Source organism: Bacillus sp. R45 (assembly GCF_021729365.1).
In the GTDB taxonomy this organism is placed as follows: Bacteria; Bacillota; Bacilli; order Bacillales; family Bacillaceae; genus Bacillus; species Bacillus velezensis.
In genome coordinates, this window is the sequence record NZ_CP091421.1 from 1,590,560 (window position 1) to 1,705,902 (window position 115,343).

Below are 115,343 nucleotides of genomic sequence, written 5' to 3' on the forward strand. Positions count from 1 at the left end.
AGAGCTGCTGGAACAGCATCTTCCTCAGCTGAAACAGTCGCTTCCGAATATGTCGGTCCAGGTCGACCGTTTTACAGTCCCGCTTCAAGGCGGGGATCAGCAGCCTGTTTACGGGCAGACGGCCGATCACAATAAACAGCAGCATCAGGGACAGAGAGAGCAGAAGAACAAGCAGCAGTCAGGCGATTTCGGAGATATGTTGGAGGAGCTTTCTCTCAATGAAATGGAGGAAGAATAGTTGACATCAGTAAACTCGGATTATGCCGCGGCGGGCGCTTCAACCACTTCAAACGCGAAGAGCACCTCCGCAGTAAACAGCAGTACGAATTTAGGGAAAGACGAATTTCTGAAGATCTTAATGACACAGGTTCAAAACCAGGACCCGCTCAATCCGGTTGATGACAAAGAATTCATCAGCCAGATGGCGACATTTTCTTCATTGGAACAAATGATGAATATGAATACGACGATGACTAAATTTGTAGAAAATCAAGATCCGTTTACGATGTATGTGAACTGGATCGGCAAAAATGTCACATTCAGCGACAGCGACGGGAAGGATCAGACAAGCCCAGTCAATTCAGTCAAGCATTCAAACGGCAATTACGTGCTCGTGCTTGAAAATGGCAAAGAGGTCAGTCCGTGGAATGTCACGGCCGTCAGCGAAACATCTAAATAAAAAGAAACCCAGGGGGAATTTAACATGTTACGTTCATTATATTCCGGTATCAGCGGCATGAAAAACTTTCAGACAAAACTAGATGTAATCGGCAATAACATCGCCAATGTCAACACAGTGGGATTTAAGAAAAGCCGCGTTACATTTAAAGATATGATCAGCCAGACAGTCGCCGGCGGTTCAAACGTGACCAATTCAAAACAAATCGGCTTGGGTGCCGCGACTTCTTCCATTGATGTCGTTCATTCAACCGGCGCCCCGCAGGCTACACAGAATAAAACCGACCTAGCCATTGACGGAGACGGCTACTTTCAGATTAATACAGGTTCGGGAATCGTTTACACACGTGCGGGGAATTTCGGAAAGGACAATCAAGGCAACCTTGTTACGACTGACGGGTACTACCTTGAAAAAATCGGCGGCGGCAAAATCAATATTCCGACTGATGCGAAAGATTACAGCATCGGTGCAGACGGAACCGTTACATACACTGATGCAGGGGATGCGGTTCATGATGCCGGACAAATCGGTCTGGTCACGTTCCCTAACAGCGCCGGTCTGGAAAAAATCGGAGGCAACCTTTACAGAGAATCATTAAGTTCAGGAGCTGCGAGCGCAGTCACCACTCCGGGCGAAAACGGAACGGGTAAGCTTTTGGCAGGCTATCTTGAAATGTCAAACGTAGATCTGACAGATGAATTTACCGAAATGATCGTTGCTCAGCGCGGTTTCCAATCAAACTCAAAAATCATTACGACTTCAGATGAAATCCTTCAGGAGCTGGTTAATCTGAAACGGTAAGGAGGGAGGAGAGGCGGTTAGGCCGCTTCTCCGGATTGCATGATTCAAGTCACCCGTTTAAACGGCCAGCCTTTTACGCTGAACGCGCTGTTTATCGAACAGATTGAGTGCTTCCCCGACACGACGATTACACTGTCCAACGGCAAAAAGTTCGTAGTGAAAGAACCGGAAGAAGCAGTTCTCAAAAAAGTCATATCGTTTTACCATAGCATACAAATATTTTCACTGGATCAGGGAATAGAGGAAGAAGAATGAAGAAAAAATTAGTCATCATTTTGCTGATTATTTTAATTGTCATCGCCGGCCTCGGAACGGCAGCATATTTTGTCGTCAGCGGACATTCCGGCAAAGATAAAAAGCCGACAATTGACGAAGTCGTTGCAGCCACTGTGTCTGTCGACGATATCACGACAAACTTAAAGTCTGACAGCATCATCCGTATCGGCATCAAGCTTGAAACCGACTCGGCTAAAGCGAAGGAAGAACTTGAAAAACGCGATTTTCAGGTGAAAGACAACATCATTTCCATTTTAGCTGACACAAGCGCCGGAGAGATTGAGGGAGATAAAGGAAGAGAAGCGTTTAAACAATCATTAAAAGAGAAAGTAAACAGCTATCTCCAAGAAGGAAAAGTTCAGAAAGTGTACATTACCTCCTTTAATCTGCAATAAAAACAAATTTGACAGAATACGGAGGTGAAGAAAATGTCAGGAGAAGTTCTCTCCCAAAATGAAATAGACGCACTGCTTTCCGCCATTTCCACGGGTGAGGCGGATGCGGAAGAGCTGAAAAAGGAAGTTAAAGAGAAAAAAGTAAAGGTATATGATTTTAAACGGGCTCTCAGATTCTCGAAAGATCAGATACGCAGTTTAACCCGGATACATGATAACTTTGCGAGGCTTCTCACAACACACTTTTCCGCCAAGCTCAGAACGTATATTCATATATCCGTCAGCTCAGTTGACCAGGTGCCGTATGAAGAATTTATCCGTTCCATACCGAACATGACGATTTTAAATTTATTCGATGTTCATCCGATGGAAGGCAGAATCATGATGGAGGTTAATCCCACCATCGCATACGCAATGCTTGACCGCGTCATGGGAGGCATCGGCATCACTCATAACAAAGCTGACAGCCTTACGGAAATTGAAACGAATATTATTTCTAACTTATTTGAAAATGCACTGGGCAACTACAAAGAAGCTTGGCAATCGATTGCTGATATTGACCCTGAAATGACTGAATTTGAAGTGAATCCTCAGTTTGTACAGATGGTTTCCCCAAATGAAACAGTCGTTGTCATTTCTCTCAATACACAGATAGGTGAAATCAGCGGTGTCATTAATCTTTGTATTCCCCATGTCGTACTTGAGCCGATTATCCCTAAGCTTTCCGTACATTATTGGATGCAATCAGACCGGAATGAAGCGAAGCCCGAAGAAACGAAGCTGCTTGAAAAGCGCATCATGACGGCTCAAATTCCCGTTGTGGCTCTCTTGGGCGCTTCTGAACTGACAATAGAAGAATTTTTAAGTTTGGAAGTCGGGGACTGTATAACTCTGGACAAATCAGTGACTGATCCTCTTACTGTATTGGTCGGAAACAAACCGAAGTTTTTAGGGCAGGCCGGCCGGGTGAATCGAAGACAGGCAGTGCAAATTTTAGATCACGACATAAGAGGTGAACAAGATGAACAATAGATTATCTCAAGATGAAATCGATGCTCTTCTTAACGGCACAAGCAGTCAGTCAGAGGATACAGAACAGCCTCAAGAGGCGAACTTGTCTGAACTTGAGCGCGATGCGATCGGAGAAATCGGGAATATTTCGTTCGGCAGCTCGGCTACGGCGCTGTCCACTCTTTTAAATCAAAAAGTGGACATTACGACACCGAGTGTGACCGTCATTTCAAAAAGCAAAATCAGTGATGAATTTCCTCATCCGTATGTTGCCATTGAAGTGAACTACACAGAAGGCTTTGACGGCAGCAATTTGCTCGTCGTCGAACAAAGCGACGCGGCCATCATCGCGGATTTGATGATCGGCGGAGACGGCCGGGGCGCCGATCCGTCACTCGGTGAAATCCACCTGAGCGCCGTGCAGGAAGCAATGAATCAAATGATGGGCTCGGCTGCTACGTCAATGTCGACCGTATTCAGTAAAAAGATTGACATTTCTCCGCCAAGGGTTGAACTTCTGGATGTGACGGAAGAAAAAGGGACCGACAGAATACCTGAGGATGACCTGCTCGTAAAAGTGTCATTCCGTCTGAAAGTCGGCGAATTAATCGATTCGAGCATCATGCAGCTTTATCCGATTACGTTTGCGAAAGATCTGATCGCAGACCTGATGACTGCAGACCAGCATGAGTCAGAGGCCGCAGAAACCGTATCAGAACCACAGGAAACATACGAAACGCCGCAGCCGGAACCTGCCATGCAGCCGGAGCCGCAGGCAAAACCCGAGCTTCCGAAGAGACAGGGAACCGCAAAAAAAGCTGCTCCTGTTCAAGTCGCTCCGGTAGAATTCCAGGCGTTTGATCATAACGAAGCCGCACAAGGATCAAGGAATAACCTTGATATGCTGATGGATATTCCGCTTTCCGTTACGGTTGAGCTCGGCAGAACGAAGAGAAGCGTCAAAGAAATCCTTGAACTTTCTGCGGGAAGCATTATTGAGCTTGACAAGCTGGCTGGTGAACCTGTTGACATCCTGGTCAACCAGCGGATCGTGGCAAAGGGCGAGGTCGTTGTCATAGAAGAAAACTTCGGCGTGAGAGTCACTGATATTTTAAGTCAGGCAGACCGCCTTAACAATTTAAAATAAGCGAACATAGAGGAGAGAAACAGATTATGGCACACAGAATTTTAATTGTAGACGATGCAGCATTTATGAGAATGATGATCAAGGATATTTTAGTGAAGAACGGTTTTGACGTTGTAGCTGAAGCTTCAGACGGAGCGCAGGCAGTCGAAAAATTCAAAGAGCATTCCCCCGACCTAGTGACAATGGATATTACAATGCCTGAAATGGACGGGATTACAGCTCTAAAGGAAATTAAACAGATCGATCCGCAGGCGAAAATCATCATGTGTTCGGCTATGGGCCAGCAGTCAATGGTTATTGACGCGATTCAGGCCGGCGCAAAAGACTTTATCGTGAAACCGTTCCAAGCGGACCGCGTGCTTGAAGCCATTAATAAAACATTAAGCTAAAGGGTGTACGACTGTTGAAAAAGAGTCATGGTTTACTAGCTTTGATTTGTTGTTTCGTTTTACTCAATGTACATCCGTTCCCTGCTTTTGCGGCAGAGTCTGATAATTCCACCGTCAACGAATGGTTTGACAAACAATCAACAAACAAAACAGAGAAAAAAAGCGATACATCGAAACAAACGGCTGATCAAGAGATAGGGGATGCTTCTGCATCTTCTGTCTCCGCTTTTGATTTTGTAAAGATGATCGGGGCGTTATTATTCGTCATTCTGCTGATCTATGGATTTGTCAAACTGATGAATAGAAGAAACCGTCTGCTGAAGCCGTTTCAATATGTAGAAAATATCGGCGGAACGTCAGTCGGCCAAAATCGTTCCGTGCAGCTGATTAAAGTGGGAAACAGCGTTCTCGTAGTCGGTGTGGGCGAAACGATACAGCTTTTAAAAGAAATTGAAGATGAAAAAGAGCGCGAGGCGATTCTGAGCCAATACGAAGAGTCGATGTCTTCAAAAGTGGAATGGACCAAGCTCGTAAATCCGCGTAAGGATGGAGAAAAAAAGCCGCAAACGATGCTTCCGTCGTTTTCAAAAGCGCTGAAAGAACAGCTGAACGAGCTGAAACAAAGCCGTTCTGAAGGAAAGAAGAAAGGCCCTTATCATCATGAATGAATTCGTTAATCTTTTTAATTCAAGCAGTCCGACCGAAGTCAGCTCCACTGTTAAATTACTGCTGCTTTTGACTGTCTTTTCAGTAGCGCCGGGGATTCTGATTTTGATGACCTGCTTTACGAGAATCGTCATCGTTCTGTCTTTTGTGAGAACCTCACTGGCGACGCAGAACATGCCTCCGAACCAGGTTTTAATCGGCCTTGCGCTGTTCTTGACGTTTTTTATTATGGCGCCGACTTTTTCAGAGATTAATAAGGAAGCCTTAACGCCGCTGATGGACAACAAAATCAGTCTCGATGAAGCATATACAAAAGCCGAGAAGCCGATTAAAGAGTATATGAGCAAGCATACAAGGCAGAAGGATCTGGCGCTGTTTATGAACTATGCCAAAATGAAAAAACCTGAATCGATTCAGGATATTCCTTTGACGACGATGGTGCCCGCTTATGCGATATCAGAACTCAAAACCGCTTTTCAAATGGGCTTTATGATTTTTATTCCGTTTTTAATTATCGATATGGTCGTGGCGAGCGTCTTAATGTCAATGGGAATGATGATGCTACCGCCGGTTATGATCTCTCTGCCCTTTAAAATATTGCTTTTCGTTTTGGTCGATGGATGGTATTTAATCGTGAAATCTTTGCTTGACAGCTTTTAGGGTAGGTGCTAATTGTGAGTTCAGAATTTGTAATTTCCATGGCGGAAAAAGCCGTATATGTAACACTAATGATCAGCGGGCCGCTGCTTGCGATCGCGCTGATCGTCGGTTTGCTCGTCAGTATCTTTCAAGCGACAACTCAAATCCAGGAACAGACGCTTGCGTTCATTCCGAAAATCGTGGCGGTGATGCTTGGACTGATCTTTTTCGGTCCTTGGATGCTGTCGACGATTCTTTCGTTCACAACTGATCTGTTCTCTCATCTGAACCGATTTGCAGGGTAGAATCAAATGAATTCCATCATTGATTTATTTCCCGCTTTTTTATTGGTCTTTATCAGAATCTCTGCTTTTTTTGTAACGGTGCCGGTGTTCGGACATCGGAATCTGCCGGCGGTTCACCGAATCGGCTTTGCTTTTTTTCTTTCGGTGATCTGCTTCAGCACGCTGAAACATGCGCCGGAAATAGAAATAGGGGAACAGTATATGCTGCTTGTCATAAAAGAGGCCGTTGTTGGCTTGAGCCTCGGGCTGATTGCTTTCATGATGATGACAGCCATTCAGATAGCGGGTTCCTTTATTGATTTTCAGATGGGCTTTTCCATCGCCAATGTCATTGATCCGCAATCAGGAACGCAAAGCCCGCTGATCGGACAATTCGTTTATACGCTGGCGCTGTTATTTATGCTCAGCGTAAACGCCCATTATCTTTTATTGGACGGGATTTATTACAGCTTTCAGTATATCCCGCTTGATCAGGCATTTCCGTCGTTTGGAAATGATCACTTTGGACTTTTTATCGCAAAAAGCTTCAATGCCATGTTCATTATCGCTTTTCAAATGTCTGCGCCGGTTGTGGCCAGTCTGTTTTTAGTTGATTTGGCGCTCGGTATTGTGGCGAGAACGGTGCCGCAGCTGAATGTTTTCGTTGTCGGGCTTCCTCTGAAAATAGCCGTGAGCTTTATTATGCTGATCGTTTGTATGGCGGTGATGTTTGTCGTCGTCCGCAACATCTTCAGCCTTACCGTTGAAACCATGCGGAATCTATTGGCATTGGTCGGTGTGACATGATGAGACTCAGACTGAATCTGCAATTCTTTGCCGGTGAAAAAACGGAGAAAGCCACTCCGAAAAAACGGAAGGATACAAGAAAGAAAGGACAGGTCGCGAAAAGTACGGATGTGAATACAGCCGTTTCTTTACTGATTATCTTTCTTTCGCTGATCGCGCTCGGTCCTTATATGCGGGACAGGCTGCTGTCCTTTATTAAAACGTTTTATACGAAATCGATATCATTACATCTGTCAGCATCTTCCGTGCATGAACTGTTCGTAGATACGGTGAAAGATATCAGCCTCATCCTCGCGCCGATTATGCTGGTCGCGCTTGTGGCAGGTGTCGTGAGCAATTACATGCAGGTGGGTTTTCTGTTTTCTGCGGAAGTTCTCAAGCCTGACTTGAATAAGCTCAGCCCGCTGAAAGGATTTAAGCGGATTTACAGCATGAGGGCGATTGTTGAACTGGTCAAATCCATTTTGAAGATTACTGTGGTCGGTTTTGCCGCCTTTATGGTGCTCTGGCTGCATTATGGCGATATTCTCCGCCTTCCGCTTTTAACACCTGCGGAAGTGCTCACTTTCGTTTCTAAGCTCACGCTTTGGATGGGGCTTGCGGGATCAGGGGCTCTAATGCTGCTGGCCGGGCTTGATTATTTATATCAGCGTTTTGACTATGAGAAAAATATCAGAATGTCAAAGCAGGATATAAAAGATGAATACAAAAAATCGGAGGGTGATCCGATTATCAAGTCCAAAATTAAGCAGAAGCAGCGGGAAATGGCGATGAGGCGGATGATGCAGGAAGTGCCGAAAGCGGATGTCATCATTACCAACCCGACCCATTATGCGATTGCTTTAAAATATGATGAAAAGAAAATGGACGCCCCTTACATTGTTGCCAAAGGGGTCGACCATCTTGCATTAAAAATCAGGCAGATCGCCAAAGAACACGATGTCATGACGATTGAAAACAGGCCGCTCGCGCGTGCGTTATATGATCAGGTTGACATTGACCAGGCTGTGCCGGAAGAGTTTTTTAAAGTCATTGCGGAAATTTTGGCTTATGTATATAAAACGAAACAAAAAGTATAGTGAATTTCAGATTCAAAAGGAGAGAAAAACAGCATGTCAACAAGAGATTTATCGGTTTTAATAAGTGTTGTCCTCATTGTGGCAATGCTGGTGATTCCATTCCCTCCATGGTTGTTAAGTATTTTGATCATCATTAATATCTCTCTTGCGTTGATCGTGCTTCTCACCACAATGAATATGCAAGAACCGCTGCAATTCTCGATATTCCCGTCATTGCTGCTGTTATTGACGCTGTTTCGGCTTGCGCTCAATGTGTCGACGACACGTTCGATTCTTTCTCACGGAGAAGGGGGAAAGGTTGTTGAGACATTCGGGAATTTCGTTGTCGGCGGAAATGTGCTGGTAGGGCTTGTTGTCTTCATTATCTTAATTATTATTCAGTTTATCGTCATTACAAAAGGCGCCGAGCGGGTATCGGAAGTGGCGGCGAGATTTACGCTCGATGCGATGCCCGGAAAGCAAATGAGTATTGACGCGGATTTAAATGCCGGCATGATTACGGAGCAGGATGCAAAGCACAGACGTGAAAAAGTCGCCCGGGAAGCGGATTTTTACGGTGCCATGGACGGTGCGAGCAAATTCGTCAAAGGGGATGCCATCGCGGGGATCATCATCGTGATGATCAATATTATTTTCGGAATCGTAATCGGCATGCTGCAGCAGGGGATGAGCATACAAGAAGCTGCGTCTCACTTTACAATGCTGACGGTCGGTGACGGTATCGTTTCTCAAATGCCGGCCTTGCTCATTTCAACGGCTACGGGGATTGTCGTGACGAGAGCGGCATCTGAAGGAAACCTCGGTCATGATATTACAGGCCAGCTGTTTGCTTATCCGAAGCTCTTGTATGTAGCCGCGGGAACTGTACTTTTGCTCGGTCTGCTTACACCGATCGGCATTCTGCTGACGGGGCCGATCGCCGGTCTGCTTGCATTCGGCGCTTATATGCTGTCCAAAGCGGATAAGCCGAGCGAAGAAGAGGAAGAAATTCTTGAAGAAGAGGCTCAGGCGGATGAACTGAAAAGCCCGGAAAGCGTTGTGCAGCTTTTACATATTGATCCGATTGAATTTGAGTTCGGATACGGACTCGTGCCGCTTGCAGACGCGGGGCAGGGCGGTGATCTTCTTGACCGCATCGTCATGATCAGACGTCAGCTTGCGCTTGAATTGGGACTTGTCATTCCGGTTGTGCGCATCAGGGATAACATCGCACTCCAGCCGAATGAATACAGATTGAAAATTAAAGGCAATGAAGTCGCTAAAGGAGAGCTCCTGCTGGATCATTATTTAGCGATGTCACCGACGCCTGAAGATGACGTCATTGAAGGAATTGAAACGATTGAACCGTCGTTCGGACTTCCCGCAAAATGGATCAGCGAAGCTGCAAAAGATGAAGCGGACATGCTGGGGTATACAGTTGTTGATCCGGCGTCAGTCGTATCTACGCATATTACAGAAAAAATTAAGCAGCATGCTCATGAACTGGTCGGCAGACAGGAAACAAAGCAGCTGATCGATCATCTGAAGGAAAATTATCCTGTGCTTGTTGAGGAAGTCACGCCGAACCCTCTTTCTGTCGGCGATATTCAAAAGGTGCTTGCCAAATTGCTGAGAGAAAAAGTTTCAATCAGAAACTTGGTGACCATTTTTGAAACTCTTGCCGATTACGGAAGATTAACGACAGATTCAGACCTTTTGACAGAATACGCGAGACAGTCGCTTGCCAAACAAATCACGGCACAATATGCGAGAGAGCATGAAACGCTGAAGGTCATCACATGCTCAGGCCGGGTGGAAAAAGCGATTGCAGACGGGGTTCAGCAGACTGAACAGGGCAATTACCTGTCACTCGACCCTGAGGTTTCAGACAGCATCATCCGTTCTGTCGCTAAAGAGGCCGAGCAGCTTTCCATCCGTCAGGAGTCAGCGATTCTTCTTTGCTCGCCTGCTGTCAGAATGTATGTAAAACAGCTGTTAGAACGGTATTTCCCTGATCTTCCGGTTCTTTCTTATAATGAGCTGGAAGCAAATGTTGAAGTACAGAGCATTGGAGTGGTGGATATTTAATGAAAATAAAAAAATTTACAGCCTCTTCAATGCAGGATGCCGCGAAGCAAATCAAAAAGGAACTCGGCAATGATGCCGTTATTTTACATTCCAAACAAGTAAAGAAACGAAAATGGCTGGGGCTGCGGTCGCAGCAGGCCGTCGAAGTGATAGCGGTTTTAGATCGTGACGTCAGGGAAGCGAGAAAAACGCCGCCGGCTGCCGCTGAAGAAATGAAAAAGACGGAAACGGCGGAGAAAGCTGAGCCTGTTCAGCCGCCGCGCCTTCCGGATCAAAGTATTTCCGGCGAACTGGCGCATTTGAAAGAAGTGCTCCCTGAACCATTAAAAAAAGCCGAGAGACTATTGAAGCAAGCCGGGCTTCCTGATCATACGCAAAACGCTGTACTCAGTGAATTGCTCAGTTCTTCAATTGTTTCCGGAGATTTAACTGAAGATAATGTCAGCTCAAAGCTGCAGGATTTGTTAGTGAAAAAACTCCCTTCGACAGACAGGTGGCAGGAAGGGATTCAATCAAAATACGTCGTGCTTTTCGGTTCAACCGGGGCCGGCAAAACGACTACACTTGCGAAACTTGCGGCCTCATCAATGCTGACAGAGCATAAAAAAATTGCCTTTATGACGACGGATACTTACCGGATTGCCGCGGTCGAGCAGCTGAAGACATATGCGGAGCTGCTTCAGGCTCCTCTTGAAGTATGCTATTCAAAGGAAGAATGTCTGAAGGCACTGGAAAAATTCGCTGAATACGACCATGTTTTCATTGATACAGCCGGCAGAAACTTTAAAGAAGAGCAGTATATTACGGAATTACAAGAGATGATTCCGTTTGAATCAGGCTTACAATCCTTTCTCGTATTATCGGCATCTGCAAAATATGAAGATATGAAACAGGTGCTGAAACAGTTTTCCGGTGTGCCGGTCAATCAATTCATTTTCACGAAAACGGATGAAACCGCCTCACTCGGCTCCGTGTTTCAAGTGCTGTCGGAATCAAGAATCGGCGCCGCCTATTTGACAAATGGACAGGATGTGCCTGAAGACATCCTATCGGCTTCACCAAAAGAGTTTGTAAGGATGCTTTTGGCATGAAACCCGATCAGGCAGAGTCATTAAGAAGGAAAATGAGAGAGAGGCAAATGATCAAGCCGGAGCTTTATGAGAAAAAAGCGAAGACATTAGCCGTCATAAGCGGTAAAGGCGGCGTCGGAAAATCTAATTTAACATTAAACATGGCAGTTGCCCTGCAGGAAAAAGGAAAAAAAGCACTCATCATTGATCTTGACATCGGAATGGGCAACATTGATGTGCTGATCGGAGCTGCTTCTTCCCGCACCATTATTGATGTGATGGAGAATCGGCACGCGTTGGCTCAATCACTTTCCTCCGGTCCGAAAGGCCTTCGCTACATATCCGGAGGAACGGGGCTTGAGGCGTTCTATCAAGCAGACAGAGAGAAGTGGTCGGCTTTTATGAATGGTCTTTCCGCTGTATTAAGCGATTTTGATTACGTTCTGTTTGATATGGGAGCGGGACTTTCAAAAGAACAGCTGCCGTTTATTTTATCGGCGGAAGACATTCTCGCCGTGACAACGCCTGAGCCGACGGCCATTATGGATGCGTACAGCGCGATCAAACATCTTTTGCTCGCGGATGAACGGCTGACCGTAAACATTGCCGTCAATCGCGCCCGCGCCCAAAAACAGGCGCTGGACACGTACAACCGCCTTTCTCATGCGATCCACACGTTTTTAGGCGCGGAGGTGCGTTTCGCCGGCTCCATACCCGATGATCCGCTAGTAAGTCAAGCCGTCATTGACCAGGTGCCTTTTTTAATAAAAAGTCCTCAAGCAAAAGCCAGCAGGTCCGTCCGTCTTCTGACGGATGTCTTGTTTCAAACGGAAGAAAACAAACCAAGAGAAGAGAAACCGGCATTTATTGAGAGATTATCTTCTTTTTTATTGAGGAGGACTTTACAGTGATTCGTGTGCTTGTCGTTGATGACTCAGCTTTTATGAGAAAGATGATTACCGATTTTCTGGCTGCGGAAGTGCAGATAGAAGTCATCGGGACAGCCAGAAACGGGGAAGAGGCGCTGAAGAAAATAGAGCTTCTCAAACCGGATGTTGTCACGCTTGATATTGAAATGCCGGTCATGAACGGAACGGATACATTGCGGAAGATCATCAGCATATATAAACTTCCCGTCATCATGGTATCGAGCCAGACACAGCAAGGGAAGGACCGAACGATCAACTGCCTGGAAATGGGCGCTTTTGATTTTATCACTAAGCCTTCCGGAGCGATTTCACTTGATCTTTATAAAATTAAAGAGCAGCTGATTGAGAGGGTGATTGCAGCCGGGATGTCCCGCGCACAAAAACCTGAGGCGGCAGTGAAAGAGTCTTCTATCCCGGAACGTCCGGCTTTGGCGGGATTTGAAAGACCGAAAGCAAAATCCGCCAAGCAGGCCGTATTCATCGCGACCTCTACAGGCGGACCGCGGGCTCTGCAAAAGGTGGTTCCGAAACTGCCGAAGGATTTAAAGGCGCCTGTATTTGTCGTTCAGCACATGCCTGAAGGCTTCACCGCTTCACTTGCAGACAGACTCAACCATTTGTCAGATATTCAGGTCAAAGAAGCGGAAAACGGTGAAGAAGCGAAAGACGGATGGGTGTACATCGCGCCCGGCGGAAAAAATATGACGGTTGCAGAGGAAGGCGGAAGGCTCCGCATCATTCTTGATGTTCATGATACGGAAAGCCGGCATAAACCGTCAGCCGATTATTTGTTTCGGTCGGCAAGCCGTTTATCCGGTTACGAAAAGGTAGCCGTCATTATGACAGGCATGGGCAGCGACGGAACCGAGGGCGTAAAAGAAATGCTCAGAACAGGCGGCGTTAAAACGATTGCGGAATCGGACGAATCCTGTGTTGTGTTCGGAATGCCGAAGTCAGCGATAAAGGCGGGCCTCATTCATGAGATTAAACATGTGGAAGATATCGCGGCATCCATCACCGGATGTGTGAAAAAAGAGAGGGTGTGAATCAATTGGATATGAATCAATATTTAGATGTCTTTATTGATGAAAGTAAAGAGCACTTACAGACATGTAACGAAAAGCTGCTGCTGTTGGAAAAAGATCCGGCAGACCTTCAGCTTGTGCATGACATCTTCAGAGCTGCCCATACGCTGAAAGGCATGAGCGCAACGATGGGATATACAGATCTGGCGCATTTAACCCACCTGATGGAAAATGTGCTGGACGCCATCCGCAACGGAGAAATGCCCGTTACATCGGATTGGCTGGACGTGCTGTTTGAAGCGCTTGATCATCTTGAAGAGATGGTGCAGTCCATTATTGACGGAGGAGACGGCAAACGTGATATTTCTGAAGTAAGTGCGAAGCTCGACGTAAATGCGGTGCATGAGACTGCGGCTTCAGCCGAAACAGCAGAACCGCCGGCTTCAAAACAACAGACTTCAACTGAATGGAATTATGATGAGTTCGAACGGACTGTTATTGAAGAGGCGGAAGAGCAAGGATTCAGCCGCTATGAAATAACGGTTTCCCTGAATGAAAGCTGCATGCTCAAAGCCGTGCGCGTGTACATGATATTTGAAAAGCTGAATGAAGCCGGGGAAGTCGCAAAAACGATACCTGCCGCGGAAGTGCTTGAGACGGAAGATTTCGGAACGGATTTTCAGGTGTGTTTCTTGACAAAGCAGCCTGCTGAAGAAATTAAAGAACTCATCAGCGGCATTTCAGAAGTGGAGAATGTCGAAATTTCTGCCGGTGCGCCGTTAAAAACGGCCGAAAAACCGCAAGCAGCTGAACCGGTGCAGGAAACTCCGGTTAAAAAGGCTGAAAAACAGCCGAAACCGCAAGCGAAAACGGAAGAGCAGCCGAAGCATCACAGCGGCTCGAAAACGATTCGCGTCAACATTGAAAGACTGGATTCTTCAATGAACCTTTTTGAAGAACTTGTCATTGACCGCGGACGTCTTGAGCAGATCGCCAAAGAGCTTGACCACAATGAGCTGACTGAAACCGTTGAACGCCTGACCAGAATTTCGGGCGACCTTCAGTCTATTATTCTTAATATGCGGATGGTGCCGGTAGAAACCGTCTTTAACCGTTTCCCGAGAATGATCCGCCAGCTTCAAAAGGAATTAAACAAGAAAATCGAATTGTCCATCATCGGAGCTGAAACGGAGCTGGACCGCACGGTGATTGATGAAATCGGTGATCCGCTTGTCCATTTAATCAGAAACAGCATCGATCACGGCATTGAATCGCCTGAAGTGCGGGTGAATAAAGGAAAACCGGAATCGGGTCATGTCGTGCTTAAGGCATATCACAGCGGCAATCATGTCTTTATTGAGGTTGAAGATGACGGGGCTGGCCTGAACAGAAAGAAAATTCTTGAAAAAGCGCTCGAGCGGAGTGTAATCACCGAACGTGATGCTGAAACGCTTGAAGATAATGAGATTTACGAGCTTATTTTTGCTCCTGGCTTCTCGACTGCCGATCAAATTTCTGACATTTCAGGTCGGGGCGTCGGTCTGGATGTCGTAAAAAATAAACTCGAATCACTCGGCGGCTCTGTCAGTGTCAAATCCGCGGAAGGCCAAGGTTCTCTTTTCAGTATCCAGCTTCCGCTGACACTTTCAATTATATCCGTTCTTCTCATTAAACTGGAAGAAGAGACGTTTGCGATACCGATTTCTTCTATTATAGAGACGGCTGTTATTGATAAGAAAGATATCCTGCAGACGCATGACAGAGAAGTGATTGATTTCAGAGGACAAATCGTTCCGATCGTCTATCTCAAAAAAGAATTCGGCATTACGGATTCAAAACAGGATGCCGATCAGTTCCATGTAATCGTCGTGAAAAAGGGCGATAAATCCACTGCTTTTGTCGTGGACTCTTTTATCGGACAGCAGGAAGTCGTACTGAAATCACTCGGCGACTATTTGACGAACGTCTTTGCGATTTCCGGCGCTACGATTCTCGGAAACGGAGAAGTGGCGCTGATTATTGATTGCAATGCGCTGATCTACTAAAACGACACGAGGAGGTGCCCGCATGACTGCTGAAATCAAAACAGGTGAAAAAATGATTGTGTTTATGATAAACGGGAAAGAATACGCTATCTCAGTTTCCCAGGTGAAATCAATTGAAAAGTGGCAAAAACCGACGAGGGTCCCGGGTGTGGAATCGTATATCCGCGGCGTTATCAATCTGCGCGGAGTAATTACCCCGGTTCTTGATTTAAGAAAACGTCTGAACCAGCCTGAACAGGACATCACAGAAGAGACACGGATTATCATCATTTCTTACCGTGACGCCGATGTCGGATGGGTCGTGGATGAGGCCAATGACGTCATCACCGTGCATGAAAATGAAATCGAATCCGCGCCTGAAAGCCAGACAAAGGAAACGGATGTGTGGATTAAACAGATCGTCAAGCAAGATAACAGGCTCCTCAATATTATTGATGCGCATGCGGTGCTGGATAAAGGTGCTTCGGCATCTGCGTCCGGAGAGCCGAATGCTTAAAGGGGAAAAGACAACATGAGTAAGTTTGAAGCGATCAAAGAAGAGCAGATGGATATTTTGCGGGAAGTCGGAAATATCGGGGCGGGTCACTCGGCTTCTGCCATGGCTCAGCTGCTGAACAGAAAGATAGACATGGAAGTGCCGTTTGCGACTTTATTGACATTTGATGAGCTCGCTGATTTTTTCGGCGGGGCTGAAACGCCGGTCGCCAGTATCTTTTTAAGAATGGAAGGCGACATGACAGGCTCTATCTTTCTCATCATGCCTTTCCATCAGGCGGAACAGTTTATCAGAGAGCTGATCGGAAATCCGGATTTTGATATTGACCAGTTGGGCGAAGATCATTTGAGTTCTTCTGCTTTACATGAGTTCGGCAATATTTTAGCAGGCTCCTATTTAACGGCATTGGCTGATTTGACAAAGCTTGAGATTTACCCGAGCGTGCCGGAAATCTCACTTGATATGTTCGGCGCGGTTATCAGTGAAGGACTGATGGAGCTCAGCCAAGTCGGAGAGCATGCCATTGTCGTGGATACTTCTATTTTTGACCAGGGCAGCCGGCAGGAGCTCAAAGCCCATATGTTTATGCTCCCGGACTATGATTCTTTTGAAAAGCTCTTCGTCTCATTGGGTGCGGCTTTATGAGCCGTGCGGAAGCCGCAGTCGTTAAAGTGGGGATTGCGGATGTTCAAGTCGCGCGTTATCCGGATAAAATCCGGACTTCGGGACTCGGTTCATGCGTGGGGCTGGTTTTATACGATAAAGACAAACAAACGGCAGGACTCGTTCACGTCATGCTGCCGGACTCCGGTTTATCAAAAACGGCGGAGCTCAACCGTGCAAAATACGCGGACACCGCCGTTAAGATGACAATTGATATGCTTTTGAAAGCCGGCTGCCGCAAGTTTGCCCTGAAGGCAAAACTCGCCGGGGGAGCGGAGATGTTTAAGTTTAAAATGACAAACGACCTGATGAAAATCGGTCCGAGGAATGTAGCGGCTATCAAAGAGCAGCTTTCATTGTATAACATTCCGGTCATCAGTGAAGATACGGGCGGCTCAAGCGGCCGGACGATTGAATTTGAGCCAAAGTCCTGCATGCTGCACATTCGAACTGTTAAACAAGGTGAAACAACGATTTAATAAAGGTATGAGGTAGGGGGATAACAATGCAATCCTTGAATTATGAAGATCAGGTGCTTTGGTCGCGCTGGAAAGAGTGGAAAGATCCTAAAGCCGGTGATGATTTAATGCGCCGTTACATGCCGCTGGTCACATATCATGTCGGCAGAATTTCCGTCGGACTGCCGAAATCGGTGCATAAAGACGATCTAATGAGCCTTGGTATGCTTGGTTTATATGATGCCCTAGAAAAATTTGACCCCGGCCGGGATTTAAAATTTGATACCTATGCCTCGTTTAGAATTCGCGGTGCAATCATCGACGGGCTGCGTAAAGAAGATTGGCTGCCCAGAACTTCACGGGAGAAGACAAAAAAAGTCGAAGCGGCAATCGAAAAACTTGAACAGCGCTACCTTCGGAATGTGACGCCTTCAGAGATCGCAGAAGAGCTGGGGATGACGGAGCAGGACGTAGTATCAACGATGAATGAAGGGTTTTTTGCCAATCTCTTATCAATTGATGAAAAGCTTCACGACCAGGATGACGGTGAGAATATTCAAGTGATGATCAGAGATGACAAAAATGTGCCGCCGGAAGAAAAAATCATGAAGGACGAGCTGATCGCTCAGCTTGCGGGCAAAATTCACGAGCTCTCTGAAAAAGAGCAGCTTGTCGTCAGTTTATTCTATAAAGAAGAACTGACTTTGACCGAAATCGGACAAGTCCTGAACCTTTCGACGTCGCGGATTTCACAGATTCATTCAAAGGCGCTGTTTAAATTAAAGCACCTGCTTGAAAAAGTAATTCAATAATGAACTCATGGTTAGCGAGTGAAAAACATGTCAACACTATTATGGCTTTTAAGCTTTGTGCTTCACGGCGTACTGCTTTATGCCGTCATTATTCTGTACACGAGGTTTTCAGCCCTCAAGGAGACGGAGCGCCAGCAGAAGAAGATTCTTGAAGAGACGGAAAACACCCTTGCAGCGTTTCTGCTTGAGCTGAAAGAAGAAAATGAAAGACTCGAAGACACAAAAAGCCGGAATGATCAAGCGCCTGACGCAGAAGACGCCGAACCCCGGCCGGAACCGAAAAAAGAGCCTGATATTCCGGATCACATGGAAAAGCTCATCAGTGCAACGGAACGGGCTGAAAGTGACGAAAACAACGGCGCGCATTCGTTTGAAGAACGTGTTTCAGAATTATATGAACAAGGGCTCACCCCTGCGGAAATCGCCAAACGGGTGCAGAGCGGAAAGACAGAAATCGAGCTGTTTTTAAAATTTCGCGGCAAAGCTGTAAAGGATTCTTGATTGTCGCATAAAGCTGTGTTATATTATGTCTTGGTGTTAAATACACACGCTTAACGATTTATGCAGAGGGTGCTGCAAACGGCAGTTCTGCACAAAAATGACCTAAGCGGAGGAAAAAAACCATTTTATTAGGAGGAAATCACATGTCAGTTATTTCTATGAAACAATTGCTTGAAGCTGGTGTTCACTTCGGCCACCAAACACGCCGTTGGAACCCAAAAATGAAGCGTTACATTTTCACGGAGCGTAACGGAATCTACATCATTGACCTTCAAAAAACAGTGAAAAAAGTAGAGGAAGCTTACAACTTCACGAAAAACCTTGCTGCTGAAGGCGGAAAAATCCTTTTCGTCGGCACAAAAAAACAAGCTCAGGATTCTGTTAAAGAAGAAGCTGTACGCTCTGGCATGTACTATGTCAACCAACGCTGGTTGGGCGGTACACTGACAAACTTCGAAACAATCCAAAAACGCATTAAGCGTCTGAAAGACATCGAGAAAATGCAAGAAAACGGTACATTTGAAGTACTTCCGAAAAAAGAAGTTGTTCAATTGAAAAAAGAATTAGAGCGTCTTGAAAAATTCCTCGGCGGAATTAAAGACATGAAGGATCTTCCTGATGCATTATTCATCATCGATCCTCGCAAAGAGCGCATCGCTGTTGCGGAAGCTCGCAAATTGAACATTCCTATCATCGGAATCGTAGATACAAACTGTGATCCTGATGAAATTGATGTCGTAATCCCTGCAAACGATGACGCAATCCGCGCTGTCAAACTTCTTACTTCTAAAATGGCAGATGCCATTCTTGAAGCGAAGCAAGGCGAAGAAGAAGCGGAAGCTGCTGAAGAGACTGCACCTGAAACAGAAACGACAACTGCGTAACCTAATCAAAAGGTGATAAGAGGGACTGCCTTTTATCACCTTTTTTCAAGAAAAATGTATCTATACATATCTTGTTTACACATATAAGGAGGAATTCAAATGGCTATTACTGCACAGCAGGTAAAAGAACTGCGTCAAAAAACAGGCGCTGGTATGATGGACTGTAAAAAAGCATTGACTGAAACTGACGGAGATATGGACAAAGCAATCGACCTTCTGAGAGAAAAAGGAATTGCGAAAGCGGCTAAAAAAGCTGACCGTATCGCTGCTGAAGGTTCTACTCTTATTAAAACTGACGGCAACAAAGGCGTTATCTTAGAAGTAAACTCTGAAACTGATTTCGTTGCGAAAAACGAAGGCTTCAAAGAGCTTCTGAACACGCTTGCTGACCACCTTCTTGCAAACGCTCCTGCTGATCTTGAAGAAGCGATGGGTCAAAAGATGGAAAACGGTTCTACTGTTGAAGAATACATCACAAGCAACGTTGCTAAAATCGGAGAGAAAATCACTCTTCGCCGTTTTGCTGTTCTTACAAAAGAAGACAGCGAAGCGTTCGGTGCTTACCTTCACATGGGAGGCCGCATCGGCGTATTATCCGTTCTTAGCGGAACAACTGACGAAGATCTTGCAAAAGACATCGCGATGCATGTTGCAGCGGTAAATCCTCGTTATATTTCCCGCGACCAAGTGTCTGAAGAAGAAGCAAACCATGAGCGTCAGATCCTGACTCAGCAAGCTCTTCAAGAAGGCAAACCGGAAAACATCGTAGCTAAAATGGTTGAAGGCCGTCTGAACAAATTCTTCGAAGAAATTTGCTTATTAGACCAAGCTTTCGTTAAAAACCCAGACGAAAAAGTGAAACAAGTTGTGGCTGCGAAAAACGCATCTGTTAAAACTTACGTCCGCTACGAAGTTGGAGAAGGCATTGAAAAACGCCAAGAAAACTTTGCTGAAGAAGTTATGAACCAAGTGAAAAAATAATGGCGGAAAGCCTTGGCGAATCTTTCGCGGCTTTTCAGGCAGTATAGGGGACACTACTTGTGTTCCCTATTTTTAAAACTATATTTACAAACCTTTTTTTCTCTTGCATAATAGGAAACGGCAATGTTTACACTTGGAGGTTATTATGGAAAAACCAAAATACAATCGTATCGTTTTAAAGCTTAGCGGAGAAGCATTGGCAGGAGAGCAGGGAAACGGCATTAATCCGACTGTTATCCAATCCATCGCTAAACAGGTAAAAGAAATCGCTGAGCTTGACGTCGAAGTGGCCGTAGTTGTAGGCGGCGGCAACTTATGGCGCGGAAAAACAGGCAGTGACTTAGGAATGGACCGTGCGACGGCCGATTATATGGGCATGCTTGCTACTGTCATGAACTCACTTGCCCTGCAGGACAGCCTGGAAACGCTCGGAATTCAGTCCAGAGTGCAGACATCAATTGAAATGCGTCAGGTCGCTGAGCCTTATATCAGAAGAAAAGCCATCCGCCACCTGGAGAAAAAACGCGTTGTGATTTTTGCCGCGGGAACGGGAAACCCTTATTTCTCTACGGACACAACCGCAGCGCTGCGTGCCGCTGAAATCGAAGCGGATGTGATTTTAATGGCGAAAAATAATGTCGACGGTGTGTATAATGCCGATCCGAGAAAAGATGAGTCAGCTGTTAAATACGAAAAATTATCTTATCTCGATGTGTTAAAAGACGGGCTGGAAGTCATGGATTCTACGGCTTCTTCACTATGTATGGATAATGATATTCCGCTGATCGTCTTTTCTATTATGGAAGAAGGAAATATTAAGCGTGCCGTAATCGGCGAATCAATCGGAACGATCGTAAGGGGGAAATAACGTTGTCAAACGAAGTATTAACACAAACAAAAGAACGCATGGAAAAAGCGGTTGCCGCTTATTCACGTGAATTGGCGTCAGTCCGCGCGGGACGTGCCAACCCATCTCTATTGGATAAAGTGACAGTAGAATACTACGGTGCCCAAACACCTTTAAACCAGCTGTCTTCCATCAATGTGCCTGAAGCGCGTATGCTTGTTGTCACACCGTATGACAAAACGGCAATCGGCGATATTGAAAAAGCGATCCTGAAAGCTGACCTTGGCGTAACTCCGACAAGTGACGGCACAATTATCCGCATCGCGATCCCGGCTCTGACGGAAGAAAGACGTAAAGAACTTGTCAAAGTCGTGAAAAAATACGCGGAAGAAGCGAAAGTAGCAGTCCGTAATGTCCGCCGTGACAGCAACGACGACCTCAAAAAACTTGAGAAAAACGGGGACATTACAGAAGACGAGCTTCGTGCTTCCAGTGAAGACGTTCAAAAGCTGACAGATGAATATGTGTCAAAAATTGACAGCGTCACGAAAGACAAAGAAAAAGAAATCATGGAAGTTTAATGAAAAACTATGTACAATAGATAATGTGAAAAGACCCTCTCATGTTTACAGGGGGTTTTTTTGTTAATACTGTTGATTACATTGATCATCAGCAACGCAACCTTTTTGGGTGACGGAGGAATCTCATGCTCAACATACTCAAAAATTGGAAGAATCAGCAGAATGCGGCTTCCAACTTAGAACGGTATACAAAAGAAGACATACTGAAGGGTGAAATTCCCGCACACATTGCCATTATTATGGACGGAAACGGACGCTGGGCGAAGAAGCGCTCACTCCCGCGGATTGCCGGACATCATGAAGGAATGAAAGTGGTAAAAAGGGTGACAAAGCTCGCAAATCAGCTCGGCGTTAAAGTTCTGACTCTTTATGCGTTTTCAACGGAGAATTGGAAGCGACCGAAGATGGAAGTCGACTTTTTGATGAAGCTTCCGGAAGAGTTCCTGAATACGTATCTTCCTGAATTGATAGAGGAAAATGTACAGGTGAAAATTATCGGAGATGAATCCGCGCTCCCTTCTCATACGTACAGGGCGATTGAGAAGGCCGTAAAAGATACAGAACAAAATGACGGGCTGATTCTCAATTTCGCTTTGAACTACGGCGGACGCACGGAAATCGTCAATGCGGCAAAAGCATTGGCCGAACAGGTGAAAAGCGGCACGCTGAATATCGAAGACATTGATGAAGCGCTCTTTTCCGGGCATTTAATGACAGAATCAATCCAGGACCCGGAACTGCTCATCAGAACGAGCGGAGAAATCAGACTGAGCAACTTTATGCTTTGGCAGGTGGCTTACAGTGAATTTGTTTTTACAGATGTCCTGTGGCCCGATTTTAAAGAAGATCACTTTCTGCAGGCAGTGGGAGAATTTCAGCAGCGGGGCCGGAGGTTTGGCGGAATTTAGAGGATGGTGGAAATGAAACAAAGATTGTTAACAGGTGTTCTGGCAGCGGCACTATTTTTATTTTTGGTTATTTTCGGAGGATTGCCGTTCACCGTATTTGTTTACGTGATGGGAAGTATAGCGCTTTTTGAGCTTTTGCGGATGAAAAAGCTCAGATTTTTTTCTTTTCCGGGTCTGATCAGCTTCTTGTTGTTATGGCTGTATATGATGCCGGACAAATATCATTTTTTCGATGCGAAAATGGAAGTAACGATTTTCGCCGTATTGATTCTGCTCAGCTATACGGTGCTCGTGAAAAACACCTTTACGTTTGACGAAGTCGGGTTTATCGTTCTCGCGACGGTATATATCGGACTGTGTTTTCATTATTTTATTGAAATCAGAAACATTGAAACAAACGGGCTTTTGTATATCTTTTATGCCTGCGTTGTCATATGGTCAACGGACTCAGGCGCATATTTCGTCGGAAAGTCGCTCGGGAAGCGGAAGCTGTGGCCCGAAATCAGTCCCAACAAAACAGTGGAAGGGTTTCTCGGCGGTATAGTCATCGCCCTTATTTTTACGGCTGTTTTTCAGCTGTTTGCACACCTTCCGATTTCATATCCGGTTCTTTTGGTCATCACGCTTGTTCTGTCTGTGTTCGGACAGATCGGGGATTTGGTTGAATCAGCGCTTAAGCGGCACTATGATGTGAAGGATTCGGGGAAAATCCTTCCCGGGCACGGCGGCATTTTAGACCGATTTGACAGCTTTTTGTTTGTCATGCCGTTCTTATACTTTCTGCTTGCGCTTTTTTCATGAGAAAGGCTAATATGAAAATAAGACCGATCTGGACGCATAGAATGGGAGTGGCATTTTGAAGAATATTTGTCTTTTAGGAGCAACAGGATCAATCGGGGAGCAGACGTTAGACGTATTGCGCATGCATCAAGATCAGTTCCGTCTCGTCTCGATGACTTTCGGTAAAAACGCCGAGAAAGCGATCCCGTTGATCAGAACGTTTCAGCCGAAATATGTAGCAGTCGGCGACATGGATACATATCAAAAAGTGAAAGAAGCGTCTTTTTCGCATGAATGTCAAATCGGCATCGGAGAAGAAGGCCTGATTGAAGCGGCAGTCATGGACGAAGTGGATATCGTGGTCAATGCGCTGCTTGGAAGCGTCGGTTTAATCCCGACTTTGAAAGCGATTGAACAGAAAAAAACAATTGCGCTTGCAAATAAGGAAACTCTCGTCACTGCCGGGCATATAGTGAAAGGACACGCAAAACGATACGGTGTTCCTCTTCTTCCGGTTGACAGCGAACATTCCGCTATTTTTCAGGCGCTGCAAGGCGAACAGAGCAAAAATATCGAGCGCCTGATCATTACGGCATCCGGCGGCAGTTTCAGGGATAAAACGCGGCAGGAGCTTGAGTCTGTAACGATTGCCGACGCCCTTAATCACCCGAACTGGTCGATGGGTGCAAAGATTACGATTGACTCGGCTACAATGATGAATAAAGGGCTTGAAGTCATTGAAGCGCATTGGCTGTTTGACATTCCGTATGAACAGATTGACGTTGTATTACATAAAGAGAGCATCATTCATTCGATGGTTGAATTTCACGACAGAAGCGTCATCGCCCAGCTCGGAAATCCGGACATGAGGGTGCCGATTCAATACGCGCTGACATATCCGGACCGGCTGCCTCTGCCTGAAACAAAAAGGCTTGAATTATGGGAGATCGGAAGCCTTCATTTTGCGAAAGCTGACTTTGAAAGGTTCCGCTGCTTACAATTTGCCTTTGAATCAGGTAAAATAGGGGGAACGATGCCGACGGTTTTAAATGCGGCCAACGAAGAAGCCGTTGCCGCTTTTCTTGCCGGACGGATTTCATTCTTATCGATTGAGGACCTGATTGAAAAAGCATTGGACCGCCACAGCGTAATTCAGGATCCGAGTCTTGCGGATATCCAAGAAGTGGACAAAGACACCCGGGGATACGTTAATTCAATACTCACATAAGGTGGTATGTTCGTGAATACAGTTATCGCGTTTATTATTATTTTCGGAACGCTCGTTTTTTTCCATGAGCTCGGGCATTTATTGCTCGCCCAAAGAGCGGGAATCCTTTGCCGTGAATTTGCGATCGGCTTCGGCCCTAAAATCTTTTCATTTAAAAAGAATGAAACCGTGTATACGATCAGACTCCTTCCGGTCGGAGGGTTCGTCCGCATGGCCGGTGAAGACCCGGAGATGATCGAAGTCAAACCCGGTTATACCGTCGGGCTTCTTTTTAATAAAGATGACGAAGTGGAAAAAGTCATCATTAATCAAAAGGAAAAATATCCCGACGCTTTAATTATCGAGGTGGAGACGGCTGATCTTGAGCACGAAATGAAGATTACCGGGTACGAGCAGGGGAAAGAAGATGAACTGGCGGGCTTTACTGTCAGTCAGACCTCTTTTTTTATCGTAGACGGAGAAGAAGTGCAGATTGCGCCTTACAATCGACAATTCGGGTCTAAACCCGTATGGAAGCGGATTAAGGCGATTGCTGCCGGTCCGATTATGAACTTCATCTTAGCGTATGTCATTCTCGTCATGCTCGGATTCATTCAAGGCGTGCCTTCAAATCAGCCTGAGCTCGGGAAGCTGACAGACAATGGACGCGCAGCTGCTGCAGGTTTAAAAGAAGGCGACTATATCCAGAGCATTAACGGTGAAAAAATGAGGTCATGGACCGACATCGTGACAGCGGTAAAAGAAAATCCCGGGAAAAAAATCGATGTCGCCGTCAAACGGGATGGCAAATCGTTTCATATCTCGGTTACACCTGAAGCTGTAAAAGATGAAAATAAAAAAACAATCGGCCGCTTCGGCTCTTATGCGCCGACTGAAAAAGGCGCGCTTGCAGCGATTGCTTACGGCGCGACATCTACCGTTGATGTCACAAAAGCGATCCTGACCAATCTGAGCAAACTTGTGACAGGCCAGTTTAAGCTTGATATGCTTTCGGGTCCTGTCGGCATTTATGATATGACGGATCAAGTTGCAAAAACCGGTATTATCAACCTATTCCAGTTTGCGGCGTTTTTAAGCATCAACCTGGGAATCGTCAACCTGCTGCCGATACCGGCGCTTGACGGCGGACGGCTGCTGTTTTTATTCATAGAAGCAATCCGCGGCAAGCCGATTAACCGTGACAAGGAAGCATTTGTCGTATTTATCGGCGTAGCTTTCTTAATGCTTCTTATGCTGGTTGTCACATGGAACGATATCCAGCGTTTATTCTTATAATTGACTAGTAAAAAATCAGAGGTGCGAAGACATGAGACAAAGTTTGACGCTTATTCCGACCCTGAGAGAAGTGCCGGCTGATGCTGAAGCAAAAAGCCATAAGCTTCTGCTGAGAGCGGGATTTATCAGACAAAATACGAGCGGGGTTTACAGCTACATGCCCCTGGCTTACAGGGTCATTCAAAACATTCAGAAGATCGTGCGTGAAGAAATGGAAAAAATCAACGCGGTGGAAATGCTGATGCCGGCCCTTCAACAGGCTGAAACATGGCAGGAATCAGGCAGATGGTATACGTACGGGCCTGAATTAATGCGTCTGAAAGACCGCCACGGCCGTGAATTTGCTTTAGGCGCGACACATGAAGAAGTCATTACTTCTCTCGTGCGTGATGAGGTGAAATCTTATAAGCGTCTGCCGCTCACTCTTTACCAGATCCAGTCTAAATTCAGAGATGAAAAACGCCCGCGTTTCGGGTTATTGCGCGGACGCGAATTCATCATGAAAGATGCGTATTCTTTCCATGCTTCTGAAGAAAGTCTGGAGGAAACGTACCAAAACATGTACGGCGCATACAGCAGCATTTTCGCACGCTGTGAATTAAACGTCCGTCCCGTTATTGCCGACTCGGGCGCGATGGGCGGAAAAGACACGCATGAATTTATGGCTCTTTCTGAAATAGGGGAAGATACCATCGCTTATTCCGATGGATCCTCTTACGCAGCCAATACGGAAATGGCGGAAGTTGTCATGAACAGCGAGCCGTCAGATGAAACACCCGAGGCATTGGAGAAAATTGATACGCCGAATGTCAAAAGCATTGAAGAGCTCGCTTCGTTCTTGCAGATCGAGCCGAGCGCCTGCATCAAATCAATGCTGTTTAAAGCGGATGACCGATTTGTTCTCGTGTTAGTAAGAGGCGATCATGAGGTCAATGACGTGAAAGTGAAAAACCTTCTGAACGCGGAAGTGGTTGAGCTTGCGTCTCATGAAGAAGTAGCGGAGAAACTTGGCACGGAGCCGGGATTTGCGGGGCCGATCGGCGTTGCCGGCGACATTGAGATTTATGCCGACCAAGCCGTGAAAGTAATGATAAACGCCGTTTGCGGCGCGAATGAAAAAGACCGTCATTACCGAAACGTAAACATCGAACGTGACGCGTCTGTAAAAGCGTATGCCGATCTTCGAATCATTCAGGAAGGCGATCCGTCACCTGACGGAAAAGGCACGATCCGTTTCGCTGAAGGGATTGAGGTCGGACAAGTCTTTAAACTCGGCACGCGTTACTCTGAAGCGATGAATGCGACATACCTTGATGAAAACGGGCGTGCGCAGCCGATGCTGATGGGATGTTACGGAATCGGCGTGTCCAGAACGCTTTCTGCCATCGCTGAACAGCATCACGACGAAAAAGGCTTGATCTGGCCGAAGAGCGTTGCTCCGTATGATCTTCATATTTTGGCGCTGAATATGAAAAATGAAGCGCAAAAAGAGCTTGCTGAACAGCTTTACGGCAAATTCCAGGCAGAAGGTTATGAGGTATTATACGATGACCGCGCTGAACGCGCAGGCGTGAAGTTTGCTGATTCTGATCTGATCGGCCTTCCGATCCGCATCACTGTCGGAAAACGTGCCGACGAAGGCATCGTAGAAGTGAAAATCCGCAAAACCGGTGAATCTGCCGAAGTTTCAGTGAATGAGCTTTCTGAATTTATTAAGACGAAGTAATCACCATAACGAATCGTACAAAATCATGTTAAAATAGAGAAAAAAGAAGGTACCTCATCACCTGCGGAGGTACCTTCACTTATGATGTTTTAAGGGAGGGATACTGTCTGAATGGAACAGTTATCAGTAAACAGAAGACAGTTTCAGATTCTTCTGCAGCAGCTTAATATGACAGATGATACCTTCATGACATACTTTGAAGACGGAGAGATTGATAAACTGACAATCCATAAAGCAGAAAAAGCCTGGCATTTCCAATTTCGCTTTAAGGCTCTTTTGCCGTATCAAATATATGATTCATTCATGATGAGGTTAACACAATCGTTTGCTCACATCGCCCGTGTCACATCGTCTGTTCAGGTCATCGATCCTACAGTGACAGAGGAGCTTGTACAGGATTATTGGACACGCTGTATTGAAGAGCTTGAAGGAACCTCGCCGCCGATGGTGGCTCTTTTGAATCAGCAGAAGCCGAAGCTCAAGGGAAACAAACTGATCGTGAAAACAAAAACAGATACAGAAGCATCGGCGCTCAAAAATAAATACAGCGCACTGATTCAGCACAGCTATCGCCAATTCGGATTTCCGGAACTGCAGCTGGATACCGAAATTTTCGTATCTGACCAAGAAGTCCAGAAATTCCGCGAGCAAAAGCTTGCTGAAGATCAGGAGCGGGCGATGCAGGCGCTTATCGAAATGGAGAAGAAGGAAAAAGAGGGCGATGAGGATCAAGCGCCGTCCGGCCCGCTTGTCATTGGCTATCAAATTAAAGAGAACGAAGAAATCCGGACGCTTGACAGCATCATGGATGAAGAAAGAAGAATCACGGTGCAGGGGTTTGTGTTTGATGCTGAAACACGCGAGCTGAAAAGCGGACGCACGCTCTGTATTTTCAAAATCACGGACTATACAAACAGTATTTTAGTAAAAATGTTCGCCAGAGAAAAAGAAGACGCCGCTTTGATGAAAACGCTGAAAAAAGGCATGTGGGTGAAGGCGCGGGGAAGCATTCAAAACGATACATTCGTCAGAGACCTCGTCATGATTGCAAATGACGTGAATGAAATAAAAGCCAAAACCCGTGAAGACACCGCTCCTGAAGGCGAAAAACGGGTTGAGCTTCATCTGCATTCTCCGATGAGCCAAATGGATGCTGTAACGGGCATCGGAAAGCTTGTCGAACAGGCGAAAAAATGGGGACATGAAGCGATTGCGTTAACTGATCATGCCGTTGTGCAGTCTTTCCCGGATGCCTATTCCGCCGCGAAAAAACACGGCATTAAAATGATTTACGGAATGGAAGCCAATATCGTGGATGACGGTGTTCCGATCGCATACAATCCAGCTCACCGTCTTTTGGAAGAAGACACATACGTCGTCTTTGACGTTGAAACGACAGGTCTGTCCGCAGTATATGACACCATCATTGAGCTTGCCGCAGTCAAAATAAGAGGCGGAGAAATCATCGATAAATTCGAAGCGTTCGCCAATCCGCACCATCCGCTGTCAGCAACGACGATAGAGCTTACCGGGATAACGGACGACATGGTCCGCGACGCTCCCGATGTCGTTGACGTCGTCCGGGATTTTAAAGAATGGATCGGCGATGACGTGCTTGTGGCTCATAACGCCAGCTTTGATATGGGATTTTTAAATGTGGCGTACAAGCGTCTTTTGAAAACGGAAAAAGCGAAAAATCCAGTCATTGATACGCTGGAACTCGCGCGTTTCCTGTATCCTGAATTTAAAAATCACCGCTTAAATACGTTATGTAAGAAGTTTGATATCGAATTAACCCAGCATCACCGAGCGGTCTTTGACGCTGAAGCAACGGGCTACCTGCTGTTGAAAATGCTCAAAGATGCCGCTGAAAAAGACATTTTTTATCATGATCAGCTGAATGAGAATATGGGACAATCCAATGCTTATCAAAGATCAAGGCCTTATCACGCTACATTGCTTGCCGTAAATGAGACCGGCCTTAAAAATCTGTTTAAGCTCGTGTCCATTTCTCATATTCAATATTTCTACAGAGTGCCGCGCATTCCGAGGTCGCAGCTTAATAAATACAGAGAAGGTCTGTTAATCGGCTCTGCCTGTGACAGGGGAGAGGTCTTTGAAGGCATGATGCAAAAATCACCTGAAGAGGTTGAAGATATCGCATCATTCTATGATTATCTTGAAGTGCAGCCGCCGGAAGTATACAGACACCTTCTGCAGCTTGAGCTCGTCCGGGATGAAAAAGCGCTGAAAGAAATCATCGCTAACATCACGAAGCTCGGGGAAAAATTGAATAAGCCGGTCGTTGCCACCGGAAATGTTCACTATTTAAACGATGAGGACAAAATTTACCGGAAGATCTTAATATCTTCCCAAGGCGGCGCCAACCCGTTAAACAGGCACGAACTGCCTAAAGTGCACTTCAGAACGACAGATGAAATGCTGGATGCTTTCTCCTTTCTCGGTGCGGAAAAAGCGAAAGAAATTGTGGTTGACAATACGCAGAAAGTCGCTTCGATGATCAATGAGATCAAACCGATCAAAGACGATCTGTACACGCCGAAAATTGACGGAGCCGATGAAGAAATCCGTGAAATGAGCTATCAGCGCGCCAGAAGCATTTACGGTGAAGAGCTTCCTGAAATTGTGGAAGCGAGAATAGAAAAAGAATTAAAAAGCATCATCGGTCATGGATTCGCCGTTATTTATCTCATCTCCCATAAGCTTGTAAAACGGTCTCTGGATGACGGTTATCTCGTCGGCTCCCGGGGGTCCGTCGGTTCATCGCTTGTGGCGACCTTAACGGAAATTACTGAAGTGAATCCGCTCGCTCCGCACTATGTGTGCCCGAGCTGCCGATATTCCGAATTCTTTAATGACGGATCAGTCGGTTCCGGTTTTGACCTTCCGGATAAAAGCTGCCCGTCTTGCGGCACACCTTTGAAAAAGGACGGGCATGATATCCCGTTTGAAACGTTCTTAGGCTTTAAAGGTGACAAAGTACCCGATATCGACTTGAACTTCTCAGGTGAGTATCAGCCCCATGCCCATAACTACACGAAAGTGCTGTTCGGTGAAGATAACGTGTATCGCGCGGGAACGATCGGCACCGTTGCGGAAAAGACGGCTTACGGATATGTGAAAGGCTATGCGGGTGATCACAACCTACACATGCGCGGCGCGGAGATCGACCGTCTGGTGCAGGGCTGCACCGGCGTTAAGAGAACGACCGGCCAGCACCCGGGGGGGATTATCGTTGTCCCGGATTACATGGATATTTACGATTTTTCCCCGATACAATTCCCGGCAGATGCGACGGGGTCTGAATGGAAAACGACTCATTTTGACTTCCACTCCATTCATGACAACCTGCTGAAGCTTGATATATTGGGGCACGATGATCCGACAGTCATCCGGATGCTCCAGGATTTAAGCGGAATTGATCCGAAGACGATTCCGACAGATGATCCGGAAGTTATGAAGATTTTCCAAGGCACAGAATCGCTCGGCGTCACTGAAGAGCAGATCGGCTGTAAAACGGGGACGCTCGGCATTCCTGAATTCGGGACGCGATTTGTGCGGCAGATGCTTGAGGATACGAAGCCGACGACGTTCTCCGAGCTTGTCCAGATTTCCGGGCTTTCCCACGGCACGGACGTATGGCTCGGCAACGCGCAGGAACTGATACACAACAATACGTGTGAACTGAGCGAAGTGATCGGCTGCCGTGATGACATTATGGTTTACTTGATTTATCAGGGCCTTGAGCCTTCACTGGCCTTTAAAATCATGGAATTCGTGCGTAAAGGCAAAGGCCTGACGCCGGAATGGGAAGAAGAAATGAAAAAGAACAATGTGCCGAACTGGTATATTGATTCATGCAAAAAAATCAAATACATGTTCCCGAAAGCCCACGCCGCCGCATACGTGCTGATGGCGGTGCGGATTGCCTATTTTAAAGTGCATCACGCGCTTTTATATTATGCTGCGTACTTTACCGTCCGCGCAGATGACTTTGACATTGATACAATGATTAAAGGCTCAACCGCCATCAGAGCGGTGATGGATGATATCAGCTCTAAAGGGCTTGATGCTTCGCCGAAGGAGAAAAACCTCCTTACCGTGTTAGAGCTTGCGCTTGAAATGTGTGAGCGCGGCTATTCCTTCCAGAAGGTCGATCTATACCGTTCGAGCGCTTCGGAATTTATCATTGACGGCAACAGTCTCATCCCGCCGTTCAACTCAATTCCGGGACTCGGAACCAACGCCGCTCTCAATATTGTGAAAGCGCGGGAAGAAGGGGAGTTCCTTTCAAAAGAGGATCTTCAAAAACGAGGAAAAGTGTCAAAAACCATTTTAGAGTATTTAGACCGTCACGGCTGTCTTGAGTCGCTTCCGGACCAAAATCAGCTGTCTCTGTTTTAAGCTTTGTGCACAGCCTCCGAGCGGAGTTTGATTTGCATTAAATATATGGTTATGGTATAGTTTTATTGGAAATGCTAACGATTACCGAGGCAAAGAGTGGGGAAACCCGCTCTTTTGTATTGAACAGGCAATTTTGCCTCGACATGTCCATCGTTTTCTCAATGCCCCTGCTCTTTAGAAGCAGGGTTTTTATGCAGAGGAACGGCTGATATGATATCGACAGCACAAGGAGGAAAAACATGAGCAAAAAAGTGACTGATACCGTTCAAGGAATGGCTCAGCCCATACTGGATGACCTTCAGCTTGAACTCGTAGACATTGAATTTGTCAAAGAGGGTCAAAACTGGTTCCTTCGCGTGTTTATTGATTCCGATAACGGTGTTGATATTGAGGAGTGCGCCAAAGTCAGCGAAGCGTTAAGCGAAAAGCTGGATGAGGCCGATCCGATCACTCAGAACTACTTTCTTGAAGTATCTTCTCCTGGAGCCGAGCGTCCATTAAAGAAAAAAGCCGACTTCGAAAAATCACTGGGCAAAAATGTGTACATGAAAACGTACGAACCGATTGACGGTTTAAAAGTGTTTGAAGGCAAATTGGCTGAATTTGATGGACAAACTGTTACAATAGAGATGACGGTCAAAACAAGAAAGAAACGGGTCAATATTCCGTATGAAAAAATAGCTAACGCAAGATTAGCTGTAACATTTTAATGAATGAAGTATTAGTGTTTAAGGGGGGAGACCGCTAACATGAGCAGTGAACTATTAGATGCTCTCACTATTCTTGAAAAAGAAAAAGGCATCAGTAAAGACATTATCATCGAAGCAATTGAAGCTGCCTTAATTTCCGCGTATAAGCGAAATTTTAACCAGGCGCAAAACGTACGGGTCGATCTGAACCGTGAGACGGGCACGATCCGCGTGTTCGCAAGAAAGGATGTCGTAGACGAGGTATACGATTCAAGACTTGAAATCTCGCTTGACGACGCCCAGCACATCCATCCGAACTACCTTGTCGGAGATGTCGTTGAAATAGAAGTAACGCCGAAAGACTTCGGCCGCATTGCTGCGCAGACGGCGAAACAAGTGGTGACGCAGCGTGTCCGTGAAGCTGAGCGCGGCGTGATTTACTCAGAATTTATCGATCGTGAAGAAGACATCATGACGGGAATTGTACAGCGCTTAGACAGCAAGTTTATTTACGTGTCTCTCGGCAAGATTGAAGCGCTGCTGCCCGTCAATGAACAAATGCCGAATGAGAGCTATAAACCGCACGATCGGATTAAAGTATTTATCACAAAAGTCGAAAAAACGACAAAAGGGCCGCAGATCTATGTATCAAGAACGCATCCTGGTCTGTTGAAGCGTCTTTTTGAAATCGAAGTACCGGAAATTTATGACGGAACGGTCGAACTGAAATCCGTTGCCAGAGAAGCGGGCGACCGCTCTAAAATCTCCGTCCGCACTGATGACCCTGACGTTGATCCGGTCGGTTCATGCGTCGGTCCTAAAGGCCAGCGGGTGCAGGCGATCGTCAATGAACTGAAAGGCGAAAAAATTGATATCGTCAACTGGTCTGATGATCCGGTTGAATTTGTTGCCAATGCGCTCAGCCCGTCTAAAGTGCTGGATGTCATCGTCAGCGAAGAAGAAAAAGCCACGACTGTCATCGTTCCTGATTACCAGCTTTCTCTGGCAATCGGAAAAAGAGGGCAAAACGCCCGCTTAGCCGCGAAACTGACAGGCTGGAAAATCGATATCAAAAGTGAAACGGATGCAAGAGACCTTGGCATCTATCCGAGAGAGCATGAAGAAGATGACGATTTAGAGCCGCTCTTTATGGAGCCTGAAACAGCCGAATCGGATGAATAAGAGGTGACTTTAGGTGAATAAGCGAAAAAAAATTCCTCTGCGCAAATGCGTGGTAACGGGGGAAATGAAGCCTAAAAAGGAACTGATCCGAATTGTCCGTTCTAAAGAAGGAGAGATTTCAGTCGATCCGACCGGAAAGAAGAACGGGCGGGGTGCCTATATCACCCTTGAGAAAGAATGCATCTTAGCTGCGAAAAAGAAAAACACATTGCAAAATCAATTTCAATCACAAATCGATGACCAGATTTTCGAAGAATTGCTGGAACTGGCGGAAAAGGTGAAAAAATAACATGTCTGGAATGGAATGGTTTCCCTTGCTGGGTCTGGCCAATCGAGCTCGTAAGGTCGTGTCGGGCGAGGACTTGGTTATAAAAGAAATTAGAAATGCGCGTGCAAAACTTGTTCTGCTGACAGAAGATGCATCTGCGAATACTGCAAAAAAAGTATCCGATAAATGCAATTATTATAAAGTGCCTTATAAAAAAGTCGAAAGCCGCGCGGATCTCGGCCGCTCTATCGGCAAGGAATCACGTGTCGTTGTCGCCGTCACTGACCAAGGTTTTGCGAATAAGCTGATCAGCTTGCTCGATTAATATTTTTGGGGGTGAACGAATGGCTAAAATGAGAGTTTACGAATATGCAAAAGCCATCAATGTTTCAAGCAAGGAAATTTTGACTGCGCTGAAAAACATGGATATAGTAGTAAATAACCATATGGCAATGCTTGAAGAAAAGACCATTAAGCAGCTTGATGCGAAATTTAAAAAAGGCGGCGCCGGCGTTACATCTCAGAAGCCTGCGGAAACGAACAAAAACAAGCCGCAAGGGATTAATCAGCAGCCTGCTGGGAATCAACCAAACAAAATTCGAGACGGAAAGAAGAATGACGTGCAGAATAATCAATTTAACAAAAACAAGAAGAATAACAACAACAACAAAAACAAAAACAAACGCAATCATAACAACAAAAATCAGTATCAGCAAAAACCGCTGAAACCGAAAAAAGAGCTTCCTGAGAAAATTACGTTTTCCGGCTCTTTAACAGTCGGGGCCTTAGCCGAAGAACTTGGCAAAGAACCGTCTGAACTCATTAAAAAACTGATGCTTCTGGGCGTAATGGCTACGATTAACCAGGAGCTTGACAAAGACACAATCGAACTGATCGCATCTGAATACGGTGTGGAAACAGAAGAAGTGATTGTGCTCGAAGAAACAGAGCTTGAAAAATATGAAGAGGCTGACAAAGAAGAAGATCTTCAAATCCGTCCGCCTGTCGTGACGATCATGGGCCACGTTGACCACGGGAAAACGACCCTCCTTGACAGCATCAGAAAAACAAAAGTTGTTGAAGGTGAAGCCGGCGGAATCACCCAGCATATCGGGGCGTACCAGATCGAAGAAAACGGCAAAAAAATCACGTTCTTAGATACTCCGGGACACGCGGCGTTCACAACAATGCGTGCGCGCGGTGCGGAAGTAACTGATATTACCATTTTAGTCGTAGCGGCTGATGACGGCGTTATGCCGCAAACAGTCGAAGCCATCAACCATGCGAAAGCGGCTGAGGTTCCGATTATCGTTGCCGTGAATAAAGTGGATAAAGAAAGCGCGAACCCTGACCGTGTCATGCAGGAGCTGACTGAATACGGACTCGTTCCTGAAGCATGGGGAGGAGAAACTATTTTCGTTCCTCTGTCTGCTCTTACAGGCAAGGGAATTGACGAGCTTGTCGAAATGATTCTGCTTGTCAGTGAAGTGGAAGAGCTGAAAGCCAATCCGAACCGTCAGGCAAAAGGAACGGTTATTGAAGCTGAGCTCGATAAAGGAAGAGGATCTGTCGCAACACTTCTCGTTCAAACGGGAACATTGCATGTCGGAGATCCGATCGTTGTCGGAAATACATTCGGCCGCGTGCGGGCCATGGTCAATGATCTCGGCCGCCGCGTGAAAACAGCCGGACCGTCCACACCTGTAGAAATCACGGGCTTAAACGACGTACCGCAGGCTGGCGATCAATTCCTCGTCTTTAAAGATGAAAAAACAGCCCGTTCTGTCGGTGAAGCACGCGCTTCCAAGCAACTGGAAGAACAGCGCAGCGACAAAGCGAAGCTGAGCCTCGATGATCTGTTTGAACAAATTAAACAAGGCGATGTTAAAGACATCAATTTAATCGTAAAAGCTGACGTTCAAGGTTCAGCCGAGGCGTTAACAGCCGCTCTTCAAAAAATTGAAGTAGAAGGCGTAAAAGTGAAAATCATTCACACAGGCGTCGGTGCGATTACGGAATCAGACATCATTCTCGCATCTGCTTCAAATGCAATTGTTATCGGGTTTAATGTGCGCCCAGACGGAAATGCTAAGAGCACGGCTGAAGCTGAAAATGTAGATATCCGTCTTCACCGTATCATTTACAAAGTCATCGAAGAAATTGAAGCGGCGATGAAAGGAATGCTTGATCCTGAGTACGAAGAAAAAGTCATCGGTCAGGTTGAAGTGCGCCAAACATTCAAAGTGTCGAAAATCGGCACGATTGCCGGCGGATATGTAACAGACGGCCACATTACACGTGACAGCGGACTCCGCCTGATCCGTGACGGCGTGGTCATCTTCGAAGGGGAAGTAGACGTTCTGAAACGCTTCAAAGATGATGTGAAAGAAGTTTCACAAGGATATGAATGTGGTATAACGATTAAGAAATACAATGACATTCGCGAAGGCGACGTCCTTGAAGCGTATGTCATGCAGGAAATCGAAAGAAAGTGATCGGATTTGCGGAATGTGAATGCATCATTTATGATGCGGGATCATTAAAGGAGAAACGAGCCGTTCTGAAGCGGATTATAACGAGGGTTCAGAATAAGTTCAACGTGTCGGCCGCAGAAATCGGCTATCAGGACACTTGGCAGCGGACCAGCTTCGGAATCGCCGTCGTCTCCTCCTCTCACGTTCAGGCGGAAAAGGAGATCCAGCGCGTACTCGCGTTTATTGACTCCTTTCCCGAGATAGAACGGACGATCACTAGAACAGAGTGGTTTTAACTTAGAGGTGATTGAATTGAGTATGAGAGCAAACCGTGTCGGCGAGCAGATGAAAAAAGAGCTCGGGGATATTATCAGCCGAAAGCTGAAAGACCCGAGAATCGGATTTCTCACTGTAACAGACGTACGTGTTTCAGGTGATTTACAAATAGCGAAGGTGTATATCTCCGTTCTCGGCGGAGAGAAAAAGAAAGAGGAGGCGCTGAAAGGGCTTGAGAAAGCGAAAGGATTTATCCGTTCCGAAATCGGCAGCCGAATCAGACTCCGCAAAACGCCTGAGCTTGAATTTGAATTTGATGAATCAATTGAGTACGGCAATCGTATTGAAACATTGATTCACGAACTGCATTCAGATAAACCGTCTGAATAACGGGAAAGAGGATGGGCGAGTGTCGTCTGTCCTCTTTTCTGCGTTTTACGGGATACAATTGATAACAAAGGAGCGAAAGACAGATGGTTAACGGAGTTCTCCTTTTACATAAACCGGTCGGCATGACTTCTCACGACTGTGTAATGAAAATAAGAAAACTGTTAAAAACAAAGAAAGTCGGGCATACGGGAACCCTTGATCCGGAAGTGTCAGGCGTACTGCCGATCTGTGTCGGACGGGCTACAAAGATCGTTGAGTACGTCACCGACAAGTCAAAAACGTACGATGCTGAGATCACTCTCGGTTTCTCCACATCGACCGAAGATCAGACTGGAGAAACGGTCAGCGTAAAGCCTGTCAGGGAGCCGCTGGAAGAAGCGGATATCAAAGCCGTTTTAGACGAATTGAAGGGACCGCAGGAGCAAGTGCCGCCGATGTATTCCGCGGTAAAGGTCAACGGGAAAAAGCTCTATGAATACGCCAGAGCGGGTATTGAAGTGGAGCGGCCGAAGCGGAATATCACGATTGAAGATATCGCGCTCACTTCCCCTGTCACTTATAACGAAGACACAGCATCATTCCGCTTTACAGTCACGTGCTCAAAAGGCACTTACGTCAGAACGTTGGCGGTGACAATCGGTGAAAAACTCGGCTATCCCGCGCATATGTCGCATCTCATCCGCACTGCTTCCGGCGATTTCAGCCTTGATGAATGTTTCACGTTTGAGGAACTTGAACAGCAGGTTTCGGACGGAACGGTTGCAGAGCATGCCGTGCCGATCGATAGAGCGCTCAATCATTTGCCGAAATGGGTCATAAGTGATACATTAGCTAAGAAAGCTGAAAACGGGTCAGTGTTTGACATCCCGGCGGAATTTTCTGCAATGACAGCTGACGCCCGTATAGCGGTCTGTACTGAAGACGGAGAATGTGTGGCCATTTATATGCCGCATCCTTCAAAAAAAGGACTGCTGAAACCGGCTAAAGTGCTCATGCAAAAAAGCGAACAATAAGAAAAAAGGTGACCGTTCTGTGAAGACGATACATATTTCTCATCCGCATCATTTACAAAAAGAAGAGCAGCCGGCGTCTGTCATGGCGCTCGGCTACTTTGACGGCGTTCATTTGGGACACCGGAAAGTAATCGGAACAGCCAGACAAATTGCCGAAGAAAAAGGCCTGTCGCTGGCCGTTATGACGTTTCATCCACACCCTTCCCATGTGTTGGGCAGGGACAAAGAGCCAAAGGATCTGATTACGCCGCTTGAAGATAAAATCAGCCAGATCGGGCGTTTAGGCGCTGATGTCCTGTATGTCGTAAAGTTTGATGAAGCGTTTGCGTCTCTGTCTCCAAACCAGTTTGCCGAGGAGTATATTTTAGGGTTGAACGCGCGGCACGCTGTGGGAGGCTTCGATTTTACGTACGGAAAATACGGAAAAGGCACGATGGAGACGCTGCCGGACGATTTAAACGGCAAGGCCGGATGCACGACTGTCGAGAAACAGACCGAGCAGGACAGAAAGATCAGCTCCACTTATATCCGGTCAGCGCTCCAGGATGGTGACGTTGAACTTGCGCACACTCTTCTCGGTCAGCCGTATTTTATCCGGGGTACTGTGATTCACGGAGACAAGAGAGGCCGCACCATCGGTTTTCCGACCGCGAATATCGGCCTGCACAACAGCTATATCGTGCCGCCGACAGGCGTGTATGCAGTGAAAGCCGAAATAAAAGGCGAGGTGTATGAAGGCGTCTGCAACATCGGCTACAAACCGACCTTTTATGAAAAGCGTCCCGATCAGCCGTCAATTGAAGTTCATTTGTTTAATTTTCAACAGGATGTATACGGAGAAGACGTTAAAATCGAGTGGTACAAACGAATCCGAAGCGAACGGAAGTTTAACGGCATCGATGAACTGACGGCTCAGATCGGGAAAGACAAACAAGAAGCGATCCGTTTTTTCAGCAAATAACGGAAAAAACATCAAAAGTACACAAATTTTATTCTAAAAGATTTGCATATGGGCCCGATTTTTAGTATCATATGTTTCGTAGTCTTAAAACCATTGCTTGGCAATCCGAAGTCACCGACGGTTGCTAGGTAACTGGGGCTAATTATGATATGGAGGTGAAACAGGATGGCAATTACTCAAGAGCGTAAAAATCAACTCATCAGCGAGTTCAAAACACACGAATCTGATACTGGTTCTCCAGAAGTTCAGATCGCTATCCTAACAGACTCAATTAACAACTTGAACGAGCATTTGCGTACTCACAAGAAAGATCACCACTCACGTCGCGGTCTTCTTAAAATGGTAGGTAAACGTCGTAATCTTCTTACGTATCTGCGTAATAAAGACGTAACTCGTTACCGTGAGTTAATTAACAAACTAGGCTTACGTCGATAATCGTAAAAAGCGGGAGGATTCCCGCTTTTTTATCGTATTAAAGCGAAAAAAATAATAATAAAAAAACAATGAAATCCTTTTACATACTACTTTGACATTGATATGTTCAATTCATTTCGTTCATAATAGGAGTAATTGATTATTTCACACATTAAGAGAGGAGCTCGTAATCGAATGGGACAAGAGAAACATGTCTTTACCATAGATTGGGCCGGCAGACAGCTTACAGTAGAAGCCGGCCAGCTTGCCAAACAGGCAAACGGCGCTGTCATGGTCCGCTACGGCGATACTGCAGTGCTCAGCACAGCAACCGCATCAAAAGAACCGAAACCGCTAGATTTTTTCCCGCTTACCGTTAACTATGAAGAAAGATTATACGCAGTAGGTAAAATTCCGGGCGGTTTTATTAAAAGAGAAGGCCGTCCAAGTGAAAAGGCCGTTTTAGCCAGCCGTCTGATCGACCGTCCGATCCGCCCGCTTTTCGCAGACGGATTCCGTAACGAAGTACAGGTCATCAGCATTGTCATGAGTGTTGATCAGGACTGCTCATCTGAAATGGCTGCAATGTTCGGTTCATCACTCGCTCTTTGCGTTTCCGATATCCCGTTTGAAGGCCCGATCGCGGGTGTGACGGTAGGCCGCATTGACGGGAAATTCGTCATCAATCCGACGGTTGACCAGCTTGAAAAAAGTGATATCAACCTCATCGTTGCAGGCACAAAAGATGCCATCAACATGGTGGAAGCCGGAGCGGATGAAGTTCCTGAAGAAATCATGCTTGAGGCGATTATGTTCGGTCACGAAGAAATTAAGCGCCTGATCGCATTCCAAGAAGAAATCGTCGCAGCAGTCGGCAAAGAGAAGACAGAGATCGAACTGTATGAAATTGACGAAGAGCTCAGCGCAAAAGTAAAAAGCCTTGCGGAGCCGGATCTTCTCAGCGCCATTCAGGTTCACGAAAAACATGCTCGCGAAGACGCGATCAATGAAGTGAAAAATGCAGTTGTCGCGAAATTCGAAGAAGAAGAGCATGATGAAGATACAATTAAAAAAGTGAAACAGACACTGTCTAAACTCGTGAAAAACGAAGTGCGCCGTTTGATCACAGAAGAAAAAGTCCGTCCGGACGGCCGCGGCGTTGATCAAATCCGCCCGCTTTCTTCAGAAGTCGGCCTTCTGCCGAGAACGCACGGATCCGGGCTGTTTACGAGAGGACAGACGCAGGCGCTCAGCGTTTGTACATTAGGCGCCCTTGGAGACGTTCAGATTCTTGACGGTTTAGGCGTGGAAGAGTCAAAACGCTTTATGCATCATTATAACTTCCCGCAGTTCAGCGTAGGGGAGACAGGCCCGATGCGCGGACCGGGACGCCGTGAGATCGGTCACGGTGCTCTTGGAGAGCGTGCGCTTGAGCCGGTCATTCCGAATGAAAAAGACTTCCCGTATACGGTCCGCCTCGTATCTGAAGTGCTTGAATCAAACGGTTCCACTTCACAGGCCAGCATCTGCGCAAGTACGCTTGCCATGATGGACGCAGGTGTTCCGATTAAAGCCCCTGTTGCAGGTATCGCGATGGGACTTGTGAAATCAGGCGAGTACTATACAGTATTGACGGATATTCAAGGGATGGAAGACGCCCTCGGTGACATGGACTTTAAAGTAGCCGGCACGGAAAAAGGCGTGACAGCGCTGCAAATGGACATTAAAATTGAAGGCCTTTCAAGAGAAATTCTTGAAGAAGCGCTTCAGCAGGCGAAAAAAGGAAGAATGGAAATCTTGGACAGCATGCTCAGCACGCTTGGTGAATCAAGAAAAGAACTTTCTCAATATGCGCCGAAAATTTTAACGATGACCATTAATCCGGATAAAATCCGTGACGTTATCGGACCGAGCGGTAAACAAATCAACAAAATCATTGAAGATACCGGTGTTAAAATTGACATTGAACAAGACGGCACCATCTTTATTTCTTCTACTGATGAAAGCAGCAACCAAAAAGCGAAAAAAATCATCGAAGATCTTGTCAGAGAAGTCGAAGTCGGCCAGCTTTACCTCGGTAAAGTGAAACGGATTGAGAAATTTGGCGCTTTCGTTGAAATCTTCAGCGGAAAAGACGGTCTCGTTCACATCTCTGAACTAGCGCTCGAACGGGTCGGCAAGGTTGAGGATGTTGTGAAAATCGGTGACGAAATCCTTGTGAAGGTAACTGAAATTGACAAACAGGGACGAGTGAATCTGTCGCGTAAAGCAGTGCTGCGCGAAGAGAAAGAAAAAGAACAGGAACAACAACAATCTTAAATGAAAACCTAACAAGGAGCCTGGGAGACCCGGCTTCTTTATTTTGAGAAAGACAACAGACGGGTTCTACCTTGTCCTCCTCATACATAATGTGTGATGAGGGGGGAAGGACATGTTGAAAAAATTCGTGCCGTTTGCCGTTTTTTTATTTCTTTTTTTTGTTTCGTTTGAAATGTTAAAAAACCCGTATACAGTTGATTACATAGACGCAATGAAAAAAGACGCGGTAACTGTGTCAGCATCAAAAGATCCGCTCTATGAAGAATTACTGCAAAAAGCGTCAGAGTATGAAGTGAAGCCGCAAGACGCTCGGATTGATAAAATATGGAAGAGTATACCGGGATATAACGGTTTAAAAGTCAATGTGGAAAAATCCTATAAACAAATGAAAAAGGACGGAGAATTTCACGAAGACGACCTTGTCTATGAGCAGGTAAAGCCGAAAGTCCATCTTGATTCTCTCGCGCCCGAACCCATTTATAAAGGAAATCCCGACAAACCGATGGTCGCTTTCCTGATAAATGTCGCCTGGGGAAATGAATACGTGGAGCAAATGCTGCCTATTCTGAAGCAGCACCAGGTCAAAGCAACTTTCTTTCTTGAAGGGAAATGGCTGAAAAACAATCAGGAACTGGGGAAAAAAATAGCGGCAGACGGACATGAAATCGGAAATCATTCATACAATCACCCTGATATGAGCAAACTGACTTCAGGAAGCATTTCCGAACAGCTCGACAAAACCAATGCACAAATCAGCGAGACGCTCGGCATGAAGCCGAAATGGTTTGCGCCGCCAAGCGGCAGCTTCAGAAAAGCCGTGGTCGACCTTGCGGCGGAAAAAGGAATGGGCACCATCATGTGGACCGTTGACACCATTGACTGGCAAAAACCGTCTCCCGCTGTTTTACAAACAAGGGTGTTGAGCAAAATACATAACGGTGCCATGATTTTAATGCATCCGACTGATCCGACTGCGAAAAGCCTGGATACACTGATTGCAAAAATCAAAGAAAAAGGCTACGCGCTCGGCTCAGTGTCTGACTTAATGGATGAAAACAGGCTGATGAAGTAGCAGGCAGTTGCCTGTCTTTGAATAGGAGGAACAGACTTGATAAAACGCTATACATGCCAAAACGGTGTAAGAGTTGTGCTTGAAAATAATCCAACGGTGCGGTCTGTGGCAATCGGCGTATGGATCGGGACGGGATCACGTCATGAAACGCCGGAGACAAACGGTATTTCGCACTTTCTTGAGCATATGTTTTTTAAAGGAACAAATACCAGGTCCGCACGTGAAATCGCAGAATCCTTCGATCGGATAGGCGGCCAAGTGAATGCCTTCACTTCAAAAGAATATACGTGCTATTACGCCAAAGTGCTGGATGAGCATGCAAACTACGCACTTGATGTGCTGGCTGATATGTTCTTTCATTCTGCTTTTGACGAAGATGAGCTCAAAAAAGAAAAGAACGTCGTATATGAAGAAATCAAAATGTATGAAGACGCACCGGATGACATTGTCCACGATCTGCTGAGCAAAGCGACATACGGCAATCATTCGCTCGGATACCCGATTCTCGGGACGGAGGAAACGCTTTCGTCGTTTAACGGCGATTCTCTCAGACAGCATATGGATGACTTTTACACGCCGGACCGCGTCGTCATTTCTGTCGCCGGAAATGTAACGGAACAATTCATTAAAGACGTGGAGAAATGGTTCGGTACATACGAAGCGAAGGGCAAAGCAAGCGGCATCAGCGAGCCTGAGTTTCATTATGAAAAGCTGACGAGAAAAAAAGACACCGAACAGGCGCATCTCTGTCTCGGTTTCAAAGGCCTGAAAGTCGGAGATCCGGACATTTACGATTTGATCGTCTTAAACAACGTGCTTGGCGGAAGCATGAGCAGCCGTCTTTTCCAGGATGTGCGCGAAGATAAAGGACTGGCCTATTCTGTATACAGCTATCACAGTTCCTATGAAGACAGCGGTATGCTGACGATTTACGGAGGCACCGGTGCGAATCAGCTCGGACTTCTGTCTGAAACCATTCAGGAAACGTTATCGGTTCTAAAACGTGACGGTATCACCCCGAAAGAGCTGGAAAACAGCAAAGAGCAAATGAAGGGGAGCTTAATGCTCAGCTTAGAAAGCACAAACAGCAAAATGAGCCGGAACGGGAAAAATGAACTCCTGCTCGGAAAGCATAAGACCATGGATGAAATTATCGCTGAATTAAATGCGGTCAGCCTGGAAAGCGTCAACGGCCTCAGCCGCCGCTTATTTACGGATGATTACGCACTATCGCTCATCAGCCCGACCGGCAATATACCGGCCTCGTCTTAAGCTGCAAAGCAGTCTGCCTCTGTACGGGGCAGGCATTTTTTTTTGCTCCGGGTCATATAGTACAAGGGGGTGGCTATCATGAGGCTCAGTGAACTGTCAGGTAAAGAAATTGTGGACATTAAACGGGCAGAGCGGCTCGGCGTGCTCGGCCAGACCGATTTGGAAATTAATGAACAGGACGGACAAATTACCGCGCTGTTGATACCGACGGTAAAATGGTTCGGACTGCGAAAACAAGGCCACGACATCCGCGTCCCCTGGAACCATATCCAAAAAATCGGGTCAGACATGATCATTTTAGACGTTCCGGGGGAGATCACGCCTCCCGAAGAGTAGATCTTATTCATTTTTTGCAAGCACCGGCTCATACAGCCGGTGCTTTTTTTATGAAAAAGACGCTGTACATTCACCGCCTTTTCTCTTTGCACATACGATGAAGAGGAGGATGACACTTAAAGGATCCAGTAACTGTAAAGAAGGTGAACGTTTCAGATGTTAACCGGATTAACAATTGCGATCATTGGCGGTGACGCAAGACAGCTTGAGATTATAAGAAAGCTGACAGAACAGCATGCCGATATTTATCTTGCAGGGTTTGACCAATTGGATGACGGTTTTACAGGAACCGTCAAATGCAAAATTGATGAGATTCCCTTTCAAAAAATAGACAGTATCATCCTGCCTGTATCGGCAACGACCGGAGAAGGCGTTGTTTCCACGGTTTTTTCAAATGAAGAAGTGGTATTAAAGCAGAGCTATCTTGAGCGGACACCGGAGCATTGCGTCATTTATTCAGGCATCTCCAATGCATATCTTGAGGGGATCGCCAGCGAAGCCGGCCGTAAGCTTGTGAAATTATTTGAGCGGGACGACATCGCGATATTCAACTCGATTCCCACTGTTGAAGGAACAATCATGATGGCGATTCAGCATACGGATTATACCATTCACGGATCAAATGTCGCCGTTCTCGGCATGGGGCGCACCGGTATGACGATCGCCCGGACGTTTGCAGCGTTAGGGGCGAAAGTAAAAGTGGGCGCGCGGAGTTCGGCTCATTTAGCCCGTATATCGGAAATGGGGCTTTCTCCTTTTCAACTTGAAGAGCTTACTGATCATGTAAATGATATTGATATCTGCATTAACACCGTACCGAGCTTGATTCTGAATCAAAGCGTTTTATCGCGCATGACGCCGAAGACCTTGATTTTGGATTTAGCATCCCGTCCGGGCGGAACGGATTTCAAATATGCTGAAAAACAAGGCATTAAAGCGCTGCTTGCTCCGGGTCTTCCGGGAATTGTGGCCCCGAAAACAGCCGGACAGATTATTGCGAACGTATTGAGCAAGCTTTTGGCAGACTTAAAGAAAGAGGGGAAATAACCATGTCTCTGAAAGGGAAAAGAATCGGATTCGGATTAACCGGCTCGCATTGCACATATGAGGAAGTGTTTCCGCAAATAGAGGCGCTTATCAGTCAAGGAGCTGAAGTCCGGCCGGTCGTGACATCAACCGTTCAATCGACCGATACCCGCTTTGGGGAGGGGGGAGATTGGGTCAGAAAAATTGAAGAAACAACAGGCTTTGAGGCGATTGATTCCATCGTAAAAGCGGAGCCACTCGGGCCGAAACTTCCGCTCGACTGCATGGTCATCGCCCCTTTAACCGGAAATTCAATGAGCAAACTCGCAAATGCGATGACCGACAGCCCCGTCCTTATGGCTGCGAAAGCCACGATCCGCAACGGCCGCCCGGTCGTGCTCGGAATTTCGACAAATGACGGACTCGGTTTAAACGGAACGAATTTAATGAGGCTGATGTCCGCAAAAAACATATATTTCATCCCGTTCGGCCAGGATGACCACGTGAAAAAACCGACATCGCTCGTCGCCAGAATGGATCTCCTTCCGATTACGGTAGAAAAAGCTCTTTTGCACCAGCAGGTTCAGCCGGTGCTCGTACACCATCATGAATAAAAAATCATGATGACAGAAAATCATTCCGGAATAAAAAAATTCGGTCAATCCGTGACTATTCTATGGTAAAATAAAACGTAAAATGCAAAGTCAATTTAACAAATGATGCTTAATTGGCGGAAGGAGTTTTACAGATGGGAAGAGGATTACACGTAGCAGTTGTCGGAGCGACGGGAGCCGTAGGACAGCAAATGCTGAAAACACTGGAAGACAGAAACTTTGAAATCGAAACACTCACACTACTATCCTCAAAGCGTTCTGCTGGTACGAAAGTAACGTTTAAAGGCGAAGAATATACAGTGCAGGAAGCTGTTCCTGAAAGCTTCGAAGGCGTTCATATCGCGTTATTCAGCGCCGGCGGAAGCGTATCACAAAGCTTGGCGCCTGAGGCTGTAAAACGGGGAGCCATCGTGATTGACAATACGAGCGCATTCCGTATGGACGAAAATACACCGCTCGTGGTGCCTGAGGTGAACGAAGGTGATCTGCACAAACATAACGGCATTATCGCCAACCCTAACTGTTCAACCATTCAGATGGTGGCTGCGCTTGAACCGATCCGCAAAGCGTACGGTTTGAAAAAAGTCATTGTATCTACTTACCAAGCTGTGTCCGGAGCCGGCAATGAAGCGGCGAAAGAATTGTACAGCCAGACAAAGGCGATTTTAAACAATGAACCCGCAGAACCGTCCATTATGCCGGTTAAAGGCGACAAAAAGCATTATCAAATCGCATTTAACGCCATTCCGCAAATTGATAAATTCCAAGACAACGGCTATACGTTTGAGGAAATGAAAATGATTAATGAAACGAAAAAAATCATGCATATGCCGAAGCTGGAAGTGGCTGCGACATGTGTAAGACTGCCGATTGAAACAGGGCATTCAGAATCTGTTTACATTGAGCTTGACCGTGATGACGCAACCGTTGAAGATATTAAACAGCTTTTAAAAGAAGCTCCGGGTGTTACGCTTCAGGATGATCCGGCGGAGCAGCTTTACCCGATGCCTGCTGATTGCGTCGGCAAACGCGATGTATTTGTAGGAAGAATTCGGAAAGATTTGGACAGAGCAAACGGTTTTCATTTGTGGGTTGTTTCTGATAACCTGTTAAAAGGCGCCGCTTGGAACTCAGTTCAAATCGCGGAAAGCCTGCAAAAACTGAACCTCGTATAAAACAAACGTATTTTCTATAGGCGAACAGAAGAGAGTAAGGCTCTGCCTGCTCTCTTCTGTTACGTCAGACTAATTTGGAGTGAAAATAGTGAAGATCATTGTTCAAAAATTCGGCGGAACATCCGTAAAAGATGACAAAGGCCGCAAGCTTGCGCTAGCACACATAAAAGATGCCATAAGTGAAGGTTATAAGGTTGTCGTTGTTGTATCGGCGATGGGAAGAAAAGGAGACCCGTACGCGACAGATTCTTTAATCGGGCTCCTTTACGGCAGCCAGTCCGACATTTCTCCGAGAGAGCAGGATATGCTTCTGTCTTGCGGAGAAACGATTTCGTCCGTTGTTTTTTCCAGCATGCTGAAGGAAAACGGCATAAAAGCCGCAGCTTTAACAGGAGCTCAGGCCGGCTTTTTAACCAATGCCCAGCATACTGACGCCAAAATTATAGAAATGAAAACAGAGCGGCTTTTCGCTGCACTCGCCAGCCATGATGCCGTCGTTGTCGCAGGCTTTCAGGGAGCGACTGAAAAAGGCGACACGACGACGATCGGCAGAGGTGGAAGCGATACATCAGCGGCGGCGCTCGGCGCGGCGGTTGATGCTGAGTTTATCGACATTTTTACGGACGTGGAAGGTGTTATGACAGCCGATCCGAGAATCGTGGAAAATGCTAAGCCGCTTCCGAATGTCACATATACGGAAATCTGCAACCTTGCTTATCAAGGCGCGAAAGTCATTCATCCGCGCGCGGTGGAAATCGCCATGCAGGCAAAGGTGCCGATCCGCGTGCGCTCCACTTATTCAAAAGACAAAGGCACTTTGGTGACGTCCCATCATTCGTCTAACATCGGCAGCGATGTATTCGAACGGCTGATTACGGGGATCGCCCATGTGAAAGACGTGACGCAATTTAAGGTTCCCGCCAAAATGGGGCAATACAACGTTCAGACTGAAGTCTTTAAAGCAATGGCAAATGCCGGAATCAGTGTAGATTTCTTTAACATTACGCCGAGTGAAATCGTATATACCGTAGCCGGCAGTAAAACGGAAGCCGCGCGCAGCATTTTGGCTGAATTAGGATATGAGCCGACAGTGACGGAAAGCTGTGCGAAAGTGTCAGCGGTCGGCGCCGGAATAATGGGTGTTCCGGGTGTCACGTCAAAAATCGTCTCCGCACTTTCTGATAAAGGCATTCCGATTCTGCAATCTGCCGACAGCCATACGACGATCTGGGTGCTCGTTCATGAAAAAGATATGGTAACGGCCGTAAATGCGCTGCATGAAGTGTTTGAACTTTCAAAGTAAATGTGATTGAATCATGATGAGGTGAAAAAAATGAATGTCGGAAATATATCTACAGCGATGATTACCCCCTTTGACAGTAAAGGGAATGTAGACTTTCAAAAACTGTCTACATTAATCGACTATTTGTTGAAAAACGGCACGGATTCTTTAGTCGTCGCAGGCACGACCGGCGAATCCCCGACACTTTCAACGGAAGAAAAAATTGCACTCTTTGAATTTACAGTCAAAGAAGTGAACGGACGCGTGCCTGTTATTGCGGGTACGGGAAGCAACAATACGAAAGACTCCATTAAACTGACAAAAAAAGCTGAAGAAGCCGGCGTCGATTGCGTTATGCTTGTCACGCCGTATTATAATAAGCCTTCCCAAGAGGGGATGTACCGTCATTTTAAAGCCATAGCTGAAGAAACGTCTCTTCCTGTGATGCTTTACAACGTGCCGGGCAGAACGGTCGCTTCGCTTGCGCCGGAAACGGCCATCAGACTTGCGGAGATTCCGAATATCTCTGCGATTAAAGAAGCGAGCGGCGATCTTGATGCCATTACGAAAATCATTGCCGAAACACCGGAAGATTTTTACGTCTATTCAGGTGATGACGGGTTAACGCTTCCTATTCTTGCAGTCGGCGGAAGAGGAGTCGTGTCAGTGGCCAGCCATATTGTGGGTTCTGACATGCAGCAGATGATTAAAAACTATACGAACGGGCAGACGGCAACCGCGGCACTGATTCATCAGAAGCTTCTGCCGATCATGAAGGAGCTCTTTAAAGCGCCTAATCCGGCTCCGGTCAAAACGGCGCTGCAGCTGAAAGGCCTTGATGTCGGATCTGTGCGTCTTCCTCTTATCCCGCTGAATGAAGATGAACGTCTGAGCCTGAGCAGCGTCATCAGCGAACTGTAAGAAAAAATTTATACAGTTGAAATACGCGGTCATTCTCATTTTTATCGTGAGTTTGACCGTTTTGTATACATATTGGTTTTCCCTAAACCTTCCGCTTCTTCTTGTTTTCTAAAATTGATATCAGTTATAATAGGAACAAGTGATGATGGACGGGTATGAGACTAGGAGGATACAGATTTTGAAAAAGAAAAATACAGAAAACGTCAGAATTATCGCCCTTGGCGGCGTCGGAGAAATTGGGAAGAACCTATATGTCATTGAAATTGACTCAGACATATTTGTAGTGGATGCGGGGCTGATGCACCCTGAAAATGAAATGCTCGGTATTGATGTCGTCATTCCGGATATTTCCTACTTAGTAGAACGGGCTGACCGCGTGAAGGCCATCTTTCTGACACACGGGCACGATGAAAACATCGGGGGCGTCTTTTATTTATTGAACAAGCTGTCGGTGCCGGTATACGGGACGAAGCTTACGCTTGCATTACTGAGAGAAAAACTCAAGCAGTACGGGCATAATCGAAAAGCTGATTTACGTGAAGTTCACTCTAAATCAGTCATTACATTTGAATCAACGAAAGTATCGTTCTTTAAAACGATTCACAGTATTCCGGATTCAGTGGGAGTCAGCTTCAAAACATCACTTGGCTCTATTGTATGCACGGGAGACTTCAAATTTGACCAGACGCCTGCTTATCATCAATCATGTGATATTGGCGAAATTGCCAAAATCGGAAACAGTGGCGTGCTCGCCCTGCTTTCTGACAGCGCCAATGCGGAGCGCCCGGGGTATACTCCGTCAGAAGCATATGTAAGCGGTGAAATTTCCGATGCGATGAACAATTCAGAAAACCGTGTCATCATTGCTGTATTCGCGTCTAATATCAACCGGATCCAGCAAGTGATACAGGCTGCCGTCCAGAACGGCCGCAAACTTGCAATCGCCGGAAAAAATCTGCAAAACGTGCTTCAGCTTGGACGCAAGCTCGGCTATATTGAAGCCGAAGATGAAATGTTTATTCCTGTGCAGGATGTGAAAAAATATCCGAAGCGGGACGTGGCAATTGTTACAGCCGGAAGCCATGGTGAGCCGCTGGCCGCTCTTACGCGAATGGCCAAGCAGGCGCACAAGCAGCTTAACATTGAAGAAGGAGACACCGTTGTCATTGCATCAACACCGATTCCGGGGCATGAATTGATATATTCCAAAACCGTCAACCTGCTTGCCCGCGCCGGCGCTCAAGTCATTTTCGCCCAAAAACGAGTGCATGTGTCCGGTCACGGTTCGCAGGAAGAATTGAAACTCATGCTTAATTTGCTGAAACCGAAATATTTAATTCCGGTTAACGGTGAATTCAGAATGCAAAAAGCGCATTCCAAAATCGCAGAAGAGATCGGCATGAAACGCAGCGACATTTTCTTGATTGAAAAAGGTGATGTCGTTGAATTCCGCGGCCAGAATGTGAAAATCGGGGATAAAGTCACATACGGAAACGTTCTGATTGACGGCCTCGGAGTCGGCGACATCGGCAACATCGTGCTGAGAGACCGCCGCTTATTGTCACAAGACGGCATTCTCATCGTCGTGATTTCACTCGATAAGCAGAAGAAGAACCTTGTTTCAGGCCCTGAGATCATTACGCGCGGTTTCGTGTATGTCAGAGAATCAGAGGGGTTAATTGTACAAGCTACTGAGCTCGTCCGCTCTATCGTGACTGAAGCGACGGAAACATCTGCCGTAGAATGGTCCACGCTGAAACAAGCAATGCGTGATGCGCTGAATCAATTCCTTTATGAAAAAACAAAACGCAAGCCGATGATCATTCCGATCATTATGGAAGTATAATGTATACAAAGCCGGAGCGCATGATGCTCCGGCTTTGTTTTTGTTCATGTCCCGGATGGAAATCATCATCTTTGTTCATAATACAAAGAGACATTCGGAAAGGGTGAAAGATAAAATGGATCATCGTATGGAAAACACCGAAGAACAGCAGCCCGAAAAATCAGATGCGAAAGACAGCATTATGAGCAAAATTCAGCAGCTGGGAGAGACATCTCTGCCGCAAATGTCCCAAGATACCAATATTCACTGCCTGACGATCATCGGCCAAATTGAGGGGCACGTCCAGCTCCCGCCGCAAAATAAAACAACCAAATATGAACATGTCATTCCGCAAATCGTCGCCATTGAGCAAAATCCGAAAATCGAAGGACTTCTGATCATCTTAAACACCGTCGGAGGCGATGTGGAAGCGGGGCTTGCGATTGCGGAAATGCTCGCATCCTTATCAAAACCGACCGTCTCAATCGTACTCGGCGGAGGCCACTCCATAGGTGTGCCGATCGCCGTGTCATGTGATCATAGTTTTATCGCGGAGACAGCGACAATGACCATTCACCCCGTTCGGCTTACAGGTCTGGTTATCGGCGTTCCGCAAACGTTTGAATACCTGGATAAAATGCAGGAGCGGGTCGTCAACTTTGTGACCCATCATTCAAATATTTCCGAAGAAAAATTCAAAGAGCTGATGTTTTCAAAAGGAAACTTAACCAGGGACATCGGAACGAACGTAGTCGGCAAAGATGCGGCTGATTACGGATTAATTGATGCCGTGGGCGGCGTCGGACAGGCGATAAAAAAGCTGAATCAGCTGATTGAGGAACGAAAGGGCGAGGAAGGAAGGATGATTCAATGATCCTTTATACCGTCATGCCCCAAGAAGTCGTTTACGGTCAGGATATAGAGCAAAGCGTGCATGAACAGGTAGATTACGCCGGCGTGCCGCTGCTGGTTGAGATGAAGGGAAATGAAGCTGAAGTCGTACAGATTTTAAGTACGAACCCGATGGATTTTCTGAATCCGGACATCGCTCCGGGACAAAAAATCAAGCTGAAAATCTAACCGGCATTCAGTCCGTTTCTCGGGGGCAAAATATGCTATAATAGGGGAATCCTACAGAAAAATGCAGCCGGCAAAAGGCTGCTTTTCTTCATGATGTATGATTTTACATTTTTTAACGCAGTAAGGTGATGAGTGTGGCAAAGAAAAAACGGAAATCTAAAAAGAAACAAGAGAGTAAGCTCAATCTAAAATACGAACTAAGCGGACTGCTCTGTGTTGCAATCTCGATTATTGCTGTTTTGCAGCTCGGCGTTGTGGGACAGACATTTGTGTACTTGTTCCGTTTTTTTGCCGGAGAGTGGTTTATTTTATGCTTAATTGCGCTCTTCCTTCTCGGAATTTCGCTGTTTTGGAAAAAGAAGAGTCCAAGCCTTTTAACGAGAAGAAAGGCAGGGTTGTACTGTATTATCGCCAGTATTTTGCTGCTGTCTCACGTGCAGCTCTTTAAAAATCTGTCTCATCACGGGTCGATTCGGTCGGCAAGTGTCATCGGCAACACGTGGGAGCTGTTTATGATTGACATGAAACAGCAGGCTGCTTCCCCTGATTTGGGCGGCGGCATGATCGGCGCGGTGCTGTTTGCAGCTTCCCACTTTTTATTTGCATCAACGGGTTCACAGATCATGGCGATCGTGCTGATCTTAATGGGGCTGATTCTTGTAACGGGGCGTTCACTGCAGGAAACGCTCAAAAAGTGGACGAGCCCCGTCGGCCGGTTTATCCGCGGTCAATGGCAGGCATTTCTTGAGGATATGAAAACGGTCAGAACGAATATGTCTTCGCCGAAAACAAAAACCAAATCGGGCAAAAAACAAAAACGGGTTCAAAAGAGAAAAGAAGTGCCTGAGCCCGAAGAAGAGGATGAGGAAATCATTTCGCCGATCATCCATTCAGAGCCGATTATTTCAAGTTTTTCAGACCGTCAGGAAGAACGCGTCGAACCGCTGATTCCGGAAAAAACGCAGGAGACGGCGCAAACGGCAAAAGATGAGCCTTCCGGCGGCGCTCAAGACAGTGACGAAACGGCTGCGGCTCCGCCGATGACGTTTACAGAGCTTGAAAATAAAGATTATCAAATGCCTTCATTGGACATCCTGGCTGACCCGAAACATACCGGCCAGCAGACCGATAAGAAAAACATTTACGAGAATGCAAGAAAACTCGAACGGACTTTTCAAAGCTTCGGTGTAAAGGCGAAAGTGACCCAAGTTCATCTCGGCCCGGCGGTCACAAAATATGAGGTGTATCCCGACGTCGGGGTCAAAGTCAGTAAAATCGTGAATCTGAGCGATGACCTCGCGCTCGCGCTTGCCGCCAAGGATATCCGGATAGAAGCGCCGATTCCGGGCAAATCAGCAATCGGCATCGAGGTGCCCAATGCTGAAGTTGCGATGGTTTCGTTAAAAGAAGTGCTTGAATCCAAGCTCAATGACAAGCCGGACGCGAAGCTTCTGATCGGCTTGGGACGAAATATTTCCGGGGAAGCCGTGCTTGCCGAACTGAACAAAATGCCCCACCTGCTCGTAGCGGGGGCAACGGGAAGCGGAAAAAGCGTCTGTGTCAACGGTATTATTACGAGCATTCTGATGAGGGCCAAACCGCATGAAGTGAAGATGATGATGATTGACCCGAAAATGGTTGAGCTGAATGTGTATAACGGCATTCCTCATCTGCTTGCGCCGGTCGTGACAGATCCGAAAAAGGCCTCGCAGGCTTTGAAAAAGGTCGTCAATGAGATGGAGCGCCGCTATGAGCTCTTCTCCCATACGGGTACGAGAAATATAGAAGGCTATAACGACCATATTAAGCGGTCAAATGCCGAAGAAGAAGTCAAGCAGCCTGAGCTGCCGTACATCGTCGTCATCGTTGACGAGCTTGCCGATCTGATGATGGTCGCTTCTTCCGACGTGGAAGATTCAATTACGAGACTTTCACAGATGGCGCGGGCGGCGGGAATTCATTTGATTATCGCGACTCAGCGGCCTTCAGTCGACGTTATTACCGGTGTTATTAAAGCCAATATTCCGTCAAGAATTGCCTTCAGTGTCTCATCTCAGACCGATTCACGGACCATTTTAGACATGGGCGGCGCTGAAAAGCTTCTGGGGCGCGGAGACATGCTGTTTCTGCCTGTAGGCGCAAATAAGCCGGTGCGTGTGCAAGGGGCATTCTTATCCGATGAAGAGGTTGAGCATGTCGTCGATCATGTCATTACGCAGCAAAAAGCGCAGTATCAAGAAGAGATGATTCCGGAAGAAGTGTCGGAAACACACAGTGAAGTAACGGATGATCTCTATGACGAGGCGGTCGATTTGATTATCGGCATGCAGACGGCATCAGTCTCCATGCTTCAAAGGCGGTTCAGAATCGGATATACGAGAGCTGCCCGTCTGATTGACGCAATGGAGGAACGGGGCGTCGTCGGGCCGTATGAAGGAAGCAAACCGAGGGAAGTACTATTATCTAAGGAACAATATGATGAGCTCTCTTCTTAAAAAGGAGAGAGTTTTCACTGAAAATGATATCACCAAAATCATTCCTATTTATTTTTTTATTAAAACATGATATAGTTGTCCCAATTGTTCAATAATTTATGAAAGTGGTTTACGGAGGGGAAACATGTCTACAAAAGCTGACAATCGTCACTTGTACCTAAAAGTGATTGAGCGAATCAAAGAGGATATACAAAACGGAATTTACACCGAAAAGGAAAAGCTTCCTTCTGAATTTGAGCTTTCAAAATCTATGGGTGTCAGCCGGGCAACTCTGCGTGAAGCTTTGCGTATCCTTGAAGAGGAGCATGTGATTATCAGAAGGCACGGTGTGGGCACTTTCGTCCATACAAAACCGCTGTTTCTTTCAGGTATTGAACAGCTCAACAGCGTGACGAAAATGATTCAGCAGGCGAACATGGTGCCGGGTACGATTTTTTTGTCGTCTCAGGTCATCACGCCGTCTGAGGAAGATATCGCTAGATTCCGGCTTGAGCCTGAGCAGGAGCTTTTTTATTTGGAACGCGTGAGAACGGCAAGCGGCACTCCGGTCGTTTACTGTTTAGATACGATTCCGATGCACATTCTGCCGAATTCTTTCTGTCATGAACAGGAATCTATTTTTGATCTTTTGGAAAAAAACTCCGGGTCTGTGATCAGCTATGCCGTTGCTGATATCGAACCGATCGGATATCACGATACGATTTCACCGGTTTTGGAGTGCGAGCCGGAGACGGCGCTTTTATTGCTGAAGCAAACCCACTATAATCAGAATGATGAACCTGTGCTGTATTCATTAAATTATTTCCGGGCTGATAAGTTCAGTTTTCATGTTGTAAGAAAACGTTTTTAAGACAGACGCGTCATGTGTCTGTTTTTTTATTTGCCGCTTCAATACATACTTTGTTTTCCGCAAGGCACAATAAAACAGGAAACAACCAAGTATAGTGAATGGGTGAATAAGTTGAGTAAGAAGAAAAATGGAACAAAAAATATCATTGCTCTGGCTTCTGTACCGCTCGTGATGACACTCGGGAATTCCATGCTGATTCCTGTGCTTCCGATGATTGAAAAGAAGCTGTCCATATCGTCTTTTCAAGTATCGTTAATTATAACGGTCTATTCGATTGTGGCGATTATTTGTATTCCGATTGCCGGATATTTGTCCGATAAATTCGGAAGAAAAAAGGTTCTTCTGCCTTGTCTTCTCATAGCCGGTGCGGGCGGAGCGCTTGCCGCGATAGCTTCCACCGCGTTCAAGCATCCTTATCCCATTATCTTGGCGGGGCGGGTGCTGCAGGGAATCGGTTCGGCAGGGGCGGCTCCTGTAGTGATGCCGTTTATCGGTGATTTATTCAAAGGGGATGATGAGCGGATTACCGCGGGGCTCGGCGACATTGAGACGTCAAACACGGCCGGGAAAGTATTAAGCCCGATTCTCGGGTCGCTCTTGGCTGCATGGTTTTGGTTTATGCCGTTTTGGTTCATTCCGTTTTTTTCGCTTATCAGTTTTTTTCTCGTATTGTTTTTGGTGGCAAAGCCGGAGAAACAAAAAGAAGCCCCTTCTATTTCCGAATTTGTAAAAAATGTCGGCCGCATATTTAAGCGTGACGGACGCTGGCTCTTTACGGTATTTATCATCGGCTGCGTGATTATGTTTTTGCTGTTCGGGGTTCTTTTTTATTTATCAGACTCACTGGAGAAGAAATACGGAATTGACGGTGTGGCTAAAGGAGCGCTTTTGGCAATCCCGCTTTTATTTCTATCCGTCAGTTCATATATATCAGGCAGAAAAATCGGGAAAGACCAAGGCAAAATGAAGTTCTGCATCGTTTTCGGAATGAGTGCCGTAACACTGTCGTTTATCGGCCTATGGTGGAATCACAGTTTTTATTTATTATTTATCTTTTTGTGTGTCAGCGGTATCGGTATCGGAATAGCATTACCGGCATTAGACGCTGTCATCACAGAAGGCGTAGACAACGAGGAATCGGGAACCATCACCTCATTTTATAACAGCATGCGGTTTATCGGAGTAGCGGCGGGACCGCCGATCTTTGCTGCCCTGATGTCAAATGCAGGCTGGCTGATTTTTATTTTATCCGCTTTTTGCGGCATTGTGTCTGTATTTTTAGCGCTGTTAAATATCTCATCACAAGCAAAAGAAAAAAAGGAATCATTAAAGACGGTGTAATCTGCACTGTCTTTTTTTATTTTATTTTGAAGATTGACATGATATCGTCAAGTCGTTATCCTTTTTAATAGTTAAACATTTTAACTATTGGAAGGAGGGGGAAAAGATGCATGAAGAAAAAGTAAAGCAGCTGATTCAGCGTTATTCCGATGTATACCTGCACGTCTTAAAAAAAATTGACAGCATTATCGCTGAAAAAGTGAACAAAGAGCTGACATTGGATCAATATTACATACTCCGCTATATTATGCTCAATCCGGATTGCAAATCAATTGAACTGGCCGCGGTGTGCCACGTCAACAAAAGCGCCATTACATCGATGACGAACCGCCTGTATGAAAAAGGCTACATCAATAGAGAACGCAGCCAAAGCGACCGCCGGAGCATACTTTTAAATATCACGGAAAAGGGGACGGAAGTATTTCACCGTGTGGAGCGGCGGATTGAGGAACTCGTCCGTTCATATATTATGTATTTTGATGAAGACGAGGCGGAGATGTTCGTTAATACATATGAAAAATTATATCGATTGATGATGACAGAGGAGGATCAGCAGACATAATGAAAAACATTATCCGAGCCCGCTGGATCATCGCCGCGGTATGGATCGCCGCAACGGTGATATTTATGCTTACAGCGCCTGATATGGCTGAATTAACACGGGAGAAAGGGCAGATTTCCGTACCGGACGGATATTCCTCTTCTTATGCCCATGAATTGCTTGATGAAATGTCTGATTCAGATGCACCGTCTTCTTCTGCCGTCATCGTATTTCACGAAAAAGGCTTGATGACAGATAAAAAAGATCGTCTGGAAAAAGCCGTCAGCACTTTGTCTGAACACAAAAAAGCGCTACAGATTAAAACGGTGACTTCATACTTCGGGGAGAAAAATGACGACATCAAAAAACAGCTGCTGTCAAAAGACAGACAAACGATGCTCGTTCAGCTGCAGCTTGATACATCCAAAAACGATATCCTCGAAATCAAAAATAAAATTGATAAAGAGCTGAAACCGTACGGCGTATCATACGGCATTACAGGCCAGTCGCTGATCGATGAAGATGTGTTAAAAAGCTCACAGGACGGATTGAAAAAGACTGAATATATAACGGTCGCTTTTATCCTGATCGTGCTGATCCTTGTATTCCGGTCAGTGGTCGCTCCGTTTGTGCCGCTTTTATCTGTATTGATATCTTATTTAGTCAGCCAGTCGATTGTCGCATTTTTAGTCGACCAGCTGAATTTTCCGCTCTCAACTTTTACGCAGATTTTCATGGTTGCGATTATGTTCGGAATCGGCACAGACTACTGCATTCTGCTTCTCAGCAGATTTAAAGAAGAACTGTCGCATGGCGCTGATATAAGAGAGGCGATCGTCGTCACCTACAAAACGGCCGGAAAGACGGTTTTGTACAGCGGCGGTGCGGTGCTGATCGGATTTGCCTGCATCGGGTTTGCGACATTTAAGCTGTATCAGTCGGCAGCCGCCGTTGCGGTCGGTGTCGCGGTGCTGCTGCTTGCGCTCATGACGATCGTGCCGTTTTTTATGGCTGTTTTAGGAAAAAGACTGTTTTGGCCCGTTAAGGGTGATATTTCCCATCCTCAAAGTAAAGCATGGGAAACGGCAGGGCGGTTTTCATTTAAAAGGCCGCTCATCAGTCTTGCAATCGTTGCGGTATTCACCGTCCCGCCGATCCTTCTTTACAAAGGATCGCTATCTTACAACAGCCTTGACGAAATCGGGGACAAATATGAATCCGTCCGCGCGTTTAATACGATTTCAGGCGCATTCGGCCCGGGAGAACTTCTTCCGGCCACAGTCGTCATCAAAAATGATGAGCCATTAAATACCGAAAAACACCTGATTGATATCGAAAAAATCAGCAGAGAACTTGAAAAAACAGAGGGTGTAAAAACGGTCAGAAGCGCCACGCGCCCTGCCGGAAACGGATTGAATCAATTATTTGTCACAAATCAGGCAAAGCAGCTTCAAGAAGGGCTTGATAAAGGCAATACAGGACTTGAAAAAATCACGGACGGATTAGGGCATGCCGCAAAGTCGTTAGCTGATTCACAGCCGCAGATCGAAGAGTCGGGGAAAAGCGTCAATCAGCTTATTAACGGAACATTGTCTCTGAAATCCGGGCTTTCTGATATAGGAGAAAACCTGAATAAACTGCAGGCTGGCGTGAATGAGAATAAAGCCGGCGTCGCCCAGATGAGAAAGCAGATTGAAGAGCAAAAACAAATGCTGACTTCACAGCTCAAACAAAACAGCGGTCTCGCTTCAGAAACGCAAAACGCTTTAAAATTGGTAAAAACCGTCCTGCCGATGAAAGATGAAGCCAGCAGACAGCTTGCCGATTTGAACAAGAAGCTTGCCCGGCTGCCGTTTGCAAAATTGGAAGCGTCAATACCGTCAGTCAAAACCGATCCCTCTTACAAAGAAATCAAATCGGCCTTTACGGGTGTACAGTCAGCCGTTTCCAAGGCAAACGCGGATGCAGAAGCGTTTTCTAAACAGGTCGACAGTCAAAAGGATCATCTGCAGCAAGCGGAAAAACAATTTGCCCGGCTAGCAGCCGCTCAGAAAAAGATCGACACTCAAATTAATGCAATGATCAACGGTCTGACCAGTATTGAAAACGGTCTGCAGCAAGTATCAGACGGACAGGGGGCTCTTGCAGGACAAATGCCGCGCCTTGAATCGGCGGCAGGACAGCTCGCGGAGGGCCAGAAAAAAATGAAGAGCGGTCTCGGTGATTTTTCTTCCCGGCTCAGCGATCTTTCTTCAGGCCTTAACGATAGTGTAAAAGGGCTTAAGAAAGTATCAAGCGGCATGATGGGGGCGAATGATTACCTGGGTGAGCTTCACAAGGCCTCAGATAAAGAAATGACAGGCTGGTTTGTGCCGAAAGACGCGTTGACAAACAGTGATTTCACAAGCGTGTTTAATACGTACATGTCAGATGACAGAAAAACGACAGAATTGACCGTCGTTCTTTATAACAATCCTTACTCAAATACGGCCATTCAAGATATTCAAGCGATCAAAGCGAGCGTAAAAGGAGCCATTCCGAACACGGATCTGAAGAATGCCTCTTTCGGCGTTTCGGGAGTCTCCAGCATGAATGCCGATTTGAAAGAAGTATCGGATTCAGACTTCAAACGGACGGCAATGTTTATGCTGGCGGGAATTTTTCTGATTCTCATCATAATGCTGCGCTCTCTTATTATGCCTGTTTATTTAGTGGCGTCGCTCGTACTGACGTATTTCGCATCCATCGGCGTGACGGAATACATCTTTACACACTTCTTCGGGTATCCGGGCGTAAACTGGGCCGTGCCGTTCTTCGGCTTTGTCATTTTGATGGCTCTTGGTGTGGATTATTCCATCTTTTTAATGGACCGCTTTAATGAGCTGAAAAAAGAAGGAACGGAACCCGCAATGATCAGCAGTATGAAAAATATGGGTTCCGTCATCATTTCTGCGGCGATTATTTTAGCGGGAACCTTTGCGGCCATGCTGCCGTCAGGCGTTCTTTCTTTATTACAGATTGCAACCGTGGTATTAACAGGCCTTCTCATGTACGCAATTGTCGTCCTTCCGTTTTTTGTACCGGTCATGGTGAAAATATTCGGAAGAGCCAACTGGTGGCCTTTCAATTTAAAAAAATAACGTTCAATGCCTCTGCCTGTTTTCGGGCAGAGGTTTTTTGTTTCCTTATAAATCCTCCAGTTGATATAATTACATCTGCGCACTCTTTTTTGCGAATCCTGAAATTTGGCCATAATACATACTATTAAAGAATGAACGAAGGAGGTTTCACATGACTTACGTAAATGAAATGAAGTCAAAGCACGGCGGGATCACCGCCCACATCGTAAAGACTGAGAAATTTAAAACCGTTTCGCTGACGTTTAAAATGCTGGCTCCTTTAACGAAAGAGCTCGTAACAAAAAGGGCGCTGTTTCCGCATGTGCTTCTGCGCGGAACAGAAAGCCGCCCGAAAACCGCTGATCTGCGTTCTTATTTTGATGAGCTGTACGGCACATCCGTTTCAGCTGATCTGACAAAAAAGGGAGAACGTCATGTCATTACGTTCAGACTTGAGATTCCTAACGAAAAGTATCTGAAGGACCGCACACCGTTATTGGAAAAAGGCCTTCAGCTTTTATCAGAGCTTGTCTTTTCGCCCGCTTTGGAAAACGGCGCCTTCCTGCCCCTTTATGTCACGCAGGAAAAACGGACGCTGAAACAGCGGATTCAAGCCGTATATGATGATAAGATGAGATATTCTAATCTGCGTCTCGTTCAGGAAATGTGCAAAAGCGAACCGTATGCCCTTCACGTCAACGGCGAGTTCGATGATGTCGAACACATTACACCGCAAGATTTGTATGAAGCCTATCAAAAAGCCATACGCGAAGATCAGCTGGACCTGTACGTCATCGGCGATGTTGATTCAGATCAGGTGAAAACGGCCGTTGATACGTATTTTAAAATGGAAGAACGGGAGCTGCAGCCTTTTGAAAGAAGCGCGGCGAATGAACAGCCCGATCCGAAGGAAGTCATTGATGAAGAGGACGTCAAGCAGGGCAAGCTGAATATCGGATTCCGGACCAATACGACATATACAGATCCGGATTATCCGGCATTGCAGGTGTTTAACGGGCTGTTCGGGGGTTTCTCTCATTCAAAGCTGTTTATAAATGTCCGTGAAAAAGCAAGCCTCGCCTATTATGCAGCCTCAAGGGTGGAAAGCTTCAAAGGGCTTTTGATGGTCATGTCGGGCATTGAGGTGAAAAATTATAAGCAGGCCGTCACCATTATCGAAGAACAATTTCAGGCTATGCAAAACGGTGACTTTTCAGAGGACGATATCGCCCAAACGAAAGCCGTTATTAAAAACCAAGTGTTAGAAACGATTGATACGGCATACGGCTTAGCGGAATTTCTGTATCAGCAGGCTTCAGCCCAAGTGGAAATACCGATCGAAACTTTCCTCGACAATATCGAGAAAGTGACAAAAGAGGACATTATCAATGTCGGAAAGAACATTAAGCTGGATACGACTTATTTCTTAAAAGGGACGGGGGGAGCATCTTGACTAAACCGATAAATTTCGAACAGCTTCAGGAAACGCTGTATCATGAAAAAATGGCAAACGGCCTTGATGTCTATGTGCTGCCGAAACACGGTTTTAATAAAACATACGCCGTGTTTACGACAAAGTACGGTTCCATTGACAATCAATTCGTTCCTTTAAATAAGGAAGAAATGGTACACGTGCCTGACGGGATCGCGCATTTTCTGGAACATAAACTGTTTGAAAAAGCGGACGGCGACGTGTTTCAGGACTTCAGTAAGCAGGGGGCGTCGGCAAATGCCTTTACATCATTTACACGAACCGCTTATCTGTTCTCCAGCACTTCTAATGTAGAGAAAAACCTGGAAACACTCGTGGATTTTGTTCAGGATCCGTATTTCACGGAAAAATCAGTTGAAAAAGAAAAAGGCATCATCGGCCAGGAAATCAATATGTATGATGATAATCCGGATTGGCGGCTGTTTTTCGGCCTTATCGAAAATATGTATAAAGACCACCCTGTGAAAATTGACATTGCCGGAACGGTGGAGAGCATCTCTCATATTACGAAAGATCTGCTGTATGAGTGCTACGAAACGTTTTATCATCCGAGCAATATGCTGCTCTTTATCGTCGGCCCCGCAGATCCTGAAGCGATCATCAGCCAGGTGCGGAAAAACCAGGAGAAAAAGCCGTTTACAGACCAGCCTGAAATCAAACGTAAAGAGGTTCAGGAGCAGGAAGCGGTTTTCCGCCGGGAGCAGGAATTAAAAATGAACGTGCAAGGCTCAAAATGTCTTGTCGGTTTAAAGGCGAAAGACCCTTATAAAACGGGGTGGGAGCTGTTGAAGCACGAGCTCAGCATGAACCTCATGCTTGAATGTCTCTTCGGAAAAAGCTCACCGCATTACGGCAACTTGTACGATAAAGGCTACATTGATGAAACCTTCAGCTTTGATTACACGGCTGAATACGGATTCGGCTTTGCCTCTGTCGGAGGAGATACACCAGAGCCGGATAAGCTCGCTGACGAATTAAAACAGATGCTGCTTGATGCAGAATCAGCCGTGACTGCGGAAAAACTTGACCTTGCGAGAAAAAAGAAGATCGGGTCATTTTTAAAAGCGCTCAATTCGCCTGAATACATCGCCAACCAATTCACACGCTACGCCTTTTTAGATATGAGTCTGTTTGATGTCGTAACCGTACTGGAGCAGATCACCCTGGAAGACGTAAAGCGGGTCATTAAAGAAGAAATATCAGAAGACAGGCTGACAGTCTGCAAAGTCGTGCCAAAATCATAACAAAACATCCCTCACGCCCTGAGGGATGTTTTTCTGGGGAAAGAAGGAGTATTGATTGATGAAACAGACAGCGCTCGTAACCGGAGCAAGCGGCGGAATCGGACAAAGTATAAGTGAAGTCCTCGCAAAAAACGGATATGACGTCCTTTTGCATTATCATTCTAATAAGGAAGCCGCACACAGGCTTGCGGAAAGGCTGAGCGCATCATTCGGCGTAAAAGCCTCCGCTATTCAGGCGGATCTGTCCTCACCGGATGGCGCGGAGACACTCAGCCGTTCCGTTAAGCAGCCTGTGGACGCTCTGATATTAAACAGCGGCAAAAGTCATTTCGGCCTGATTACGGACGTTACGGATGACACGGCGCGGGAGATGGTGCAGCTGCATGTGACGAGTCCGTTTCTTTTGGCGCGTAATCTGGTGCCCGGCATGATCCGGAAAAAAAGCGGGGGCATTGTCGCGATCGGTTCCGTCTGGGGAGAAACAGGTGCATCGTGCGAGGTATTATACAGCATGGTCAAAGGAGCGCAGCATTCGTTCGTCAAAGCGCTTGCCAAAGAGCTCGCTCCGAGCGGCGTCCGCGTGAATGCGGTCTCGCCGGGTGCCGTTGATACAAATATGCTTGATCAGTTCACGTCTGATGAAAAAGAAGCGTTGGCAGAGGAAATTCCCGCGGGCCGGCTGGCGAAGCCGGAGGAAATCGCCGAAGCGGCGGCCTTTTTATTATCGGACAAGGCTTCCTATATTACGGGGCATATATTATCCGTAAACGGCGGCTGGCACTGCTGAAAAAAATGTGTGTATAGTTTGCATCTGCACGGACAAAATAATTTTGTAACAACAGATGAAATGGAGGAACCCAACATGTCAGTATTAGAAAACTGGGATAATTGGAAGAATTTCCTTGGCGACAGATTGAACTATGCGCAGGAAAAAGGGATGAGTGATGAAACGATCACTGACCTCGCTACAGAAATCGGCGGTTACCTTGCGAACGAAGTCGACTCGAAAAACCATCAGGAAAAAGTGCTTGCTGATCTTTGGAGCGTTGCTTCTCAAGATGAACAGCGTGCCATCGCAAATATGATGGTGAAGCTTGTTGAAAATAACAGCACTCATTAAGAGGGGGGATTTCTCCTCTCTTTTTTTATGTTTTCCTCTATAGAGCAACATTCTTCTTTCTAATTAGAGAAAAATGTTTTATGATAAAGGAAGGTAAAAATTTGCCACAATGGAGGGGGTATATCATTTGGCAAAGCTCGAATGGTATTTTGAATATGAAATTCAAGTGAACCGCCCCGGCCTGCTCGGGGATATTTCATCTCTTCTCGGGATGCTGTCAATTAATATTGTCACAATTAACGGTGTCGACCTTTCCAGAAGGGGAATGCTGCTCAGATGCCGGCATATAGATCAAATTAAACGATTGGAATCAATTTTAAAAACAATGGAGACCATTAAAGTAACGAAGCTGAGAGAACCGAGGCTTCGCGACCGTCTTGCAGTCCGCCACGGAAGATACATTCAGCGTGATGCCGATGACAAAAAAACCTTCCGTTTTGAAAGGGACGAGCTCGGTCTTCTGGTTGACTTTATGGCCGAGCTGTTTAAAAAAGAAGGGCACAAACTGATCGGAATCCGCGGAATGCCGAGGGTCGGAAAAACGGAGTCCATCGTTGCGTCAAGCGTTTGTGCCAGCAAAAGATGGCTTTTCGTATCATCAACGCTGCTAAAACAAACGATCCGGAGCCAGCTGGTTGCCGATGAATACAGCACGGAAAACGTGTTTATCCTCGACGGCATCGTTTCGACAAGACGGGGATCTGAGCGCCATCTTCAGCTCGTCAGTGAAATTATGCGGCTTCCGGCGACAAAGGTCGTGGAGCACCCCGATATTTTTGTTCAAAATTCGGAGTATACGCTCGATGATTTCGATTATATTATCGAACTCAGAAATGATCCTGACGAAGTCATTACATATGAACATGCAGAAGAACCGCAAATGTTTGACCAGACCGGTTTTTCAAGCTTTGATTTTTAATATTGGAAGGTGTTTGTTGTGACAGAATTAGCAATCCGGCTTAAAGAAGCCAGAGAGGAAAAAGGGATGTCATTGGATGAACTCCAGGCGGCGACGAAAATTCAGAAAAGATACTTAACCGCTCTGGAAGAAGGCAATTATGACGTCATTCCCGGCAATTTTTATGTGCGGGCGTTTATCAAGCAGTACGCTGAAGCTGTCGGGCTTGATTCAGATCAGTTATTTGAAGAATATAAAAAAGACATCCCTAATACGTACCATGACGATGTGTCGGAAAAAATCTCCGGTCTCGCCATGCAAAGGGAGCTTCCTAAGTCCGCTTCAAAGGCGGCGGAATGGCTTCCGACCGTCCTTGTCGTCATCGGTGTCATTATCGTCATCGCGATCATTTATGCGATTATTCAGTTCGGAATGAGCAAATCCGGGCAGACAGACGGAGATAAGACCGTCACCCAAAGTGAGAGCAAGTATGAGATTCCTAAGGATTCTGCGCTGAAAAACGACGGCAATACAAACGACGAAGCGCAATCTGACAGCAAAAAAGACAAAAAAGACACAAAAGCGTCAGAGCAGAAAAAGAAAGAAAAAAGCAGTGAAAAGACGGAGATCAAAGCGGCCGGAACGGAAGGCTCGGCTTCTTCATACAACGTCTCCGGGGCAGATAAGTATAAGCTTGAACTGATTGCTTCTGACAGCGCATGGATCCGCGTCCGTGATGACAGCGGCGGTTCTTTAAAAGAAGGAACGCTGCAAAAAGGCGAAACCTTTAAAAAAGACGTCACGGATCAAAAGCAGATTGAAATCCGCACGGGCTATGCCCCTAACCTGAAAATTAAAATCAACGGAGAGGTTCTGTCCTATGAACTCAATCCGCATGATGTGATGGCGCAGACCATCACAATCAAGATGAAAAAATAAAAGGGGAAAAAGTCATCTGAACGATTAAGATGACTTTTTCTTCACGTCCGAGTACATATTATTGGAGGGGCTTTATGTTTAACTTACCGAATAAAATCACACTGGCAAGAATCGCTTTAATTCCTGTATTTATGATTATCATGCTTGTTCCTTTTCATTGGGGCAGCGTTCATATAGGGGATGAATCGATTCCGGTCGCGCATCTTACGGGAGCTGTTTTGTTCATTATCGCATCAACGACTGACTGGGTGGATGGCTACTACGCCAGAAAACTGAACCTCGTGACAAACTTCGGGAAATTTTTAGATCCGCTGGCTGACAAACTGCTGGTGTCCGCGGCATTAATTACGCTTGTGCAATTTGACCTTGCGCCGGCGTGGATGGTCATCATCATCATCAGCCGCGAATTTGCCGTAACGGGATTAAGACTTGTGCTGGCGGGAACGGGGGAAGTTGTAGCCGCCAATATGCTGGGGAAAATTAAAACATGGGCCCAGATCATCGCTGTTGCCGCGCTTTTGCTGCATAATCTTCCGTTTGAGCTCGTTTCTTTCCCGTTCGGCGATATCGCTTTATGGGTGGCCGTGCTCTTCACAGTCATTTCCGGCTGGGATTATTTTGCGAAGAACTGGGATGCGTTAAAAACATCTAACTAAGGAAGAAGGACTTAAAGATGGAAATAGCAAAAAAAGCAGAAATCATTGCGGTCGGCTCGGAGCTTCTGCTCGGCCAGATCGCCAATACGAACGCGCAGTTTATCAGTAAAGAGCTGGCGGAAATCGGTGTAAACGTGTTTTACCATACCGCTGTCGGTGACAATCCGGAGCGGCTTAAGCAAGTCATCCGCATTGCCGAAGAGCGCTCAGACCTGATTATTTTTTCAGGCGGCCTCGGACCGACCAAGGACGATTTGACGAAAGAAACCATTGCAAACACACTGGGGCGCCCGCTCGTTCTGAATGACGAAGCGTTCCGGTCGATCGAAGAATATTTCGCGAAAACAAAACGGACCATGTCGCCGAATAACCGCAAACAGGCGCTCGTCATTGAGGGCTCGGACGTTTTGGCGAATCATTTCGGCATGGCGCCGGGAATGCTTGCAGAGCACGGCTCAAGGCTTTATATGCTGCTTCCCGGGCCGCCGAGCGAGCTGCGTCCGATGTTTGAAAATGAAGCGAAACCGCTGCTTCTTAAAAAGCTTGGTTCTAATGAGAAAATCGTTTCAACCGTGCTGCGGTTTTTCGGAATCGGTGAATCCCAGCTTGAAGCTGATTTAGAAGATATCATTGACGCGCAGACGAATCCGACGATTGCGCCGCTTGCTGCTGACGGCGAGGTCACGCTGCGTTTAACGGCGAAACATGCTGACGAAAAAGAAACAGAACGGCTTTTAAAAGAAACGGAAGCCGCCATTTTAGAACGTGTCGGTGAATTTTTCTACGGATATGATGATACGTCCCTGGTGAAGGAGCTTTCAAAAGCATGCAGACAAAACAAAATCACGATTTCTTCTGCCGAAAGCTTTACAGGCGGCCTGTTTTCAGAGTGGGTGACTGATTTAAGCGGTGCGTCTCAACTATTTGCAGGAGGCGTTGTCTGCTATTCCGACAGCGTGAAACAGCATGTGCTCGGCGTGAAAGCTGAGACGCTCGCAGAAAGCGGAGCGGTCAGCAAAGAGTGTGCGAAAGAGCTTGCAGCCGGTGTGAGAAAGCTGACCGGAAGCGATATCGGCATCAGCTTTACCGGGGTCGCGGGTCCCGACCCGCAGGAAGGGCATGCGCCGGGCCGCGTCTTTATCGGCATATCAACGGAAGGAAAAGAAGAGGTGCACGAATTTCACTTTGCCGGCTCAAGAACCGGAATCAGAAAGCGCGCCGCTAAATACGGCTGCCATCTCATTTTAAAAATGCTGGATCAAAAATAAAGTTTTAAAGAGCTTTTTTCTCTGATTTTTAAGTTTTATAAGGGAAATTATGCTCTTTTGCAGAAAAGCGAACGCGGAAAAAATCCGAATATGCGTTCGCTTTTTTCTTGGCAAATGCCAATAAACAAGGTATAGTATATGTAGTGGCAAGATAAAGGAGGAAAAAATAAATGAGTGATCGTCAGGCAGCCTTAGATATGGCTCTTAAGCAAATAGAAAAACAATTCGGCAAAGGTTCCATCATGAAGCTCGGAGAAAAAACGGATACAAGAATTTCAACGGTGCCAAGCGGCTCCCTTGCACTTGATACCGCTCTCGGAATAGGCGGATACCCGCGCGGACGGATTATTGAAGTATACGGACCTGAAAGTTCAGGTAAAACGACTGTAGCGCTTCACGCAATCGCTGAGGTTCAGGAAAAAGGCGGACAGGCAGCATTTATTGATGCTGAGCATGCTCTTGATCCTGTTTACGCGCAAAAGCTCGGTGTCAATATCGAAGAGCTTCTGCTTTCTCAGCCGGATACGGGAGAGCAGGCGCTTGAGATTGCTGAAGCGCTGGTGCGAAGCGGAGCTGTTGATATCGTAGTCGTTGACTCTGTTGCGGCGCTTGTTCCAAAAGCTGAAATTGAAGGTGACATGGGTGATTCACACGTCGGTTTACAGGCGCGTCTTATGTCTCAGGCGCTCCGTAAGCTTTCCGGCGCTATCAATAAATCTAAAACAATCGCAATCTTTATTAACCAGATTCGTGAAAAAGTCGGCGTTATGTTCGGAAATCCGGAGACGACACCGGGCGGCCGCGCGCTGAAATTCTATTCTTCCGTGCGTCTTGAAGTGCGCCGTGCCGAGCAATTAAAACAGGGCAACGACGTGATGGGGAATAAAACGAGAATTAAAGTCGTAAAAAACAAAGTCGCTCCTCCGTTCCGTACGGCTGAAGTGGACATTATGTACGGTGAAGGAATCTCCAAAGAAGGGGAAATCATCGACCTTGGAACTGAACTGGATATCGTGCAAAAAAGCGGTTCGTGGTATTCTTATGAAGAAGAACGCCTCGGTCAGGGCCGTGAAAACGCCAAGCAGTTCTTAAAAGAAAATAAAGACATCATGCTGATGATTCAGGAACAAATCCGTGAATATTACGGTTTAGACAATAACGGTGTAACGGACAAAGCGGAAGAAGTTCAGGAAGAGATGGAATTAGAAGAATAAAAACACGATCAAAAGAGCGGAATAAGCAATTTCCGCTCTTTTTTTTGTATGTTTCAAAAAAACACTGGCTGTGCGGAAAATTTTATCTGGAATGTTACAACTTTTTTCACCCTTCACTCGTCTAACATCATGGCGAAAGTTGAAATTATATCTGAGGAGGAAAAAAGATGACGAGCCCCCGCCGCACAAGAATAAATAAAAAAAGAAAGAAGAAGCTGATGAAAACGGGAGGGCTGTTTCTTTTTCTGCTGCTTGTCACTGTTTTTATTATGATCTGGACCGTCACAGCGCATCATCGGGAGAAGGAATCCGTTAAAAACGCTCCCGCCGCTCAATCTGATACTTCAAAAGACCAGACTCAACAGAAAAAAGAAAAGACGCAAAAAGAGAAAACACCTAAATCAATCGATCACAATAAACAGATCAGCAATTACTTGCAACAGATCGGGTTCAGCGGCACAGCAATGATCGTAAAAGATGGAAAAGTTGTGCTGAAAAAAGGCTTTGGCTATGCAGACCGAAAACAAAAAATTAAAAACAATCCGGAGACATCATATTATATCGGTTCTTCACAAAAAGCGTTAATCGCGACGGCTGTCCTGCAGCTTGAAGAAAAAGGGCTGCTGCAGACGAGTGACCCCGTCAGTACATACTTGCCGAATTTTCCTAACGGCACGCGCATCACATTGAAAAACCTGCTCAATCATACGTCCGGCATAAACGGGCATATTGAGGGTCGGGGACCGATTTCTCCAATTGATTTAATCAAGGATATAGAATACCGCGGAATTAAAAGGCAGCCCGGGGTTTGGGATTACAGGGATTCCAACTATTCAGTGCTTGCTTATATCGTATCTCAGGTCAGCGGGGAGTCTTATGAACAATATATAAAAGAACACGTGTTCAAACCGGCCGGAATGAAGCATGCCGGATTTTACAAAACATTTGCTGAAGCCAAATATCCTGCCGTCGGCTACAAAGTCGATGAGAGCGGCAGTCTTGTAACGCCGCACCTTTTGGACTTATCGCAGCTTTACGGGGCGGGCGACATGTATATGAGCGCTGAAGATCTTTATAAATTTGATAAAGCGATCGTAAACGGCACGCTCCTTTCAAAAGAAAGCTTCACAAAAATGTTTACAGCAGGAAGCAGTGCCGCTTACGGGATGGGGTTTTACATTGATCCGGGCAGCTATTCCAATCACGGTGTTATGCCCGGTTACAACATTTTAAACAGTTTCAGCCATTCGGCAAGCAAATATGTCATATTACTGTCAAACATTCAGAATAACGCCAAATTAGGACAGGTAAACAATAGAATTTACCAATTGCTTAACCAGGCGGACTGACAGAGCCGTCATTCACGAAAAGCGGATGAAGGTATGGTATGATATATACATGGGCGGCGATCCGAGCTGAAGGCGAATCGTTAAGCTGGCAAGCTTGACAAGTATTTCCGACACAATTACAATGAAGTTGTAACATTTGTTTTTTTAACATGATTGTTAAACCATTTAAACTTGACAAGGGCATGAGAGACTCATTCCCTGTGAAGGTTCTGTATGTTGAGAAAATCAGACAATGTACATGCCGGCACTTATTTAAGCAAAAACCAAGTTCATAGCAAGAGGAGGTGAAAGTATGACCCCAATGACGGTTCTCATCTCCATTTTGCTGACTCTGCTCGGTTTAGTTGTTGGCTACTATGTTCGTAAAACCATTGCCGAAGCAAAGATTGCGGGCGCACGCGGTGCTGCCGAGCAAATCCTTGAAGATGCAAAGCGTGATGCTGAAGCACTGAAAAAAGAAGCTCTGCTTGAAGCAAAGGACGAAATCCATACACTTCGAATAGATGCTGAACAGGAAGTTCGTGAAAGACGAAATGAGCTTCAAAAACAAGAAAACCGTTTACTTCAAAAAGAAGAAAATCTTGACCGTAAACATGAAGGAATTGATAAACGGGAAGCGATGTTGGAGAAGAAAGATCATTCTCTGAATGAACGACAACAACATATTGAAGAGATGGAAAGCAAAGTGGATGAGATGATTCGTATGCAGCAGTCAGAACTCGAACGCATTTCGAGCCTGACACGGGATGAAGCGAAACAAATCATTCTTGACCGGGTTGAAAATGAGCTTTCACATGACATCGCCATCATGACAAAAGAAACCGAAAACCGTGCGAAAGAAGAGGCAGATAAAAAGGCGAAAAACATTCTGTCGCTTGCTTTGCAGCGCTGTGCAGCAGATCATGTTGCCGAAACAACGGTATCGGTCGTCAATCTTCCGAATGATGAGATGAAAGGACGTATCATCGGCCGTGAAGGGCGTAATATTCGTACGCTTGAAACGCTTACAGGTATTGACCTGATTATTGATGACACACCTGAAGCAGTCATTCTTTCCGGATTTGATCCGATCAGACGGGAGACGGCAAGAATCGCTCTTGATAAACTCGTTCAGGATGGCCGTATTCATCCGGCGCGAATTGAAGAAATGGTTGAAAAATCCCGCCGTGAGGTTGATGACTATATCCGGGAAATGGGTGAGCAGACGACGTTTGAAGTCGGCGTTCACGGACTTCACCCGGATCTGATCAAGATCCTCGGCCGGTTGAAATTCCGTACAAGCTACGGGCAGAACGTACTGAAACATTCTATGGAAGTTGCGTTTTTAGCCGGTTTAATGGCTTCCGAGCTTGGAGAAGATGCAAAGCTTGCCAAGCGGGCCGGTCTTCTGCATGACATCGGAAAAGCAATTGACCATGAAGTGGAAGGAAGCCACGTGGAAATCGGAGTGGAGCTTGCGACCAAATATAAAGAGCATCCAGTCGTCATTAACAGTATTGCGTCACACCACGGAGACGAAGAGCCGACTTCCATTATCGCCGTTCTGGTTGCTGCCGCTGATGCACTGTCAGCCGCAAGACCGGGCGCGAGAAGTGAAACGCTCGAAAACTATATCCGCAGACTTGAAAAGCTTGAAGAAATCTCCGAGTCTTACGAAGGTGTTGAAAAATCATTTGCGATTCAGGCCGGCCGTGAAGTTCGCATCATGGTGAAGCCGGACTCCATTAATGATTTAGAAGCCCATCGTTTGGCGCGTGATATCCGTAAACGAATTGAGGACGAGCTTGATTATCCGGGACACATTAAAGTGACCGTGATCAGAGAAACTCGAGCCGTAGAGTATGCAAAATAAAGTGATGCGCTAAGCATCACTTTATTTTTTTGAGTCCCTGAAAAGGAAGGAATGGAATGTATGAGAATTTTATTTATCGGAGATGTTGTCGGTTCCCCGGGCCGCGACATGGTAAAAGAATATGTCCCGAAACTGAAAGCGAAACATAAACCGCATTTTACAATTATTAACGGAGAAAATGCAGCACACGGAAAAGGACTGACGGAAAAGATCTACCACAGCCTGATGGAAGCGGGAGCCGACGCCATTACAATGGGAAACCATACGTGGGATAAAAGAGAGATCTTCGACTTTATTGATGATGTGCCGCATCTTGTCCGGCCGGCGAATTTCCCGGAAGGTACGCCGGGCAAAGGCATTACTTATATTAAATCGAACGGAAAAGAGCTTGCCGTCATTAATTTACAGGGGCGGACGTTTCTCCCGCCGCTTGATGATCCGTTTGCTAAAGCGGATGAATTAATAGAAGAAGCGAAAAAGCGCACACCGTACATTTTTATTGATTTTCACGCGGAAGCGACAAGCGAAAAAATTGCGATCGGCTGGTATACAGACGGAAGAGCCTCTGCCGTGGTAGGCACCCATACACACGTGCAAACGGCAGATAACCGCATTTTGCCGAAAGGAACGGCATATATTACTGATGTAGGCATGACGGGTCCGTACGACGGAATTCTCGGTATGGACAGAGAAACGGTCATCAAGCGGTTTAAAACCAATCTTCCCGTCCGGTTTACGGTGGCGGAAGGTAAAACTACGCTGAGCGGAGTGCTCATTGACATCGACGATCAAACGAAAAAGGCCGTAAATATCGAACGGATATTAATCAATGATGACCATATGTTCTTTGAATAGGTGATCATGTGTTTATTTTATAAAAATATTAAAAGGAAAAGCAGGAATATAGCAACTTCTTAGTGAATATAGTAGAAATGGAAGGTAGCCCGCTATTTTTGAAAAGCATTGTGGGGATGGCTTTTTGGATAGCAACATCTAATAATGATTGTTCTAATGAACACTCACTTATCCATTGTAAAACTAAGGGGGAGCAGAAATGGAAATCTTAAAAGTTTCAGCAAAATCAAGTCCAAATTCAGTAGCAGGCGCGCTTGCCGGCGTATTGAGGGAACGCGGAGCCGCCGAAATTCAAGCAATTGGGGCGGGTGCCTTAAACCAGGCTGTTAAAGCGGTTGCGATTGCCAGAGGCTTTGTCGCGCCAAGCGGCGTAGATTTGATTTGTATTCCGGCTTTTACAGATATACAGATTGACGGAGAAGAAAGAACGGCGATTAAGTTAATCGTCGAACCCCGTTAAAAACAAAAACATGTACATTCTCAACCTGCTTGCGTAAGGCGAGCAGGTTGTTTTTATTGCTGTCATATTTTCTCACAATATTATATTGATAGTACGAAGAGATGATAAATGGCTTTATTCATATAATATTCAAAAAAAATCCCGCCCATTTTTCCGGACGGAAGCAGTTGTTTTCCTCGAGTGGACACTGGTGTTTACCTCCTTTTTATCTCATGTTACAATCCAGTTATTACAGTGTTTTTTCGAGGAGGAGTGTACATGTTGGGAGGAAAGATGAAAGCTATCGTTAAAAATGAAAACGCTTTCGGAGCAACTCTGAAAGAAATTCCCATACCTTCCATTAATGAGAATGAAGTTCTCATTAAAGTACAGGCCGCATCTATATGCGGTACAGATGTGCATATTTATAATTGGGATCAATGGGCGCAGAAACGAATCAAAACACCTCAAGTATTCGGACATGAATTCAGCGGTATCGTAGCGGAAACGGGTAAGCACGTCACAAATGTCAAAATAGGTGACTACGTTTCGGCTGAAACCCACTTCGTCTGCGGTACTTGTGTCCCGTGTTTAACAGGAAAACATCATGTGTGCACCCATACAAAGATCCTCGGCGTAGATACAGCCGGCTCCTTCGCTGAATATGTCAAAGTGCCGGCCCGAAATGTTTGGAAAAACCCCGCTGATATGGACCCCGCCGTCGCCTCTGTTCAAGAGCCGCTTGGCAACGCGGTGCATACGGTGCTGGAAAGCAGCCGGCTTGCGGGCGGTTCCGCTGCAATTATCGGCTGCGGACCGATCGGGCTGATGGCGGTGGCGGTGGCTAAAGCGGCCGGTGCATCCCGTATTGCGGCCATTGATAAAAATGATTACAGGCTGGCTCTTGCGAAGAAATTGGGAGCTGCGATCACCATTTCAGCTGATGTGGAAGATCCGCTTGAGGTGATCGACACCTTAACAGGCGGAGAAGGGATCGACCTTGTCTGCGAAATGTCAGGCCACCCGGCAGCCATAACACAAGGATTAAAGATGGCGGCCAACGGGGGGAGGTTCCACATGCTGAGTCTGCCGGAACGTCCGGTGACGGTTGACCTGACAAATGACGTGGTGTTTAAAGGACTTACCGTCCAAGGCATCACAGGCAGAAAAATGTTTGAAACATGGCGGCAGGTATCGCACCTGCTTGAATCCGGCCTTGTTGATCTGACGCCGGTGATCACGCATCAGTTTCCGCTTGAAGACTTTGAAAAAGGGTTTGACCTGATGAGAAAGGGACAGTGCGGCAAAGTCATTTTGATTCCATAAGGGGAGGGTTCTATAATGAAAGAATTTGAATTTCTAAAAGCAGAGCTTGATAAAATGAAAGAAAATAAAACGTGGCAGCAAATGAAACAAATTGAAACGAAGCAGGGTCCGTCGGTGGAAGTCAAAGGGGAAAACGTGATACAGCTTTCATCGAACAATTATCTCGGTTTGACGTCGCATCCAAGACTTGTCGAAGCGGCCAAACGCGCCGCGGAAGAATTCGGAGCGGGTACGGGGTCCGTCCGTACAATCGCCGGAACATTCACAATGCACAATGAGCTGGAGAAAAAATTGGCAACCTTTAAAAAAACAGAAGCGGCACTTGTTTTTCAATCGGGGTTCACAACGAATCAGGGCGTCTTATCAAGCATTCTTACAAAAGAAGATATCGTGATCTCTGACGAACTGAACCATGCTTCCATTATTGACGGGATCAGGCTGACAAAAGCAGATAAAAAGGTGTACCGCCATGTTGATATGGACGATTTGGAAAGGGTGCTGAAAAAATCAATGAATTACCGCATGCGCCTGATCGTCACCGACGGCGTATTCTCAATGGACGGCAACATCGCTCCTTTGCCTGACATCGTCAAACTTGCAGAGGCGTACGATGCCTTTGTGATGGTCGACGATGCGCATGCTTCCGGCGTACTCGGAAAAAACGGAAGGGGGACGGTTAATCACTTCGGGCTTGACGGAAGAGTCCACATACAGGTGGGCACATTAAGCAAAGCCATCGGAGTGCTTGGCGGTTACGCCGCAGGGTCGCAGGTTCTGATCGATTACCTGCGCCATAAAGGGCGTCCTTTCTTATTCAGCACTTCTCATCCGCCTGCAGTAACGGCCGCATGCATAGAAGCCATTGACGTCCTGCTGGAAGAGCCTGAGCATATGGAAAAGCTATGGGAGAACACGGCGTATTTCAAAGACAAACTGGTTCAAATGGGGCTGACCCTCACAAAAAGCGAAACACCGATCGTGCCGATATTAATAGGGGAGGAAGAAAAAGCCCAGGCATTATCAGACCTTTTATTGACCCGCGGCGTGTTTGCACAAAGCATCGTGTATCCGACGGTCGCCCAAAGAAAAGCGAGAATCCGCACCATTATTACGGCGGAGCATACAAAAGAGGAGCTTGACCGGGCCCTGGAAGTAATCCGTTCAGCCGCAAAAGAGCTTCAGCTTGTGTAAGGGGGAAATGATTCCCTCTTTTTTATTTCTTATTGATTCTTATTCTCAATAAGGTGTACAATAATAGGCTGGCGGTTGTGCCAAACGCTTTTAACCAGTATACTTGAGGGTGGAAGTTTCGGTTGAAAGGAGACATTCGAACATGAATGAAAAGCAAAAGCAGGAAAGCGGACAAGTGAATCCGGCGGACAAAAAATCCGAAAAGGATTACAGCAAGTATTTTGAAGCCGTATATATTCCGCCTTCTTTAAAAGATGCGAAAAAACGGGGCAAAGAATCCGTTCAATATCATAACGATTTTAAAATCTCTGAAGAATTTAAAGGCCTTGGTGAAGGCAGGAAATTTTATATCCGCACGTACGGATGCCAAATGAACGAGCATGATACGGAAGTCATGGCGGGTATTTTTATGGCGCTCGGTTATGAAGCGACAAATTCGGTTGATGACGCGAACGTTATTTTATTAAACACTTGCGCCATCCGGGAAAACGCTGAAAACAAAGTGTTCGGAGAGCTCGGCCATTTAAAGGCGCTTAAAAAAAACAACCCGGACTTGATTCTCGGCGTCTGCGGCTGCATGTCACAGGAAGAATCAGTCGTAAACCGCATCCTTAAGAAGCACCCGTTTGTCGATATGATTTTCGGCACGCACAACATTCACCGTCTGCCGGAACTGTTATCAGAGGCATATTTATCAAAAGAGATGGTCATTGAAGTGTGGTCGAAAGAAGGGGATGTCATTGAGAACCTTCCGAAAGTCCGCAACGGAAAAATTAAAGGCTGGGTCAACATTATGTACGGCTGCGACAAGTTCTGCACATACTGCATCGTACCGTATACCCGCGGAAAAGAACGAAGCCGCCGTCCTGAGGAAATTATCCAGGAAGTCAGAAGACTTGCAAGCGAAGGCTATAAAGAAATCACGCTGCTCGGTCAAAACGTGAATGCGTACGGAAAAGATTTTGAGGATATGACGTACGGTCTCGGTGATTTAATGGACGAACTGCGTAAAATTGATATTCCGAGAATCCGGTTCACGACGAGTCATCCGCGTGACTTTGATGATCATCTGATCGAAGTGCTCGCCAAAGGCGGCAACCTTTTAGACCATATCCATCTTCCGGTTCAATCAGGAAGCTCAGCGATGTTAAAAATGATGGCCCGTAAATATGACCGAGAACGCTATCTGGAGCTTGTCGGAAAAATTAAAGCGGCGATGCCGAACGCTTCACTGACGACCGATATTATTGTCGGTTTTCCGAATGAAACCGATGAACAATTTGAAGAAACGCTTTCGTTATATCGCGAAGTGGAATTTGACAGCGCATATACGTTTATTTACTCTCCTCGTGAAGGCACGCCGGCAGCGAAGATGAAAGACAATGTTCCGATGAGGGTCAAGAAAGAACGTCTTCAGCGCCTTAATGATTTGGTGAAAGAAATTTCAGCCAAAAAAATGAAGGAATATGAAGGCAGGACTGTCGAAGTATTAGTTGAGGGAGAAAGCAAAAATAACCCTGACATTCTTGCCGGCTATACGGAAAAAAGCAAGCTCGTCAACTTCAAAGGGCCGAAAGACGCCATCGGCAAGATTGTACGCGTCAAAATCGAACAGGCGAAAACATGGTCGCTTGACGGTGTGATGGCAGGAGAAGCAATCGAGGTGAAATAATAATGACGCTTTACTCAAAGAAAGACATTGTACAGCAGGCTAGGAACCTTGCGAAAATGATTTCTGAAACAGAAGAAGTTGATTTTTTCAAACGCGCCGAGGCGCAGATTAACGAAAATGAAAAAGTCTCTGCGATTATTAATCAGATTAAAACCCTGCAAAAGCAAGCCGTTAACCTGAAGCACTACGAAAAGCTTGAAGCGCTGAAACAAGTGGAAAGTAAAATTGACGCCCTGCAGGAAGAGCTTGAAGGGATTCCGATCATTCAGGAATTCAGAGATTCCCAGATTGAGGTCAATGACCTTCTTCAGCTTGTCGCACATACGATCTCAAATCAGGTGACAAACGAAATTATTACATCTACCGGAGGCAACCTGCTGACGGGAGAAACCGGTTCAAAAGTAAAACATTCGAATAACAGCTGTTCTATTTAAACACGGGGCCTTCATCGGCCCGTGTTTTTTTCTGTTTGAGAACTAATTGTAATATGTACTAAATTTTCATTGTCTCAACGTTTTGTCCTATTTTTACTGGAAAGTTTTATCATACTTAAAAGTAAAGTTTCTGGGCAGGGCTGCATACAATGAAACAGAAACTTTGTATTTTTATATTTTTATTATAAAAATGCACATGAGACAAATGCCCAGCATAAGATAACACGAAGAAGAACAAGGAGGCCTGCCGGAATGTCTGAATACAGGGAAATTATTACGAAAGCGGTAGTTGCGAAAGGAAGAAAATTCACCCAATGCACCAACACGATCTCGCCTGGAGAAAAACCGTCAAGTATACTGGGCGGCTGGATTATCAACCACAAGTACGATGCCGAAAAGATCGGGAAGACTGTAGAAATTGAAGGGTATTATGATATAAACGTCTGGTACTCTTACGCCGATAATACAAAAACGGAAGTTGTAACCGAGAGAGTAAAGTATGTCGATGTGATTAAACTCAGATACAGAGATACAAATTACTTAGATGACGAACACGAAGTCATTGCCAAAGTGCTGCAGCAGCCGAATTGTCTTGAAGTCACCATTTCTCCTAACGGAAATAAAATCGTGGTTCAGGCAGAGAGGGAATTTTTAGCAGAAGTGGTCGGTGAAACGAAAGTCGTCGTCGAAGTCAATCCTGACTGGGAAGAAGACGATGATGATGATTGGGAAGACGATCTTGACGAAGAATTAGAGGACATTAACCCTGAATTTTTAGTCGGAGATCCTGAAGAATAAGTTGAGGCTAGGGGAGTTTAACACCCCGAGTCTCTTTTTTATATATAAAGATATCACTCTTTTGTTTATGTTATAATGGGATTCGGATAAGAGAAGATACATAGTGAGGGATTAAATGATGGCTAGTTACACGCCTATGATACAGCAATACTTGAAGATAAAGGCAGAGCACCAAGATGCCTTTTTATTTTTTCGGCTTGGTGACTTTTATGAAATGTTTTTTGAAGATGCAAAAAAAGCGTCGCAAGAGCTTGAAATTACACTGACAAGCAGAGACGGAGGTTCGGCTGATAAAATTCCGATGTGCGGCGTGCCGTATCATTCCGCGGCGGCTTATATTGAACAGCTGATTAAAAAGGGCTATAAAGTGGCGATCTGTGAGCAGACGGAAGATCCGAAGGCGGCTAAAGGCGTTGTAAAAAGAGAAGTCGTCCAGCTGATCACCCCGGGAACCGTGATGGATGGAAAAGGCATCCATGAGTCGGAAAACAACTTTATCGCTTCCGTTTCCGAATTTCGTAACGGATACGGTCTCGCTTTATCAGACTTAACGACCGGAGAAAACCTGGCCGTATTTATTGAGCGGATTGAAGATGTCATGTCAGAAATTTACTCAGTCGGCGCAAAGGAAATTGTCGTATCAAGCAAGTTTAACGAACATACGGCTGCTCGGCTGAAAGAACGGTGCGGCGCAACGATTTCCATCGAAGACGGGGAAATAACAGAACGCATTGAAATCGCAAAGCACTTGCCGGGCGAAGAGCTGACAGAGACGTTTATGCGTTTATATACGTATTTGCAGAAAACGCAAAAACGGAGCCTGGATCATCTGCAGCCGGTTCAAGTATATGAATTGGAAGAAGCGATGAAAATTGACCTGTATTCAAAACGGAATCTTGAGCTGACGGAAACGATCCGTTCGAAAAGCAAAAAAGGGTCATTGCTTTGGCTTTTAGACGAGACGAAAACAGCAATGGGCGGCCGGCTTCTCAAACAATGGATTGACCGCCCGCTGATCAGGGCATCCCAAATCGAAGAACGCCAGGAAATGGTCGAGACGCTGATCAATCATCTGTTTGAGCGTGAAGATCTGCGCGAGCGCCTGAAGGAAGTATACGATTTAGAACGTCTGGCGGGCCGGGTCGCATTCGGAAACGTCAACGCAAGAGATTTAATCCAGCTGAAAGAATCTTTAAAACAAGTGCCGAGCATTAAAGAGCTTGTAGGATCTCTTAACCATAAAAAAGCAAAAGAACGCGCCGGCTTGATTGATCCGTGCGGAGATTTGCTTGACCTGTTAGAAGAAGCCCTTCATGAAAACCCGCCGTTATCGTTAAAAGAAGGCAACTTAATTAAAGACGGCTATCATCAGAAGCTCGATGAGTACCGTGACGCCAGCAAAAACGGTAAAGACTGGATTGCCAGACTGGAGCAGCAGGAACGCGCTTATACGGGCATCCGTTCATTAAAGGTCGGTTTCAATAAAGTGTTCGGCTATTATATTGAAGTCACAAAAGCAAACCTTCATCTGCTTGAGGACGGGCGGTATGAGCGGAAGCAGACCCTCACAAACGCCGAACGGTACATTACGCCGGAATTGAAGGAAAAAGAAGCGCTTATTTTAGAAGCGGAAAACAACATCTGCGAGCTGGAATATGAGCTTTTTGCCGGTCTGCGTGAAAAGGTCAAACAATTTATTCCGCGTCTGCAGCGTCTTGCCAAACAAATGAGTGAGCTGGATGCGTTGCAATGCTTTGCTACGATCAGTGAAAACAGGCATTACACAAAGCCCGTCTTTTCTGATAATGAAGTAAAAGTCATTGAAGGGAGACACCCCGTCGTTGAAAAGGTGATGGACAGTCAAGAATACGTGCCGAACAACTGCTTGATGGGCGATTCGCGGGAAATGCTCCTGATTACGGGTCCGAATATGTCAGGTAAAAGCACGTACATGAGACAGATCGCACTTCTATCGATCATGGCCCAGATCGGCTGTTTTGTGCCCGCAAAAGAAGCGGTTCTGCCGATTTTTGATCAAATCTTCACGAGAATCGGGGCAGCGGATGATTTGATTTCCGGACAAAGCACCTTTATGGTGGAAATGCTGGAAGCGAAAAACGCGATTGTGAACGCCACAAAAGACAGCCTGATCCTGTTTGATGAAATCGGCCGCGGGACATCAACGTACGACGGAATGGCGCTGGCACAGGCGATTATTGAATATGTTCATGATCATATCGGCGCTAAAACACTGTTCAGCACGCATTATCATGAGCTGACGGTGCTTGAAGATAAGCTTCCTCAGCTGAAAAACGTTCATGTGCGTGCAGAGGAATATAACGGAACGGTCGTGTTTCTCCATCAAATCAAAGAAGGAGCCGCAGATAAAAGTTACGGCATTCATGTCGCCCAGCTTGCGGAGCTCCCGGACGATCTGATCAGCCGCGCGCAGGAGATTTTGAAACAGCTTGAGCAGACGGGAGATAAACCGGAGCTTCCGGCGGCACCTGAGAAAAAGCCCGCCGTCAAAGAAGAACCGGCACAGCTGTCCTTTTTTGCTGACGGTGAAAAAGAACAGAAGGCACCGGCGGTTTCTAATAAAGAAAAACAAGTGCTTGAAGCTTTTAAGTCAATCAATATTCTCGATATGACGCCGCTTGAGGCGATGAATGAAATGTACAAGCTGCAAAAAAAATTAAAATAGAAAGAGGTGACGGACTTGGCAAAAGTCATCCAGCTGTCAGATGAACTTTCGAATAAAATAGCGGCCGGCGAGGTGGTCGAACGGCCTGCCTCAGTCGTTAAAGAATTGGTGGAAAACGCCATTGACGCAAACAGCACAGTCATTGAGATCGACATAGAGGAAGCGGGGCTTTCGTCGATTCGGGTGCTCGATAACGGCGAAGGGATGGAAACCGATGATTGCAAGCGGGCTTTCCGCCGCCACGCGACCAGTAAAATCAAAGATGAAAACGACCTGTTCCGGGTGAGAACACTCGGTTTCCGCGGAGAAGCTTTGCCAAGTATCGCGTCTGTTTCTCATCTGGAAATCAAAACGAGCATCGGAGAGGGGGCGGGAACCCATCTCATTCTTCAGGGCGGGAATATCATTTCTGAGCAGAAATCCTCCAGCAGAAAAGGAACGGAGATTATCGTTACCAACCTGTTTTTCAATACGCCCGCCAGATTGAAATATATGAAAACCGTGCATACGGAGCTCGGCAATATTACGGATGTTGTCAACCGGATTGCTCTTGCGCATCCGGAAGTATCCATCCGTCTGCGCCATCAGGGGAAAAATCTGTTGCAGACAAACGGTAACGGGGACGTGCGCCATGTGCTGGCCGCAATTTACGGGACGGCGGTTGCGAAAAAAATGATACCGCTCCATGTCAGCTCGCTTGATTTTGAAGTCAAGGGCTACATCGCGCTTCCGGAAATCACGCGTGCATCCAGAAACTACATGTCATCTGTCATTAACGGCAGATACATTAAGAATTTTCCGCTTGTAAAAGCGGTGCATGAGGGCTATCACACACTTCTGCCGATCGGCCGCCATCCGATTACGTTTATCGAAATTACGATGGACCCGATTTTGGTCGATGTCAATGTCCATCCGTCGAAGCTTGAAGTCCGCCTCAGCAAAGAGACGGAGCTGCATGAGCTGATCCGTGACGGGATAAAGGAAGTGTTTCAAAAGCAGCGGCTTATTCCGAGCGCCCAGCTCCCGAAAAAAACAGCGCCGGCACCGGCCAAAAACGAACAGCAATTTATGACATTCGAGGAAAGCGCGCCTGAGCGGAAACTTCCTGAAAAAACGCCGGAGCCGTCTTACTCACCGATGAAGCTGAGTTCGGTCGTAAAAGAGCCGGAGCCGGTCATAGAAGAAGAGTCCCTGCCGGATGAAGCAGGTCACGGAGTGCCGCCGGAGCTCGGCATGCCGGTAACGGAAGCGCCTGTTTCCGATATTCCGGAGCCTGAAGAGGAGGCTGACTCTGAAGAAATACGGGAAGAAAGAGTTCCGGTGATGTATCCGATCGGCCAAATGCACGGGACATATATTTTAGCCCAAAACGAAAACGGCTTGTATATCATTGACCAGCATGCGGCGCAAGAACGGATTAAATACGAATATTTCCGGGAGAAAGTCGGGCAGGTCGAGCCTGAAGTGCAGGATATGATCGTGCCGCTCACCTTTCATTATGCGGCAAATGAAGCGCTGATCATTGACCAGCATCAGCATGAGCTTGAAAGCGTCGGAGTATTTTTAGAAGCATTCGGCACGAACAGCTACATCGTCCGCTGCCATCCGGCCTGGTTTCCAAAAGGGGAAGAAGCTGAACTGATTGAAGAAATCATTCAGCAGGTGCTTGACGCCAAACAGATCGATATTAAAAAACTCCGGGAGGAAGCGGCCATTATGATGAGCTGCAAAGGCTCAATCAAAGCGAACCGCCATTTGAGAAACGACGAAATCAAAGCGCTCTTGGACGACCTGCGCCGAACGACAGACCCGTTCACATGCCCGCACGGCCGGCCGATCATTATCCACCACAGTACGTATGAGATGGAGAAGATGTTTAAGCGTGTGATGTAATAACAACGTTTATGTGAGACTAAACCGTTATTTACCCACAAGCAGCCTTACTAGTTTGAATGACCCAGCCTTTCAGAGATAACTTTTGAGTTTTTTAATTTCTGGCATAATTGTTGCATGGTATACCGAAATCATGAAGATAATTTGTTTAACATCCAGTTATTTGGGAAGGATCCCTGAAGTACAAGATGAATACTCTGTATGCGGGTACCTGCTTTTACAAAGTCACAGGGAAGAGATGGGGAAGAATTTAAATAAAATTGGAATTTGGCGGGTTATACTATCCGCAAGTCAGTCAAGGGGGACTAGTGATTAGCCCCCCTTACATTTAGTTCTTCCTGCGGTATTTTCTATTTTTGATCAAACTGAAAACCACTAAGAGAACCACACCAACAGCAACAATATAAAATGAAATTTCCGCTGCTGCGGTATTAATATTCTTAAGAACAAGGATAAGCCCTATAGGAATGATGTAAGTTAGAATTCTTACAGCTTTTGGATTCGGTTTAGCGTTTCTTTTATTTTCCATAGTTACCTCCGATCTTAAACACTTTAGAAAATAATCACTTTAAAGCTTAACACAGGATAAATTTGTTAAACACCAACAATAGCCCCGTTTAAAGGAAAAGCATAAGAGTTTTAGTAACCCACAAAGTTGCTGCCTGGTTGCCAGTTACTTTTAGAGCATCCGCATAGCACGCATCTTCAACTGCACCAGTAAAATTGTCAATGATATTAAGAATTATTTCAAAACCGCCGATTCCACCCATAGCAGCTTTAACTTTAGTAGGTATTGCGTCCCGAGCTGCTCTCAGTGCTTTTATAGCTCAGGACAAATCACCTTGAGCAGTAAACTCCGACCCATATAACATAGTCTATTTGTCTAAATCTTAATATTTACTTTTTACACTTAATGATTTTATGTTAGTTTTGTTTTTGCACAGTAAAAAGATAACTTTATTTAGCCCTAAAAAAACATCTGAGCTCCTTGTCAATAATCAAATATAAATCGTCTTCAGCTGACGTCTTTTTCAAGCGCGACGCTTTCGTGAATTGTTGCAGCTAGACTGGTTTTTGAACGGTTTTCTCGCAAAAGAAAAGAGTGTAAATTAAGCCGTACTTTTCTCAGTTCAATTATGTTAATGTCAACATAACGTTGAATTCGGTGTAAGAACTAAGGTATTCTGTCGAGAGCCCGTGTGGTTTAGTTTATCTTGAAGAAAAGGATTAAAATAATAATCTTAATTGCGGGTCATTTCTAAAAACTGATTATCTCCTCCGGCCGCTTCTGTAATTGCTTCTCAAAACAAAAGCTCAATTTGTTTTCTTTTTATCCGAAACTCATATTCATCCTTCATTTTCTGAATAAAATTCCCTAAAGAATTCATCTGAATTAATATTCTGATTTCCTTATATATCAGCATAGCAATTTGTAAAAAAGACCCAGACTGGTGCTTTTGGCGGGAGCAGAAAGTTTTTTAAACTTTACCGGAAAATCCATGGAAAAACGTGGTGCCATCTGGTAAAGTGGTTACAGTCGGCTGGGCGGCGGCAGCAGTCTGCCCGGATCTTTTAAATGGGAATGGTGACAATGGATCATAAATATGAAGTGCATCAAATCAAAACTTATCACCAGATGTGGTCCAACTATTGTTATATTATCGCAGACCGCTCAAAAAAATCTGCGATAGCGGTGGACCCGTCCTGGGAAATCGATAAAATAACCGATAAACTGCATGAATTGGATGTTGATTTATCAGCTATTTTATTAACACATTCGCATTATGACCATGTAAACTTGGCGGAGCCGCTTCAGCAAATCTATCATTCTGATATATACATGTCGTCGGCGGAAATCGATTTCTATCAATTCCGGTGCAGAAACTTAATAGCGCTTGAAGACGGACAAACCTTTGCGGCCGGAGGGTTTATCATCAGAAGTATATTGACCCCGGGACATACGGCCGGGGGAATGTGCTATTTGCTATCTGATCACCTTTTTACCGGTGATACCGTGTTTACAGAAGGGTGCGGTATATGTGAGGACAGGGGCAGCTCAGCTGAAGATATGTTTCACAGTATACAGAGGATCAAAGCCTCTATTCCGCCGCATGTGCGTGTGTATCCGGGGCACTCCTTCGGGGAGAAGCCGGGTCAAAAAATGGAGAGTCTTTTGAAAAACAATATTTACTTTCAGATTGAAAAAAAAGAACATTTCGTGAACTTCCGCAACAGAAAAAATCAAAAAGGGCTGTTTCACTTTAAGTAGCGTATAATTTGGTTCTATCTAACTAGTTTTTCTTTTAGGCCACGGAACTTCTGAATTGAAATGATAGTCATTGCTCGCTTTTTGGTGATGAATGGCTGAGTAACGGTAGTTTGCGGATAAAAGCGCCGGGCAGGCTGAATGGGACATTCTGCTTATATCTATTCCAAAAGCCCTGAGTCCGCCTTCCGTCAGGGAAAAATAGGCATTATTCAGGATTCCGCATAGGATAAATTAACTTGACATGGTATTTTTGTGAAGTTACTATCAACTTGAACATGCTTCTTAACTGAATCCGAGAAAGGATGGCTGAGAAAATGATCACATACATATTCCCCGGACAAGGTTCTCAAAAGCAGGGAATGGGAAGCTCATTGTTTGATGAATTTAAAGACTTAACGGAGCAGGCTGATGAAACACTCGGATATTCCATGAAACGGCTTTGTCTTGAGAATCCGTATTCCAATCTTCACAAGACGCAGTTCACCCAGCCTGCTTTATATGTTGTAAACGCGTTAAGCTATTTGAAAAAAATCCAAGAAAATGACATAAAGCCGGATTATTTGGCCGGCCACAGTTTGGGAGAATATAATGCGCTGTTTGCAGCAGGTGCTTTTGATTTTATTACCGGCCTGCAGCTTGTCCGTAAAAGAGGCGAATTAATGAGTATGGCCACTGACGGAAAAATGGCCGCCGTTATGGGGTTAACCGCAGCTCAAGTGTCGGACGCCCTTCAAACGCACGGATTACATACGATTGATATTGCCAATATGAATTCTCCTCACCAAGTTGTCATATCCGGACGCAAAGAAGACATTGAAAGAGCCAAAAGCGTATTCGAAGGAATAAAGGACGTTACGATGTTTCATCCGTTAAACGTCAGCGGCGCTTTTCACTCGAGATATATGAGCGAAGCAAAACAAGAGTTCGAAAAATTTTTACAGTCATTTCATTTTTCTGCTATATCAATTCCTGTCATTTCTAATGTGCATGCCAGACCTTATGAGCAAGACGGAATCCACTCCGTTCTGGCCGATCAGATCGACCATTCAGTGCGATGGAACGACAGCATGCGCTATCTGCTGGACAAAGGGCGGATGGAATTTGAAGAAGTCGGCCCGGGTCATGTGCTGACAGGACTTATTCACCGCATCAAAAAAGAAACTGAAGCTTCACCCGCCATGTAGCGGAATGCAAGTCAAAATTCTTATCTCACATAATAGTGCCAGCCATACAACATCACGACCACTTCATCTGCACACAACATCAAGAAAAACTTACAAATCAATATTTTAAAAAAATAAAGAGCAAAAAGGAGAACAAATGAACCAGCCAATTGTTTTCATGTTTTCTGGACAGGGTTCCCAATACTATCAAATGGGGAAAGAGCTGTTTGCACATAACGCCGCTTTTCGGCAGAAAATGCTTGACTTGGACGATTTTGCAGTCAGCCGTTTCGGTTACTCTGTCCTGAAAGAGGTTTATCATACAGGCAATCGTCTGTCTGATCCATTTGACCGCCTTCTTTTCAGCCATCCTGCCATTTTTATGGCTGAGTACGCACTTGCATATGCTTTGGAGCAAAGAGGCATACGTCCCGATTATGTGATCGGAGCAAGCCTTGGAGAGTATGCAGCGGCCGCTGTGTCGGGTGTGCTGAGCGCTGAGGATGCTTTAGATTGCGTGCTGGAACAGGCCCGAATCATTACGGAAACTTGCCGTAACGGCAGCATGCTTGCGATACTGGGTGATCCGGCTTTATATCAAGATGATCCGCAGCTCGGCGAACATAGTGAATTGGCATCTGTAAACTATCATTCTCACTTTGTCATCTCGGGAGAGCGGGAACATATCAAAAAGATCATGGACGATCTGAGAGAAAAGCAGATTCCTCATCAGCTATTGCCGGTATCTTACGGGTTTCACTCAGCGCTGGTTGATCAGGCGGAACAGCCGTACAAGCGCTTTTTAGCTCAGAAATCAATCCGGACTCCGTTTATACCATACATCTCCAGTGCGACCGAAGAGGCTGAGACCGATATACAAGCGGACTTTTTCTGGGATATTGTAAGAAAGCCGATTCGATTCCGCGAAGCGCTTCAATTCGCAGACAGCCGCCAAAAAGGATTGTATATCGATGCCGGGCCTTCCGGAACGTTGGCCGCATTTGCCAAACAGATTCTTCCCGCAGGATCGGCTGAACGCATCCGTGCCATTATGACGCCGTTTCATAAAGAACAAACCCATTTGCAGCAAATAGAAGACAGCATTTTATCACCGCCCGGAAGGAGACTGTAAGATGATCAGCTTTGTTTTTCCAGGCCAAGGCTCGCAAAAAATAGGGATGGGAGAGGACCTGTTCGGCCGCTATCCTGAATTAACCGCAAAGGCGGATCACATTCTCGGATATTCCATTCAGGAGCTGTGCCGGGACGGAGAACGTCTCAATCAGACTCAATTCACTCAGCCGGCGCTCTATGTCGTCAATGCCCTCAGTTATTTGAAAAAAACAGAAGAAACCGGCTTGAAACCGGATTTTACCGCCGGACACAGTTTAGGCGAATATAACGCGTTATACGCCTCGGGCGCTTTTGATTTTGAAGAAGGCCTACAGCTGGTCAAAAAAAGGGGCGACCTGATGAGCCGCGCAAAAGGAGGCGGCATGGCAGCGGTGATCGGCCTGACTCATGAGCAGGTGACGGACGTTTTAAGAGAGTATCACTTGCATACGATTGATATCGCCAACATGAACACTCCGCAGCAAATTGTCATTTCCGGATATAAAGAAGATATTGAAAAAGCCGCATCCGTTTTTGAAGCCGTAAACGGCGTAAAAATGGTTCACCGCTTAAATGTCAGCGGCGCCTTTCATTCCAGATACATGCTGGAAGCGAAGGAGGAATTTTCACGGTTTATTGAAACTTTCCATTTTAAGCCGCTGTCCATTCCGGTCATTTCAAATGTGACGGCAAGACCTTATGAGCAGACCGAGCTGAAAAAGACACTCACCGGACAAATAACGGGATCGGTGAACTGGACAGACAGCATCCGTTTTTTAATGGGAAGAAAGAACATGATCTTTGAGGAAATCGGTCCCGGAAAAGTGCTGACGGGGCTGATTCAAAGAATTACGGCTGAAGCGGAGCCGATAATAGATGAAATCAAAGTCCCGGCTGAAGCTGGAAAAAGCTCAATTACGGCGGCGTCTTTAGGAAATGAAGAGTTTAAGCGCGATTATCAATTGAAATACGCCTACTTGGCCGGCGGCATGTACCGCGGAATTTCTTCGAAGGAAATGGTCGTCAAACTGGCCGAAAAAGGAATGATGGGCTTTTTCGGAACGGGCGGTTTGAACATCGCGCACGTTGAGGACGCCATTTTGTCAATTCAGCATGAGCTTCGTGACGGCGGTTCCTTTGGCATAAATGTTGTACATAACATGAAGCATACAGATTCAGAAGAAAAAATGATTGATCTTTTACTGAAGCATGGGGTTCAGAACTTGGAAGCATCAGCATTTTTAACGGTTACTCCCGCTTTAGTAAGGTTTCGCGCTAAGGGGTTAAAACGCGGTGCCGGCGGACAAATAATAGCGCGTCAGCGGATTATCGCAAAGCTGTCCCGTCCGGAAGTAGCGGAAGCATTTCTCAGCCCGGCGCCTGATCACATTCTGCAGAAACTTGCAGCCGAAAACAAAATTACCGCTGAAGAAGCAAGTCTGATGAGAGAAATACCCGTTGCGCATGACATCTGCGTAGAGGCTGATTCAGGCGGCCACACTGACGGCGGAGTTGCTTACAGTCTCATGCCGGCGATCATCCGTTTACGAGATGACATGATGAAAAAATACCGATACGGCAAAACCGTCCGCATCGGAGCCGCAGGGGGAATCGGAACGCCTGAGGCTGCTATGGCCGCATTTATGCTCGGCGCTGATTTTATTGTGACCGGATCCATTAACCAATGCACCGTTGAAGCAGCGACGAGCGGCCTTGTAAAGGATCTCCTGCAGCAGATGAATGTACAGGACACGGCCTACGCGCCGGCCGGCGATATGTTTGAATCAGGCAGCAAGGTGCAGGTATTAAAGAAAGGGCTGTTCTTTCCGACCCGGGCCTCTAAGCTGCATGAACTGTATCAGCGTCACCGCTCAATTGAAGAAATTGATGAAAAGACACTCAGACAAATAGAAGAGAAGTATTTTAAGGCAAGTGTAAGCAGTATTTATGACAAAGTGAAGGCTCATTATTCGAATGAAGACATTTCAAAAGCCGAACGGAATCCGAAACAGAAAATGGCGCTCATATTCAAATGGTATTTCAGGCAAAGCTCTGCTTCGGCGATTAAAGGAGACCCGGATGCCAAGGTAGACTTCCAGATTCATTGCGGCCCGGCATTAGGCGCCTTTAATCAATGGGTGAAAGGTACGGAGCTAGAGTCCTGGAAAAACCGCCATGCCGATGGTATCGGCCTTCGTCTTATGGAAGAGACGGCCTCGCTTTTGAATCAGAAGTTAGGCTCATTTCTGCAAACGTGTTGACAAGACGAAATGATAGATTGAAAACATGGAATATTCATAAAAGATGAAACAGGGAGGAACTGACAATGAGTGAAGAAAGAATCTTTGAATTGCTGCAGAACACAATCTACGAGGTTTTGCCTGATTTAGAAGGCGAACAGCTTTCAAAGGAAGACCGGTTAGTTGATCTGGGGGCGGACTCAGTGGACCGCGCCGAAATTATCACGATGATGCTTGAAGAATTATCACTGCAGATCCCGCGTGTTGAGCTGACGGGAGTGTCAAACATCGGCGAATTGGCGGCAAAGCTTTATGAAAAGGTACAGGCTGTCTGATAAAACGGTGAAAAAATCGGAAACTCAAAATTCATATTGGAGGCGAAGTTCATGGCGGCTGCCGGAATAGAAGCGATAAATGTGTTTGGCGGGACGGCATACCTTGATGTCATGCAGCTGGCGGAGTACAGAAACTTAGACCCTGCCAGATTTGAGAATTTACTGATGAAAGAAAAAGCGGTGGCGCTTCCGTACGAAGACCCCGTCACATTCGGCGTTAATGCGGCAAAGCCGATTATCGACCGATTGACAGAGGCTGAAAAAGACAGAATCGAGCTGCTGATTACCTGCTCGGAGTCCGGCATCGACTTCGGAAAATCACTCAGTACATATATTCATGATTACTTAGGCCTCAACCGGAACTGCCGTTTATTTGAACTGAAGCAGGCCTGTTATTCAGGAACGGCGGGTTTGCAGATGGCGCTTAACTTTATTTTGTCGCAGACATCCCCCGGAGCGAAGGCGCTTGTCGTCGCGACGGATATTTCCCGGTTTTTAATTGCCGAAGGCGGCGATGCGTTAAGCGAGGATTGGTCTTACGCCGAACCGAGCGCCGGAGCGGGTGCCGTCGCCTTATTGATCGGTGAAAACCCAATCGTATTTCAGGCGGATGCGGGCGCCAACGGCTATTACGGCTATGAGGTGATGGATACATGCCGTCCGATCCCGGACAGTGAAGCCGGTGACGCCGACTTGTCATTGATGTCTTATCTCGATTGCTGCGAACAGACATTTCGCGAGTACAAAAACCGTGTGCCGGGCGCTGACTATAAAGAGACGTTTCACTATCTTGCCTTCCATACACCGTTTGGCGGCATGGTCAAAGGAGCTCACCGGACGATGATGCGTAAGCTTGCAAAAGCGAAAAACGCTGAGATCGAACAGGATTTTCAAACCAGGGTAGAGCCGGGGCTCCGCTACTGCCAAAGAGTCGGAAACATTATGGGGGCAGCCTCTTTACTGGCTCTTGCAAGCACGATTGACCAAGGGGCTTTCGACACTTCTAAGCGGATCGGCTGTTTCTCGTACGGCTCCGGATGCTGTTCGGAATTTTACAGCGGCGTTGTGACGCCTGAAGGACAAACGCGGCAGCATTCTTTCAAAATAGAAGAGCATCTGAACAACAGATACAGGCTGTCCATGGAAGAGTATGAAGAACTGTTTAAAGGCAGCGGTCTGGTGAAGTTCGGAACCCGGAATGTCAAATTGGATATGAATATGATTCCGAACATTTTAGACCATCATGCCGGGAGCCCTCGTTTATATTTGGAAGAAATCACGGAATTTCATCGGAAATACAGGTGGATGCCGTGACCTATGAGACGATCAACGTCCGTTTTCAGCAAAATGTCTGCTTCATCACCTTTGATCGGCCTGAAGCCAACAATACGATTAATGAGCGTTTAGTGGAGGAATGCCTGCACGTTCTTTCTGAATGTGAAGACTCCGTGACCTCCGTAGTGCTTGAAGGGCAGCCGGAGGTATTTTGTTTCGGGGCGGATTTTGATGAGATGTACCGGAAAATGAGGCAGGGAATGCAGCATGCGGAATCGCAGGAGCCGCTTTACCGTTTGTGGCTGGCATTAAAATCCGGGCCGTACATCACAATCGCCCGCGTCCGCGGAAAAGTAAATGCGGGAGGTGTCGGTTTTGCCGCCGCGTGCGATATCGTCATAGCAGAGGAGAGTGCTTCGTTCAGTTTATCTGAACTGTTATTCGGACTTTATCCAGCCTGCGTTCTGCCGTTTTTAATTCAAAGAATCGGATTTCAAAAGGCGCATTATATGACGATTATGACAAAGCCCGTGCCGGCGCATCAGGCGCTTGAATGGGGACTTTGTGACGTATGCGTTCCGGACTCAGCAACAGAGCTGAGAAAGCATTTGCTGCGTCTTCGCCCGCTGTCGAAAAAAGCAGTCATCCGTTATAAAAAATACATGGATTCCTTAAACGACCTTGTTCATCGTTCGAAATCCATTGCTTTAGCCGAAAATCAAGCGATGTTTTCAGATCCGGATAACCAATCAGCCATCACCCGTTATGCAGAAACGGGACGGCTTCCTTGGGAAACGGAGAACAGTTAGGAGGATATCATGCCGAACGCCGCAGTTGAACTGCTCGAAATTGAACCGGATATTATCCAAGTGACAATGCAGGATAAAGCCCATAAAAACGCCTTCTCCAAAGAACTGACGGATGGATTGATGGAAGCATTCACCCGTATAAAAAAATCGTCAGTCTATAAAGCTGTGATTTTAACAGGATACGGCCATTACTTTGCTTCCGGAGGCACACAGGAAGGTCTGCTCAGGATTCAGCAGGGCATCACGAAGTTTACGGAAGACCGCATGTACTCTTTGGCGCTGGAATGTGATATCCCCGTCATTTCCGCCATGCAGGGCCACGGAATCGGAGGCGGGTTTGTCATGGGGCTTTTCAGTGATTTTGTCATTTTAAGCAAAGAAAGCGTGTATACCGCAAACTTTATGAAATACGGTTTCACCCCTGGAATGGGGGCTACCTTTATCGTTCCGGAGAAGCTTGGGGCAAGCCTCGGCCATGAAATGCTGTTAAACGGCGGCCACTACCGCGGCGGTGACCTGGAGAAAAGAGGGGTGCCTTTTCCGGTGCTTCCGCGGCAGGAAGTATTAGACTATGCGCAGGAATTGGCCCGTGAGCTTGCGGAAAAACCGAGAAACTCTTTAATTACATTGAAAAGGCACTTGGTGACGCCGTTTCGCGAGCAGCTTCCGGCCGTCATTGAGAAGGAGTTAATCATGCACGATGAGACGTTTCATGATGATGAAGTGAAAAAACGAATCACGACGATGTACGGAGTATAAGACATACATCTTACATACAGATGAAATGGAGGCAGCTCTATGAAAAGTGATATGAAGGCAAGCGGGTTACTCAAGCCATCTGTCAGCTACGGAAAACCATTGCGGCTTTCAGCGGATCAGCCGATGACGATTCCTGAAGTCCTGCACAAAACCGCCGCGGCAGCGGGAGATCAAAAGGGCATCACATATATACAGCCTGACGGCACCAAAGTGTACCAGACTTACAGCGGCCTGAAAAAGATCGCTCTTTCGATTGTGAAAGGGCTCCGCCAATCAGGAGTGAAGGCTCAGGATGAAGTCATATTACAGCTCAGTGATAATTCCCAGCTGATTCCTGCGTTTTGGGGCTGTGTTTTTTTAGGAGCGATCCCGGTTCCGCTTGCGGCCGCTCCGGCTTATACAGAAATGAACAGCGGGACGCAAAAACTGAAAGACGCCTGGACGCTTTTGAATCAGCCGTATGTCATCACAAGCCGTGAAGTGCTGCCGGAGATGACTGAATGGGCGGAGGAGCAGGAGCTTTCCGGGTTTTGCGCTTTGGCGGCAGAAGATCTCAGTGCGCATGAAATGGATACGGACTGTCATCATCCCCGTCCGGAAGATTTGGCGATGCTGCTTTTGACCTCGGGAAGCACGGGCACGCCGAAAGCCGTGATGCTCAGCCATGAAAACATCGTCTGCATGGTCAAAGGAAATATTCAGATGCAGGGCTATACAAGTGAGGATGTCACGTTTAACTGGATGCCTTTTGACCATGTCGGCGGCATCGGAATGCTTCATCTGCGTGATGTTTATCTCGGATGTGAGGAAATCAACATACCGAGCGAATCCATTTTGATGGATCCTTTAAAATGGCTCGACCTGATTGATCATTACCGCGCTTCGGTCACGTGGGCCCCCAATTTTGCCTTTGGGCTGCTTGCCGATTTCGCAGAAGAGATTCAAACACGGAAATGGGACTTATCTTCCATGCGTTATATGCTGAACGGCGGGGAGGCCGCGGTGGCGAAAGTCGGACGCAGAATTATGGAGCTTTTAGAGCCGCACGGTCTGCCGGCTAATGCCATCCGTCCCGCATGGGGAATGTCCGAAACGTCTTCGGGCGTTATTTTCTCAGATGAGTTTACACTGGAAAACACGAGTGACGACGATCGTTTCGTCGAGATCGGTCTGCCGATCCCGGGGTTTAATATGAGAATTACGGATGACCGCAATCAAGTGGTGGAAGAAGGAGAAATCGGCCGCTTTCAAGTGTCCGGTCTGACTGTAACGAGCGGATATTATGAGCGCCCGGACTTAAACGAGAGTGTCTTTACAGAAGACGGCTGGTTTGAAACGGGAGATCTCGGATTTCTGCGTGAAGGCCGCCTGACGATAACGGGGCGCACGAAAGATGCCATCATTATCAACGGTGTGAATTATTACAGCCACGCCATTGAATCAGCCGTTGAGGAATTGCCGGAAATTGAAACGTCATATACAGCGGCATGCGCCGTCCGGCCGAATCAAAGCACGACAGATGAGCTGGCGATTTTCTTTGTGACGTCTGTTCCATTGGATGAGAACCGCATGACGAAGCTTCTTCATCACATTCACCAGCACGTGACACAGAGAATCGGCGTTACCCCTGATTATCTGCTTCCGGTCGCAAAAGAAGACATTCCTAAGACGGCAATCGGGAAAATCCAGCGCACTCAGCTGAAACATTCATTCGAACAAGGGCAATTTGATTCATTACATAATAACAGACAAGAAGGCGGCAATTCAGACCCGGCTTCTGCAGAGAAAGAAATTGAACGGGATTTTATCCGTTTTCTGAAAGAGGAACTTTCCATCGCGGATGAGCTTGTTGATCCAAATACACCGTTTCAAAGCCTTGGCGTCAATTCCATCAAGATGATGAAACTCGCCAGATCAATTGAAAAAACGTATCACATCCGGCTGACGGCAAGAGAGCTGCACAAAAACCCGACGATTGGCGCTTTAGCGGCTTATACTGCTGAAAAAGCGGCAAACATGTCAGCGGAGCATCATTCCCAAAAAGCCGAACCGCCGGCAGAACGGGAGAGACGGCAAACGGCGCCGGCGCTTTCAGAAGTCCAAAAAGGGCTGTGGACATTGCAGAAAATGTCGCCTGAAACGACTGCATACCATGTCCCGCTCTGTTTCCGATTCACAACCGGAATCGACAAAGAGAAACTGAAACAGGCGTTTCAGCTCGTATTAAAGCAGCATCCGATGCTCAAAAGCGCCGTGAATGAAACAGACGGCGGGTTTTATTTCATAGAAGCGGCAGATCCTTTTGTATTCTCGGAAGAAGATATTTCTGACGTCAATGAATCACAAATACCTGCTCTGATACGGAAAAAAGTGAAAGAGCCGTTTGTCAAAGAAGGCGGGCCTTTGCTGCGCGTGCGGCTGCTTTCAAAATCCGCCTCGGAACATTATCTTTTGACGATCATTCACCACATCGTGTTTGACGGCATTTCATCCATTACATTTATTCACAGTCTGCTGGATCACTATCAGGCGCTGCTGGAGGGAAAAGAAGAGTTTACGGCCGCCGCTCCCGGCATTCATTCCGATTTCGCGGCTTGGGAAAAGCGGTATTTAGCGGGTGAAGAAAGCAAAGCTGCCCGCGCTTACTGGATGAAACAGCTCGGGGGCGATCTGCCTGACCTTCAGCTTCCGCCGATGCGCACGGACAGCAGCGTTCCGGAGTTTACAGAAGATACGCTGACACGCCGTCTTCCCGAACGGCTGCTGAATAATCTAACGGCGTTTGCCGCATCCCGTTCGATTCATTTGTCTACCGTTATGCTGAGCTGCTATATGGTGCTTTTAAGCAAATATACGGATAAGGAAGATATTGTGACAGGCATGCCTGCAATGGTCAGACCTGAAGAACGCTTTGACGGAGTGGTCGGCCATTTCCTCAACATGCTTCCTATACGGAGCAGAGCCGGACGAAAAGAAACATTTGCTGACTTTGTTCAAAAGGTGCAGGATGCCGTTCTGGACGGACTGGATCACTCCTTTTATCCGTTTCCGAAAATGGTGCGTGATGTGCATGCGAAACCCCTGCAGAACGGTTCGCCTGTTTTCAGCAATGCCTTTTTCTATCAGAACTTTCTGCAGCATTCAAGCTATCAATCGATGCTGGATGAATACAAGGAATTCTCCTGTGAGTTTGTAAAAGACATTCATCAGGAGGGGGAATATGATCTTGTATTTGAAATGTGGGAAGAAGCATCAGGCATGGATCTTACGATTAAATACAGCACCGAATTATTCGACGAAGCAGGGGCGGCCAGACTTTTCAGCCAATTTGTACAGGCCGCTGAAGCTTTGACGGCGAATCCGGATATGCCGCTTGAGAACGTTTCTCTCATGACAAAAAGAGAGGAGCACATGATTCTTAAGACTTGGAATGAGACAAGCAGTGAATATCCGGATGCCTGCTTCCATGAATTATTCGAACGTCAGGCGGCAGAAACGCCGGACGCTTGTGCGGTCGTGTATGAACAGCAAAAGCTGACGTACCGTGAGCTTGATGAAAAAAGCACGAAGCTGGCGCTCTATTTGCAGGCGCACGGTGCAGGCCCTGATGATCTCATCGGCATTTATACAGACCGTTCATTGCATATGGCTGTCGGCCTTCTCGGCATTTTAAAAGCCGGGGGAGCGTATGTGCCGCTTGATCCTTCTTATCCCGCTGACAGATTGGAATATATGATCGCCGACAGCAGGATTTCAATGTGTCTGACGACAGCTGATTTAGAGCACTCCTTGAACTGGGGAGGCGTGCAGACAACTGCCATTGACCGCGATTGGTCTCGTATTGAAAGTACAGCCGCGGAAAGAACGTCGCTGAAGCGGTTAGTGACACCTGACGATCTGGCGTACGTCATTTACACGTCGGGCAGCACGGGCAAACCGAAGGGCGTGATGATTCCGCACCGGGCGCTGACCAATTTCTTAATCTCGATGGCGAATGAACCGGGGCTTACGTCCGAAGACAAACTGCTTGCCGTCACGACATATTGCTTTGATATCGCGGCACTGGAGCTTTACCTCCCTTTAATCAAAGGAGCGGAGTGCAACATCTGTAAGACAGAAGTCACAAAAGACGCACGGAAGCTGAAAGAGCTGATTCAAGAGTACAAACCGACGATCATGCAGGCGACGCCGTTTACGTGGAAAATGCTCTTTCATTCCGGATGGTCAAATGAAGAAAAAGTGAAAATCCTTTGCGGCGGAGAGGCGCTTAGCGAACAATTGAAGCAGCAGTTTCTCGATACGAAAAGTGAGGCTTGGAATATGTTCGGGCCGACAGAGACGACAATCTGGTCCGCGGTGCAGCGTATAACGGAAAATGAGAGCGCGCTTACGATCGGGCGCCCGATCGCCAATACCCGTGTGTATATTATGGATTCCGCTCTCAACCCTGTTTTAGAAGGGGTGCCGGGAGAACTTTGTATTGCGGGAGACGGATTGGCAAGAGGGTATTTCAACAAGCCTGAGCTGACAGATAACGTTTTCGTCAGCCACCGGCTCGAACTGGGATCAAAGCTTTATAAAACAGGCGATATGGCGCGTTTTCTTCCCGGCGGCCGCATTGAATACATGGGACGGATGGACACCCAAGTCAAAATCCGCGGCTACCGGATTGAACCCGGAGATATTGAGAGCCGGCTGAATGCCTATCCGGCCGTACAGGAAAGCGTGGTGGTTGTGAACAATCACTCCGGAAATGAAAAACTTTGCGCATTTTATATCCTGAAAAACGGAGAGCCGCTTCCGTCTGCAAAGGAATTGCGCAATCATTTGAAACAAGCGCTGCCGGCCTATATGACGCCAGCTTCGTTTATCCGTCTTGAAGAGCTGCCGCTCACACCGAACGGAAAAGTTGACCGCAAGCTTCTTGCTGCGCGCGATCTGACGGAAAAGCAGCCGGACACACAAACATTTTCATCATCTCATATCCAGCAGGCGGTGCTGGCGATTTGGCAGGATGTATTGAAAAGCAAAGATATAGAGCTTGATGACCGCTTTTTTGATGCGGGGGGAGATTCGCTTCTTGCCGTGGCTGTCACTGACCGGATGACGCAGGAACTGAATTGTGAATTCAGTGTAACGGAGCTGTTTGAATACGCGACGGTAAAAGACATCAGCCGGTACATCACAGAACAAAAACTGAAAGAAACCGTTTTGGCTCCTGTGCCGCAAAAGAAAGTGAATACAGAAGACCGGGAACACCCAGCGGGAGAAATTCCCGATTATTATGAGGACAGTGTCGCGGTTATCGGTATATCCTGTGAGTTTCCGGGAGCAAAAGATCATTATGAATTTTGGAATAACATCAAAGAAGGCAAAGAAAGCATCACCTTCTTTTCAAAAGAGGAGCTCCGCCGATCCGGTGTTTCTGAAGAACTGGCTGATCATCCCGGCTTCGTTCCGGCTAAATCAGTTTTAGAGGGGAAAGAAATGTTTGATCCCGGTTTCTTCGGCTTTTCACCGAAAGATGCGGAATATATGGACCCTCAGCTGAGAATGCTTTTGCTCCATTCATGGAAGGCAATCGAGGATGCGGGATATATCTCAAAAGAAATTCCGGAAACAAGCGTGTATATGTCTGCAAGCACGAACTCTTACCGCAGCCTGCTGCCGGAGGAGACGACAGCACAGCTGGAAACGCCGGATGGCTACGTATCATGGGTGCTTGCCCAAAGCGGCACGATTCCGACGATGATTTCTCATAAACTCGGGTTGAAAGGGCCGAGCTATTTTGTCCATGCCAACTGCTCATCTTCGTTAATCGGCCTGCATTCGGCTTTTCAAAGCCTGCAGTCCGGCGAAGCCAAGTATGCCCTTGTCGGCGGTGCGACCCTTCATACGGAATCAAGTGCCGGATATGTTCATCAGCCGGGGCTGAATTTTTCAAGCGACGGGCATATTAAAGCGTTTGACGCGGCTGCTGACGGAATGATCGGCGGTGAAGGAGCCGGCGCCGTGCTCTTGAAAAAAGCGTCGGATGCCGTTAAGGACGGCGACCATATTTATGCGCTGCTGCGCGGAATCGGCGTCAATAACGACGGAGCGGATAAGGTCGGATTTTATGCGCCGAGCGTCAAAGGACAGGCTGAGGTCATTCAGAAGGTCATTGATCAGACCGGCATCCATCCTGAAACGATCGCGTACGTCGAAGCTCACGGCACAGGAACAAAACTCGGCGACCCGATCGAACTGTCCGCACTTCAATCGGTGTACGGCCGATATACAGATAAAAAACAATACTGCGGCATCGGTTCAGTCAAAACAAATCTCGGGCATTTGGATACAGCGGCCGGAATGGCGGGCTGCATCAAGGTTGTCATGAGCTTATATCATCAGGAAATCGCGCCGAGCATCAATTACAAAGAGCCGAACCCGAATCTTCATTTAGAAGACTCTCCGTTTTACGTAGCGGGAGAAAAGAAAGAGTTAACCCGTGAGAACAGAGCGCACCGCATGGCTTTAAGCTCTTTCGGTCTTGGCGGAACAAACACACACGCGATTTTTGAACAATATCCGGATGCATCCGAAGCAGCAGACGCTGCCGGTCCGTTCATCATTCCGTTGTCTGCCAGAAAAAAAGATCGTCTGAAGGAGTACGCAAAACAGCTGCTGGCTTTTCTGGAAAGAAAAACGGACGCCGGCCTCGCTGATCTTGCCTACACGTTCCAAGTCGGAAGGGAAGCGATGGAAGAGCGCGCGGCCTTTATCACAAGCGGCACTGCGGAGCTCAAGCGGCAGCTTGCCGATTTTATCAATGATAAGCCGGCTGTAACAGGCTGCTTTAGAGGAGAAAAACAGCAGGCAAAAGATATTGCCTGGCTTTCTGATGATGATGACAGCGCTGAACTCATTGAGAAATGGCTTGCGAAAGGAAAAGGAACGAAGCTCTGTGAAATGTGGAGTAAAGGTGTCGCCATTAATTGGCACAAGCTTTACAAAGACAAGCATCCGAAACGGATCAGCGTGCCGGTCTACCCGTTTGCAAAGGAGCCGTACTGGCCGAAAAAAGCAGAAAAGAAAACATCTGCCGCACACACCGGAGTCTCAGTTTTACACCCGCTTGTGCAGCAAAATACGTCAGATTTGGCCGTTCAGCGGTTCAGCTCACGGTTTACAGGCTCAGAATTTTTCCTGAAGGATCATGTGGTCAGGGAAAAAGCGGTGCTGCCGGGAGCGGCATATTTGGAAATGTCTTATGAAGCGGTAAAACGGGCGCTTGGCGGCTTATTAAAAGACCAAGACAGAATAACGCTCCATCATACCGTCTGGATGAAACCGATCGTCGTTCACGAACAAGAGCGCCAAGTCCATATCGCGCTGTTTCCTGAAGAGGACGGCATCATCTCATATGACATTTACAGCGTAAACGCTGACGATGAAGAAGTGCTGCACAGCCAAGGACGGGCTGAAATCATAAAGGCTGAACGAGAGCCTGAGGCCGACCTTTCTGCCATACAAAACAGATGCACAGCGGACATTCTTGATCCGGCGGCCTTTTATCGGGAAGGCCGGAGCAGGGGGATGTTCCACGGAAAAGCCTTCCAAGGCATTAAGTCCGCTTTTATCGGCGAGAAAGAAGTGCTTTCGGATATACAGCTTCCGGATTCTGTTTCTCATACGAACGGACAATTTACGCTTCATCCGAGCATCATTGATTCGGCTATTCAGACGGCGACGATCTGCATTATGCAGGAGTTTTCCGGACAAAAGCTGATTCTGCCGTTTGCGCTGGAATACCTTGAAGTCATCAAACCATGCACACCGACTATGCGGGCGCATGCACGCTTCAGCGAAGGATATCAAACCGGTGATTCCGTGCAGAAAGCCGACATTGACCTGTTCGACGAAACAGGAGCGCTTTGCGTGAAGGTGAGAGGATTCTCTACGAGAGTGCTTGAAGGCGATGCAGAATCGGCTCAGCGGCCATCAGGCTCGGAAAAGGTCTTGTTTGCACCGGTTTGGAAAGAAGCCGCCGCATCCGAGAAAGCTTCTGTCCATGCTGATGAGCATTTGATCATACTTTGTGAAGATGCCTGCCGTATAAAAGATGAAGCGGCATCCGGCCTGAAAGACGCCGAGCTGCTGATTGCAGAAGGTGAGGGAGAAACAGCCGCTGAACGCTTCCAAGGCTACGCGCAGACAATCGCCGAACACATCCGTCGGATCATCAGCGAAAAAAGGCAGGGCCGCATTCTGATTCAGACTGTTATTTCAGCAGACGGCAGCCAGCAATTGTTTGCGGGGTTAACAGGTTTGTTAAAAACAGCCGAGCTGGAATACGGAAAACTTGACTGTCAGCTCATCGAGATGGAATCAATCGGCGAAATGCCGGCTGCCGCTCAAAAACTGAAAAACGACAGCCATCGGCCGCATGATAAACATATCCGTTATACAGGAGAAAAACGGTATGTGAAGGCTTGGGAAGAAATGCATCCTGCAGGTGGCGGCGCCGTCTGGAAGGACGAAGGCGTATATCTGATTACCGGAGGCGCAGGAAGCCTGGGGTTGATGTTCGCAAAAGAAATCGCAGGTCGCGTAAAACACCCGAAAATCATTCTGACCGGCCGCTCAAATCTGGCAGAAGCCAAACAGCGTGAGCTTGCTATGCTTCAAGACTCAGGCGCAAATGTCGTCTACAAAAAGCTGAATGCGGCAGACCGGCGGGAAAATGAAGCGCTGATAAGAGAGATTACGGCGGAATTCGGGGAGCTTAACGGAATTATTCACGCAGCGGGCGTGATACAAGACCGTTTCCTGCTGCAAAAAACGAAGGAAGAGTTCAGGGAAGTGCTTGATCCGAAAGTGATCGGCACCGCTTATTTAGATGAAGCCAGCAAAGACTGCAATCTTGACTTTTTCGTATTGTTCTCCAGTGTTTCCGGCGTTCTCGGCAATGTCGGGCAGGCTGATTATGCCGCCGGCAACGCGTTTATGGATGCATACGCCGCTTACAGGCAATCCCTTACGGAGAATGGTCTGCGGCACGGAAAAACGATCGCCTTTAACTGGACGCTGTGGAAAGATGGCGGTATGCAGGCGGGAGACGAGACGGAGAGAATGATGAAAAAAGCTTTCGGCATGGTTCCGCTTCAAAAGGCGTCAGGCCTGGCTGCATTTTATGAAGGAATGGCTCAGGAAAAGCCGCAGCTTTTAGCAGCTGAAGGACACGCAGCAAAATTAAAACAGTCGTTCCTGTCCGTTTCTGAAACTGAAAAGCCGCAGGTGGAGAAAATAGAGCCTGTATCCGCCGTTTCGGGAGACAAATGGCACGGTGCGCTTATCAGATTGGTCAGTTCAATTTTAAAAGTCGGCCAAGACGAGATTGATATTGATACGGAACTGAGTGAATACGGTTTTGATTCCGTATCCTTTACCGTCTTTACGAATCAATTAAATGAAGCGTATCAGCTGGAGCTGGCACCGACGATCTTCTTCGAGCACGGGACGATCCGCAGTTTAGCAGAGTATTTGTTGGATGAAACAGAGAGAGGTCTTCCTTTTCAGCCGGAAGAAAAACACGATGCAGAAGAATCTCTTCAAGCGCTTCACACCGCTTTGACAGCCATAGTAAGCGGCATTTTAAAAGTTGACCGTGAGGACATTGATACAGATACGGAACTGAGTGAATACGGTTTTGATTCCGTATCCTTTACTGTCTTTACGAATCAATTAAATGAAGCGTATCAGCTGGAGCTGGCGCCGACGATTTTCTTTGAGTACGGAACGATCAGTAATCTCGCCGGATATTTGGCAAAAGAACATCCGGGCCGTTTCGGCGAAAAGAAGAAGGAGTCTCCGAAAAAAGAGCAGCCAAAAGCCCAAAAACCGAAAATGCAGCGGAAAAAGCGCTTCGCAACGGTAATGAACGCTAGGGCAGCGGCACAAGAGCCGCGCCGCTTGGACCCGGTTGCCATTGTCGGAATCAGCGGCCGATTCCCGGGCGCGAAGGATATAGAGGAATTTTGGCGCAATCTGAAAGAAGGAAAAGATTCTATCACAACCATTCCGAAAGAACGCTGGGATTGGCAAGCGTTTGATGGCGACCCGAACCTTGAAAGGAACAAAACGAATATTAAGTGGGGCGGCTTTATCGACGGAATAGCTGAATTTGATCCGCTGTTCTTTGGGATTTCACCGCGGGAAGCCCAATATTTAGATCCGCAGCAGCGGCTGTTATTGACTTATGCATGGCGGGCGATAGAAGATGCGGGCTGTAAGCCGGAAAGCCTTTCCGGCACAAATACGGGTGTCTTTATCGGCACCGGAAATACCGGTTATAAAGATTTGTTCACAAGGGCAGGTCTTGCGCCGGAAGGACATGCGGCGACAGGCAGCATGATTCCTTCCATCGGTCCGAACCGTTTAAGCTATTTGTTAAATCTTCACGGGCCGAGCGAGCCGGTTGAAACGGCATGTTCAAGCTCGCTTGTTGCGATTCACCGGGCGGTATCCGCTATAGAAAACGGAGAATGCGACATGGCGATCGCCGGGGGAATCAACACGATTCTGACGGAAGAAGCGCATATCAGCTACAGCAAAGCAGGCATGCTCAGCAAAGACGGAAAATGCAAAACCTTCTCCAAAGATGCCAACGGGTATGTCAGAGGAGAAGGCGCGGGAATTCTGATGCTGAAGAAACTGACAGATGCAGAACGTGACGGCAATCCGATTTACGGCGTGATCCGCGGTACGGCTGAAAACCACGGCGGCCGGGCGAATACGTTAACCTCGCCGAATCCGAAACTGCAGGCTGATTTATTGGTGAAAGCATATCGGAAAGCGGGAGTGGACCCGAGCACCGTCACGTATATTGAAGCGCACGGTACAGGAACGGAATTGGGCGACCCGATTGAAATAAACGGTTTGAAAGCGGCGTTTCACGAGCTGGCGAAAACAAATCAAGAGCCTGAAGTCTCCGATCACCGCTGCGGCATCGGTTCGGTCAAGAGCAATATCGGCCATTTAGAGCTTGCCGCGGGAGTATCAGGCGTCATGAAAGTGCTTTTGCAAATGAAGCACAAAACGCTGGTGAAAAGCCTGCATTGCGAGATGATCAATCCGTACATTCAGCTCGATGACAGTCCTTTCTACATCGTGCGGGAAAATCAGGAATGGACGGCAGCGAAAGATAGAAACGGAAATGCCATTCCGCGCCGGGCCGGGGTCAGCTCATTTGGCATCGGCGGGGTCAACGCTCATATCGTCATTGAAGAGTATGTCCCGAAAGCAGCCGCGCAGCCTGAGCACAGCCCGGAAAATCCGGCAATCATCCTTTTGTCCGCCAAATCAAAAGACAAACTGTTTGAACAGGCGCAGCAGCTGCAAAAAGCGATCCGTCAAACGCCGTATACAGATCAAGACTTGGCGGGCGTCGCTTATACGCTGCAAACCGGAAGGGACGAAATGGAAGAGCGCCTGGCCATTCTTGCAGCGACGATGGCGGAATTGGAAACAAAGCTGGAAGCATTTACGAAAAATGAGAAAAACATCGCCGGGCTGTATACCGGCCAGTCTCACCGCAATAAAGATACGTTTGCCTTGTTCACGGCAGATGAAGATATGGACATCGTCATTGACGCCTGGATTAAAAAAGGAAAATTCGCCAAGCTGGCAGAGGTATGGGTGAAAGGCGGCGTGTTGAATTGGAACCGGCTGTATGAAAAGGGTACGCCGCGTTTACTCAGTCTTCCGTCTTATCCGTTCGCAAAAGACACGTATTGGGTGCCTGAGAATCCTGACAAAAATAAGGTCCATACAGAGGAACGGATGAAACGTATTCTGACAAAACAATGGGAACCGAGCCCGCTCGAACTGCGTGAACCGTGCCCACGTTCCGTTGCGATTTTGACAGGCGGGGACACGATCAATCTCGCAGAAGAGATCGCAGCGCATATGCCGAATCACCGTATTATCACAACATCAGACCTTACCGGTGAATATGACTGGCAGGCGTTTGGCGGAGTCATCGACCTTCTCGGCGCAGCGAAAGAAGAAGCTTCTGGAGATATGCCCGGTATCAAATGGCTTCAGCAATTGATTGAGCATGGGCATAAAGAAGGGATAACACTGCTTTGTGTCACGAAAGACCTTGAGTCAATGGGGAAAAAGGCCAATCAAATAACGGGAGCAAAACGGGCCGGGCTGTACAGAATGCTGGCATGCGAGTACAGTCATCTGTCTTCAAGGCATCTCGACCTTGAAGGAGCGCTTTCGGATGACAAACTGGCGAAGCAGATTGCCGATGAGTTTCATGCCCGTACTGATGACGCGGAAGTTTGCCGGAGGGACGGCTTGCGCTACCGCGCCGTATTGAGCGGATCAGAAAATATGAATACGAAAGGCGAGAGAATTGATTTTCCGGACCACCATGTGCTTCTGATCACCGGAGGGACGAGAGGGATCGGCCTTTTATGCGCACGCCATTTTGCCGAACATTACGGAGTGAAAAAACTGGTGCTTACAGGCCGTGAGACCCTTCCGCCGCGAAGTGAGTGGACGGGCGGACTGAATGGGGTGACGGCTTCTGTAAAAGCGAAAATTGAAGCTGTTCTCGACTTGGAGTCCAAAGGTGTACAAGTGAAGGTATTGTCAGTCCCGTTAGCTGATGAAGCCGGGCTGAGACAGGAATTGAGTCAGATCAAACAGACGCTCGGACCTATCGGCGGCGTGATTCACTGCGCGGGTGTGACCGATAAAGAGACGCTCGCATTCATCAGAAAAACCGATGAAGACATACAGCGCGTGCTCGAGCCGAAAGTAGACGGGCTTCAGGCGTTATACAGTGTGCTCAGCGAAGAGCCGCTGAAGTTTTTCGTCTTGTTCTCTTCCGTGTCAGCTGCGATACCGGCGCTTTCGGCAGGACAGGCCGACTATGCCATGGCCAATGCGTATATGGACTATTTTGCAGACTCATACAAAGAGCAGCTGCCGATCGTGAGCATTCAGTGGCCGAACTGGAAAGAAACCGGAATGGGCGAAGTAACGAACAAAGCTTATAAAGAGAGCGGGCTATACAGCATCACGAATGCAGAAGGATTACAGCTCCTTGACGGCATACTTCTTGAATCAGCAAGGGGCCCGGTGCTGCCGGCCGTTCTGAATCCTAAGCTGTGGAAGCCGGAGCGATTCCTGCGGCGGAGCAGGCAGGATCAGCCAATGAGTCCGGCTATGGTAAAACCGGCGGAAAAAGCCGCTTATACTGCCGCAGACAACGCTCAATTAACAAGGAAAACAGAAGAATGGCTGAAAGAGCTATTTTCTGAAGAGCTGCGGATTGACCAGGATCAGCTTGAGACAGACGTATTATTCCAAGATTACGGAGTGGACTCCATTATCCTTGCTCAGCTTCTGCAGCGGATCAATCGGAATCTCTCGGCATCGCTTGACCCGTCCATTCTGTATGAATATCCGACGATTCAATCTTTCGCAAAATGGCTTCTCGAAGGATATACAGAAGTTTTGTCAGAACGGTTTGATTTGGCGGCTGAGCCTGTTATGAAGAAGCCGGCTGAGCCGGTAATTGTAACACAAGCCGTTAAGGTGCAAGAAGAGGCGGCCGAAAAACAGATTCACCGGGAAGATATCGCGGTCGTCGGCATGTCCTGCCGGTTTCCGGGGGCGGCTTCCTTAGAGGCGTACTGGTCGCTTTTGGCTGAAGGCCGTTCGGCTATCGGTCCTGTTCCGGCTGAGCGATGGGGGGTGAAGACGCCTTATTACGCGGGAATGCTTGATGGAATTCATCAATTTGATCCGGACTTCTTTTTACTGGCTGAAGAAGATGTAAAGGCAATGGACCCTCAAGCTTTGGCCGCTCTGGAAGAATGTCTTAACCTGTGGTATCACGCGGGCTATACGCCGGATGAGATAAAGGGAGAAGCAATAGGTGTGTACCTCGGGGGACGCAGCCGTCACAGACCGGGTGAAGAGAAACTGCTGGATGCGAAAAACCCGATCGTCGCGCTGGGCCAGAATTATTTGGCCGCCAATCTCTCTCAATATTTTGATATGCGCGGCCCGAGTGTTGTCCTCGATACGGCTTGTTCTTCTGCTTTAGTCGGAATGAATATGGCCGTGCAGGCTCTTGTAACAGGAGAAATAAAAGCGGCCGTCGTCGGCGGTGTGAGCCTGTTTGAATCAGAAGAAACCCATAAATTATTTGAACAGCGCGGCATATTAAGTAAAGCGCAGTCGTTCCATGTATTTGACGAACGCGCCGATGGAGTCGTGCTGGGCGAGGGTGTCGGAATGGTTCTTTTAAAAACCGTGTCTCAGGCCATTGCAGACGGAGATTCTATTTATGCCGTAGTGAAGGCGGCATCCGTCAATAATGACGGAAGAACGGCAGGCCCGGCTACGCCGAGTCTGGAAGCGCAAAAATCCGTCATGAAGACGGCTCTTGAAAAAAGCGGAAAACAGCCGGAAGACATTACTCATATTGAAGCGAACGGTTCAGGCACGGTCGTGACGGATCTGTTAGAACTGAAGGCCATTCAATCCGTCTACCGTTCAAAAGACGCCGGCCCGCTCGGAATCGGATCTGTGAAACCGAACATCGGGCACCCGCTTTGCGCGGAAGGAATTGCAAGTTTCATAAAGGTTGTTCTCATGCTGAAAGAAAAGAGCTTTATCCCGTTTTTATCAGGTGAGCATGAAAACACACATTTTGATAGAGAAAAGGCCAATATTCAGTTCAGCCGCACTCTGGCAGACTGGCCGTCACCAATGCCGGCGGCAGGAATTAACTGCTTTGCCGACGGCGGAACAAATGCCCACGTCATTGTGGAAGCGTGGCAGGGAGACGAAGGGCGCCGAATCAAGCGCCACCCTTTAACACCGCCTGCATTAAATAAGCGGCTGATTTCGCCGGACAGCAAAGAAGAAACGAACGAAAAAGCTGCGGCAAACATCTGGGATACCTATGAAGTGGAGGTTTAACGTGAAGAACTTCAATAAGCAAATCACTTTATCGCTGAAAAATCCGTTTATTTTACATCATGACGTTTACGGACAAAAAGTCCTTCCGGGATTGGCTTATATTGATATGTTTTATCAGATTTTTAAAGAGCGCGGCTATTCATACGACGGGCTACAGCTGCGCCATTTATCCATATATCAGCCGCTTATCGCGAAAGAAGACAGCGCCGTCAAGCTTACGGTTGAATGTACAAAGGTAAAAGAAGGGCGCTGGAAACTTACCGCAAAAGGGGCTGAGGTCAGCGGCGGACGAGTCCAGCCGGAAGAACGTATTTACGTCAAAGCGGAAATGCACGAGACGGCACCCGCAGTTTTCAGTGACACGCTTGATCTTGACTCTGTCAAACGCGAGGCGGAACGCACCATCGATTTAAATGAGCTGTATGCCCAATGCAGAAGCCAGGAATTGGTTCACAGCGGATATATGAAAGCGGAAGGAGAAGTGTTTGAGGAGCGGGACGGCGTCACCTTTGATGTATCGCTCGGAAAAGACGCGATGGGACAGGCCGAAGGGTTTTTGTTCCATCCGACTCTTCTTGACGGAAGCGGCGTCGGCGCAAACCTATTGATCTCCTCGCTGTTAAATGGGGAAAAGAGGCTGTTTCTGCCTCTTTTCTACGAATCTTTTACAGCTTCCGAACCTTTGCAGGCCGGCTGCATCACGAGAATCAAACGTTCGTCGCTTCGGCAGGAAAAAGAGCTCATTTACATTACACTGGAGTTTTTTAACACATCCGGCCGAAAAGTAGCCGAGCTGAAAGATTTCACAAGCAAGCTCGTGCGGGATGCCGAGCTGATCAATACAGACCGAAAGACTGCTGAGAAGTCTCCTGAAAAATCCGGTTTACCGGAAGTTGCGGCATCGCTTGAAGGCGGACACCCGCATGAGGAAGCAGAACGGTATGTCATGAATCTGATGGCTGAAAAAATCGGCAAGCCGCTTGAACAGATTGATTCTCAAGTCGGCTACTATGAAATGGGGCTGACATCGTCCGGACTGCTTGACGTCGTCGAAACGATCAGCGAAAAAATCGGCGAAACCCTTTCTCCGACTTTGCTGTTTGAATATACGACGGCATCAGAGCTGGCGGCTTTCCTGACAGAGCAGTACGGAAGCCATTTCAGCGCGTCTCCTGCAAAAATAGAGAAGCAGGTTGAGAAGCAAACAGAAAGAAGACGGAAAAGCAGTGTTCCGCAAGATGAAGATATCGCGATTATCGGCATGGCCGGCCGCTATCCGCAGGCCGAAAATATTCATGAATTCTGGGAAAACCTGAAAGAAGGAAAAAACTGTGTCACCGAAATTCCGGAGTCTCGCTGGGACTGGCGCCGGTTTGAAAATGTAAAGTCGCCTTCCGGAAAGAGCATTTCAAAATGGGGCGGATTCATTGATGATCCGGATTGCTTTGATCCCCAATTTTTCCGGATTACGCCGCGGGAAGCTGAAACAATGGACCCTCAGGAACGGCTGTTTTTACAAACATGCTGGGAAACGATTGAGGATGCCGGATATACGCCGAAGTCGCTCGCAGAGGCGCGCGGACGGAATAAGAGACAGCGCGTCGGCGTCTTCGCAGGGGTGATGCATAAGGATTATACGTTGGTCGGGGCGGAAGCTTCTTCTGAAGATCATGTATTCCCGCTTTCTCTTAATTATGCGCAAATCGCAAACAGAGTTTCATATTTTTGCAATTTTCACGGGCCGAGCATGGCGGTCGATACGGTCTGTTCATCTTCGCTGACTGCGGTTCACCTTGCTGCGGAAAGCATTCGGCGCGGGGAATGTGAATCGGCGGTTGCCGGAGGGGTCAACTTGTCGCTGCATCCGAATAAATATCTGACATACGGTTTATGGGACATGTTTTCAACAGACGGGGTTTGTCATACATTCGGGAAAGACGGAGACGGCTATGTACCGGCTGAAGGAATCGGTGCCGTTTTATTAAAACCGCTGCGAGAGGCGGTAAAAGACGGAGACCGGATTTATGCGGTGATAAAGGGCAGTGCCGTCAACCACGTGGGGACGGTGAGCGGAATTTCCGTGCCGAGTCCTGTCGCGCAGGCCGATTTGATTGAAGAATGCCTGGACAAAGCGGGCATCGATCCGCGCACGGTCAGTTATATTGAGGCGCACGGGACGGGAACTTCTCTCGGCGATCCGATTGAGGTTCAAGGCCTTGTCAAGGCGTTCCGCCAGTACACACAGGACAAACAGTTCTGTTCGATCGGATCAGTGAAGTCCAACATCGGCCATGCGGAATCGGCGGCGGGCATCAGCGGCTTAAGCAAAGTTGCCCTGCAGCTTCACCATAAAACTTTGGTGCCGTCTCTTCATTCCGAGGAGCTGAATCCGTATTTAGATTTTGAACAATCACCGTTTTACGTCCAACATCATACCGAAGCATGGCAGCAGCCATCAGTGACGGAAAACGGAAACGAGACCGTATATCCCCGGCGTGCGGGCATCAGTTCTTTCGGGGCGACAGGTTCAAACGTGCATCTCATTCTGGAGGAATTTATCCCTGAAGAATCACAGAGAACAGCGTATGAACCGGCAGAAGAACAGACTTTCATTTTCCCGGTTTCCGCCCGGAATGAAGAACGGCTAAAAGAGTATGTTGCGAAGCTGTCTTCATTTATTTATCCCGGCCTGCCGCTTGAGGATGCGGCGTATACACTTCAGATCGGCCGTGAACAGATGGAGGAGCGGGTTGCGTTCACCGCTCAGAATATGACACAGCTCAAAGAGCGGCTGGAAGGCTTTCTGGCGGGTAAAACGGTCAGCGGATGCTGGCGGAACCGAGCCGATAAAAGCAATCAGGCAGAGCTTGCTCCGGACTTGATACATAAATGGCTTTCTTCCGGGAGTCTGGAGATGATTGCCGAAAAGTGGACCGGCGGAGGAACGATGGATTGGAATCTCTTGTACGGTGAAAACAAACCGAATCGGATCAGCCTGCCGACATATCCGTTTGAAAAAATCCGGTATTGGGTGCCGAAGGCGGAGAAAAGAGAATCGCTGCCGCAAAAAAGGGCAGGCATGCTGCATCCGCTCCTTCATGAAAATGTATCAAACATGTCAGGTGTTCGTTTCCGGTCCTCTTTTAGCGGCGGAGAATTTTTCCTGAAAGATCACGTCGTCAAAAACGAGCGGACGTTACCGGGCGCGGCTTATCTGGAAATGGTCCGGGCGGCCGTTGAACACGCGGCAGAAACGAAGGAAGAAGGAACAGTCCGTCTGAAAAACGTCGTATGGATACGTCCGTTTACAGCGGCGGATGAATCCGCAGAACTGTATCTCCGTCTTTATGATGAAGAAAATGGGGAGATGGGCTTCACGGTTTACGGTGAATCGGCTTCCTCGGAACAAGAGCCCGTTCTCTATGCGCAAGGAAGCGCGGCGTTTGTCCGAGGGGGCGAACCGGCCAAAATCGAGATTGACAAATTAAGAGAGTCACGCCGTCTGATCACACCTGACGCTTGCTATCAGGCATACAAACAGATGGGGATTGAATACGGGGATGCTCACAAAGCGGTCACGGAAATCTATGCAAAAGACAGCAAAGTGCTCGCGAAGCTCTCACTCCCGTCATCTATTTCTCATACAAAAGATCAGTTTGTCCTCCATCCGAGCCTTTTGGATGCGGCTTTCCACGCGACAATCGGGTTAATGCTTGACAGAGACGGGACTGACATAAGGCCGATGCTGCCGTTTGCTCTCGAACAGATTGATGTGTTGAAAAGCTGTAAAAGCGATATGTGGGTTTCCATTGCGTACAGCGGCGAAAGCAAGCCAGAAGATGCCGTGCAGAAGCTGGATATTGATGTATGTGACGAACAAGGCAATGTATGTGTGAAAATGACTGGTTATTCCGCACGGGAAATTGAAACGGATAAAACAGATACACTATTTTTTGAACACGTATGGGAAGAGAAGGCCGCTGTACATGAAAAAGCGCCGACTCATTTCAAAGCCCGTCACGTGATGATATCAGACCGGTTTACGGATCAAATGAACAGCATACAGACAGACTTCAGCTGTCACGTGCTCCGTGATCAGCATAAGAGTGAAGACGAACGGTTTGAAGCTTGTGCGCTTCAGGCGTTCGAAGAAGTGAAGAAAATTCTCGCTTCAAATTCCGGCGGGCGCGAGCTCATTCAGATTGTCGTGCCTCAAGAAGCGGATACGCAGCTCCTTTGCGGCTTAACGGGGCTTTTGAAAACAGCGGCGCTTGAAAACCCGAACCTGACCGGCCAGCTGATTGAATTGGAGCCGGACGTCAAGGCAGACACGCTGTCCCGATATGTAAAAGAATGCAGCGCTCATCCTGATGACAAACATATTCGCTATGAAAACGGCAAGCGCTATACGGCACAATGGCAGGAAACAGGGCTTGAACAGTTCGGCGCCGAAAAGCCGTGGAAGGATAAAGGTGTTTATCTGATCACAGGCGGCGCGGGCGGACTCGGATTTTTATTCGCCAAAGAAATCGCCCGGCATGCAAAAGACGCCGTGCTTATTTTAACGGGGCGTTCTCTGTTGGATAACCGTAAAAAAGACCAGCTTCAAGAACTGTCCGATCTCGGCGCGGAAGCCGTGTACAAACAAACGGACATAACGGAAAAACAAGAAGTTCAATCGCTCACAGCGGACATCTGCCGGCAGTACGGCGGATTAAACGGTATCATACACAGCGCGGGAACGATAAAAGACAACTATATTCTGAAAAAGCACAAAGGTGAAATCCGTGATGTGCTGGCGCCGAAAGTCTCCGGACTGGTTCATCTTGATGAAGCGGCAAAGGACATTGAGCTTGATTTTCTGATTCTTTTCTCTTCCGGAGCCGGAAGCGCCGGAAGCGCGGGCCAGGCTGATTATGCGATGGCCAATGCGTTTATGAACGCCTTCAGTGAAAAAAGAAACCGTAAAAAAGCCCGAAATGAACGCTATGGACACACCCTTTCAATCTGCTGGCCGCTTTGGAAAGACGGCGGCATGACGGTTGACGCTGAAACGGAAGCGATGCTGACAAAAGAAAGCGGCATGGTCCCTATGAAAACAGAAAACGGCATCCATGCTTTGTACCGCGGGTGGGCGGCAAACACATCCCAAATCATGGTGACGGAAGGCTACGCCGCAAAAATCCGGGCGTTTCTGAAAAAATCAGCGGATGATCAGCCGGATAAGGGCAGCGAAACGGAAGAACCGGCAGGTCTTACGGCAGGCGGAGAGAACATGCTTGCAGAAAAAACGGAGCATTTCTTGAAACATGTGCTTTCGGAAGTAACCAAACTTCCTGTCGGCAAAATTGACGCCAAGGCGCCTATGGAAGATTACGGAATTGATTCGATTATGATTATGCATTTGACGGGCCGGCTGGAAAAGAGCTTCGGTTCATTGTCAAAAACATTGTTTTTCGAATATCAGAATATCGAATCGCTGGCGCAGTATTTTATGAAAGCACACCGGGACACGCTGCTGGAAGTGACCGGGCTGAAAACAGAAGAAACCTCTGCAGCCAAACCGCTGTCTGAGAAAGCCGAAATAAAGCCCGTTTCCAAACGGAATGAAGGCAAAAAAGGCTTTGCGCAAGTCCGCACAGACACGCGGAAAAATCCAGTGACGGAGCGTGAAGATATCGCGATTATCGGTATATCAGGACGATATCCGCAAGCCGAAAATCTTCAGGAATTTTGGAAGAACTTGAGTGAAGGCACTGACTGCATAACTGAAATTCCAAACGATCGCTGGGATCACAGTCTTTATTACGACGCTGATAAAGATAAAGAAGGCAAGACGTACGGAAAATGGGGAGGATTTTTGAAAGACGTGGACAAATTTGATCCGCAATTCTTCTCTATTTCGCCTCGGGATGCAAAATTGATGGACCCGCAGGAGCGGTTATTCCTGCAATGTGTCTACGAAACGATGGAAGATGCCGGTTACACGCGCAAAAAGCTCACGGAAAAATCGGGTGATTTGCTTGGCGCCAATGTCGGTGTTTACGTAGGCGTCATGTATGAGGAATATCAGCTTTACGGAGCCGAAGAACAGGCGCGCGGAAAATCGCTTGCGCTGACCGGAAATCCGTCATCAATTGCGAACAGGGCTTCCTATGTATTCGGTTTTAACGGTCCGAGCATGGCGCTGGATACGATGTGCTCTTCTTCTTTAACAGCCATTCATCTGGCATGCC

At 46.9% G+C, this 115,343-nt stretch carries 91 protein-coding genes (2 of these 91 running past the window's edge); 90 read left to right on the forward strand and 1 reads right to left on the reverse strand.

The window, feature by feature from the left end; all coding sequences use genetic code 11:
* The 80 genes from L3V45_RS08040 to mutL form a co-directional block, all read left to right on the forward strand.
* On the forward strand, positions 1-238 hold the final stretch of the coding sequence (locus L3V45_RS08040; protein ID WP_234949689.1) for a flagellar hook-length control protein FliK. The gene continues 1,106 nt to the left of window position 1, outside the view; only the last 238 of its 1,344 coding nucleotides appear in the window; the start codon falls outside the window, past its left edge; its stop codon occupies positions 236-238.
* Positions 239-679 (forward strand): flagellar hook assembly protein FlgD, encoded by a 441-nt coding sequence (gene flgD, locus L3V45_RS08045; RefSeq protein ID WP_003154247.1) that lies wholly within the window; start codon positions 239-241, stop codon positions 677-679.
* 24 nt (positions 680-703) lie between these two features.
* Positions 704-1,480: a flagellar basal body rod protein FlgG gene (gene flgG, locus L3V45_RS08050; protein WP_003154244.1), complete on the forward strand. Its 777-nt coding sequence runs from the start codon at positions 704-706 to the stop codon at positions 1,478-1,480.
* A 39-nt stretch (positions 1,481-1,519) separates the two neighbouring features.
* A complete protein-coding gene (locus L3V45_RS08055; RefSeq protein ID WP_003154243.1) occupies positions 1,520-1,735 on the forward strand; it encodes a swarming motility protein SwrD in 216 nt (71 codons plus the stop codon).
* Positions 1,732-2,151 (forward strand): flagellar basal body-associated protein FliL, encoded by a 420-nt coding sequence (gene fliL / locus L3V45_RS08060; protein ID WP_003154241.1) that lies wholly within the window; start codon positions 1,732-1,734, stop codon positions 2,149-2,151. The genes L3V45_RS08055 and fliL overlap by 4 nt, the downstream gene beginning before the upstream one ends.
* A 33-nt stretch (positions 2,152-2,184) precedes the next feature.
* Positions 2,185-3,183 (forward strand): flagellar motor switch protein FliM, encoded by a 999-nt coding sequence (gene fliM, locus L3V45_RS08065; RefSeq protein ID WP_003154240.1) that lies wholly within the window; start codon positions 2,185-2,187, stop codon positions 3,181-3,183.
* A complete protein-coding gene (gene fliY / locus L3V45_RS08070) occupies positions 3,173-4,309 on the forward strand; it encodes a flagellar motor switch phosphatase FliY (RefSeq protein ID WP_069013686.1) in 1,137 nt (378 codons plus the stop codon). Before fliM ends, fliY begins: the two co-directional genes overlap by 11 nt.
* A 26-nt stretch (positions 4,310-4,335) precedes the next feature.
* Complete coding sequence (gene cheY / locus L3V45_RS08075; protein WP_003154238.1) at positions 4,336-4,698, forward strand: chemotaxis protein CheY; 363 nt, start codon at positions 4,336-4,338, stop codon at positions 4,696-4,698.
* Positions 4,699-4,712: 14 nt separating this feature from the next.
* Positions 4,713-5,366 carry a flagella biosynthesis regulatory protein FliZ gene (fliZ, locus tag L3V45_RS08080; protein WP_003154237.1) on the forward strand — a complete coding sequence of 218 codons (654 nt, stop codon included), beginning with the start codon at positions 4,713-4,715 and terminating at the stop codon, positions 5,364-5,366.
* Positions 5,359-6,024, forward strand: coding sequence for a flagellar type III secretion system pore protein FliP (fliP, locus tag L3V45_RS08085; RefSeq protein WP_003154235.1), 666 nt, complete (start codon positions 5,359-5,361; stop codon positions 6,022-6,024). Before fliZ ends, fliP begins: the two co-directional genes overlap by 8 nt.
* Positions 6,025-6,038: 14 nt before the next feature.
* On the forward strand, positions 6,039-6,308 hold the full coding sequence (fliQ, locus tag L3V45_RS08090) for a flagellar biosynthesis protein FliQ (RefSeq protein WP_003154234.1): 270 nt from the start codon (positions 6,039-6,041) through the stop codon (positions 6,306-6,308).
* Positions 6,309-6,314: 6 nt separating this feature from the next.
* Positions 6,315-7,094: a flagellar biosynthetic protein FliR gene (gene fliR / locus L3V45_RS08095; protein ID WP_003154233.1), complete on the forward strand. Its 780-nt coding sequence runs from the start codon at positions 6,315-6,317 to the stop codon at positions 7,092-7,094.
* Complete coding sequence (gene flhB, locus L3V45_RS08100) at positions 7,094-8,173, forward strand: flagellar biosynthesis protein FlhB (RefSeq protein ID WP_003154232.1); 1,080 nt, start codon at positions 7,094-7,096, stop codon at positions 8,171-8,173. Before fliR ends, flhB begins: the two co-directional genes overlap by 1 nt.
* A 33-nt stretch (positions 8,174-8,206) precedes the next feature.
* Positions 8,207-10,240 (forward strand): flagellar biosynthesis protein FlhA, encoded by a 2,034-nt coding sequence (flhA, locus tag L3V45_RS08105; RefSeq protein ID WP_003154231.1) that lies wholly within the window; start codon positions 8,207-8,209, stop codon positions 10,238-10,240.
* Positions 10,240-11,331: a flagellar biosynthesis GTPase FlhF gene (flhF, locus tag L3V45_RS08110; protein ID WP_115996338.1), complete on the forward strand. Its 1,092-nt coding sequence runs from the start codon at positions 10,240-10,242 to the stop codon at positions 11,329-11,331. Before flhA ends, flhF begins: the two co-directional genes overlap by 1 nt.
* Positions 11,328-12,221, forward strand: a complete 894-nt coding sequence (locus tag L3V45_RS08115) for a MinD/ParA family protein (RefSeq protein ID WP_003154229.1) — start codon at positions 11,328-11,330, stop codon at positions 12,219-12,221. Before flhF ends, L3V45_RS08115 begins: the two co-directional genes overlap by 4 nt.
* The gene (locus L3V45_RS08120) at positions 12,218-13,285 is read left to right on the forward strand and encodes a protein-glutamate methylesterase/protein-glutamine glutaminase (protein ID WP_014305008.1); all 1,068 of its coding nucleotides are present in this window, start codon (positions 12,218-12,220) and stop codon (positions 13,283-13,285) included. The genes L3V45_RS08115 and L3V45_RS08120 overlap by 4 nt, the downstream gene beginning before the upstream one ends.
* A gap of 5 nt (positions 13,286-13,290) precedes the next feature.
* Positions 13,291-15,309 (forward strand): chemotaxis protein CheA, encoded by a 2,019-nt coding sequence (cheA, locus tag L3V45_RS08125; RefSeq protein WP_234949690.1) that lies wholly within the window; start codon positions 13,291-13,293, stop codon positions 15,307-15,309.
* A 22-nt stretch (positions 15,310-15,331) separates the two neighbouring features.
* On the forward strand, positions 15,332-15,805 hold the full coding sequence (cheW, locus tag L3V45_RS08130) for a chemotaxis protein CheW (RefSeq protein ID WP_003154225.1): 474 nt from the start codon (positions 15,332-15,334) through the stop codon (positions 15,803-15,805).
* 15 nt (positions 15,806-15,820) lie between these two features.
* On the forward strand, positions 15,821-16,450 hold the full coding sequence (cheC, locus tag L3V45_RS08135) for a CheY-P phosphatase CheC (protein ID WP_003154222.1): 630 nt from the start codon (positions 15,821-15,823) through the stop codon (positions 16,448-16,450).
* On the forward strand, positions 16,447-16,947 hold the full coding sequence (gene cheD, locus L3V45_RS08140) for a chemoreceptor glutamine deamidase CheD (RefSeq protein WP_003154219.1): 501 nt from the start codon (positions 16,447-16,449) through the stop codon (positions 16,945-16,947). Before cheC ends, cheD begins: the two co-directional genes overlap by 4 nt.
* Before the next feature lie 26 nt (positions 16,948-16,973).
* Complete coding sequence (gene sigD, locus L3V45_RS08145) at positions 16,974-17,738, forward strand: RNA polymerase sigma-28 factor SigD (protein ID WP_003154217.1); 765 nt, start codon at positions 16,974-16,976, stop codon at positions 17,736-17,738.
* 27 nt (positions 17,739-17,765) lie between these two features.
* Positions 17,766-18,239 carry a DUF6115 domain-containing protein gene (locus tag L3V45_RS08150; protein WP_014305010.1) on the forward strand — a complete coding sequence of 158 codons (474 nt, stop codon included), beginning with the start codon at positions 17,766-17,768 and terminating at the stop codon, positions 18,237-18,239.
* Positions 18,240-18,382: 143 nt separating this feature from the next.
* The gene (gene rpsB, locus L3V45_RS08155) at positions 18,383-19,123 is read left to right on the forward strand and encodes a 30S ribosomal protein S2 (RefSeq protein WP_003154215.1); all 741 of its coding nucleotides are present in this window, start codon (positions 18,383-18,385) and stop codon (positions 19,121-19,123) included.
* Positions 19,124-19,222: 99 nt separating this feature from the next.
* Positions 19,223-20,104 carry a translation elongation factor Ts gene (gene tsf / locus L3V45_RS08160; protein ID WP_003154214.1) on the forward strand — a complete coding sequence of 294 codons (882 nt, stop codon included), beginning with the start codon at positions 19,223-19,225 and terminating at the stop codon, positions 20,102-20,104.
* Positions 20,105-20,249: 145 nt separating this feature from the next.
* The gene (gene pyrH / locus L3V45_RS08165; RefSeq protein ID WP_003154213.1) at positions 20,250-20,972 is read left to right on the forward strand and encodes a UMP kinase; all 723 of its coding nucleotides are present in this window, start codon (positions 20,250-20,252) and stop codon (positions 20,970-20,972) included.
* 2 nt (positions 20,973-20,974) lie between these two features.
* Complete coding sequence (gene frr / locus L3V45_RS08170) at positions 20,975-21,532, forward strand: ribosome recycling factor (RefSeq protein ID WP_003154212.1); 558 nt, start codon at positions 20,975-20,977, stop codon at positions 21,530-21,532.
* Positions 21,533-21,657: 125 nt separating this feature from the next.
* Positions 21,658-22,440, forward strand: a complete 783-nt coding sequence (locus tag L3V45_RS08175; RefSeq protein ID WP_003154211.1) for an undecaprenyl pyrophosphate synthase — start codon at positions 21,658-21,660, stop codon at positions 22,438-22,440.
* A 3-nt stretch (positions 22,441-22,443) separates the two neighbouring features.
* The gene (locus tag L3V45_RS08180; RefSeq protein WP_021734132.1) at positions 22,444-23,241 is read left to right on the forward strand and encodes a phosphatidate cytidylyltransferase; all 798 of its coding nucleotides are present in this window, start codon (positions 22,444-22,446) and stop codon (positions 23,239-23,241) included.
* 55 nt (positions 23,242-23,296) lie between these two features.
* The gene (gene dxr / locus L3V45_RS08185; RefSeq protein ID WP_003154208.1) at positions 23,297-24,448 is read left to right on the forward strand and encodes a 1-deoxy-D-xylulose-5-phosphate reductoisomerase; all 1,152 of its coding nucleotides are present in this window, start codon (positions 23,297-23,299) and stop codon (positions 24,446-24,448) included.
* A gap of 6 nt (positions 24,449-24,454) precedes the next feature.
* The gene (gene rseP, locus L3V45_RS08190; RefSeq protein WP_007611459.1) at positions 24,455-25,723 is read left to right on the forward strand and encodes an RIP metalloprotease RseP; all 1,269 of its coding nucleotides are present in this window, start codon (positions 24,455-24,457) and stop codon (positions 25,721-25,723) included.
* Between the two features lie 31 nt (positions 25,724-25,754).
* Positions 25,755-27,449: a proline--tRNA ligase gene (locus L3V45_RS08195; RefSeq protein ID WP_234949691.1), complete on the forward strand. Its 1,695-nt coding sequence runs from the start codon at positions 25,755-25,757 to the stop codon at positions 27,447-27,449.
* Positions 27,450-27,560: 111 nt separating this feature from the next.
* Positions 27,561-31,874 (forward strand): PolC-type DNA polymerase III, encoded by a 4,314-nt coding sequence (locus tag L3V45_RS08200; protein WP_003154199.1) that lies wholly within the window; start codon positions 27,561-27,563, stop codon positions 31,872-31,874.
* 239 nt (positions 31,875-32,113) lie between these two features.
* Positions 32,114-32,584, forward strand: coding sequence for a ribosome maturation factor RimP (gene rimP / locus L3V45_RS08205; RefSeq protein WP_003154197.1), 471 nt, complete (start codon positions 32,114-32,116; stop codon positions 32,582-32,584).
* Between the two features lie 39 nt (positions 32,585-32,623).
* Positions 32,624-33,745: a transcription termination factor NusA gene (gene nusA, locus L3V45_RS08210; RefSeq protein ID WP_003154195.1), complete on the forward strand. Its 1,122-nt coding sequence runs from the start codon at positions 32,624-32,626 to the stop codon at positions 33,743-33,745.
* A gap of 13 nt (positions 33,746-33,758) precedes the next feature.
* Positions 33,759-34,034: a glucose-induced regulator RulR gene (gene rulR / locus L3V45_RS08215; protein ID WP_003154193.1), complete on the forward strand. Its 276-nt coding sequence runs from the start codon at positions 33,759-33,761 to the stop codon at positions 34,032-34,034.
* Position 34,035: 1 nt separating this feature from the next.
* The gene (locus L3V45_RS08220; protein WP_003154192.1) at positions 34,036-34,338 is read left to right on the forward strand and encodes a YlxQ family RNA-binding protein; all 303 of its coding nucleotides are present in this window, start codon (positions 34,036-34,038) and stop codon (positions 34,336-34,338) included.
* Positions 34,339-34,357: 19 nt separating this feature from the next.
* On the forward strand, positions 34,358-36,508 hold the full coding sequence (gene infB / locus L3V45_RS08225) for a translation initiation factor IF-2 (RefSeq protein ID WP_003154190.1): 2,151 nt from the start codon (positions 34,358-34,360) through the stop codon (positions 36,506-36,508).
* Positions 36,505-36,783, forward strand: a complete 279-nt coding sequence (locus tag L3V45_RS08230) for a DUF503 domain-containing protein (protein ID WP_003154188.1) — start codon at positions 36,505-36,507, stop codon at positions 36,781-36,783. Before infB ends, L3V45_RS08230 begins: the two co-directional genes overlap by 4 nt.
* A gap of 16 nt (positions 36,784-36,799) precedes the next feature.
* On the forward strand, positions 36,800-37,153 hold the full coding sequence (gene rbfA, locus L3V45_RS08235; protein ID WP_003154185.1) for a 30S ribosome-binding factor RbfA: 354 nt from the start codon (positions 36,800-36,802) through the stop codon (positions 37,151-37,153).
* 83 nt (positions 37,154-37,236) lie between these two features.
* The gene (truB, locus tag L3V45_RS08240) at positions 37,237-38,166 is read left to right on the forward strand and encodes a tRNA pseudouridine(55) synthase TruB (protein ID WP_003154184.1); all 930 of its coding nucleotides are present in this window, start codon (positions 37,237-37,239) and stop codon (positions 38,164-38,166) included.
* A gap of 19 nt (positions 38,167-38,185) precedes the next feature.
* Positions 38,186-39,127, forward strand: a complete 942-nt coding sequence (gene ribF / locus L3V45_RS08245; protein WP_057080708.1) for a bifunctional riboflavin kinase/FAD synthetase — start codon at positions 38,186-38,188, stop codon at positions 39,125-39,127.
* 165 nt (positions 39,128-39,292) lie between these two features.
* Positions 39,293-39,562, forward strand: coding sequence for a 30S ribosomal protein S15 (rpsO, locus tag L3V45_RS08250; protein WP_003154182.1), 270 nt, complete (start codon positions 39,293-39,295; stop codon positions 39,560-39,562).
* A gap of 174 nt (positions 39,563-39,736) precedes the next feature.
* A complete protein-coding gene (gene pnp, locus L3V45_RS08255; RefSeq protein WP_003154181.1) occupies positions 39,737-41,860 on the forward strand; it encodes a polyribonucleotide nucleotidyltransferase in 2,124 nt (707 codons plus the stop codon).
* A 112-nt stretch (positions 41,861-41,972) separates the two neighbouring features.
* Positions 41,973-42,932: a polysaccharide deacetylase family protein gene (locus L3V45_RS08260; protein ID WP_003154180.1), complete on the forward strand. Its 960-nt coding sequence runs from the start codon at positions 41,973-41,975 to the stop codon at positions 42,930-42,932.
* A 36-nt stretch (positions 42,933-42,968) separates the two neighbouring features.
* Positions 42,969-44,204 (forward strand): M16 family metallopeptidase, encoded by a 1,236-nt coding sequence (locus L3V45_RS08265; protein ID WP_003154178.1) that lies wholly within the window; start codon positions 42,969-42,971, stop codon positions 44,202-44,204.
* Positions 44,205-44,282: 78 nt separating this feature from the next.
* Positions 44,283-44,540 (forward strand): YlmC/YmxH family sporulation protein, encoded by a 258-nt coding sequence (locus L3V45_RS08270; protein ID WP_003154176.1) that lies wholly within the window; start codon positions 44,283-44,285, stop codon positions 44,538-44,540.
* A gap of 156 nt (positions 44,541-44,696) precedes the next feature.
* Positions 44,697-45,587, forward strand: a complete 891-nt coding sequence (gene dpaA / locus L3V45_RS08275) for a dipicolinic acid synthetase subunit A (RefSeq protein ID WP_003154173.1) — start codon at positions 44,697-44,699, stop codon at positions 45,585-45,587.
* Positions 45,588-45,589: 2 nt separating this feature from the next.
* The gene (gene dpaB, locus L3V45_RS08280; RefSeq protein ID WP_003154171.1) at positions 45,590-46,180 is read left to right on the forward strand and encodes a dipicolinate synthase subunit B; all 591 of its coding nucleotides are present in this window, start codon (positions 45,590-45,592) and stop codon (positions 46,178-46,180) included.
* A 134-nt stretch (positions 46,181-46,314) separates the two neighbouring features.
* Complete coding sequence (asd, locus tag L3V45_RS08285) at positions 46,315-47,355, forward strand: aspartate-semialdehyde dehydrogenase (protein WP_003154169.1); 1,041 nt, start codon at positions 46,315-46,317, stop codon at positions 47,353-47,355.
* 88 nt (positions 47,356-47,443) lie between these two features.
* Positions 47,444-48,658: an aspartate kinase gene (dapG, locus tag L3V45_RS08290; protein ID WP_003154168.1), complete on the forward strand. Its 1,215-nt coding sequence runs from the start codon at positions 47,444-47,446 to the stop codon at positions 48,656-48,658.
* Between the two features lie 30 nt (positions 48,659-48,688).
* Positions 48,689-49,558, forward strand: coding sequence for a 4-hydroxy-tetrahydrodipicolinate synthase (dapA, locus tag L3V45_RS08295; protein ID WP_003154166.1), 870 nt, complete (start codon positions 48,689-48,691; stop codon positions 49,556-49,558).
* 178 nt (positions 49,559-49,736) lie between these two features.
* Positions 49,737-51,404, forward strand: a complete 1,668-nt coding sequence (rnjB, locus tag L3V45_RS08300) for a ribonuclease J2 (protein ID WP_003154163.1) — start codon at positions 49,737-49,739, stop codon at positions 51,402-51,404.
* 115 nt (positions 51,405-51,519) lie between these two features.
* Positions 51,520-52,257, forward strand: coding sequence for a ClpP family protease (locus L3V45_RS08305; protein WP_003154162.1), 738 nt, complete (start codon positions 51,520-51,522; stop codon positions 52,255-52,257).
* Positions 52,254-52,463 (forward strand): YlzJ-like family protein, encoded by a 210-nt coding sequence (locus L3V45_RS08310; RefSeq protein WP_003154161.1) that lies wholly within the window; start codon positions 52,254-52,256, stop codon positions 52,461-52,463. Before L3V45_RS08305 ends, L3V45_RS08310 begins: the two co-directional genes overlap by 4 nt.
* Before the next feature lie 134 nt (positions 52,464-52,597).
* Positions 52,598-54,958, forward strand: a complete 2,361-nt coding sequence (locus tag L3V45_RS08315; RefSeq protein ID WP_063174825.1) for an FtsK/SpoIIIE family DNA translocase — start codon at positions 52,598-52,600, stop codon at positions 54,956-54,958.
* A gap of 124 nt (positions 54,959-55,082) precedes the next feature.
* Positions 55,083-55,808: a GntR family transcriptional regulator gene (locus tag L3V45_RS08320; protein ID WP_003154159.1), complete on the forward strand. Its 726-nt coding sequence runs from the start codon at positions 55,083-55,085 to the stop codon at positions 55,806-55,808.
* Positions 55,809-55,919: 111 nt separating this feature from the next.
* Entirely contained in the window at positions 55,920-57,149 is a 1,230-nt protein-coding gene (locus tag L3V45_RS08325; protein WP_003154158.1) for a bacillibactin exporter BcbE, read from the forward strand.
* 106 nt (positions 57,150-57,255) lie between these two features.
* Positions 57,256-57,711, forward strand: coding sequence for a MarR family winged helix-turn-helix transcriptional regulator (locus L3V45_RS08330; protein ID WP_201488910.1), 456 nt, complete (start codon positions 57,256-57,258; stop codon positions 57,709-57,711).
* Positions 57,711-60,830, forward strand: coding sequence for an MMPL family transporter (locus L3V45_RS08335; RefSeq protein WP_236837339.1), 3,120 nt, complete (start codon positions 57,711-57,713; stop codon positions 60,828-60,830). The genes L3V45_RS08330 and L3V45_RS08335 overlap by 1 nt, the downstream gene beginning before the upstream one ends.
* A gap of 151 nt (positions 60,831-60,981) precedes the next feature.
* Complete coding sequence (gene yfmF, locus L3V45_RS08340) at positions 60,982-62,262, forward strand: EF-P 5-aminopentanol modification-associated protein YfmF (protein WP_234949693.1); 1,281 nt, start codon at positions 60,982-60,984, stop codon at positions 62,260-62,262.
* Complete coding sequence (gene yfmH / locus L3V45_RS08345; protein ID WP_234949694.1) at positions 62,259-63,545, forward strand: EF-P 5-aminopentanol modification-associated protein YfmH; 1,287 nt, start codon at positions 62,259-62,261, stop codon at positions 63,543-63,545. Before yfmF ends, yfmH begins: the two co-directional genes overlap by 4 nt.
* A 58-nt stretch (positions 63,546-63,603) precedes the next feature.
* The gene (gene ymfI / locus L3V45_RS08350) at positions 63,604-64,332 is read left to right on the forward strand and encodes an elongation factor P 5-aminopentanone reductase (protein WP_025851235.1); all 729 of its coding nucleotides are present in this window, start codon (positions 63,604-63,606) and stop codon (positions 64,330-64,332) included.
* 75 nt (positions 64,333-64,407) lie between these two features.
* Entirely contained in the window at positions 64,408-64,665 is a 258-nt protein-coding gene (locus L3V45_RS08355; protein ID WP_024085305.1) for a DUF3243 domain-containing protein, read from the forward strand.
* Between the two features lie 127 nt (positions 64,666-64,792).
* The gene (locus tag L3V45_RS08360; protein WP_003154149.1) at positions 64,793-65,584 is read left to right on the forward strand and encodes a DUF3388 domain-containing protein; all 792 of its coding nucleotides are present in this window, start codon (positions 64,793-64,795) and stop codon (positions 65,582-65,584) included.
* A gap of 18 nt (positions 65,585-65,602) precedes the next feature.
* Positions 65,603-66,502 (forward strand): helix-turn-helix domain-containing protein, encoded by a 900-nt coding sequence (locus L3V45_RS08365; RefSeq protein WP_014305022.1) that lies wholly within the window; start codon positions 65,603-65,605, stop codon positions 66,500-66,502.
* A 74-nt stretch (positions 66,503-66,576) separates the two neighbouring features.
* On the forward strand, positions 66,577-67,158 hold the full coding sequence (gene pgsA, locus L3V45_RS08370; RefSeq protein WP_003154147.1) for a CDP-diacylglycerol--glycerol-3-phosphate 3-phosphatidyltransferase: 582 nt from the start codon (positions 66,577-66,579) through the stop codon (positions 67,156-67,158).
* Positions 67,159-67,175: 17 nt separating this feature from the next.
* Positions 67,176-68,426, forward strand: a complete 1,251-nt coding sequence (locus L3V45_RS08375; RefSeq protein ID WP_052585947.1) for a competence/damage-inducible protein A — start codon at positions 67,176-67,178, stop codon at positions 68,424-68,426.
* A gap of 170 nt (positions 68,427-68,596) precedes the next feature.
* Positions 68,597-69,640 carry a recombinase RecA gene (recA, locus tag L3V45_RS08380; protein ID WP_003154145.1) on the forward strand — a complete coding sequence of 348 codons (1,044 nt, stop codon included), beginning with the start codon at positions 68,597-68,599 and terminating at the stop codon, positions 69,638-69,640.
* A gap of 167 nt (positions 69,641-69,807) precedes the next feature.
* Positions 69,808-70,989 carry a serine hydrolase domain-containing protein gene (locus tag L3V45_RS08385; protein WP_003154142.1) on the forward strand — a complete coding sequence of 394 codons (1,182 nt, stop codon included), beginning with the start codon at positions 69,808-69,810 and terminating at the stop codon, positions 70,987-70,989.
* 292 nt (positions 70,990-71,281) lie between these two features.
* On the forward strand, positions 71,282-72,841 hold the full coding sequence (rny, locus tag L3V45_RS08390) for a ribonuclease Y (protein WP_003154140.1): 1,560 nt from the start codon (positions 71,282-71,284) through the stop codon (positions 72,839-72,841).
* Between the two features lie 60 nt (positions 72,842-72,901).
* The gene (locus L3V45_RS08395; protein WP_003154137.1) at positions 72,902-73,696 is read left to right on the forward strand and encodes a TIGR00282 family metallophosphoesterase; all 795 of its coding nucleotides are present in this window, start codon (positions 72,902-72,904) and stop codon (positions 73,694-73,696) included.
* A gap of 199 nt (positions 73,697-73,895) precedes the next feature.
* Positions 73,896-74,156: a stage V sporulation protein SpoVS gene (gene spoVS / locus L3V45_RS08400; RefSeq protein ID WP_003154135.1), complete on the forward strand. Its 261-nt coding sequence runs from the start codon at positions 73,896-73,898 to the stop codon at positions 74,154-74,156.
* A gap of 258 nt (positions 74,157-74,414) precedes the next feature.
* A complete protein-coding gene (gene tdh, locus L3V45_RS08405) occupies positions 74,415-75,461 on the forward strand; it encodes an L-threonine 3-dehydrogenase (RefSeq protein ID WP_234949695.1) in 1,047 nt (348 codons plus the stop codon).
* A gap of 12 nt (positions 75,462-75,473) precedes the next feature.
* The gene (locus L3V45_RS08410) at positions 75,474-76,652 is read left to right on the forward strand and encodes a glycine C-acetyltransferase (RefSeq protein WP_088412322.1); all 1,179 of its coding nucleotides are present in this window, start codon (positions 75,474-75,476) and stop codon (positions 76,650-76,652) included.
* Positions 76,653-76,794: 142 nt separating this feature from the next.
* Positions 76,795-78,324: a tRNA (N6-isopentenyl adenosine(37)-C2)-methylthiotransferase MiaB gene (miaB, locus tag L3V45_RS08415; protein ID WP_003154116.1), complete on the forward strand. Its 1,530-nt coding sequence runs from the start codon at positions 76,795-76,797 to the stop codon at positions 78,322-78,324.
* Positions 78,325-78,326: 2 nt separating this feature from the next.
* Positions 78,327-78,758 carry a regulatory iron-sulfur-containing complex subunit RicA gene (locus tag L3V45_RS08420; RefSeq protein ID WP_003154113.1) on the forward strand — a complete coding sequence of 144 codons (432 nt, stop codon included), beginning with the start codon at positions 78,327-78,329 and terminating at the stop codon, positions 78,756-78,758.
* A 252-nt stretch (positions 78,759-79,010) separates the two neighbouring features.
* The gene (cotE, locus tag L3V45_RS08425) at positions 79,011-79,556 is read left to right on the forward strand and encodes an outer spore coat protein CotE (RefSeq protein ID WP_003154111.1); all 546 of its coding nucleotides are present in this window, start codon (positions 79,011-79,013) and stop codon (positions 79,554-79,556) included.
* Between the two features lie 118 nt (positions 79,557-79,674).
* On the forward strand, positions 79,675-82,260 hold the full coding sequence (mutS, locus tag L3V45_RS08430; protein ID WP_060657369.1) for a DNA mismatch repair protein MutS: 2,586 nt from the start codon (positions 79,675-79,677) through the stop codon (positions 82,258-82,260).
* A 15-nt stretch (positions 82,261-82,275) separates the two neighbouring features.
* Entirely contained in the window at positions 82,276-84,153 is a 1,878-nt protein-coding gene (gene mutL, locus L3V45_RS08435) for a DNA mismatch repair endonuclease MutL (RefSeq protein ID WP_003154106.1), read from the forward strand.
* Positions 84,154-84,481: 328 nt separating this feature from the next.
* Here the strand turns inward: mutL and L3V45_RS08440 are convergent, their stop codons facing one another.
* Entirely contained in the window at positions 84,482-84,682 is a 201-nt protein-coding gene (locus L3V45_RS08440; protein WP_236837340.1) for a hypothetical protein, read from the reverse strand.
* A 1,062-nt stretch (positions 84,683-85,744) separates the two neighbouring features.
* Here L3V45_RS08440 and L3V45_RS08445 point away from each other — a divergent pair.
* From L3V45_RS08445 to L3V45_RS08490, 10 genes are all read left to right on the forward strand, one after another.
* The gene (locus tag L3V45_RS08445) at positions 85,745-86,422 is read left to right on the forward strand and encodes an MBL fold metallo-hydrolase (protein WP_236837341.1); all 678 of its coding nucleotides are present in this window, start codon (positions 85,745-85,747) and stop codon (positions 86,420-86,422) included.
* Positions 86,423-86,736: 314 nt separating this feature from the next.
* Entirely contained in the window at positions 86,737-87,606 is an 870-nt protein-coding gene (gene fabD, locus L3V45_RS08450; RefSeq protein ID WP_024085317.1) for an ACP S-malonyltransferase, read from the forward strand.
* A gap of 136 nt (positions 87,607-87,742) precedes the next feature.
* Positions 87,743-88,717 carry an acyltransferase domain-containing protein gene (locus L3V45_RS08455; protein WP_236837342.1) on the forward strand — a complete coding sequence of 325 codons (975 nt, stop codon included), beginning with the start codon at positions 87,743-87,745 and terminating at the stop codon, positions 88,715-88,717.
* Position 88,718: 1 nt separating this feature from the next.
* A complete protein-coding gene (gene fabD / locus L3V45_RS08460; protein ID WP_236837343.1) occupies positions 88,719-90,959 on the forward strand; it encodes an ACP S-malonyltransferase in 2,241 nt (746 codons plus the stop codon).
* 65 nt (positions 90,960-91,024) lie between these two features.
* Entirely contained in the window at positions 91,025-91,273 is a 249-nt protein-coding gene (locus L3V45_RS08465) for an acyl carrier protein (RefSeq protein ID WP_003154099.1), read from the forward strand.
* Positions 91,274-91,324: 51 nt separating this feature from the next.
* Complete coding sequence (locus tag L3V45_RS08470) at positions 91,325-92,587, forward strand: hydroxymethylglutaryl-CoA synthase family protein (protein WP_003154098.1); 1,263 nt, start codon at positions 91,325-91,327, stop codon at positions 92,585-92,587.
* Positions 92,584-93,357 carry an enoyl-CoA hydratase/isomerase gene (locus L3V45_RS08475; RefSeq protein ID WP_003154096.1) on the forward strand — a complete coding sequence of 258 codons (774 nt, stop codon included), beginning with the start codon at positions 92,584-92,586 and terminating at the stop codon, positions 93,355-93,357. Before L3V45_RS08470 ends, L3V45_RS08475 begins: the two co-directional genes overlap by 4 nt.
* A 9-nt stretch (positions 93,358-93,366) precedes the next feature.
* The gene (locus tag L3V45_RS08480; RefSeq protein ID WP_003154094.1) at positions 93,367-94,116 is read left to right on the forward strand and encodes a polyketide synthase; all 750 of its coding nucleotides are present in this window, start codon (positions 93,367-93,369) and stop codon (positions 94,114-94,116) included.
* 39 nt (positions 94,117-94,155) lie between these two features.
* Entirely contained in the window at positions 94,156-109,107 is a 14,952-nt protein-coding gene (locus L3V45_RS08485; protein WP_236837344.1) for a non-ribosomal peptide synthetase, read from the forward strand.
* A gap of 1 nt (position 109,108) precedes the next feature.
* On the forward strand, positions 109,109-115,343 hold the beginning of the coding sequence (locus L3V45_RS08490) for a type I polyketide synthase (RefSeq protein WP_272904913.1). The gene runs 7,187 nt beyond the window's last position; the window shows 6,235 of its 13,422 coding nt (coding positions 1-6,235); the start codon lies at positions 109,109-109,111; the stop codon falls past the right edge of the window.

Coding starts and splice junctions, on each gene's coding strand:
- ymfI (WP_025851235.1), top strand. CDS start 63,604: ATGAAACAGACAGCGCTCGTAACCGGAGCAAGCGGCGGAATCGGACAA.
- tdh (WP_234949695.1), top strand. CDS start 74,415: ATGTTGGGAGGAAAGATGAAAGCTATCGTTAAAAATGAAAACGCTTTC.
- L3V45_RS08150 (WP_014305010.1), top strand. CDS start 17,766: ATGTCAACACTATTATGGCTTTTAAGCTTTGTGCTTCACGGCGTACTG.
- rseP (WP_007611459.1), top strand. CDS start 24,455: ATGTTCGTGAATACAGTTATCGCGTTTATTATTATTTTCGGAACGCTC.
- asd (WP_003154169.1), top strand. CDS start 46,315: ATGGGAAGAGGATTACACGTAGCAGTTGTCGGAGCGACGGGAGCCGTA.
- cheY (WP_003154238.1), top strand. CDS start 4,336: ATGGCACACAGAATTTTAATTGTAGACGATGCAGCATTTATGAGAATG.
- rpsB (WP_003154215.1), top strand. CDS start 18,383: ATGTCAGTTATTTCTATGAAACAATTGCTTGAAGCTGGTGTTCACTTC.
- L3V45_RS08310 (WP_003154161.1), top strand. CDS start 52,254: ATGATCCTTTATACCGTCATGCCCCAAGAAGTCGTTTACGGTCAGGAT.
- rpsO (WP_003154182.1), top strand. CDS start 39,293: ATGGCAATTACTCAAGAGCGTAAAAATCAACTCATCAGCGAGTTCAAA.
- spoVS (WP_003154135.1), top strand. CDS start 73,896: ATGGAAATCTTAAAAGTTTCAGCAAAATCAAGTCCAAATTCAGTAGCA.
- L3V45_RS08385 (WP_003154142.1), top strand. CDS start 69,808: ATGACGAGCCCCCGCCGCACAAGAATAAATAAAAAAAGAAAGAAGAAG.
- yfmF (WP_234949693.1), top strand. CDS start 60,982: ATGACTTACGTAAATGAAATGAAGTCAAAGCACGGCGGGATCACCGCC.
- L3V45_RS08180 (WP_021734132.1), top strand. CDS start 22,444: ATGGTGGAAATGAAACAAAGATTGTTAACAGGTGTTCTGGCAGCGGCA.
- pgsA (WP_003154147.1), top strand. CDS start 66,577: ATGTTTAACTTACCGAATAAAATCACACTGGCAAGAATCGCTTTAATT.
- truB (WP_003154184.1), top strand. CDS start 37,237: ATGGTTAACGGAGTTCTCCTTTTACATAAACCGGTCGGCATGACTTCT.
- recA (WP_003154145.1), top strand. CDS start 68,597: ATGAGTGATCGTCAGGCAGCCTTAGATATGGCTCTTAAGCAAATAGAA.
- L3V45_RS08465 (WP_003154099.1), top strand. CDS start 91,025: ATGAGTGAAGAAAGAATCTTTGAATTGCTGCAGAACACAATCTACGAG.
- L3V45_RS08305 (WP_003154162.1), top strand. CDS start 51,520: ATGGATCATCGTATGGAAAACACCGAAGAACAGCAGCCCGAAAAATCA.
- L3V45_RS08375 (WP_052585947.1), top strand. CDS start 67,176: ATGGAAATAGCAAAAAAAGCAGAAATCATTGCGGTCGGCTCGGAGCTT.
- L3V45_RS08335 (WP_236837339.1), top strand. CDS start 57,711: ATGAAAAACATTATCCGAGCCCGCTGGATCATCGCCGCGGTATGGATC.
- L3V45_RS08480 (WP_003154094.1), top strand. CDS start 93,367: ATGCCGAACGCCGCAGTTGAACTGCTCGAAATTGAACCGGATATTATC.
- pyrH (WP_003154213.1), top strand. CDS start 20,250: ATGGAAAAACCAAAATACAATCGTATCGTTTTAAAGCTTAGCGGAGAA.
- cotE (WP_003154111.1), top strand. CDS start 79,011: ATGTCTGAATACAGGGAAATTATTACGAAAGCGGTAGTTGCGAAAGGA.
- L3V45_RS08455 (WP_236837342.1), top strand. CDS start 87,743: ATGAACCAGCCAATTGTTTTCATGTTTTCTGGACAGGGTTCCCAATAC.
- cheC (WP_003154222.1), top strand. CDS start 15,821: ATGAGTAAGTTTGAAGCGATCAAAGAAGAGCAGATGGATATTTTGCGG.
- dpaA (WP_003154173.1), top strand. CDS start 44,697: ATGTTAACCGGATTAACAATTGCGATCATTGGCGGTGACGCAAGACAG.
- infB (WP_003154190.1), top strand. CDS start 34,358: ATGGCTAAAATGAGAGTTTACGAATATGCAAAAGCCATCAATGTTTCA.
- rimP (WP_003154197.1), top strand. CDS start 32,114: ATGAGCAAAAAAGTGACTGATACCGTTCAAGGAATGGCTCAGCCCATA.
- fliP (WP_003154235.1), top strand. CDS start 5,359: ATGAATGAATTCGTTAATCTTTTTAATTCAAGCAGTCCGACCGAAGTC.
- nusA (WP_003154195.1), top strand. CDS start 32,624: ATGAGCAGTGAACTATTAGATGCTCTCACTATTCTTGAAAAAGAAAAA.
- L3V45_RS08175 (WP_003154211.1), top strand. CDS start 21,658: ATGCTCAACATACTCAAAAATTGGAAGAATCAGCAGAATGCGGCTTCC.
- fliR (WP_003154233.1), top strand. CDS start 6,315: ATGAATTCCATCATTGATTTATTTCCCGCTTTTTTATTGGTCTTTATC.
- L3V45_RS08260 (WP_003154180.1), top strand. CDS start 41,973: ATGTTGAAAAAATTCGTGCCGTTTGCCGTTTTTTTATTTCTTTTTTTT.
- cheW (WP_003154225.1), top strand. CDS start 15,332: ATGACTGCTGAAATCAAAACAGGTGAAAAAATGATTGTGTTTATGATA.
- tsf (WP_003154214.1), top strand. CDS start 19,223: ATGGCTATTACTGCACAGCAGGTAAAAGAACTGCGTCAAAAAACAGGC.
- L3V45_RS08055 (WP_003154243.1), top strand. CDS start 1,520: ATGATTCAAGTCACCCGTTTAAACGGCCAGCCTTTTACGCTGAACGCG.
- dapA (WP_003154166.1), top strand. CDS start 48,689: ATGAATGTCGGAAATATATCTACAGCGATGATTACCCCCTTTGACAGT.
- rny (WP_003154140.1), top strand. CDS start 71,282: ATGACCCCAATGACGGTTCTCATCTCCATTTTGCTGACTCTGCTCGGT.
- L3V45_RS08195 (WP_234949691.1), top strand. CDS start 25,755: ATGAGACAAAGTTTGACGCTTATTCCGACCCTGAGAGAAGTGCCGGCT.
- flgG (WP_003154244.1), top strand. CDS start 704: ATGTTACGTTCATTATATTCCGGTATCAGCGGCATGAAAAACTTTCAG.
- L3V45_RS08270 (WP_003154176.1), top strand. CDS start 44,283: ATGAGGCTCAGTGAACTGTCAGGTAAAGAAATTGTGGACATTAAACGG.
- miaB (WP_003154116.1), top strand. CDS start 76,795: ATGAATGAAAAGCAAAAGCAGGAAAGCGGACAAGTGAATCCGGCGGAC.
- L3V45_RS08220 (WP_003154192.1), top strand. CDS start 34,036: ATGTCTGGAATGGAATGGTTTCCCTTGCTGGGTCTGGCCAATCGAGCT.
- cheD (WP_003154219.1), top strand. CDS start 16,447: ATGAGCCGTGCGGAAGCCGCAGTCGTTAAAGTGGGGATTGCGGATGTT.
- L3V45_RS08445 (WP_236837341.1), top strand. CDS start 85,745: ATGGATCATAAATATGAAGTGCATCAAATCAAAACTTATCACCAGATG.
- L3V45_RS08485 (WP_236837344.1), top strand. CDS start 94,156: ATGAAAAGTGATATGAAGGCAAGCGGGTTACTCAAGCCATCTGTCAGC.
- L3V45_RS08330 (WP_201488910.1), top strand. CDS start 57,256: ATGCATGAAGAAAAAGTAAAGCAGCTGATTCAGCGTTATTCCGATGTA.
- pnp (WP_003154181.1), top strand. CDS start 39,737: ATGGGACAAGAGAAACATGTCTTTACCATAGATTGGGCCGGCAGACAG.
- mutS (WP_060657369.1), top strand. CDS start 79,675: ATGGCTAGTTACACGCCTATGATACAGCAATACTTGAAGATAAAGGCA.
- fliL (WP_003154241.1), top strand. CDS start 1,732: ATGAAGAAAAAATTAGTCATCATTTTGCTGATTATTTTAATTGTCATC.
- fabD (WP_024085317.1), top strand. CDS start 86,737: ATGATCACATACATATTCCCCGGACAAGGTTCTCAAAAGCAGGGAATG.
- flhF (WP_115996338.1), top strand. CDS start 10,240: ATGAAAATAAAAAAATTTACAGCCTCTTCAATGCAGGATGCCGCGAAG.
- L3V45_RS08470 (WP_003154098.1), top strand. CDS start 91,325: ATGGCGGCTGCCGGAATAGAAGCGATAAATGTGTTTGGCGGGACGGCA.
- fliY (WP_069013686.1), top strand. CDS start 3,173: ATGAACAATAGATTATCTCAAGATGAAATCGATGCTCTTCTTAACGGC.
- fabD (WP_236837343.1), top strand. CDS start 88,719: ATGATCAGCTTTGTTTTTCCAGGCCAAGGCTCGCAAAAAATAGGGATG.
- L3V45_RS08440 (WP_236837340.1), bottom strand. CDS start 84,682: ATGGAAAATAAAAGAAACGCTAAACCGAATCCAAAAGCTGTAAGAATT.
- L3V45_RS08420 (WP_003154113.1), top strand. CDS start 78,327: ATGACGCTTTACTCAAAGAAAGACATTGTACAGCAGGCTAGGAACCTT.
- L3V45_RS08355 (WP_024085305.1), top strand. CDS start 64,408: ATGTCAGTATTAGAAAACTGGGATAATTGGAAGAATTTCCTTGGCGAC.
- L3V45_RS08395 (WP_003154137.1), top strand. CDS start 72,902: ATGAGAATTTTATTTATCGGAGATGTTGTCGGTTCCCCGGGCCGCGAC.
- sigD (WP_003154217.1), top strand. CDS start 16,974: ATGCAATCCTTGAATTATGAAGATCAGGTGCTTTGGTCGCGCTGGAAA.
- L3V45_RS08200 (WP_003154199.1), top strand. CDS start 27,561: ATGGAACAGTTATCAGTAAACAGAAGACAGTTTCAGATTCTTCTGCAG.
- fliM (WP_003154240.1), top strand. CDS start 2,185: ATGTCAGGAGAAGTTCTCTCCCAAAATGAAATAGACGCACTGCTTTCC.
- flhB (WP_003154232.1), top strand. CDS start 7,094: ATGAGACTCAGACTGAATCTGCAATTCTTTGCCGGTGAAAAAACGGAG.
- flhA (WP_003154231.1), top strand. CDS start 8,207: ATGTCAACAAGAGATTTATCGGTTTTAATAAGTGTTGTCCTCATTGTG.
- L3V45_RS08115 (WP_003154229.1), top strand. CDS start 11,328: ATGAAACCCGATCAGGCAGAGTCATTAAGAAGGAAAATGAGAGAGAGG.
- L3V45_RS08320 (WP_003154159.1), top strand. CDS start 55,083: ATGTCTACAAAAGCTGACAATCGTCACTTGTACCTAAAAGTGATTGAG.
- dpaB (WP_003154171.1), top strand. CDS start 45,590: ATGTCTCTGAAAGGGAAAAGAATCGGATTCGGATTAACCGGCTCGCAT.